Annotated in this window: 111 protein-coding genes and 1 other RNA gene (2 of these 112 cut by a window edge); 55 read left to right on the plus strand and 57 right to left on the minus strand. The window is 30.6% G+C overall.

Annotated elements, in window-relative coordinates; all coding sequences use genetic code 11:
* The 4 genes from ACYU7A_RS14255 to ACYU7A_RS14270 all read right to left on the minus strand — a co-directional run.
* Positions 1–331, minus strand: the 5' portion of a protein-coding gene (locus tag ACYU7A_RS14255) for an anthranilate synthase component II (RefSeq protein WP_460577605.1). The gene continues 239 nt to the left of window position 1, outside the view; the window shows 331 of its 570 coding nt (coding positions 1–331); the start codon lies at positions 329–331; its stop codon lies off the left edge, out of view.
* A 97-nt stretch (positions 332–428) separates the two neighbouring features.
* Entirely contained in the window at positions 429–992 is a 564-nt protein-coding gene (locus ACYU7A_RS14260; RefSeq protein WP_460577607.1) for a YceI family protein, read from the minus strand.
* A gap of 37 nt (positions 993–1029) precedes the next feature.
* Entirely contained in the window at positions 1030–1662 is a 633-nt protein-coding gene (locus ACYU7A_RS14265) for an NAD(P)H-dependent oxidoreductase (protein ID WP_460577609.1), read from the minus strand.
* An 8-nt stretch (positions 1663–1670) separates the two neighbouring features.
* Positions 1671–2129 carry a MarR family winged helix-turn-helix transcriptional regulator gene (locus ACYU7A_RS14270; RefSeq protein WP_460577611.1) on the minus strand — a complete coding sequence of 153 codons (459 nt, stop codon included), beginning with the start codon at positions 2127–2129 and terminating at the stop codon, positions 1671–1673.
* Between the two features lie 138 nt (positions 2130–2267).
* Here ACYU7A_RS14270 and ACYU7A_RS14275 point away from each other — a divergent pair, with 138 nt between their 5' ends.
* Complete coding sequence (locus ACYU7A_RS14275) at positions 2268–2582, plus strand: rhodanese-like domain-containing protein (RefSeq protein ID WP_298302197.1); 315 nt, start codon at positions 2268–2270, stop codon at positions 2580–2582.
* A gap of 4 nt (positions 2583–2586) precedes the next feature.
* Here the strand turns inward: ACYU7A_RS14275 and ACYU7A_RS14280 are convergent, their stop codons facing one another.
* From ACYU7A_RS14280 to ACYU7A_RS14290, 3 genes are all read right to left on the minus strand, one after another.
* Complete coding sequence (locus tag ACYU7A_RS14280) at positions 2587–3012, minus strand: hypothetical protein (RefSeq protein ID WP_460577613.1); 426 nt, start codon at positions 3010–3012, stop codon at positions 2587–2589.
* 111 nt (positions 3013–3123) lie between these two features.
* Positions 3124–3522, minus strand: a transfer-messenger RNA (tmRNA) gene (gene ssrA / locus ACYU7A_RS14285).
* Between the two features lie 71 nt (positions 3523–3593).
* Positions 3594–4799, minus strand: a complete 1206-nt coding sequence (locus tag ACYU7A_RS14290; RefSeq protein WP_460577614.1) for a serine hydrolase domain-containing protein — start codon at positions 4797–4799, stop codon at positions 3594–3596.
* Between the two features lie 201 nt (positions 4800–5000).
* Here ACYU7A_RS14290 and ACYU7A_RS14295 point away from each other — a divergent pair, with 201 nt between their 5' ends.
* The 3 genes from ACYU7A_RS14295 (at position 5001) to ACYU7A_RS14305 (ending at position 10224) form a co-directional block, all read left to right on the plus strand.
* A complete protein-coding gene (locus ACYU7A_RS14295; protein ID WP_460577616.1) occupies positions 5001–6203 on the plus strand; it encodes an NAD(P)-dependent oxidoreductase in 1203 nt (400 codons plus the stop codon).
* 128 nt (positions 6204–6331) lie between these two features.
* Positions 6332–8431, plus strand: a complete 2100-nt coding sequence (locus ACYU7A_RS14300) for a glycoside hydrolase family 97 protein (RefSeq protein ID WP_460577618.1) — start codon at positions 6332–6334, stop codon at positions 8429–8431.
* A gap of 26 nt (positions 8432–8457) precedes the next feature.
* On the plus strand, positions 8458–10224 hold the full coding sequence (locus ACYU7A_RS14305) for an MFS transporter (RefSeq protein WP_460577620.1): 1767 nt from the start codon (positions 8458–8460) through the stop codon (positions 10222–10224).
* A 94-nt stretch (positions 10225–10318) separates the two neighbouring features.
* Here ACYU7A_RS14305 and bchE read toward each other — a convergent pair whose 3' ends face one another.
* Genes bchE through ACYU7A_RS14340 form a run of 7 tightly spaced genes read right to left on the minus strand, consistent with a single transcriptional unit; the run spans position 10319 to position 15032 of the window.
* Complete coding sequence (gene bchE, locus ACYU7A_RS14310; protein WP_460577622.1) at positions 10319–11770, minus strand: magnesium-protoporphyrin IX monomethyl ester anaerobic oxidative cyclase; 1452 nt, start codon at positions 11768–11770, stop codon at positions 10319–10321.
* A gap of 15 nt (positions 11771–11785) precedes the next feature.
* Positions 11786–12094 (minus strand): hypothetical protein, encoded by a 309-nt coding sequence (locus ACYU7A_RS14315; protein ID WP_460577624.1) that lies wholly within the window; start codon positions 12092–12094, stop codon positions 11786–11788.
* A 4-nt stretch (positions 12095–12098) separates the two neighbouring features.
* On the minus strand, positions 12099–12752 hold the full coding sequence (locus tag ACYU7A_RS14320) for a DUF1361 domain-containing protein (RefSeq protein WP_460577626.1): 654 nt from the start codon (positions 12750–12752) through the stop codon (positions 12099–12101).
* A 2-nt stretch (positions 12753–12754) separates the two neighbouring features.
* Positions 12755–13210 carry a hypothetical protein gene (locus ACYU7A_RS14325; protein ID WP_460577628.1) on the minus strand — a complete coding sequence of 152 codons (456 nt, stop codon included), beginning with the start codon at positions 13208–13210 and terminating at the stop codon, positions 12755–12757.
* Positions 13211–13229: 19 nt separating this feature from the next.
* A complete protein-coding gene (locus ACYU7A_RS14330) occupies positions 13230–13997 on the minus strand; it encodes an oxygenase MpaB family protein (protein WP_460577630.1) in 768 nt (255 codons plus the stop codon).
* A 55-nt stretch (positions 13998–14052) separates the two neighbouring features.
* Entirely contained in the window at positions 14053–14349 is a 297-nt protein-coding gene (locus tag ACYU7A_RS14335) for a winged helix-turn-helix domain-containing protein (protein WP_298302167.1), read from the minus strand.
* Positions 14350–14408: 59 nt separating this feature from the next.
* Complete coding sequence (locus tag ACYU7A_RS14340; RefSeq protein ID WP_460577631.1) at positions 14409–15032, minus strand: hypothetical protein; 624 nt, start codon at positions 15030–15032, stop codon at positions 14409–14411.
* Between the two features lie 90 nt (positions 15033–15122).
* On the opposite strand from ACYU7A_RS14340, the gene ACYU7A_RS14345 reads away from it, so the two are divergent.
* Complete coding sequence (locus ACYU7A_RS14345) at positions 15123–16493, plus strand: M28 family peptidase (protein ID WP_460577632.1); 1371 nt, start codon at positions 15123–15125, stop codon at positions 16491–16493.
* Positions 16494–16841, plus strand: a complete 348-nt coding sequence (locus ACYU7A_RS14350) for a DUF1801 domain-containing protein (RefSeq protein ID WP_460577634.1) — start codon at positions 16494–16496, stop codon at positions 16839–16841.
* Between the two features lie 50 nt (positions 16842–16891).
* On the opposite strand, the gene ACYU7A_RS14355 is transcribed toward ACYU7A_RS14350, so the two are convergent.
* From ACYU7A_RS14355 to ACYU7A_RS14370, 4 genes are all read right to left on the minus strand, one after another.
* Positions 16892–24799 carry a fibronectin type III domain-containing protein gene (locus ACYU7A_RS14355; protein WP_460577635.1) on the minus strand — a complete coding sequence of 2636 codons (7908 nt, stop codon included), beginning with the start codon at positions 24797–24799 and terminating at the stop codon, positions 16892–16894.
* 75 nt (positions 24800–24874) lie between these two features.
* A complete protein-coding gene (locus ACYU7A_RS14360; protein WP_460577636.1) occupies positions 24875–25768 on the minus strand; it encodes a hypothetical protein in 894 nt (297 codons plus the stop codon).
* Between the two features lie 5 nt (positions 25769–25773).
* Positions 25774–26592, minus strand: coding sequence for a 3-deoxy-8-phosphooctulonate synthase (gene kdsA / locus ACYU7A_RS14365; protein WP_460577638.1), 819 nt, complete (start codon positions 26590–26592; stop codon positions 25774–25776).
* Positions 26593–26692: 100 nt separating this feature from the next.
* Entirely contained in the window at positions 26693–27151 is a 459-nt protein-coding gene (locus ACYU7A_RS14370) for a 2-dehydro-3-deoxyphosphooctonate aldolase (protein WP_460577639.1), read from the minus strand.
* 94 nt (positions 27152–27245) lie between these two features.
* Between ACYU7A_RS14370 and ACYU7A_RS14375 the strand changes: the two genes are divergently transcribed.
* Both ACYU7A_RS14375 and ACYU7A_RS14380 read left to right on the plus strand, forming a co-directional pair.
* Positions 27246–27806, plus strand: coding sequence for a YeeE/YedE family protein (locus ACYU7A_RS14375; RefSeq protein WP_460577640.1), 561 nt, complete (start codon positions 27246–27248; stop codon positions 27804–27806).
* Between the two features lie 6 nt (positions 27807–27812).
* Positions 27813–28226, plus strand: coding sequence for a DUF6691 family protein (locus ACYU7A_RS14380; RefSeq protein WP_460577642.1), 414 nt, complete (start codon positions 27813–27815; stop codon positions 28224–28226).
* Here ACYU7A_RS14380 and ACYU7A_RS14385 read toward each other — a convergent pair.
* The 3 genes from ACYU7A_RS14385 to ACYU7A_RS14395 form a co-directional block, all read right to left on the minus strand.
* Positions 28223–28498, minus strand: a complete 276-nt coding sequence (locus tag ACYU7A_RS14385) for an ATP-dependent Clp protease adaptor ClpS (protein ID WP_298302138.1) — start codon at positions 28496–28498, stop codon at positions 28223–28225. The two genes, ACYU7A_RS14380 and ACYU7A_RS14385, sit on opposite strands and share 4 nt — an antisense overlap.
* A gap of 39 nt (positions 28499–28537) precedes the next feature.
* Positions 28538–29377, minus strand: a complete 840-nt coding sequence (gene prmA, locus ACYU7A_RS14390; protein WP_460577644.1) for a 50S ribosomal protein L11 methyltransferase — start codon at positions 29375–29377, stop codon at positions 28538–28540.
* A gap of 86 nt (positions 29378–29463) precedes the next feature.
* Positions 29464–29856: a hypothetical protein gene (locus ACYU7A_RS14395; RefSeq protein WP_460577646.1), complete on the minus strand. Its 393-nt coding sequence runs from the start codon at positions 29854–29856 to the stop codon at positions 29464–29466.
* A gap of 170 nt (positions 29857–30026) precedes the next feature.
* Between ACYU7A_RS14395 and ACYU7A_RS14400 the strand changes: the two genes are divergently transcribed.
* From ACYU7A_RS14400 to ACYU7A_RS14430, 7 genes are all read left to right on the plus strand, one after another.
* Entirely contained in the window at positions 30027–32171 is a 2145-nt protein-coding gene (locus ACYU7A_RS14400) for a TonB-dependent receptor (protein WP_460577648.1), read from the plus strand.
* A 142-nt stretch (positions 32172–32313) separates the two neighbouring features.
* Entirely contained in the window at positions 32314–32940 is a 627-nt protein-coding gene (locus ACYU7A_RS14405; protein ID WP_460577650.1) for a hypothetical protein, read from the plus strand.
* 24 nt (positions 32941–32964) lie between these two features.
* Complete coding sequence (locus ACYU7A_RS14410) at positions 32965–34311, plus strand: 2TM domain-containing protein (protein ID WP_460577652.1); 1347 nt, start codon at positions 32965–32967, stop codon at positions 34309–34311.
* On the plus strand, positions 34302–34616 hold the full coding sequence (locus ACYU7A_RS14415) for a 2TM domain-containing protein (protein WP_396143947.1): 315 nt from the start codon (positions 34302–34304) through the stop codon (positions 34614–34616). The genes ACYU7A_RS14410 and ACYU7A_RS14415 overlap by 10 nt, the downstream gene beginning before the upstream one ends.
* 2 nt (positions 34617–34618) lie before the next feature.
* Positions 34619–34933 carry a 2TM domain-containing protein gene (locus ACYU7A_RS14420; RefSeq protein ID WP_345092411.1) on the plus strand — a complete coding sequence of 105 codons (315 nt, stop codon included), beginning with the start codon at positions 34619–34621 and terminating at the stop codon, positions 34931–34933.
* Positions 34933–35589, plus strand: coding sequence for a DUF2306 domain-containing protein (locus ACYU7A_RS14425; RefSeq protein WP_460577654.1), 657 nt, complete (start codon positions 34933–34935; stop codon positions 35587–35589). Before ACYU7A_RS14420 ends, ACYU7A_RS14425 begins: the two co-directional genes overlap by 1 nt.
* 4 nt (positions 35590–35593) lie before the next feature.
* Positions 35594–36349: a LytR/AlgR family response regulator transcription factor gene (locus ACYU7A_RS14430; RefSeq protein WP_460577656.1), complete on the plus strand. Its 756-nt coding sequence runs from the start codon at positions 35594–35596 to the stop codon at positions 36347–36349.
* Between the two features lie 49 nt (positions 36350–36398).
* Here the strand turns inward: ACYU7A_RS14430 and ACYU7A_RS14435 are convergent, their stop codons facing one another.
* The 7 genes from ACYU7A_RS14435 to ACYU7A_RS14465 all read right to left on the minus strand — a co-directional run bounded on the left by ACYU7A_RS14435 (position 36399) and on the right by ACYU7A_RS14465 (position 41539).
* Complete coding sequence (locus tag ACYU7A_RS14435) at positions 36399–36581, minus strand: CsbD family protein (protein WP_298302715.1); 183 nt, start codon at positions 36579–36581, stop codon at positions 36399–36401.
* Positions 36582–36672: 91 nt separating this feature from the next.
* Positions 36673–37443, minus strand: coding sequence for a CDP-alcohol phosphatidyltransferase family protein (locus tag ACYU7A_RS14440; RefSeq protein ID WP_460577659.1), 771 nt, complete (start codon positions 37441–37443; stop codon positions 36673–36675).
* A gap of 42 nt (positions 37444–37485) precedes the next feature.
* Complete coding sequence (locus tag ACYU7A_RS14445; protein WP_345092396.1) at positions 37486–37974, minus strand: hypothetical protein; 489 nt, start codon at positions 37972–37974, stop codon at positions 37486–37488.
* Positions 37974–38993 (minus strand): COX15/CtaA family protein, encoded by a 1020-nt coding sequence (locus ACYU7A_RS14450; RefSeq protein WP_460577661.1) that lies wholly within the window; start codon positions 38991–38993, stop codon positions 37974–37976. Before ACYU7A_RS14450 ends, ACYU7A_RS14445 begins: the two co-directional genes overlap by 1 nt.
* A gap of 68 nt (positions 38994–39061) precedes the next feature.
* Positions 39062–40489 (minus strand): CCA tRNA nucleotidyltransferase, encoded by a 1428-nt coding sequence (locus tag ACYU7A_RS14455; protein ID WP_460577663.1) that lies wholly within the window; start codon positions 40487–40489, stop codon positions 39062–39064.
* A 40-nt stretch (positions 40490–40529) separates the two neighbouring features.
* A complete protein-coding gene (locus tag ACYU7A_RS14460) occupies positions 40530–40904 on the minus strand; it encodes a GxxExxY protein (protein ID WP_460577665.1) in 375 nt (124 codons plus the stop codon).
* Between the two features lie 38 nt (positions 40905–40942).
* Complete coding sequence (locus tag ACYU7A_RS14465; protein ID WP_460577666.1) at positions 40943–41539, minus strand: L-threonylcarbamoyladenylate synthase; 597 nt, start codon at positions 41537–41539, stop codon at positions 40943–40945.
* 128 nt (positions 41540–41667) lie between these two features.
* Between ACYU7A_RS14465 and pseB the strand changes: the two genes are divergently transcribed.
* Genes pseB through ACYU7A_RS14505 form a run of 8 tightly spaced genes read left to right on the plus strand, consistent with a single transcriptional unit; the run spans position 41668 to position 51042 of the window.
* Positions 41668–42681 carry a UDP-N-acetylglucosamine 4,6-dehydratase (inverting) gene (gene pseB, locus ACYU7A_RS14470; RefSeq protein ID WP_298302695.1) on the plus strand — a complete coding sequence of 338 codons (1014 nt, stop codon included), beginning with the start codon at positions 41668–41670 and terminating at the stop codon, positions 42679–42681.
* Between the two features lie 6 nt (positions 42682–42687).
* A complete protein-coding gene (gene pseC, locus ACYU7A_RS14475) occupies positions 42688–43875 on the plus strand; it encodes a UDP-4-amino-4,6-dideoxy-N-acetyl-beta-L-altrosamine transaminase (RefSeq protein ID WP_460577669.1) in 1188 nt (395 codons plus the stop codon).
* Positions 43868–44539: a class I SAM-dependent methyltransferase gene (locus tag ACYU7A_RS14480; protein ID WP_460577671.1), complete on the plus strand. Its 672-nt coding sequence runs from the start codon at positions 43868–43870 to the stop codon at positions 44537–44539. Before pseC ends, ACYU7A_RS14480 begins: the two co-directional genes overlap by 8 nt.
* A 3-nt stretch (positions 44540–44542) precedes the next feature.
* Entirely contained in the window at positions 44543–45391 is an 849-nt protein-coding gene (locus ACYU7A_RS14485) for an aldo/keto reductase (protein ID WP_460577673.1), read from the plus strand.
* Positions 45388–47478, plus strand: a complete 2091-nt coding sequence (locus tag ACYU7A_RS14490) for a glutamate-1-semialdehyde 2,1-aminomutase (protein WP_460577784.1) — start codon at positions 45388–45390, stop codon at positions 47476–47478. Before ACYU7A_RS14485 ends, ACYU7A_RS14490 begins: the two co-directional genes overlap by 4 nt.
* 1 nt (position 47479) lies before the next feature.
* Positions 47480–48502 carry a GNAT family N-acetyltransferase gene (locus ACYU7A_RS14495; RefSeq protein WP_460577675.1) on the plus strand — a complete coding sequence of 341 codons (1023 nt, stop codon included), beginning with the start codon at positions 47480–47482 and terminating at the stop codon, positions 48500–48502.
* A complete protein-coding gene (pseI, locus tag ACYU7A_RS14500) occupies positions 48493–49530 on the plus strand; it encodes a pseudaminic acid synthase (RefSeq protein ID WP_460577677.1) in 1038 nt (345 codons plus the stop codon). The genes ACYU7A_RS14495 and pseI overlap by 10 nt, the downstream gene beginning before the upstream one ends.
* Positions 49531–49548: 18 nt before the next feature.
* Positions 49549–51042 (plus strand): capsular polysaccharide export protein, LipB/KpsS family, encoded by a 1494-nt coding sequence (locus tag ACYU7A_RS14505; protein ID WP_460577678.1) that lies wholly within the window; start codon positions 49549–49551, stop codon positions 51040–51042.
* A gap of 1 nt (position 51043) precedes the next feature.
* Here the strand turns inward: ACYU7A_RS14505 and ACYU7A_RS14510 are convergent, their stop codons facing one another.
* Complete coding sequence (locus ACYU7A_RS14510; protein WP_460577679.1) at positions 51044–52063, minus strand: glycosyltransferase family 2 protein; 1020 nt, start codon at positions 52061–52063, stop codon at positions 51044–51046.
* Positions 52064–52122: 59 nt separating this feature from the next.
* Between ACYU7A_RS14510 and ACYU7A_RS14515 the strand changes: the two genes are divergently transcribed.
* Positions 52123–52959: a glycosyltransferase family 2 protein gene (locus tag ACYU7A_RS14515; RefSeq protein WP_460577681.1), complete on the plus strand. Its 837-nt coding sequence runs from the start codon at positions 52123–52125 to the stop codon at positions 52957–52959.
* On the opposite strand, the gene ACYU7A_RS14520 is transcribed toward ACYU7A_RS14515, so the two are convergent.
* Positions 52951–53877, minus strand: coding sequence for a glycosyltransferase family 2 protein (locus ACYU7A_RS14520; protein WP_460577682.1), 927 nt, complete (start codon positions 53875–53877; stop codon positions 52951–52953). The genes ACYU7A_RS14515 and ACYU7A_RS14520 overlap by 9 nt on opposite strands.
* A 14-nt stretch (positions 53878–53891) precedes the next feature.
* Positions 53892–54659, minus strand: coding sequence for a glycosyltransferase family 2 protein (locus ACYU7A_RS14525; RefSeq protein ID WP_396143930.1), 768 nt, complete (start codon positions 54657–54659; stop codon positions 53892–53894).
* A 66-nt stretch (positions 54660–54725) separates the two neighbouring features.
* On the opposite strand from ACYU7A_RS14525, the gene ACYU7A_RS14530 reads away from it, so the two are divergent.
* Positions 54726–55439 carry a polysaccharide deacetylase family protein gene (locus tag ACYU7A_RS14530; protein WP_460577683.1) on the plus strand — a complete coding sequence of 238 codons (714 nt, stop codon included), beginning with the start codon at positions 54726–54728 and terminating at the stop codon, positions 55437–55439.
* 3 nt (positions 55440–55442) lie between these two features.
* Here ACYU7A_RS14530 and ACYU7A_RS14535 read toward each other — a convergent pair whose 3' ends face one another.
* Complete coding sequence (locus ACYU7A_RS14535; RefSeq protein ID WP_460577685.1) at positions 55443–56180, minus strand: glycosyltransferase family 2 protein; 738 nt, start codon at positions 56178–56180, stop codon at positions 55443–55445.
* 57 nt (positions 56181–56237) lie between these two features.
* Here ACYU7A_RS14535 and ACYU7A_RS14540 point away from each other — a divergent pair, with 57 nt between their 5' ends.
* The 3 genes from ACYU7A_RS14540 to ACYU7A_RS14550 all read left to right on the plus strand — a co-directional run bounded on the left by ACYU7A_RS14540 (position 56238) and on the right by ACYU7A_RS14550 (position 58780).
* On the plus strand, positions 56238–56915 hold the full coding sequence (locus tag ACYU7A_RS14540) for a glycosyltransferase (protein ID WP_460577686.1): 678 nt from the start codon (positions 56238–56240) through the stop codon (positions 56913–56915).
* 98 nt (positions 56916–57013) lie between these two features.
* On the plus strand, positions 57014–57823 hold the full coding sequence (locus ACYU7A_RS14545; protein ID WP_298302659.1) for a glycosyltransferase family 2 protein: 810 nt from the start codon (positions 57014–57016) through the stop codon (positions 57821–57823).
* 12 nt (positions 57824–57835) lie between these two features.
* Positions 57836–58780: an NAD-dependent epimerase/dehydratase family protein gene (locus tag ACYU7A_RS14550; protein ID WP_460577688.1), complete on the plus strand. Its 945-nt coding sequence runs from the start codon at positions 57836–57838 to the stop codon at positions 58778–58780.
* Here ACYU7A_RS14550 and ACYU7A_RS14555 read toward each other — a convergent pair whose 3' ends face one another.
* Entirely contained in the window at positions 58781–59839 is a 1059-nt protein-coding gene (locus ACYU7A_RS14555; RefSeq protein ID WP_460577689.1) for a glycosyltransferase family 9 protein, read from the minus strand. It abuts the gene before it with no gap.
* 97 nt (positions 59840–59936) lie between these two features.
* Here ACYU7A_RS14555 and ACYU7A_RS14560 point away from each other — a divergent pair, with 97 nt between their 5' ends.
* Positions 59937–60692, plus strand: coding sequence for a lipopolysaccharide kinase InaA family protein (locus ACYU7A_RS14560; RefSeq protein WP_460577690.1), 756 nt, complete (start codon positions 59937–59939; stop codon positions 60690–60692).
* A 45-nt stretch (positions 60693–60737) separates the two neighbouring features.
* On the opposite strand, the gene ACYU7A_RS14565 is transcribed toward ACYU7A_RS14560, so the two are convergent.
* Both ACYU7A_RS14565 and ACYU7A_RS14570 read right to left on the minus strand, forming a co-directional pair.
* Positions 60738–61553: a 2,3,4,5-tetrahydropyridine-2,6-dicarboxylate N-succinyltransferase gene (locus ACYU7A_RS14565; RefSeq protein ID WP_396143923.1), complete on the minus strand. Its 816-nt coding sequence runs from the start codon at positions 61551–61553 to the stop codon at positions 60738–60740.
* A 65-nt stretch (positions 61554–61618) separates the two neighbouring features.
* Positions 61619–62509 carry a hypothetical protein gene (locus ACYU7A_RS14570; protein ID WP_460577692.1) on the minus strand — a complete coding sequence of 297 codons (891 nt, stop codon included), beginning with the start codon at positions 62507–62509 and terminating at the stop codon, positions 61619–61621.
* Positions 62510–62607: 98 nt separating this feature from the next.
* On the opposite strand from ACYU7A_RS14570, the gene ACYU7A_RS14575 reads away from it, so the two are divergent.
* From ACYU7A_RS14575 to ACYU7A_RS14610, 8 genes are all read left to right on the plus strand, one after another.
* Complete coding sequence (locus tag ACYU7A_RS14575; RefSeq protein ID WP_460577693.1) at positions 62608–63045, plus strand: META domain-containing protein; 438 nt, start codon at positions 62608–62610, stop codon at positions 63043–63045.
* Positions 63046–63164: 119 nt separating this feature from the next.
* Positions 63165–63584, plus strand: coding sequence for a Holliday junction resolvase RuvX (gene ruvX / locus ACYU7A_RS14580; protein WP_460577695.1), 420 nt, complete (start codon positions 63165–63167; stop codon positions 63582–63584).
* 39 nt (positions 63585–63623) lie between these two features.
* Complete coding sequence (locus tag ACYU7A_RS14585; protein ID WP_460577696.1) at positions 63624–65102, plus strand: malate:quinone oxidoreductase; 1479 nt, start codon at positions 63624–63626, stop codon at positions 65100–65102.
* A 73-nt stretch (positions 65103–65175) separates the two neighbouring features.
* Positions 65176–65763, plus strand: a complete 588-nt coding sequence (def, locus tag ACYU7A_RS14590; protein WP_298302640.1) for a peptide deformylase — start codon at positions 65176–65178, stop codon at positions 65761–65763.
* A gap of 104 nt (positions 65764–65867) precedes the next feature.
* The gene (locus ACYU7A_RS14595; RefSeq protein ID WP_460577698.1) at positions 65868–66386 is read left to right on the plus strand and encodes a DUF5606 family protein; all 519 of its coding nucleotides are present in this window, start codon (positions 65868–65870) and stop codon (positions 66384–66386) included.
* A gap of 79 nt (positions 66387–66465) precedes the next feature.
* Positions 66466–67239, plus strand: a complete 774-nt coding sequence (mazG, locus tag ACYU7A_RS14600) for a nucleoside triphosphate pyrophosphohydrolase (protein WP_460577699.1) — start codon at positions 66466–66468, stop codon at positions 67237–67239.
* A gap of 74 nt (positions 67240–67313) precedes the next feature.
* Positions 67314–68762, plus strand: coding sequence for an APC family permease (locus ACYU7A_RS14605; RefSeq protein WP_460577700.1), 1449 nt, complete (start codon positions 67314–67316; stop codon positions 68760–68762).
* A gap of 1 nt (position 68763) precedes the next feature.
* Positions 68764–69066, plus strand: a complete 303-nt coding sequence (locus ACYU7A_RS14610) for an antibiotic biosynthesis monooxygenase family protein (protein ID WP_460577702.1) — start codon at positions 68764–68766, stop codon at positions 69064–69066.
* A 2-nt stretch (positions 69067–69068) separates the two neighbouring features.
* Here the strand turns inward: ACYU7A_RS14610 and ACYU7A_RS14615 are convergent, their stop codons facing one another.
* Entirely contained in the window at positions 69069–69749 is a 681-nt protein-coding gene (locus tag ACYU7A_RS14615) for a Crp/Fnr family transcriptional regulator (RefSeq protein ID WP_460577703.1), read from the minus strand.
* A 105-nt stretch (positions 69750–69854) separates the two neighbouring features.
* Between ACYU7A_RS14615 and ACYU7A_RS14620 the strand changes: the two genes are divergently transcribed.
* The 11 genes from ACYU7A_RS14620 (at position 69855) to ACYU7A_RS14670 (ending at position 82480) form a co-directional block, all read left to right on the plus strand.
* Positions 69855–72230: a heavy metal translocating P-type ATPase gene (locus tag ACYU7A_RS14620; RefSeq protein ID WP_460577705.1), complete on the plus strand. Its 2376-nt coding sequence runs from the start codon at positions 69855–69857 to the stop codon at positions 72228–72230.
* A 117-nt stretch (positions 72231–72347) separates the two neighbouring features.
* A complete protein-coding gene (gene ccoS / locus ACYU7A_RS14625; RefSeq protein ID WP_298302622.1) occupies positions 72348–72542 on the plus strand; it encodes a cbb3-type cytochrome oxidase assembly protein CcoS in 195 nt (64 codons plus the stop codon).
* A gap of 2 nt (positions 72543–72544) precedes the next feature.
* Positions 72545–74728, plus strand: a complete 2184-nt coding sequence (gene ccoN / locus ACYU7A_RS14630; protein WP_460577706.1) for a cytochrome-c oxidase, cbb3-type subunit I — start codon at positions 72545–72547, stop codon at positions 74726–74728.
* A 2-nt stretch (positions 74729–74730) separates the two neighbouring features.
* Positions 74731–74898, plus strand: coding sequence for a CcoQ/FixQ family Cbb3-type cytochrome c oxidase assembly chaperone (locus tag ACYU7A_RS14635; RefSeq protein ID WP_298302616.1), 168 nt, complete (start codon positions 74731–74733; stop codon positions 74896–74898).
* Between the two features lie 28 nt (positions 74899–74926).
* Entirely contained in the window at positions 74927–75874 is a 948-nt protein-coding gene (locus tag ACYU7A_RS14640) for a cbb3-type cytochrome c oxidase N-terminal domain-containing protein (RefSeq protein WP_460577708.1), read from the plus strand.
* A 79-nt stretch (positions 75875–75953) separates the two neighbouring features.
* Complete coding sequence (gene ccoG, locus ACYU7A_RS14645; protein WP_460577709.1) at positions 75954–77375, plus strand: cytochrome c oxidase accessory protein CcoG; 1422 nt, start codon at positions 75954–75956, stop codon at positions 77373–77375.
* Between the two features lie 33 nt (positions 77376–77408).
* The gene (locus ACYU7A_RS14650; protein WP_298302608.1) at positions 77409–77855 is read left to right on the plus strand and encodes a FixH family protein; all 447 of its coding nucleotides are present in this window, start codon (positions 77409–77411) and stop codon (positions 77853–77855) included.
* Positions 77856–77863: 8 nt separating this feature from the next.
* The gene (locus tag ACYU7A_RS14655) at positions 77864–78568 is read left to right on the plus strand and encodes a sulfite exporter TauE/SafE family protein (RefSeq protein WP_460577711.1); all 705 of its coding nucleotides are present in this window, start codon (positions 77864–77866) and stop codon (positions 78566–78568) included.
* Between the two features lie 20 nt (positions 78569–78588).
* Positions 78589–78819 carry a YdcH family protein gene (locus ACYU7A_RS14660; protein ID WP_298302603.1) on the plus strand — a complete coding sequence of 77 codons (231 nt, stop codon included), beginning with the start codon at positions 78589–78591 and terminating at the stop codon, positions 78817–78819.
* Positions 78820–79011: 192 nt separating this feature from the next.
* Positions 79012–80154, plus strand: coding sequence for a hypothetical protein (locus tag ACYU7A_RS14665; RefSeq protein ID WP_460577712.1), 1143 nt, complete (start codon positions 79012–79014; stop codon positions 80152–80154).
* Positions 80114–82480, plus strand: a complete 2367-nt coding sequence (locus ACYU7A_RS14670) for a hypothetical protein (RefSeq protein ID WP_460577713.1) — start codon at positions 80114–80116, stop codon at positions 82478–82480. Before ACYU7A_RS14665 ends, ACYU7A_RS14670 begins: the two co-directional genes overlap by 41 nt.
* A 64-nt stretch (positions 82481–82544) precedes the next feature.
* Here ACYU7A_RS14670 and hemN read toward each other — a convergent pair whose 3' ends face one another.
* The 6 genes from hemN to ACYU7A_RS14700 all read right to left on the minus strand — a co-directional run bounded on the left by hemN (position 82545) and on the right by ACYU7A_RS14700 (position 90536).
* Entirely contained in the window at positions 82545–83909 is a 1365-nt protein-coding gene (hemN, locus tag ACYU7A_RS14675) for an oxygen-independent coproporphyrinogen III oxidase (protein WP_460577715.1), read from the minus strand.
* A 392-nt stretch (positions 83910–84301) separates the two neighbouring features.
* Positions 84302–86467, minus strand: a complete 2166-nt coding sequence (locus ACYU7A_RS14680; protein WP_460577716.1) for a DUF349 domain-containing protein — start codon at positions 86465–86467, stop codon at positions 84302–84304.
* Positions 86468–86605: 138 nt separating this feature from the next.
* The gene (locus tag ACYU7A_RS14685; protein WP_460577718.1) at positions 86606–87352 is read right to left on the minus strand and encodes a shikimate dehydrogenase family protein; all 747 of its coding nucleotides are present in this window, start codon (positions 87350–87352) and stop codon (positions 86606–86608) included.
* On the minus strand, positions 87336–87842 hold the full coding sequence (locus ACYU7A_RS14690; RefSeq protein ID WP_460577719.1) for an energy transducer TonB: 507 nt from the start codon (positions 87840–87842) through the stop codon (positions 87336–87338). Before ACYU7A_RS14690 ends, ACYU7A_RS14685 begins: the two co-directional genes overlap by 17 nt.
* A 2-nt stretch (positions 87843–87844) precedes the next feature.
* A complete protein-coding gene (locus ACYU7A_RS14695; protein WP_460577720.1) occupies positions 87845–89239 on the minus strand; it encodes a tetratricopeptide repeat protein in 1395 nt (464 codons plus the stop codon).
* 166 nt (positions 89240–89405) lie between these two features.
* On the minus strand, positions 89406–90536 hold the full coding sequence (locus tag ACYU7A_RS14700) for an aspartate aminotransferase family protein (protein WP_460577786.1): 1131 nt from the start codon (positions 90534–90536) through the stop codon (positions 89406–89408).
* Between the two features lie 216 nt (positions 90537–90752).
* On the opposite strand from ACYU7A_RS14700, the gene ACYU7A_RS14705 reads away from it, so the two are divergent.
* Entirely contained in the window at positions 90753–92645 is a 1893-nt protein-coding gene (locus ACYU7A_RS14705; RefSeq protein WP_460577722.1) for an alpha-amylase family glycosyl hydrolase, read from the plus strand.
* Between the two features lie 320 nt (positions 92646–92965).
* Here ACYU7A_RS14705 and ACYU7A_RS14710 read toward each other — a convergent pair whose 3' ends face one another.
* From ACYU7A_RS14710 to ACYU7A_RS14740, 7 genes are all read right to left on the minus strand, one after another.
* Positions 92966–93613 (minus strand): hypothetical protein, encoded by a 648-nt coding sequence (locus tag ACYU7A_RS14710; protein ID WP_460577723.1) that lies wholly within the window; start codon positions 93611–93613, stop codon positions 92966–92968.
* A gap of 129 nt (positions 93614–93742) precedes the next feature.
* A complete protein-coding gene (locus ACYU7A_RS14715; RefSeq protein ID WP_460577724.1) occupies positions 93743–95014 on the minus strand; it encodes an adenylosuccinate synthase in 1272 nt (423 codons plus the stop codon).
* A gap of 27 nt (positions 95015–95041) precedes the next feature.
* On the minus strand, positions 95042–95497 hold the full coding sequence (locus ACYU7A_RS14720; RefSeq protein WP_298302572.1) for a Fur family transcriptional regulator: 456 nt from the start codon (positions 95495–95497) through the stop codon (positions 95042–95044).
* 80 nt (positions 95498–95577) lie between these two features.
* The gene (locus tag ACYU7A_RS14725; protein ID WP_460577726.1) at positions 95578–97797 is read right to left on the minus strand and encodes a RelA/SpoT family protein; all 2220 of its coding nucleotides are present in this window, start codon (positions 97795–97797) and stop codon (positions 95578–95580) included.
* Positions 97798–97925: 128 nt separating this feature from the next.
* Positions 97926–99473: a serine hydrolase gene (locus ACYU7A_RS14730; RefSeq protein ID WP_460577727.1), complete on the minus strand. Its 1548-nt coding sequence runs from the start codon at positions 99471–99473 to the stop codon at positions 97926–97928.
* A 21-nt stretch (positions 99474–99494) separates the two neighbouring features.
* Positions 99495–100283, minus strand: coding sequence for a TrmH family RNA methyltransferase (locus tag ACYU7A_RS14735; protein ID WP_460577729.1), 789 nt, complete (start codon positions 100281–100283; stop codon positions 99495–99497).
* A gap of 71 nt (positions 100284–100354) precedes the next feature.
* Positions 100355–102169, minus strand: coding sequence for a T9SS type B sorting domain-containing protein (locus ACYU7A_RS14740; protein WP_460577730.1), 1815 nt, complete (start codon positions 102167–102169; stop codon positions 100355–100357).
* A gap of 115 nt (positions 102170–102284) precedes the next feature.
* On the opposite strand from ACYU7A_RS14740, the gene ACYU7A_RS14745 reads away from it, so the two are divergent.
* Genes ACYU7A_RS14745 through ACYU7A_RS14755 form a run of 3 tightly spaced genes read left to right on the plus strand, consistent with a single transcriptional unit; the run spans position 102285 to position 105616 of the window.
* The gene (locus tag ACYU7A_RS14745; RefSeq protein WP_460577732.1) at positions 102285–103262 is read left to right on the plus strand and encodes a GNAT family N-acetyltransferase; all 978 of its coding nucleotides are present in this window, start codon (positions 102285–102287) and stop codon (positions 103260–103262) included.
* Positions 103259–104338: a DegT/DnrJ/EryC1/StrS family aminotransferase gene (locus ACYU7A_RS14750; RefSeq protein WP_460577733.1), complete on the plus strand. Its 1080-nt coding sequence runs from the start codon at positions 103259–103261 to the stop codon at positions 104336–104338. The genes ACYU7A_RS14745 and ACYU7A_RS14750 overlap by 4 nt, the downstream gene beginning before the upstream one ends.
* Positions 104339–105616: an O-antigen translocase gene (locus ACYU7A_RS14755; RefSeq protein WP_460577734.1), complete on the plus strand. Its 1278-nt coding sequence runs from the start codon at positions 104339–104341 to the stop codon at positions 105614–105616.
* Here the strand turns inward: ACYU7A_RS14755 and ACYU7A_RS14760 are convergent.
* The 5 genes from ACYU7A_RS14760 to ACYU7A_RS14780 are packed head-to-tail and all read right to left on the minus strand — an operon-like array spanning position 105605 to position 110422.
* On the minus strand, positions 105605–106171 hold the full coding sequence (locus ACYU7A_RS14760) for an HAD family hydrolase (protein ID WP_460577736.1): 567 nt from the start codon (positions 106169–106171) through the stop codon (positions 105605–105607). The genes ACYU7A_RS14755 and ACYU7A_RS14760 overlap by 12 nt on opposite strands.
* A 1-nt stretch (position 106172) precedes the next feature.
* Positions 106173–107042, minus strand: coding sequence for a decaprenyl-phosphate phosphoribosyltransferase (locus ACYU7A_RS14765; protein ID WP_460577737.1), 870 nt, complete (start codon positions 107040–107042; stop codon positions 106173–106175).
* Positions 107026–108645: a hypothetical protein gene (locus ACYU7A_RS14770; protein ID WP_460577739.1), complete on the minus strand. Its 1620-nt coding sequence runs from the start codon at positions 108643–108645 to the stop codon at positions 107026–107028. Before ACYU7A_RS14770 ends, ACYU7A_RS14765 begins: the two co-directional genes overlap by 17 nt.
* A complete protein-coding gene (locus ACYU7A_RS14775; protein WP_460577741.1) occupies positions 108642–109295 on the minus strand; it encodes a class I SAM-dependent methyltransferase in 654 nt (217 codons plus the stop codon). Before ACYU7A_RS14775 ends, ACYU7A_RS14770 begins: the two co-directional genes overlap by 4 nt.
* Complete coding sequence (locus ACYU7A_RS14780; RefSeq protein WP_460577743.1) at positions 109283–110422, minus strand: glycosyltransferase; 1140 nt, start codon at positions 110420–110422, stop codon at positions 109283–109285. Before ACYU7A_RS14780 ends, ACYU7A_RS14775 begins: the two co-directional genes overlap by 13 nt.
* A gap of 37 nt (positions 110423–110459) precedes the next feature.
* Between ACYU7A_RS14780 and ACYU7A_RS14785 the strand changes: the two genes are divergently transcribed.
* Together ACYU7A_RS14785 and ACYU7A_RS14790 are read left to right on the plus strand one after the other, a co-directional pair.
* Complete coding sequence (locus ACYU7A_RS14785) at positions 110460–111569, plus strand: glycosyltransferase (protein ID WP_460577744.1); 1110 nt, start codon at positions 110460–110462, stop codon at positions 111567–111569.
* The gene (locus ACYU7A_RS14790) at positions 111559–111960 is read left to right on the plus strand and encodes a sugar 3,4-ketoisomerase (protein ID WP_460577746.1); all 402 of its coding nucleotides are present in this window, start codon (positions 111559–111561) and stop codon (positions 111958–111960) included. Before ACYU7A_RS14785 ends, ACYU7A_RS14790 begins: the two co-directional genes overlap by 11 nt.
* On the opposite strand, the gene ACYU7A_RS14795 is transcribed toward ACYU7A_RS14790, so the two are convergent.
* Genes ACYU7A_RS14795 through ACYU7A_RS14805 form a run of 3 tightly spaced genes read right to left on the minus strand, consistent with a single transcriptional unit; the run spans position 111944 to position 114725 of the window.
* The gene (locus ACYU7A_RS14795; protein ID WP_460577748.1) at positions 111944–112885 is read right to left on the minus strand and encodes a glycosyltransferase family 2 protein; all 942 of its coding nucleotides are present in this window, start codon (positions 112883–112885) and stop codon (positions 111944–111946) included. The two genes, ACYU7A_RS14790 and ACYU7A_RS14795, sit on opposite strands and share 17 nt — an antisense overlap.
* Positions 112886–112888: 3 nt before the next feature.
* On the minus strand, positions 112889–113989 hold the full coding sequence (locus tag ACYU7A_RS14800; protein ID WP_460577750.1) for a glycosyltransferase: 1101 nt from the start codon (positions 113987–113989) through the stop codon (positions 112889–112891).
* 19 nt (positions 113990–114008) lie between these two features.
* Positions 114009–114725: a glycosyltransferase family 2 protein gene (locus ACYU7A_RS14805; RefSeq protein ID WP_460577752.1), complete on the minus strand. Its 717-nt coding sequence runs from the start codon at positions 114723–114725 to the stop codon at positions 114009–114011.
* 80 nt (positions 114726–114805) lie between these two features.
* On the opposite strand from ACYU7A_RS14805, the gene ACYU7A_RS14810 reads away from it, so the two are divergent.
* Positions 114806–115343, plus strand: partial view of a hypothetical protein gene (locus ACYU7A_RS14810; protein ID WP_460577754.1) — the start only. 716 nt of this gene lie beyond the right edge of the window; the window shows 538 of its 1254 coding nt (coding positions 1–538); its start codon is at positions 114806–114808; the stop codon falls past the right edge of the window.

Below are 115343 nucleotides of genomic sequence, written 5' to 3' on the forward strand. Positions count from 1 at the left end.
CAATTACATTAATAAATGAAGAAACACCATGATGAACATTATCTAAATTAAGAAGTGAGCCACCAAAAACTTCGCCTATGGCTTGTTGACCTAGACATATTCCAAGTATTTTTTTACTTGAAGCGTAAGTTGATATAACTTTATTTAAAAGCCCTGATTCTGATGGTATTCCGGGTCCAGGAGATAGAATTATGTCATCAAAATATTTTAGTTCTTCAAGTTCAAATTCGTCATTTCTAAGTACGGTTACATCACAGTTTAGTTCTTCTAAATAATGAACTAAATTAAATGTAAAACTGTCGTAATTATCTATGAGAAGGATTTTTTTCATTAGGCAAATATAATCATAAGTTAGTTTCTAAAATGCATAAAAAAAACCTCAAAGATTTCTCTCTGAGGTTTTCTTAGTATAGCAATTTTTCCCTTTTTTAGAACTTTAATGACACTGTTAATTCGAAATCATCATTAATTGTTTTATCACCTAGGTTTTCAAAAAAGTTACCCGAATTATATTTAATTCCGTATTTAGTTCTGTCTACTTTAAACGTTGTTGTAGCAGTATCTCCTTTTACAGTGATGTCAAATTTTACTGGAGCAGTTACATCTTTAATTGTCAAATCTGCAGTTACAGTGTATACACCATTTCCTTTAGAAGCAATTTTTTTGAAAACTAATTTTGAAGTTGGATATTTATCTGTTCCAAAGAAATCGTCAGCTTTTAAATGACCATTTAATTTTCCTTGGTATTCACCTTGAATATCTGTAGCAGTTAATGAAGTCATGTCTACTACAAAAGTTCCACCAGTTAATTTTTTACCTTTAAAAATTAAGTTTCCACTTTGAATGTTTACTGTTCCACTATGTTGACCAGTTACTTTTTTCCCAACCCAGTTGATGGTACTTTTAGAAGCGTCTACTTTCTTAGATTGTGCTGTAGCGATTGTTGAAACTGCTACGAATAATGCGATTGCGATTGTTTTAAAATTTTTCATTTTCTTTTAAATTTGAGTTATTGATTTTAATTATTAATTATATTGTTACAAATAATTCTTCTTCAGATTTACGCACTTTTGCGTAATGTTGAGTTGCATCTTCTTCATGACGATAGCCAATTGTTGCTACAAGTGAAGCATTCAAGCCAAGTTTTTCAAGACCTAAAATTTCATTGTATTTCTCTGGTTCAAAGCCTTCCATAGGTGTTACATCTATCTTTAGTTCGGCAGCAGCGTTCAATAAATTTCCTAGAGCCAAATAAGTTTGTTTTGATGTCCAAGTATTTTTCACATCTTCTGGAAGTGAAACCAATTTAGATTTCATAAAATCTCCATATCCTTGAAGTGTTTCTAAAGGTAGATTTCTTGTAGTTGCCATATTATTAATGGTTGCATCAATTTCTTTTTCTCCAAAGTTGATAATGTTTGCAAAAACTAATAAATGAGAAGCATCAACAATTTGAGATTGTCCCCAAGAAACTGGCTGCAATTGAGCTCTTAAATCTGGATTTTCAACAATTAATACTTTGTAAGGTTGCAATCCGTATGATGAAGCTGTTAATCGAATTGCTTCTTTTAAACTTGCTAAATCTTCTGATGAAATTTTTTTTGTTGCATCAAATTTTTTAGTAGCATAACGCCAATTAGCGTCTTTTATAAATTGAGTCATAGTAATTTTTATTTAAGGTTTCTATATTTTTCTAATAAGGTGTTTAATTCAACTAATTCTTTTTGGTTCAGATTTGCGGCAAATAATTTTTCGTTTTCTAAAACTTTAGGATCTAATTCTTCTAACAGTTCCAATCCTTTTTCAGTAATTAAAACTTCTATTTTTCTTCTGTTTTCAGGACAAACTTCTCTTGTAACTAGATTTTTTAATAATAATTTGTCAATCAATCGGGTAGTGTTACTGTTTTTTGCAATCATTCGTTCTTGAATCACGCACATATTGGCAGGATTTCCTTTTTGACCTCTCAAAATGCGCAATACATTATACTGCTCGCCTGATAAATCATAAGGTTTTAATACCTCATTAAACTTTTCAGTAACAACATTTTGGGTAACCATAATGTTCAGGACAATTTTTTTAGCATCATCCATAGCAACATTCGATTTTATAATTTCTTCGATTTTCATAATTGTAACTACCAAATTTGTAGGTACAAATGTAAAATTATTTTTATTTGTATATACAAATGTTGTGTTATTTTTTTGTTAATACTTTTTATGACCATGTAAAATGAAATTTATAAATTTGGAAAAAAAATAATAAAAATGAACTTATCTCAACAAGAATGGGCTTCACAATTGGAAGCAGATACGAATGCAGTAATTTTAGATGTAAGAACCGAAGACGAATGGAGTGAAGGAATTATTCCAGGAGCAATTTTAAATGATATTTATAAAGGACAAGGTTTCATCTACCGATTAGAAGAACTTGATAAATCAAAAAACTACTATGTTTATTGTAAAGCAGGAGGAAGAAGTGCTCAAGCATGTAGTATTATGAAGCAAATGGGTTTTGAAAACACATTTAACTTAGAAGGTGGATTTATGAATTGGGAAGGTGAAGTTGGTTTTACTGAGTAAAACTCTATTTTTTTGGAACTTTCCTAACTATAGCATTATAAAATTCTTTAATGCTCTTTCTGTTCAATTGCGTAGTTTTTACCTCAATCAATGTTTGGTCTTTTTCTTTTATGATTAGTTTGTAGGTATAAAATTTATGAACAACTGAATATAGGAATAGTACAATACCAATAAAAATTAATCCATAAAAAAAGAATAATCTTTCTGATTTGAACACAAAAAAAGAATAAATAAAAACAGAAATGCTCAACAACAACAATAAAATATTCAAATAAAAGACTCTACTTTTTATTAAGTTAACTCTGTTGATAGAATTAAAAGGGACTTTACTTTTTTTAGAACCTTTGGTTATAATTACTTGGTTATCAGTGATTAATCCAAATTTATCATTGATAAGAATTGTTTCGTTATTTGCTTGAAATGTCGTCATTATTGTAGTTTATATGCATATACGAAGTTGATAATAATTTTGGATTTATTATGGTAGAATGTTTTCTACAAAAGAAGGGATAACTCAGTACAATGAGTTATCCCTTTTTATTTGTGGAGACGCCGAGAATCGAACTCGGGTCCAAACAAGCAATCAAAAAGCTTTCTACACGTTTAGTCCTTAATTAGATTTTAGTCAAAAAGCAAGGCCAAGAACCGCCACTTTTTGCTTAGCTTTATTAGTGTCAGAAAGGATTTAAAGCGTTACCTTTCCTAGGTTTACTTTTACGGTTCACCTTAACCAACCGCCATAAACCAAGGCTTTTGAGGTGAATCCAGCTTTCCTACCTTGTAGGAACGTGGCAAAATCGTACTAAAATTCGGATTATGCAGCTAAAGCGTAGTTATTTTCGCCGTTTATAAGTTTGAACCTTTGGATTTACGAGCTAAAAGTACAATGCTCGACGTGCTTACTGAATAATTCCACTTGCTGTCAAAACCAGTCGTCCCCAATAATTATTGTGTTTCAATACAAAAATTAGACCACAAAGGTACTACCGAAAAAATCAATAAACAAACACTTTATTCGTCTTTGGCGACAGTATCTTTCAATGTAAATGGATAATCACCAAACAATGCAGACAATCGTTTCATTTGAAAGGTTTTACGAGTAAATTTATTAGACAATGCAATAATTACAGCATTTTCTTTTCTTAAAGTGATGTAGCTTGCAGTATTTCCATGCCACCATCCATTGTGATAAAATAATTTTTGTCCAGTATCCCATTCACGCAATCGAATTCCCAAACCATAATTTTTAGAGCCTTTACTTTCATAGCTGTATCCTTTGTAAACTTGTTCTAAAAGATTTTTGCTCAAAAAACCTGGCGCATTTCTAGCCAAATCAAATTTCAACAAATCCCTTGGAGTAGAATAAATGTTTTTATCACCATAAACTGCATCAAGAAAATCGAATGGATATTTTACGTAATTATACTTATAAGAAGGTGTTCCTTTTTCTTTTGGAGTAGTTTCGTCAAAAACAAAAGTGTTTTTCATACCTAATGGTTCAAAAATGATTTTCTTCATCGCCTGACTGTATTTCATTCCTGTAACCTTTTCAATAATTAATGCCAAAAGTGCATAATTGGTGTTGTTATAACTAAAATGCGTATCAGTTTTAGTTTCTAACGGAATATTTTTATTGATAATTACTTCAAGTAAATCTTTGTTGGTGAGTGTTTTGTTTCTTCCCCAATTGGCTTTATCATCACAAAAATAATTGTACTTTTTCATGCCACTTCTGTGATTTAATAAAGTTTTTATAGTCACATCTGGATAAGGGAATTTGTCAAAAAGTGTAGTCAATTTTTGATCTAAGCTAATTTTTTTAGCATCAATTAATTTTAAAATGGCTGAGGCAGTTAGAACTTTAGTAACAGATGCAATATGCAAAGGAGTTTCAGGTGAGTTTAAGATATTATTTTCTTTATCGGCAAATCCATCATATTTCTCATAAATAATTTGTCCATTTTTTGCCACAAGAAAACTCATGTTCTCAAAATCATTAGCAAAATTATTTGTAAAGAAATTTTCAATTTCTCTCTTTTTAGTGTTTTTGTATGAATCTGAAAGTTTTGGTAAAGAATCTTCTAGCGGAAGCATTGCATATTCTAAACCAGATTTATTCTTTTTAAATGGATTCTTAATTTTTCCTGATTTATCGCAACTTATAAATAATAAAAAAGTTAAAGAAAACAATAGATATGTTACTTTGTTATTGGTCATTTTGGGTTGGGTTGAAAAACAAATATAATAAACAAAATGACAAACAAATTTCATGAAATGTTATATTAATTATAAAATTATCAACAAATTATTCCAATTAATTGAAATTCAATAAATAACTTCGATTTTATTTTGGGTAAAAAGTTTTGAAAACGTTTTCGTTACTATTACTTTTGATGTCTCAAAAAAAATACTGTTAAAATGAAGTTCGGAATTATTAAAGAAAGAAAAAATCCACCAGATAGAAGAGTTGTTTTTACTCCAGAAGAATTAGTTAGATTAAAAACAGAACATCCAGAAGCTCAAGTAAAAGTTGAAAGTTCTGATATTAGAGTATTTTCTGACGAGCAATACAGCAGTTTAGGTATCGAAGTTACTACAGATATGAGTGATTGCGATGTTTTATTTGGTGTAAAAGAAGTTCCAGTTGATGCCTTAATTCCCAATAAAAAGTACTTTTTCTTTTCACATACTATTAAATTTCAACCATACAATAGAAAGTTACTTCAAGCAATTTTAGAGAAAAATATAGAATTATTCGATCATGAAACTATTGTTGATGCTAAAAATCGTCGCTTAATCGGTTTCGGAAGATATGCAGGAATTGTTGGAGCTTACAACGGATTTAGAGCTTTTGGAATTAAATATGATTTATTCAATTTAGTAAAAGCCGAAACTTTAAAAAGTAAAGAAGAATTAATCGAACGATTACGCAGACCAATGCTTCCGAACATTAAAATTGTTTTAACAGGTCACGGAAAAGTGGGAATGGGAGCGAAAGAAATGCTTGATGGAATGAAAATTAAGCAAGTTTCAGCAGATGATTTTTTAAACAAAGTTTACACGCAACCAGTTTATACTCAAATTGATGTACTAGATTATAACAAAAGAATCGATGGACAGGTTTTAGATAATCAAGATTTTTATAAGAATCCACAAGATTATGTTTCTGATTTTGAACGTTTTTCACAAGTTGCAGATATTTATATGGCAGGACATTTTCACGGAAATGGCGCACCAGATATTTTAACAAGAGAAATGCTTAATGCTCCAAAGAACAAAATTCAAGTCGTTGCGGATATTTCGTGTGATGTTAATGGACCAATTGCTTGTACCATAAAAGCATCTACCATTGCAGAACCATTTTTTGGCTATTTACCAAGTGAACACAAAGAAGTTTCGCACACACATCCAGGTTCAATTATGGTAATGTCGGTTGATAATTTACCTTGTGAATTGCCGAAAGATGCGAGTGAAGGATTTGGAGAAATGTTTATGGAGCACGTGATTCCAGCTTTTTTTAATGGTGATAAAGACGGAATTTTGCAAAGAGCTAAAATGACTGAAAATGGTAAACTAACAGAGCGTTTCCAATATTTACAAGATTATGTAGATGGGAAATAAAAGCTGAATTTATTTATTTTCCAATTCAAAACTGAATTATAAGAAATCGATTTCGTTAATAACTAATTATTACGAAATCGATTTATTTTTAGGATAAAATGTATTTTTATAAAAAAATATAATCAAAAATGAGAAAATTACATTTATTGGTGTTCTTGATTTCAATTTTATCAGTTGAAGCTCAGAATGTTTACTCACCATCTAAAACTATTTCGTTAAGTTTTAAATTGTCTTCAGATGGAAAACCTACTTATTCGGTAAGTTACAAATCCAAACCTATTGTAAAGGAAAGTACACTTGGGATTGCAATAAAAGAATCAAAAAGTTTAGAGACCAATTTCCGAATTGACAGCATTGGTCAAAAAAGTTTTAATGAGACTTGGCAGCCAGTTTTGGGCGAACAATCCAATATTAAAAATAGCTACAATGAAATGACTGTGGCACTTTCGCAACCATCAACTGATAGAAGGATCAATATCATTTTCAGAGTTTTTGATGAAGGTATTGCTTTTCGTTATGAATTTCCTAAGCAGAAAAATCTAAATTATTTTATAATTTCCGATGAAAAATCGCAGTTTAATTTAGTAGGAAACCACAAGACTTTTTGGATTCCAGGAGATTATGATAGTCAAGAATATGCCTATAATGAAACAAAATTATCTGAAATCGACAATTCTAAATTAGATTTGAATAATGGAATCGGAGTAAAAACGATTGCAAGTTCTTTTAGAGTACAATCACCATTAATGATGAAATCGGCAGACGGAATTTATATCAATGTTTTTGAAGCAGCTGTTGTTAACTATCCAATTATGCATTTAGATGTTGACACCAAAAACTTTGGATTAACTTCTAATTTAGTTCCGAATGCAATTGGAGATAAAGCCTATCTTCAAGCTCCTTGTGTTTCGCCTTGGAGAACGATTATGATGAGTGATGACGCTCGTGAAATTGTAAGTTCAAAAATGATTTTAAACCTAAATGAACCATCAAAAATTGAAGATACTTCTTGGATAAAACCAATGAAGTATGTTGGAGTTTGGTGGGAAATGCACGTTGGAAAATCAACCTGGGATTATGCGGGTTCGCAAAATGCACAAAATGCTGCAGATGGAAGTTTGAAACCATCAGGAAAACACGGTGCAACAACTGAAAACACTAAAAGATATATTGATTTTGCTGCTAAAAATGGTTTTGATGGCGTTTTGGTAGAAGGTTGGAATGTAGGCTGGGAAGATTGGTTTGGAAATTGGAAAGAAAATGTTTTTGATTTCGTAACACCTTATCCAGATTACAATTTGAAAGAAGTGAATGATTATGCTAAATCTAAAGGAATCAAAATGATTATGCATCACGAAACTTCGGGTTCGGTGGCTAATTATGAAAGACATTTGGATAGAGCCTTAAACCTTATGAAAGACTATGGTTATCCTGCAGCTAAATCAGGTTATGTGGGAAGAATTATTCCGCGTGGTGAGTTTCACGATGGACAAACTATGGTGAATCATTTTAACTTCGTTGCAAGAAGATTTGCCGATTATAAATTGATGGTCAATTCGCACGAAAGTTCACGTCCAACAGGATATTCAAGAACGTATCCTAATTATATTGCAGCCGAAGCAGCTCGTGGAAATGAGTTTAACGCTTGGTCTGTTGGAAATCCACCAATGCACGAAACCATTTTGCCATTCACAAGATTATTAGGTGGACCAATGGATTATACTCCAGGAATTTTTGAAATCAAAATGAGTTATTACGATAAAACTAAAACCGAACAAGTTCATACAACTTTGGCTAAACAATTAGCGCTATACGTAACGATGTATTCACCATTGCAAATGGCAGCCGATTTACCTGAAAATTATGAAAGATATGCCGACGCTTTTCAATTCATCAAAGATGTTGCTGTAGATTGGCAAGATTCTAAATATCTTGAAGCTGAACCAGGAGATTATTTGACAGTTGTAAGAAAAGAAAAAAATGGAGAACGTTGGTTTTTAGGAGCAATTACTGATGAAAATGCTCGTAAAACAGAAATAAAATTAGATTTCTTATCACCAAATAAAAAGTACCAAGCTATTATCTATCAAGATGGTACTGATGCTGATTGGAAAAATAATCCAAAATCTTATGCTTTAAAAACTATTGAAGTTACTTCTAAGTCAAAAATTAAATTAAATTTGGCTAACGGTGGCGGAACTGCTATAAGTTTCAAACCAATAAACTAAAAACCAAACCAAACAAACTAAAATTTATGAGTTCAGAACAAATTAAAACAAACTATCCTGCATTGTATACGCTGATTACAGTGTTTTTTTTCTGGGGATTTATTGCTGCTGGAAACAGTATTTTTATTCCGTTTTGTAAAAGTTATTTTTCGTTAGATCAATTTCAATCGCAATTGGTTGATTTTGCTTTTTACACTGCTTATTATGTTGGCGCTTTATTATTGTTTGCCTTAGGCGATATGTCTGGAAAAGATATCGTTGGAAAATGGGGTTACAAGAAAAGTATTGTGTATGGATTATTATTTTCAGCACTCGGAGCTGGGGCAATGATTATTGCTGTTGAGGCTAGTATTTATGCTGGAATGTTGGTTGGATTATTTATTGTAGCCTTAGGATTTTCATTGCAACAAACTGCTGCCAATCCGTTTGCGATATTATTAGGTGATCCAAAAACTGGAGCAAGTCGTGTAAATCTTGGTGGCGGAATCAACTCTTTCGGAACAACTATTGGTCCAATTGTGGTGGCTTTGGCTTTATTTGGAACTGCAAAATCCATTTCAGATGAGCAAATAAAAGCTTTAGAATTAAGTAAAGTTGTGATTTTATATATTGGTGTTGGATTGTTGTTTATTGCAGCAGCGGCTTTGTTTTACTTTTCTAAAAAAGTACCAAGTGGAATTGCAAATGAACCAATGGAAAAAGCAAACAAAGCATTACGTACACTAGTTATTATGACTGTTTTACTAGCTGTAATGTTTACACCTGTTTTTCAAAGTTATAAAAGTGAAGAAGCTTTGAAAATAGAAGCTTTAACAAAAGAAAAAGATAATTTAATTAATGTTGAATTAAAAGACAGTAATAGAGCTAAAGACATTATTTATCATGAAATTGTAGCGAAACAATTAGAAATAAAATCTTTGCAGGAACCATTAGAACAAGGAAGAATGCTTTGGCTTTCAGGAGCTTTGTTAGTGGTGCTTGGTGGAATTTTATTTTCTTACACATCAGCTAGAAAGAATTCTGAAGGTTGGGGTGCAATGCAATATCCTCAATTGGTGTTGGGAATGTTGGCTATTTTTACCTACGTTGGAGTAGAAGTTGCGATTGGAAGTAATCTTGGTGAACTTTTAAAATTAAAAGAATTTGGAAGTTTGCAATCGTCAGATATTGCGCCATATATTTCTATGTATTGGGGAAGTTTGATGATTGGACGTTGGGCTGGAGCAATTAGTGTTTTTAATCTTCAAGGAAGTAAAAAAACAATTGCTTTAATCATTGTTCCGTTGGTGGCTTTTGGAATTATTTTGGGTGTGAATATCCTTTCAGGTAAAGATATGAAGCCACTTTATTATTATGTAGTTTGTGTTTTAATTCAAATTGGAGCTTTCTTTTTGAGTAAAGACAAACCAGCAAGAACCTTAATGATTTTTGGAAGTTTCGGAATGATTGCTATGTTAATTGGTTTGTTTACTACAGGAACTATTGCTATTTATGCTTTCCTTGCTGGAGGTTTGGCTTGTAGTATTATGTGGCCATCTATTTTTAGTTTGTCAATTATTGGATTAGGAAAATATACTTCTCAAGGGTCAGCATTTTTAATTATGATGATTTTAGGTGGAGGAATTATTCCGCCAATTCAAGGTAAATTGTCTGATATTATCGGAATTCATCAATCGTATATTATTACGGTAGTTTGTTTTGCCTATTTGACTTTATTTGCTGTTTTAGTGAAAGGTCTTTTGAAAAAACAAAACATTGATGTTGATGCTATTGAAGTGGAAGGAAGTCATTAGTTAGTGTTCAGTTGTCAGTTTTCAGATGACAGTTTTGATAAATTATAAAAATTAAAAACTCCGAAGGAAAATAATTTTCTTTCGGAGTTTTGTTTTATTTCCAAAATTCAAATAATCGAACTGATTTTTTGGTATGTTTATCATTAAAAAGAAATTGTAACCATTCGTGAATCCAAACTCTTTTTCCAATTCGAGTGTACCAACTCATTGCTTTTCTGATTTTTTTATCTCTATGGAAAAATAAGCGTTTTAATGCTTTTGGACGAGTTTGCATAATTACTTCTATGAGTTTTACATATAAAATAATTTGCCAAGGTTTTAATTTAGTTTTTAAAATTTGATGTTTGTAATCCCATTTTCGTTGGTCTAATTGAACTATTTCTTTGTCTTTAACGTCCTCAAAATAAGGTGTCCATTTGTGTGGTGTAACATAAAGTAACTGAATTTGGTCAGGATCATAATGTAATAGTTGTTTTAAAGAATTGATAAAATCTTTTGTAGTTTCTTCTCCAAATCCAACAACATAAGTTGCCATCGAAATAATATCATGTTTCCTCAAAATTTGTATTGCTTCTTTATCCATTGAAGTTGAGCCAGCTTTTTTGATGTTTTCTAAAATAGTTTCGTCATAATTTTCTATTCCTAGTAAGAATCTTTCAAATCCTGCTTTTTTATATAAATGCATTATGTCAGCATCACGAACTATATTGTCAGCTCTCAATGAACCAACTAAAGTTAAATCTAAATTTTTAGCAATTAAAGCTTCTAAAAATTCTTGCCAAGCTTTTTTATAAGTAGCTGGATTTTCATCAGCAAAATTTATTACTTCTACACCATATTCCTTGTGTAGCATTTCAATTTCGTCAGCAAGTTTTTGGGGATTTCGATGACGCCATTTTTTCCAAAATAAACTCTGACCACAATAGCTGCAAGGATAAGGACAACCTCTTGAAAACTGAATGACTACAGCTTTTCTTTTTCCCCAATAAGTATAATTATATCCTTTCATGAGTTCCCAACCAATTCGATAGTTTTCCAAATCTTTAATCGTTGTTGCGACTGGAGTTTTGATTATCGCAGATTGATTTCTAAAAACAATTCCTCTAACTAAATTCAAATCGGATTTGGTTTCTAAATTATTTACCAAATCAATAATAATTTGTTCGCCTTCACCACAAACGATATAATCGATTTGTGGATTTTCTTCCAGAATTTCTTTATAGTGATAGGTTGGAAAAACGCCACCAATAATTATTTTAGTATTTGGTAGTTTTGCTTTTATCAAACTTGTAATTTCATTAATTATAGGTTGTGCAGATGTTGAGCCGGAATGACCTAACAATACTAAATCAGGATTATATTTTATAGTTTCTTCAACAATTTTAGAATGTTTCATAAAACTATAATCAGCATCTAATAAATTCACATTGTGACCTGCGTCTATAAGCGGACCACCAATCGATAGTAATCCTAAAGGAGGCAAATGTTCGTGGGGCATTCTACTTCCAATAGATAAATGTGGCGGGTTTATTATAAGAATTTTCATTTTTTATATTATTAATTATTTCCAAGTTTCACCAACGATTCGTAAATACACAAAAGCAATGGGAATGTTGGCTAAAAGAATTAGTATTTTGATGGTAAAATAGTCTTGATGATTTTTTTGGGTGAAAGCTAAATAGGTTAGCCGGAATAGCATTATTAAATTAATTGCAAAAGCTAGAATCAAATAAATTGCTCCAACACCAAACAGAGCTCCAGTTGGATTTATTAGATGTAAAATCAATAGAATAGTTCCTATGATAAATGAGCCAAAGGCTAATTGAGTGGAGAAAATGCCTGTTGCGTTTTCGTATTGTTTTTTGGTCATGATTTTAGATATTAGATTTTGATTTAATATAGATTAGGTTTACAATTGTAATTAGTGTTCCTAGTCCAAGAGTGAATGTCCAAGTTTCCTTCTCGAAAAGGCAATTGAATGTAGATTCAGCCAAAAAAAGAGGATAACTAATAATATCCCAACTATTGAAACGAAGAAAGCGTCCTATATAAATACCAAAAGCACATAAATAGCTTATTGAAATTGTAAATAAATAGGATGTTTTTGAAGTATAGAAAAATTGAATTTGTTGCTGAATGGAGAAAATAGAAAGTATTCCAAAATAGAATCCTGCAATTGTAAAGCTTAAAAGCAAAATGAAGTCGAAGCAAAATTGTATCAAATTAGTGTGATTCAAATGCACAAAATCAGTAATAAGGTAAAAGGTGTTTGGAAGAAAAAGCAACCATGTCACAATGAAAAATAGATTTTTGAAATTATATTTCTTTAGAGAAAAATCAATTTTTATGAAATTGGAAATTAAATAAGGAATAACAGCAAGAATCAAATTCCAAATAAGAAATAATAAATAAAACGAATGGGTGATTTTTACACGTATTAAAAGTAAAGCAACAGCAGTTATCGAACTGAAAATTAAAAAATTGTTTTGTTTTTTATTTAAAACATAAAGTGAAAATAAATTATTCATAGTTACTTAATATTAAATGTTGATTGAATTGTTTTAACAGGAATGGTTAGCATTTTATAAAAATCTAAATCATGAAATTGATGTGCTTTTTTACCACGATTGTAAGTGTGAATAAAATGTTTGATTTGAGTAGGATAGAAGACAGTTCCAATACAGATTACCATAAATAAATAGGTACTTTTTTTGCCATTTCCCAATAAAAAATATTGCATTGCAATTTCATCAACTACAGAAACTCCTGTGTTTGTTAGCACATGAATTACATCGTGATCTTCCAATTTTGGTTGCATTTCGAAATTGTATTTTAGTAGAAAACATCCTAAATGGAAACCTAAACTGTCTTGTTGGTAGTTTATTAAATCGCTTGGTGTTTCTTTCCAAGGAATGCCTTTTTTGAAGAATTTTTGGTAAGGTTTCTTCGTGATTTCATACATTTTTTCAATTAGTAAATCTCTCATTAGTGAAATAATTGATGGTTTATAGTGTCTCGTATTTTCCGATGTTTGTAATAGATTCTTTATGTTTTTTTGGTAGTAGAATTGCTTTTACTAGATAATCTACTTTTAGTGTTTTGCTGATTTTATATAGCTTTAAAAGTGTTTTTGTTGGAAAATTTGATGTTTCAAAGAGCATTTTATAAACTATTTTCGGAACTAAGATTTTCTGAATTTCTAGTAAAATGAAGTATCTAGAATTACCCAAATGCTTTTTATATTGTTCAAATAAATGAATGGTGAATGCTCCTTTTTGTAAGTTGTTTTCGAGATGAATAGTTCTGTCAATTAACCAATCGTTATAGTTGTTTGGTAATTCTTTCAAACCCATTCGAATTCCTAACCTAGAAAACACATCAAAAATTTCTTCTTTTTCAGAGGTTTCTAATTTTCTTTCTAACAATTCAAAAGAGCGAATTGAATAATCTATAAGCATATAAAGCACATCTCTATAAGCCCAATCAGGAATGGTTTGACCACGACTTTTTTCAACACCTTGATGAATTTGGGTTATTTTATCAATTGTAGCAAGAGCCAAATCATTTTCTGCAAAGACAATGTTCTGTGCAAATTCAACTGTAGAAAACAATCGCTCCAAAGGATTTGATGGAATTTTTCCTGTAAAGTACAACCAATCAACAGCTTTGTTTAAAGCAAATTCGGCTGCAGAGCCTGCAAAAATTAGTAAAACCGTATCTGTATTTTTCCAAATTTCTCTTACTATGGATTCTTTTTTTACAAAATATTTCATTTTTTCATATTTAAAAGTACTTTGTTTTTCAAAGTAAATGAATAAAAAAATAGATTTAACTTTTTGATATTAATTTTTCAAGTGCATCAATATGATCTTTGAATGCTTTTTTTCCTTCTTTGGTCGCAATATATCTTGTATTGGGCTTTTTACCAATAAATTGTTTTTCAATTTGGATATAATTTTCAGATTCAAGAGCTTTGGTATGAGAGGCGAGGTTGCCATCAGTTACTCCAAGAAGTTCTTTAAGCATATTGAAATCGGCACTTTCGTTTACCATCAATACCGACATAATCCCCAAACGAATTCGGTGATCAAAGGCTTTGTTGATATTTTGTATGATGGTTTTCAAATTATTTGTATGTTTTTTTTAAATCTGTATTCTAACTTCTGTAATCTGCTATCTCAAAATTAATTTCTATCATATTTAAAATACATCATGCTTCCGTAAATTATATGGCAAATTCCAAATCCTAATGCCCAAAATAATAATCCGTATCCTAAAAACCATGTTGAAAGTAATCCTAAAATTATCATCGTAATTCCTAAATATCGTACATCACCAAGTGTGTATTTACTAGCATTTACGCACGCCAAACCATAAAACAATAAGGTTAATGGTGCAACTAAACTTAGCATTTCTTTCTCTATCAAAAATAGAATAAAAATGCCACCAGTTGCTAACGGAATTGCAAAGTTTATAACCAATCTTTTTGATGAAACATTCCAGATTTTATCTTCTGTTTTTTTTGCTTTTCTAACACTTAATGCTATTCCTGTTATTATGGATAAAATTAGAACAGTTGAAGCAATTATAAAAAGTTTGTTTATGGAATCTTGAGAGATGATAAGATTTCTATAGTTTCCCATTGACGTCGTATCAAAATAAATTGTTTTATAAGCTAGCCAAGCTCCAATCAAAGAATAAATCCCTGCAAGAACACCTGATAATCCACTAAGTGAAATAAATCGTGATGATTGGTTCATCATGTTTTTTATTTCAGAAATGTCGTTAAGATATTTTTCATTTTTCATATAAAAGTACTTTGAAGTACAAAGTAAATAAATAAAAATTGTTCAACCAAATGTTTTTTGCTTTATTTTTGAAAAAATATATAAATAGAAATGAAGAAAATAGTTTTTTTGTTGTTAGTAAATTCTACCTTAATGTTGTCTCAAACCAATGATGAAGCAATGTTGAAACAAATTTATAAAGTTGCTTTAACCGAAAGCAAAGCTTATCCATGGTTAGACGATTTGTCAAATAAAATTGGTCATCGTTTATCCGGTTCATCAGGAGCAGCAAAAGCCGTTACTTATACAAAAGAACAAATGGAACTTTTAGGTTTAGATAAAGTTTATCTACAAGAAGTTATGGTTCCACAATGGGTGAGAGGTGAGAAAGAGGTAGCTTATTTACAAGTAGGAAAACAAAAAAAATCTTTTCCAATCTGTGCTTTAGGAATGTCTGTTGCAACTCCCAAAAATGGTTTGTTGGCAAATGTAATTGAAGTTAAAAGTTTGGAAGAGTTAAAAGCTTTAGGAACTGAAAAAGTGAAAGGAAAAATTATATTTTTCAACAGACCAATGAATCCTGAGTTTATTGAAACGTTTCATGCTTATGGAAGTTGTGTTGACCAACGTTCTTCTGGAGCAAGAGAAGCTGGAGAATTGGGAGCAGTTGGAGTAATTGTTCGTTCCATGAATTTGAGATTGGATGATTTTCCTCATACAGGTTCTACAAATTATAAAGATATTGCTAACGATAAAAGAATTCCTGCTGCAGCAATTTCTACAAATGGAGCAGAAGAGTTAAGTAAGTTATTAAAAGAAAACTCAAATGCAAAATTATATTTTAAACAGTCTTGCCAAACATTGGAAGATGTATTGTCCTACAATGTAGTAGGTGAAATAACAGGTTCGGAACATCCAAATAAAGTTATGGTTGTAGGTGGACATTTAGATTCTTGGGACTTAGGTGATGGTTCTCACGATGATGGTGCTGGTTGTGTTCAGAGTATGGCAGTTTTGGAAATATTTAGAAAGTTGAACTACAAACCTAAAAATACAATTAGAGTAGTTTTGTTTATGAATGAAGAGAATGGTGTTAAAGGTGGTTTAAAATATGAAGAATTGTCTAGCAAGAATAAAGAGAATCACATATTCGCTTTAGAGAGTGATTCGGGTGGATTTACACCAAGAGGTTTTTCAATTGAAGCGGATGATTCTAATTTTGATAAAATCACCACTTGGAAGAACTTATTTGAGCCTTATTTAATTCATATTTTTAGAAAAGGACATACTGGAGTTGATATTGGGCCTTTAAAGTCAGAAAAGATTGTAAAAGTAGCTTTGCAACCCGATTCACAACGTTATTTTGACTACCATCATGCAGCAAATGATACTTTTGATGCTGTAAATAAAAGAGAACTAGAATTGGGAGCTGCTTCAATGGCATCGCTTATGTATTTGTTTGATCAATATGGATTGCAATAGATGAAACCTGCTGAGGAATATATCTTAAATCAACCAGAACCTTATCGTTCTATAATTTTTAATCTGCAAATTGTAATTGAAAATCAAATCCCAGATTTAGAATTATTGTACAAATGGAAGATTCCTTTTTATTATTATAGAGGAAAACCTTTTTGTTTTATAAATGTAAGTCATAAAAGAAAGTATGTTGACCTAGGAATTGTAAAAGGTTTTGAAATCAAAAATCATCAAGAACATCTTATTTCAGAAAATAGGAGTATAATGAAATCACTAAGGTATTCTTCACTTGAAGAAATTGATAATAAAATTTTAATAGAAATCATTCAAGAAATTTCGGAATTATATTAAACAAAAAAAGAGACTGAAATTCAGTCTCTTTTTTATTATTAAGGTTTAAATTATTTGATTTCTCTGTTTATGTAAACCCATCCAGATTTAGCTTCAACACCATTACGTTCAATTACATAATAGTAAGTACCATCAGGTAGATCATTTCCAGCATCAGATTGTCCACCCCATTCATTAACATAGTTAGTTTTTGAATACACTTTAGTTCCATATCTATTGTAGATACTTAATACTTTTACATTTAATCCTGTTAAATCGAAAGTATCATTTAATGTATCTCCATTAGGAGAAATACCTCTAGGGATAGAACAAGTTACATCATTAGCAACAAATACTTCAGTGTCTGAACAAGTTCCTGTACCTGTTCCATTTGGAATAGTTACAGTACATGTATAATTTCCTGCTGCATTTGCTGGGACTTGTAAAGTAGGACTATTACTTCCAACAACTCCAGTTGGACCAGTCCAAGCATAATTAGCTAACGAAGTATTAAAACTACCAGATACTTCAAGAATGTAAACAGGTCCTACGCAACCACCTGTTATTGAAAATACTGGTGATGGTGTAATTGTTATCGTAAATGATTCTTGATCTGTACAACTTCCGTTTGCAGCATATACATAAAGAGTCGTTGTTGTTGTAATAACAGTTCCATCATTTACTATTGAACCAGTACCATTTGGACCAGTGTAATAATCTCCAACAGTTGATGTTGGTAAAGTATAACTATTACAAGCAGATACATTACTTATTGGGTTGATTACAGGTGTTGCATTAATAGTTATACTCATTGTTGCATTTGTTGCACAGAAACTTCCATTTGGAGTAAATGTATAAGTAAACGTTCCTGAATTTGCAGTATCAATTACACTTGGACTCCAAGTTCCAGAAATACCATTAGTTGATGTTCCTGAAAGCGATGGTGCAACTGATCCTTGACAAAGAGGTCCGATTTGAGTGAACAAAGGAGTTGTTTGAGGATTAATTGTAATTACCATCGTAGTAGTAGTAGCACAAAGTCCAGCATTTGGTGTAAATGTGTAAGTTGTATTTCCAACTACTGAAGTATTAATTGTAGCAGGACTCCAAGTTCCAGCTATTCCACCATTATTTGATGTTGAAGGAAGTGATGGAGCAGTTCCATTTAAACAAATACTTGCTATCTGAGTAAATGTTGGAACAGTCGGTGCATCAATAGTAACAGATAAAGTTGCTGTAGTTGCACAAATTCCTGCATTTGGTGTAAATGTGTACGTTGTAGTTCCTGGAGTTGTTGTATCAATTACTGTTGGATTCCATGTTCCTGCTATTCCTTCATTTGAAGTAGAAGAAAGAGAAGGAGCAACTCCATTTTGACAAATGTTTGCAATTGAATTAAATGTACTAACAATTTGTGGATCAATAGTAACAGAAAGAGTTGTTGTTAATGCACAAGCTTGACTTGGAATTGCGTCTGGAGTAAATGTATAAGTTACTGAACCAGCAGTTGATGTATCAATTGTTGAAGGACTCCAAGTTCCTGTTATTCCATTTACTGATGTTAATGGTAAACTAGGTGCTGTGCTATTTTGACAAATAGATGCAATACTATTAAATGTTGGTGTAACTTGATTTATGATTGTAACATTCAATGTTGCAGTTGTCGCACAAATTCCTGCATTAGGCGTGAAAGTATAAGTAGTTGTTCCAACTGCTGATGTGTCTACTGTACTCGGAGACCAAGTTCCAGCAATTCCATTATTTGAAGTTGTTGGTAAAGTAGGAGCCGTTCCATTTAAACAAATATCTGGAATTGCAGTAAACGCAGGTGTATCTGGAGTTGTTATTGTAACTACTCCTGAAGTTGGTTGTGATGGACAACTTAAACTAGATATTGAAATTGAATCTAATAAGTTACCAATACTTGGACTTCCTCCAGCGCTTGAAACAGAAACAAAACGTAAAGTATAATTATTTCCTCCTGTAGTAGGAACTACATAATTTACAGTATGTAATACCCAAGCGGTATTATTATCTGTAAAGTTACCAAGACTAACATAAGGTCCTCCAAGAGGTCCTATTTCAACACCAACAACATCATTACCTTGTCTTCCTCTATGAGCAAAAGAAATTGTTAAAGCAGTTCCTGGTAAAACACTAAAATCTTGGAATAGTGTTCCAGGTGTATTTCCATTTAATTCAATCAACTGATTTCCAGAATATGCATTAACACCCTCAAACCCAGGAGGCCAAATTTCTATTATTCCATCTGCAGAAGTAGTATCCCAACAAGGAACTAAATTCTCATCAAATAGGTTAGGGAAAGCTCCAGTTGCTGTTGGACTTTCAAAATCTGTATTACAGAAATTAGTTACTTGATTAATAACAACAGTATAAGTTCCTGCAACTGTTGTATTAAATGATGCAACGTTACCAGGATTAGTAAATGGTGAAGGAACTGTCCATGTGTATGAATAATTTCCAGGTATTGCAGGAGTAGCAGTCACAGTTGCACTTGAACCAGCACAAACAGTTGGATTGTTTACTGTAACAACCAAATTTGGATTTACAATTATTGTTAAAGTTGTAGCTAAGGCACATTGTCCAGTATTTGGTGTAAATGTATATGTTGTAGTAGCTGTATTATCTAATGCTGGAGACCAAGTTCCTGTAATTCCATTATTAGAAGTGGTTGGTAGTGCAGATAATGTATCACCAATACAAATTGGAGCAACAGAAGTAAATGTTGGTACAATTGTAGGAGTATTAACTACAATAGTCATTGTAACTGAACCTGCACAAATTCCAGCATTAGGAGTAAATGTATAGGTAGTAGTTGCAGTATTATTCATTGCCGGTGCCCATGTTCCTACAACGCCATTATTAGATGTTGTTGGTAAATCGGCTAATGGTGCTCCAGGGCAAATAGGCTGTACTTGTGTGAATGTTGGAGTTGTAGAACCTACTCCAATTGTCATCGTAGCTGTAGTAGCACATAATCCTGCAGTAGGAGTAAATGTGTATGTTGTTGTAGCTGTATTATTCATTGCTGGTGACCAAGTTCCTGTAACTCCATTGTTAGAGGTTGTTGGTAAATCAGCTAATACATCTCCAGGACATATAGGAGCAACTTGTGTAAAGGCAGGGACTGTAGCTGGAATAATCACAACTTGAGTAGTTGTTGAAAAAGCTGCACATCCACCTGAAGCTGGTACTGAATAAGTTATTATATAAGTATTTGGTACACTAGCACTCGGTACAAAATTTCCGGTAATAGGATCAATTGATAGTCCAGAAGGAGTTGCACTATAAGTACCACCTACAGTTCCTGTTCTTGTTACTGTTTGTAATGCTGTTATATTATTACAATAAGATGCATTTGAATAGGAAATAGTTGCACTTGCAGGAGCAGTAATAATGATTGTTCTTGTAGTTGTAATAAAAGGAATTGTATTACAAGTACCACCAATAGTTGTAGCTGTTGAACTTGTAACAATATAAGCACCAGGTGTACTTGCAGATAAATCTACAGTTCCAGTTACACTATCAATTACTAAACCAGGAGTTGATGTATAAGTTCCAGCAGAAGCTCCTGGAGCTAATACTGGTGTCGGATCAACACCATCTTGACAATATGTTGTTTGAGGATAGTTAAAAGTATTAATTGGGAAACAAGCAGTTGTTCCACCACCAGAATTTGTTTGAGTAAATGTTACAGTTCCAGCTTGATTAGAGAAGTTAGTAATCATGATTACATAAACTTCACATAATTGAGCATTTGGAATACACATAATTTCTGTAGGAGCTGCAGAATAACTACAAGCATGTAAAGTTCCAGGACAACCATCTGCAGGTGTTGGAGCTGGAATTATTCCAGGAAGTGGATTTTGTGGAACTCCTGTACAAGCAGTTTGTAAATCTGTAAATGGACCCCAAGCAACGTAATCAACGTCTCTTCCTATACCATTGTTATCAACTTGTGATATTAAGTAAGTTAAAGGACCAGCTTGATTTACTTGTAAAAAGAAGAAAGCTGGGTTAGGTGAAGTGAATAAACATCCAATTTGACCTAAACTTGGAACATTTGTTGAGTTTGCATAAGTTACTGTTTGACCTGTACAGAAAGCAGGCGCTTCCGTACAAGGAAGTGTACCAATACATAGATTAAAATTAACTAGTTGTTGATTTGCTGAAGCAGAGTAAACTCTTAAATAATATGTAACACCTGCAGTAAGTCCGTCAGCAGCATTACAATTTAATTGAGTTAATGCACCGCAACTATTTCCGGTAAAGATTGCATAATCTAAATCAGTATTTAAAGGAACAACGTTATTGAAAGAGATGATATGAGTTGCAGCTGTAGCTGTAAATGTATACCATACATCATCATTTGCAACACCTGGAGGACAGTTTACTGCAGGTAATGATTGAGTTGCTCCAATTAATGTACCTGGAGTTGTTTGAACGCAATTAAGATTTTGGTTTACAATAGCAAATGTTGCATTAGTACATTCGTCATTAACAGGTAATGTACCAAATGTTAATGGTTGTGACCAAAGGCTTGAGTCAGTTGGCGAACAAATTGCTCTTACATAGAATGTATAAGCAGTTCCAGGAGGTAAATTAGTTAATGTATATGGGTTAGTTGTTACAATTCCTAAAGATGTAGGAGTTGGAGCAGCAGATCCTGCTGGAACAATAAATATTTCCCATGAAGTTGCTGTTCCTTGTTCAGTCCAACTTAATACAGCTGAAGTTTGTGTAACACTTGTAGCTGTTAAACTAATTGGTTTCGGACAAGTTGGTAAGAAACACTCACCAGTACCATTATATAATGTAGTTCCTTGAGCACCAGTACCTGGAGCTTTGGTATATATTGTAGCCTGTGGAGCTAAAGCTTCTTGGATAGAAACTCCAACTTCATTTGCAAAAGCACCTCCTGCATTCCATTGCAATTGGAAAGCAATTCCATGACAAAGTGGAAACTGAACAGTAACTGGTCCGGTACCATTTGTGAATGTCGCACCAAATGTTCCAACTACAATACCATTTTGAATAACGCTCATTGTATTACCATTCCATCCATCTCCAAAGGTATCTGTCATTGTGAAAGTATACAAACACTGATCAGTAGGAGGACAAATTGTAGTATTAAATGTTCCAGCTAAACTTGGATCACCAGTATTTGTTGGAGAACAAATAGGTCTTACATAAAAATTATAAGCTGTACCTGATGTCAATCCATTAACTGTAAATGGATTTGTTGGCGCTGCTGTCCATAAAGGGTTATTTGGAAGTGGAGCAGGAGAACCGACAGGAAGCACAATTACTTCCCAAGAAGTTTCAGGACCTGTTGTTGTCCATCCTAATGTTGCTGATGTTTGAGATAAATTTGTTGCAACTAAATTAGTTGGAGGTAAACATGATGGTACTAAACAGTTTACAGTACCTGTATATAAAGAAGTATTCTGTGCACCAGTTCCTGGAGCTTTAGTGAAAATTACTTGTGAAAAAGAGTTGGTAATAGATACACCTACTTCATTTGCAAATGCACCACCAGCATTCCAGAATAATTCAACAGGTAGAGCATTACATAATGGTACTTGAACAATAACTGGTCCATTACCATTTGTAAATGTTGCACCAATTGTAGCAATTACGATTCCATTTTGTATTACATTCATTGTATTTCCATTCCAACCATCACCAAAAGTATCGGTCATTGTAAATGTATAATTACATTGGTTTACAGGATCACAAATTGTAGTGTTAAATGTTCTAGGTCCAGCTGGATCACCAATATTTGAAGGAGAACAAAGAGGTCTTACATAAAAATCATAAGCAGTACCAGAAGTAAGTCCGCCAACAGTAAATGGATTAGTTGGAGCTGCAGTCCATAAAGGATTGTTTGGAAGTGGAGCAGGTGAACCAGCAGGAAGTACAATTACTTCCCAAGATGTTTCTGGTCCTGTTGTAGTCCAACCCAATGTAGCTCCTGTTTGTGACATATTAGTTGCCACTAAATTTGTTGGAGGTAAACATGCTGGAGTTAAACAGTTTACAGTTCCAGTATATAATGAGCTATTTTGAGCTCCTGTTCCTGCTGCTTTGGTATAAATAGTTTGATTAAATGAATTGATAATAGTAACTCCTACTTCACCAGCAAAAGCACCACCAGCATTCCAAAACAATTCAAATGGTAATCCATCACACATCGGAACGGTAATGTTTATTGGTCCTCCACCAGCAGTGAAAGTTGGTCCTAAAAGCGCAACTTCAATACCATTTTGTCTAACACTCATAGTATTTCCATTCCATCCGTCACCAAATGAATCTGTTAATCTAAAAGTATAGTTACATTGTTGTGAAACATCACAAATGTTTGTGTTAAATAAGAATGGTCCAGACCAAGCACTAAATGTACCATTACCACAATCAGCTCTAACATAATATTCATAAGCAGTTGCTTGAGTTAGTCCAAGAGCTGAATAACTTGTATTTGTGTTTGTAGTGTTACCAGTTCCTGTTGGAATACCTAAGTTTGGCGTTTGAATTACAACTTCCCAAGAAGTTGCTCCACCTGGATTATCCCAAGTAAGAGTAGCAGAAGTTTGTCCAATATTTGAAGCATTTAAATTTGTAGGTTGTGGACAATTCACTTCTTGAATAACTAAACTATATCCAACAGTTTGTGGAGTAGCGTTGGTTGAAATTACTATAATATATGGTAAACCAGCCGTAACACTTAAACTTGGTATTGATCTTATACCTCCGCCATTATTTGCTACACCAGCTACACAAGTTACTCCAACATTTGCGCATCCTTGATAAACAAAAATACCAGACCAATCGTCATTTGGAGTCATTGTTATACTTATAGTACCAGAAGTTGCTGGAGTATAAGAATAAAACACATCATTACCTGTCATGTAATTTGCTGCAGTTCCAGCGCATGCTGCTGGTTGAGCTGTATCTGTAGAATCACCATAATTTGCAGTATTGTCATTTGTACTATAAGGTAAAGTCGTTATAGCAATTGGCGCTGTACATGTTAAGCCTGGTGGGACGGTACAGAAGTTAAATGGTCCTACCCAGGTACTTGAACCATCAGTACATAAAGATCTTACATAATATACATAACAAGTATTAGGTGATAATCCTGAGGCTACGTATGGTAGTGCTCCATTATAAACAACACCAACACCAGTTTGAGTACCTCCAACAGCAGGGATAACCTCAATTTCCCATGAAGTTGATCCACTTGGGTTTGACCAATTTAAATCTGCTGTAGTTTGAGTGATACCTGTTGCAGATAAATTCGTTGGCTCTAAACATCTTTGAATTAAACTGACTCTATCAATCAACCATCTATCTCCACCTAAACCGGCAGAAGGTTGTGTAAATTTCATTACAAAAGCGATGTAAACTTGTTGGCCTGCATAAGCCGAAAGATCAACTACTTTCTCTTCATATATATTATATGTAGCATTTAAAGTTGTTTCAGTCCATTGAGCTGGAGTTGCTGTATAATTTGCAACTGTAGTTTGTGAACCAGCAGAAACGTTGGTATTAACTTTTATAAGATATTCTGTAGTTGATACTGTTGCAATTGTTGATCTAGTCCAAAAACGTAATTCTCCATTTGCAGGAACAGTTACTAAAGGTGTAGCTAAATAATCTTCTGAAGTATTTCCTTGGCCTATATTTTCACGATCCATATAAGCGGCATTTACACCTTGGTATACATTTGTTGCAACGGTATTTATATTCCATCTTCTTGTAAGACCGACACCATTGTCAAAAACTGCCCATTGATTTCCTGTTGCTCCTGTTCCTAATGTCCATGGTGAAGAAGCTGTTGGAAGAGGAACATCTGGTCCAGTTGTTCCTTCAAAACCTTCAACACCTGGGGTTGGAAATTGGGAATATCCAACAATTGAGAAAAATAATGTCAGAATTAATAAAATAATTTTTTTCATAAAAAATATAAATTGATTGGTTTGTTGTTTAATAGATAATTACCAAAAATATAAAAAAAATATAAAATATTTAATTTAAATTTTGAAAATTCCTCCAAATGCTATAATTCTTTGTAAAAAAAGAAAGTGTTGGCTTGCTTTATCAGTATTTTCATTAGTTGTTTTAATATCATTCATGTCGATGTATCCTGCTTTTAACTCGGTTTGAACGAAAAAGTATTTAAAAAAAGTAAAATTCAATCCAACTTTTGCAGAAATTCCATAACCAGAAACATGAAAATCATCATAACGTTGTTTTCCAAGTACTCTAGAATTTGTTTTTGGATATAACAATCCTAAGCCAATTCCTTCAGTTACATTTAATTGAAATTTATCGGTATTTGCAATTTTAAAAACTTTTGAAACATCATCAACCCTACAAAATTCTGTATTGATATAATTCAAACCATCAGTATGTTCAAATGTTAGAAATGGAGGAGTAGGTGAAGTATCTAATCCTGTGTAATTTTCAAAAAAATTAATAGGAGAGTTATTATACGTGTTATTATATATTGAACCACTTTCACTTGAAGGTAAATTTACATAACCTGAAACATTTGCTATTTGGCGTTGTCTCATAACATATTTCATATGGTCTAATCCTAATGAAATATTGTAATGGTCATTTATGAAGTAACCCATTCTAAAATTAGTCTGAGGAATTGTCATAGCACCTGGATTTATATAATCGACATGCCATCCTTTTGGTTTATCATCTGCAACAGCATCATGAATTGTGAAATCATAATTTTGACCTGTAAAATGAATATCAGATTTTGAATAGCTTTCTCTGTTTCCTCCCCAAAAAAAGTAAAATTTACCTTTATTATGGCTAGTATATTTTTCTGATTCTGTTTTTTCTTGTGCTATTAAAAATTGTGAAAAAATAGCCAACACAATAACTATTTTACCTTTTAAATTAGAAAACATTTATTTTAGAATTGATTTATAGTTTTACGAATTGCTACTAGTTTAGTCATAAGATCTTCAAAGAAATCTAAGTGAAGCATATTGGCTCCATCACTTTTTGCATTTGCTGGATCAAAATGGGTTTCAATAAAAATTCCGTCTACTCCAACTGCTATTCCAGCTTTGGCAACTGTTTCAATCATATCGGGTCTTCCTCCAGTTACTCCAGCAGTTTGATTGGGTTGTTGAAGTGAATGTGTTACATCTAAAACAGTAGTTGCATATTGTTGCATGGTTGGAATACCTCTGTAATCAACAATCATATCTTGGTATCCAAACATAGTACCTCTATCAGTTACCATTACATTTTCGTTATGACAATCCAATACTTTTTGTACGGCATGTTTCATGCTTTCTGGACTCATGAATTGTCCTTTTTTTAAGTTGACCGTTTTTCCAGTTTTTGCAGCAGCTACAACCAAGTCGGTTTGTCTTACCAAGAAAGCTGGAATTTGTAAAACATCTACATATTCTGCAGCCATAGCAGCGTCTTCATTTGTATGAATATCTGTTACAGTTGGAACATGAAAAGTTTCAGAAACTTTACGAAGAATTTTTAATGCTTTTTCATCTCCAATACCAGAAAAGCTATCAATTCTTGAACGATTGGCTTTTTTGAATGAACCTTTAAAGACATAAGGAATTTCTAATTTATCTGTTATTGTAATTAGTTTTTCAGCAATTTTCATAGCCATTTCTTCTCCTTCAATAGCACAAGGACCGGCTAATAAAAAGAAATTACCACTTTCAATATGCTTGATTTGTGGAATATTGTTAATGTTCATATTGTATGATTTTGAAGTGCAAATATAATAAGAAAAAACCTTCTAACTTGTTAATTAGAAGGTTTTCTGTTAGCTTATATGTTCAGAAAAGATAAAGTGTTTAGGATTGATTTTTTATACTAAATCCTTTTGGACAGAGCACTTTTCCTTTCTCATATATATTAATGTAAAGGATTATTTTTTTTTCGGTTCCTTCAAATGAAATTTTATATATATCTAATGTACCTGCTCCAACTGCACTTTTTTTAGTTGGAAATGGACAACAAGTATCTGTTTTTTCATAACTGATTTTTTCCCCATTTGGACCACTTATTGCATTAAAAAAGTACTCTACATTTTTAGGAGAATATTTTTCATTTTCAAAGCCAAGATTTATAGGATAATCCATGTCATATCCATATTTTCCGTCTTTATCATATTCTGTTAGCACAAATTGCTTGTTTTTAATTGGAGGTTTGATAGCAGAATTATCAATATTCTGTATAGTTGATTTAATGCTTCCACAAGAAGATAGTATTAAGATTGAGGTAAATAGGAGAAATACAATTTTGCTTTTCATTTTATCGACAAATTAGGAGTATGATATTTTTATTCAAATTTCACAAATAATAATCAAAAATCAAACCATATAGTTATTTTTGTAAAAAAAAGCGATGGAATTTATTACAAATACTTGGCATTGGTCAATTTCAGGTTTTCTTATAGGATTGGTTATGCTCGCACTTATCTATTTTGGAAAAGTTTTTGGCATGTCATCTAATTTGAGAAGCTTATGTTCAATGACAGGAATTGGTAAAAGGGTCCCATTTTTTGATTGGGATTGGAAATCACAACGTTGGAACTTAGTTGTTGTTGCAGGGACAATGTTAGGAGGATATGTAGCAACACATTTTTTAAGCTCCGATTCTAATGTTGCCATTAATGAAATAACTATTCAAAAATTACAAAACATAGGTATTGAAGCTCCAAATTCAAAGTTATTGCCAGATTCATTGTTTGGAAAAAATGTATTTGAATCTCCAAAAATGATATTATTTCTTTTGATTGGAGGTTTACTTATAGGCTTTGGTTCAAGATATGCTGGCGGATGTACCTCTGGTCATGCAATTTCTGGATTGAGTAATTTTCAATTACCTTCTCTAAAAGCAGTTATCGGTTTTTTTGTTGGAGGACTTATAATGGTCAATTTTATTTTTCCTTTAATTTTTAAATAGTCAATTATGAATTTAATAAAATACTTACTAGTAGGTTTTATCTTTGGGGTTGTTTTAACTAAAGCAGAAGCCGTTTCATGGTATAGAATTTATGAGATGTTTCAATTTGATTCTTTTCATATGTATGGAATCATTATGACAGCTATTGCTACTGGAGTTGTTGGTATACAAGTAATAAAGCGAAAAAAACTAAATGATATTAAAGGACTTCCAATTGAAATTCTTGATAAAGAAAAAGGAACTTTTCGTTATTGGATTGGAGGATTGATTTTTGGATTGGGATGGGCTATGGTTGGAGCATGTCCTGGGCCAATATTTATATTAATTGGCGCAGGTTTTATCTCAGTTGGATTTGTATTAATTGGTGCTTTACTAGGTACTTTCTTTTACGGATTGATAAAAGATAAATTACCCCATTAAATTATTTCGGCACTTAAACCAGCTTCAAGCAATTGAGTGCATTGAGGTTTCAATTCATTGAAAGCTCCAGTTTTTACAGTACATTGTCCTTTGTAATGAACCAATATAGCACATTGTTCAGCTTGTTCTGATGTGTGTTCGCATACTCTAATTAGAGTATCAATTACATGATCAAAAGTATTTACATCATCATTGTAAAGTACTATTTCATTGTTAACTCCAACCAATTCCTGAACGGATACTTCTTCTTGTGTTTTTTCTATCGTACTCATAACTATCTATTCTATTTGAAGATTTAGCAAAAAGTAAATTTAATTATTTTTTAAATATTTTAATGAAACCCAATTGTTTCTTTCAAATTTTTTAACATACGTTAATCCTTTTTCTGTACAAGATGCATCTATAAAAGGAATGTCTTCGTTGTAAAATCCGCTTAAAAGCAGTATACCACTTTTATTTAAACAATCAACATAAGTCTGCATATCGTTTAATAGGATATTTCTGTTAATATTGGCAATTATTAAATCATAACTTTTACCTTTTAATAGTTCAGCATCACCTTCATAAACAGTTATTTCATTGCAATTATTACGTTCAGCATTTTCTATTGAATTTAAATAACACCAATTGTCAATGTCAATCGCATCAATAGGTTTAGCACCTTTCATTTCTGCTAAAATAGCTAAAATAGCTGTTCCACAACCCATGTCAAGTGTTTTTAAACCAGTAACATCTGTTTCCAATAAATGTTGAATCATCATATGAGTAGTTTCATGATGTCCTGTTCCGAAACTCATTTTAGGTTCAATAATTATATCAAATTCAGCTTCTGTTTTTTTATGAAATGGAGCTCTAACATGACATTTTCCATCAACATCAATTGGCTCAAAATTCTTTTCCCATTCTTCATTCCAATTCACTTGATCTATTTCCTCTATAACGTAAGAAATTTTAAATTCATCAGAACCTAAAATGTAAATATCTTCAAGAACATCTTCTGTCCAAAGGTCTTTTTGAATAAATGCACTAAAGCCAGTTTCGGTTTCAATAAAACTTTCAAATGGTTTTTCGCCCAATTCGGCAATTAATATTTCTGATCCTAGTTCTTTGGGTTCAATAGTAAAATGATATCCTAAGTAGATATTTGACATGATATTTTTTTTGCAAATGTAGTAATGAATTTTGGATAGAAATTGTTTTTCAAAAAAAAAACCTAGCACTTGGCTAGGTTAATTATTTATTTTTTTGGTTCATATAACCTAAGCAATCGGTCATATGTCTCATTTAATTTTTGGAAAGACTTCATAATTTCAACATCTGATGCTTTAGTTCTAACTAGTTCTGCAACTAACTTAGTTTGTCTTTTTAAAACTACTATTGTTTCATCAGCTTGAGGATTTCTTAAATCTTGAGGCATAGTGTTAACATCTAATGCTTGAGCTTTTTCAACTAAATATTCACAAGAATTTTTTATTGGTCCAAAATTTCCTTCTCCTGCTGGTTCAAATGTTTTAACTAATAATTCTTGAAAATCATTAAGTTGTGGCCATTTTGAAGCTATTGATTGAGCTGAAACAGTATTAATTGCAAAGAAACATGCAATTGCGAATAAAGATTTTATTAATTTCATTATTGTATGATTTAAATGTTATGCAATAATAATAATTTTTTTTATACAACCGAGTTAAATTTTATAAAATTAAATCTACAATTCATCACTAATTTTCAACATTTCAGTTACTTTTAGTTTTTGTATTCATATAGATGCTGCAACTTTGCTTCATCAAATTACAAACAATCATGAAAACAATTATTACATTTTTAATTTTATTTATTTCATCATTTGGGATTTCTCAAACCAAAATTTCTGGTAAAGTTGTAGATGAAAAAAGCAATCCTATAGCTGGAGCTAATATTTACATTGATGGAACATACGATGGTGCAACTTCAAATGAAATTGGTGAATTTACTTTTAGTACATCTGAAAAAGGCAATAAAATTCTTGTAATTTCATTTCTTACCTATGAAACTTTAAAAACTACAATTGAAATTGAAACCTACCAAAATAAAACTTTCAAACTAAAAGAAAGTATCAACACTTTAGATGAAGTTGTTATTAATGCAGGAACTTTTGAAGCAGGTGACAAAGCTAAAAATACGGTTTTAAAACCTTTAGATATTGTTACAACTGCTGGTTCTAATGGTGATATTGTTTCGGCTTTGCAAACTTTACCAGGAACGCAAACTGTTGGAGAAAGTGGAAGATTGTTCGTTCGTGGTGGTGAAGCTGATGAAACGCAAACTTATGTTGACGGAATTCGTGTGGCACAACCTTTTGGTTCAACAACTCAAAACCTTCCAACTCGCGGACGATTTTCACCTTTTCTTTTTAGTGGAATTTCGTTTTCAACTGGTGGTTATTCTGCCGAATATGGTGAAGCTTTATCAAGTGTTTTATTATTGAACACAACTGATATGGCAACCGAAAATAAAACAGACATTTCATTTATGACTGTAGGTTTAGGAGTTGCAAATACTCAAAAATGGAAAAAAAGTTCGCTTACATTTAATACTGCTTACATTGATTTAGCTCCATATCAAGTGGCGATTCCTCAAAATGTAGATTGGAACAAAGCTTTTCAATCACTTTCGGGAGAAATAGTTTATCGCTATGAATTGGAACGAGGTTTGTTCAAACTTTACACAGCTTTTGACGCATCAAGATTTGATTTGAATCAAGAAAGCATCAATTCTGTTGCTAAAACTAGAGTCGATTTGAAGAATAATAACCTTTATGTAAACGCATCTTATAAAGGAAATTTTGGTTCAAATTGGCAACTTACAACTGGTTTGAGTTATGGTTTAGGAAACAATAAAATAGGTTTGGACAATCAAAGAATAGAGAATACCGAACATGCTTCACATTTGAAATTAAAAATTAAAAAACCAATTTCAGATAGAATCAAATTGTCTTTTGGTGTTGATTATTTCATAACAAAATTTGATGAAGAGTATTCATTTATAACCAATAAAACTGGCTACGATTCTAATATTTTCGCTGGATATACTGAAGCTGATATTTTCTTTTCTAAAAAACTTGCAATGAAAGTTGGTGTGAGAGCTGTAAATAATGATTTATTGAATGAAACTTCCATTTCTCCTCGAACATCATTGGCTTATAAAGTTAGTAAATCAAGTCAGTTTTCTGTTGCTTATGGCGAATTTGAACAAGCTCCAAGGCAAGATTATTTGAAATTCAATTCTGATTTTAAAAACGAAAGAGCATCTCATTATATTTTGAATTATCAATTTAGCAAAGATAAACGTACTTTTAGAAGTGAAATTTACTATAAGGATTATAATGATTTGGTAAAATTTGATACTCAAATAGCACAATACAATTCTAATTTTAATAATAACGGTTTTGGATTTGCAAAAGGATTAGATATTTTCTGGAGAGACAATAAATCAATTAAAAATCTAGAATATTGGGTTTCTTATTCTTACATTGATACTAAAAGAGATTATAGAAATTATGAAGCCGAAGTTACTCCAAGTTTTGTAGCTAAAAACAATTTTTCGATAGTAACTAAATATTGGATAAACGATTGGAAGTCAAGTGTAGGTTTATCTTATAGTTTCAATTCAGGACGACCTTATGATAATCCAAATGAAATGAGTTTTATGAACGGAAAAACTAAAAGTTATAATAATGTTAGTATGAGTTGGGCTTATTTGTTAAGTCAGCAAAAGATATTATTCATTTCAATTAGCAATGTTTTAGGAACTCAAAATGTCTTTGGATATGACTATGCTAACTCACCTGATTCAAATGGCGTTTTTCAAAGAAAGGAAATAATTCCAACAGCAGATAGATTTTTCTTTGTTGGATTCTTTTGGACCATCAGCGATAATAAAAAGGACAATCAATTGGATAATTTATAGTTTACAATTCATCCCAAAAAATCAACATTTCAGTAAGTATAAATTTCACAGCACATACAAACAGAATACTTTTACATCAGAATTAAGAACAAGAGTTTTAATCATCAATAAAAAATCAATAACAATTTAAAATTTAGAAATCATGACCAAAGTTATCACAACATTAGTAGTATTTTTAGCAACAGTTTTAACTGTAAATGCACAACAGTATGAGCAAGGAATGGGAAAAGCATTCGCAACTTGGAGAACAGGAAACGCAACAGAAGCATCAGCTTTATTTGAAAGAATTGCATCGGTTGAAAAAACAAATTGGTTACCAAATTATTATGTAGCTTTAGTAAACACAACAGAAGCTTTCAATCCAGCAAATGCTAAAAACGCAACAGCTTTAATAAACAAAGCACAAGCAGCTTTGGATGCAGCAGAATTAATTTCGCCAAACAATGCTGAAATTTTAATAATGCAAGCTATGATAAACACTGCATGGATTGTTCAAGATCCAATGACAAACGGAATGAAACTTTCGGCTCCAACTATTGAATTATATGAAAGAGCATTAAAATTAGCACCAGAAAATCCAAGAGCTGTTTTCGGTAAAGCTGAATTTGAAATCGGTGGAGCTCAATATTGGGGAACAGATACCAAACCAATGTGTGAGCAAGTTGCAAAATCTATTGAATTATTTGCTAAATTTAAACCAGAAACAGAATTTCATCCAACTTGGGGTTTAGATAGAGCTCAAGAAACATTGAAAAACTGCGGAAAGTAATTTCAAAAATAAAATGTTAAGAAGATGATAACCAAATTAATCAAAGAATTACCAAGAGCAATTTTTATTTCTATAAGCATCTTTTTAGTTCTATTAATCATAAGATTCTTATCAGGAGTTAGAATAGAATTCAACTCAAGTTTATTAATCAATTTTGGTTATACAACTTTATACGGTTTCATGTTGTACTATGCGAATGCTATTTTATTCATGAAACTTGATGAGATTTTTAGCAAAGAAAGGTTCAATAGAAAAAGAATTCTAATTGGTTTTATAGGTTCATTTATTATTTCAGTTGGAGTAATCTTTTTGTTGAGAATTTTTGAAGATGTAATTATTGAAGGAAGTTCATTAGCTTTATTTTTTGAAAAGGAAAAGTTTAGTAATTATCTAGTTACCATTATAATAACATTTGTAGTTACACTTGCTTTTCATGCATTTTACTTTTACAAAGCTTACCAAGAAAGTCGCCTAAAAGAACAAAAGATAATTGCCGGAACTGCCAATGCTAAATTTGAAAGCTTAAAGAATCAAATTGATCCTCATTTTCTCTTTAATAGTTTGAATGTTTTAAGTTCATTGATAGAAGAAAATCCTGAAAATGCACAACAGTTTACCACTTCATTATCTAAGATTTATCGCTATGTTTTAGAACAAAAGGATAAAGAATTAGTTACAGTTTCAGAAGAATTAGCGTTCGCAAAAACGTATATGAAGTTATTAAAAATGCGTTTCGAAAACAGCATCACATTTGAACTTCCAGATGATTTTGACAATGCAGATGCCAAAGTAGTTCCGTTATCATTGCAATTATTATTAGAAAATACCATTAAACACAATGTGGTTAGTGAAAACAAGCCACTTCATATCAAAATTTATATAAAAGATAATTTTTTAGTAGTAGAAAATAACCTGCAAAAGAAGGAAGTCTTACAAGATAGAAAAGGTGTCGGACTTCAAAATATAGTAAGTCGCTATGCTATTCTTTCAGAACGAAAAGTCTTAATTGACGAGACTAAAGAAACGTTTGCAGTATATCTACCTATTTTAACAAAACAAATAAGTATCATGGAAACAACAAATACATTTAACGAAAACACTTCTTACTTGAGAGCTAAAGAACGTGTAGAAAAAATAAAAGGGTTTTATGGAAATCTTGCATCCTATTGTGTGGTAATTCCAATATTAATCATCATCAATTTAACCACAAATAGCAACGGATTTCAATGGTTTTGGTTTCCAATGTTGGGTTGGGGTTTAGGAGTACTATTCCATGCTTTTGAAACTTTTGGATATGGAAAATCTTGGGAAGAAAAGAAAATTCAAGAAATATTGAATAAACAAAATAATACTAACAACAAATGGAAGTAATTATGAATACTAATCAAGATTTTGAGAACTATCAAAAAGCAAAAAAGCAAGTTGAAGAAATCAAAGGATTTTATTCGCATTTAACATTTTATATAATTTTTAATGCAATAATAATTTTTATCAATTTAAAATATTCACCCAATCATCTTTGGTTTTTTTGGACGACTTTCAGTTGGGGAATTGGATTGTTTTTTCATGCTTTAAAAGTCTTTAATTGGTTTCCTTTTTTTGGAAAAAGTTGGGAAGAAAAAAAGATGCAACAGTTTATAGAAGAAGAAAAGAACAAACAAAATAAATACGAATAATCATGACAACAGAAGAGCAAATACAATACGAAAGAGCACTAAAACGTGTCAAAAAGATTAAAGGTTTTTATACGCATTTATTGGTTTATGTGGTTATAAATTTGATGATTGTGATAATTAATATCCAAAATCTCAAAACCGGTGAAAGTTATTTTAAATTGGAGAATTTCTTCACGGCTTTCTTTTGGGGAATTGGTTTAGTAGCTCACGGATTATCAACTTTTGGTGGTGAAATTTTCTTTGGAAGCGATTGGGAAGAAAAGAAAATTAAAGAGTTGATGGAGAAAGAGAAGAGTGAACAACAAAAATGGGACTAATGATAAATTCGGAACTTATTTTTAAAATTTTACTTGTAATTCACATCATTGCTGGAAGCATTGGTTTGATTACCGGAACTATCAATATTACTAGAAAAAAAGGAGATAAGTTGCATAAAAATGTTGGTTTGTTTTTTCTTTATGGGATGTTGATCAACGGCTTTGCAGGTTTATTGATGACCTTAATTCATAGTAATCCTTTTCTGTTTATTGTTGGAATTTTTTCAATATACATGGCTGCAACAGGACAACGATATCTTTCTTTAAAAGGATTGTTGAAAGGTGAAAAAGCCAAAAATATAGATTGGATTTTAAGTTCAATAATGTTACTTTTCGGAATTGGATTTGTGATATATGGAATCTTAATATTGTTTTCAAGTAATAATTTCGGAATCGTATTATTAGTCTTTGGATTTATCAGTATTTCAATGGTTTATCAAGATTTTAAAAATTATAAAGGCCAAAATTCAATAAAAAACTTTTGGTTGTTAGTTCACATTCAGCGAATGATAGGTAGCTATATTGCTGCTGCAACTGCTTTTTTAGTAGTCAATAATACTTTTTTACCAGCAGTTGTTGCTTGGCTTTTACCAACTGTATTACTAGTTCCATTAATTATTAAATGGTCAAATAAATATAAAATCGTTTCAAAATAAGAATATGAACATAATTATTATCGAAGACGAAAAACCTGCTGCAAGATTGTTGCAACGCAAGGTTGAAAAACTAGGTTTGCAAGTAAATCAAATGCTTCATTCTGTAGAAGAATCAATTAATTGGTTTAACAATAATCCACATCCAGATTTGATATTTTTGGATATTCAATTGTCTGATGGTTTATCGTTTGAAATATTCGAAAATATTGACATAAAAAGCGCTGTGATTTTCACAACTGCTTACGATGAATATGCTCTGCGAGCTTTTAAATTAAACAGTATTGATTATCTTCTAAAACCAATTGACGAAGAAGATTTGGAAACTGCTGTAAACAAATTTAAAGCAAGAAATACAGCAACTCCCAATTTGTCATTGGATTTTGAAATGATAAAAAAAATGTTGGTGAACCCAATTGATAGAGAATATAAAAAGCGATTCACTATTAAAATGGGACAACAACTCAAAATGATAACCATTGATGAAGTAGAATGTTTTTACAGTGAAAACAAAGGAACTTATCTTCATACTTTTGATGGACGTGACTACTTATTAGATACTACTTTAGAACAACTTGAAAACGAATTAGATCCAAAGGATTTTTATCGAGTTTCAAGAAAATTTATCATTCCGTTAAAAGGAATTAAGGAAATTCAAATGCACAGTAACTCACGATTAAAAGTGATTTTACCAACTTACAAAGACGATGAAGTTATTGTTGCAAGAGAAAAAGTAAGTGATTTTAAAACTTGGTTGGGTTAAAAAAAAGCCATCAAGAATTAGTTATTTGATGGCTTTTTTTGAGAATAATTTATTCAAATAATGATTTAATTTCTTTTTCGGTTTTACCTAATTTCTCTTTTAGTTTTCCCCACATTTCTTGTTCTTTTCCTTCTTCATATAACAAATCATCATCAGTTAATTCTGCAAATTTTTGTTTCATTTTTCCTTTTAATTGTTCCCAATTACCTTTAATTTCTTTTGAATTCGGCATAATGATTTTTTTAAATTAATAATTTTATCTTATCAAATTTCAGAAATTAAATTTCAAAAATGTTTTACATTTCCTGATAAAAGTTACATAATTACTTTATTACAATTTTGCGAATTGCAATTAAAAAAAACACTAATAAAGTATAAACAATAAAAAAAGGTACAATAAATTCAATCCAACCCAAAGGCAACATTATGGCAATAATTAGCAATTGAAATCCCAATCCATAAAGAGATAGCAACGTCATGAACCAATTAGGAAATGTTTTTACTTTGTAAGCATCTTTATCTAATGCATGAATTATTTTATCAAAAACGCCATAAACTACAGTATAAATTCCAAATAAAATATCAACTGATTTTTGTTTTTCTCCAGGTAAAGCTTTCGGTGATTTGTATTCAAATACTTTACTTGTAGAATCACCACCAACTGATTTATTTCGAAGAATTACATAGTAATAGTTATACAAAGTTCCTTGTAATTGGATTCCAATAAAAGCTAGTAAACAAAACCAAATAGTTGTCTTTGATACATAACAAATAGCCATAATAATCAAGAAATTCAGAATAATATCAAATACACTATCCAAATACCTTCCCACATAAGAAGGTGTGTTTTTAAGTCGAGCCAATTCGCCATCGGCAGCATCAATTCCAGATTTTAAAATTATGAAAAATGCAGCCCAAAAATACTGTTGTGTAACTATACAATAAATCGCAATTAAACCCGAAATTCCAAATAAAATGGTAACGTGAATAGGAGTGAAACGTGTACTTTTAAGTTGATTAGCAAGGAATTTCCCGAATGGTCTTCCGTAATCTGATAAGTCAAGAAATTTATCTTGAGCTGTAAGTTTTGACATTTAAAGTTTCTAAATAGAACTGCGACAATATAGTCTGAAAATTTATTTTGGGAATGGAATCGCAACAAACCACATCATTGACATTGCGATTATTCCACCTATTATTCCAACAATAGTAATCAACTTTATAGTATTTTCTGATGGATTATCGTTTACATTTCCAAAGCTATTAACCCTAATAATTCCTGGATGATTTTCTAAAAATTTTGCTCCGTTTTTAAAAAAAATAAATCGAATTAATAATATCCAAATAACTATTATAGAAAAGTGAAATAATAAAACCATCGGATTCATTTTTGATGGTTGAAAGTAATCAAATACAGATTCTGTAAGTCCAAAAGTATTTCCAATTCCAATAATAATCCATGGAATGGAACCATAAATTAAAAAGTTTTTAAAGATAATTTTATAACCATTCTCTTTCTCAGGACTTTCTTCTATAAATTCAGCGGCTTTTTTTCTTAAAAGATAAGCATTAAAAAAGTTTACTAAAATGAATAAAATCCAAATGTATTGAGTTAAATGTTTCATTATTTACTTAGTCTATGTAAGGTGTAAGTCATAGTTGCCAACAAAATAAAAGCCATTATTTGATGCGTTAATCCTAACCACATTGGTACACCTAATAGTAAGGTTAAAACGCCTAATGTAAATTGCAAAAACACTATAAAAACTAAAAGGTTTAACCCATTTTTCTGTTGCGTTGAAACTGCAAATTTCTTACTTTGGAAATATAAAAATAAGATTAATCCAACAACAACATAAGCCATAGTTCTATGCACAAACTGTACACCACTTTTACCTTCAGTTAATCGCAATAGCCAAGAATCTTTTTCTAAAATAATACTTTCGTGGAAAAATTTCCCATCACTCATCAATGGCCAATGGTTGTGAATTAAACCTGCGTTTAAACCTGCTACAAATCCGCCATAAATGATTTGGATTACAAGAAAAACGATAGCAATTCGAGCATATTTTCTTAAAGTTGTATTTACTTCTTTTTTGTCAGGATAAATTAAATCTAACGCAACCCAAAGCGTGTAAGCAAAAGTTATAAATGCAAAAGTTAAGTGTAGAGCTAATCTAAAATGACTTACATCAGGATTATCAATTAGTCCACTTTTCACCATAAACCAACCTAAAAATCCTTGAAATGCACCCATTCCTAAAAGGACGATACATTTTTTAATGGTTTCAGAATCTAATTTCTTTTTGATTAAAAAGTAAACGAATGGAATGATGAAAACCAATCCAATTATTCTTCCAATAAATCTATGAAACCATTCCCAGAAATAGATAAATTTATAATCTGAAAGTTGGAAATCGTTGTGAATATTGACTTTTTGATATTCAGGAAATTTCTTGTATTCATTAAATGCTGCTTGCCATTTTTCTTCTGTTAAAGGCGGAAAAGTGTCTGTTACCAAATGCCAATCGGTCATTGAAAGTCCTGAATTGGTCAAACGCGTAATTCCACCAACAGTTACCATGATAAAGAGTAAAATACAACCTGAAAGTAGCCAGTAAATGACTGATTTGTTATTCTTCATTTGAGAAGTAATTTTTATGCAAAATTATTTTTAATCCTTTGATTAACTCATTTAACAAAAGTTAATCTTTACTTATTATTTTCTACTTTTTTCAATCCTAATTTTTCTGCTCTTTTTAGAACAAAATCATAAGCTGCTTGATATTCATTCGGAATTTTTCCGTCCAAAATAGCTTCTTTTACCGATTCTTTTAGCATTCCAATTTCTTTTGAAGGCTTTAGATTGAATAGTTCCATGATTTCTTCACCAGAAATTGGCGGTTGAAATTGACGCACATGATCGCGTTCTTCTACTTCAATAATTTTCTTTCGAACGATATCAAAATTATTATGGTATTTTTTGAATTTCGTTGGATTTTTAGTTGTGATATCAGCTTCACAAAGCGTCATTAAATGGTCTACATCTTCGCCTGCATCAAAAACCAAACGTCTTACTGCTGAATCGGTTACAATATCTTCAGCCAAAACAATTGGTCGAGAGCTCAGCATAACCATTTTTTGAACAAACTTCATTTTTTGATTCAATGGCATGTGTAATCTTTCAAAGATTTTTTTCACCATTTTTCCACCAAGAAATTCGTGTCCGTGAAACGTCCAACCTTGTTTTTTGTTGAATTTTTTTGTTGGAGCTTTTCCAATATCGTGCAACAATGCTGCCCAACGTAACCAAACATCATCGGTATTCGGGCAAATATTATCAACAACTTCTAAGGTGTGGTAAAAATTATTTTTATGCGTATGACCTTCAATTTCTTCCACATTATTCAACGCTGTTAATTCAGGTAAAATGATGTCTAAAAGGCCTGTTTTATATAAATGTAAAAAACCAATTGATGGTTTATCAGTAGAAAGAATTTTGTTTAACTCATCTACAATGCGTTCTCCAGAAATAATATTGATTCTATCTTTATTTCTAGAAATAGCTTCTAATGATTCAGCTTCAATTTCAAAGTTTAATTGTGTTGCAAAACGAATTCCGCGTAACATTCGCAATGGATCGTCAGAATAAGTAATATCAGGATTTAAAGGTGTTTTGATGATTTTATTTTGCAAATCTTCCAATCCATTAAATGGATCAACCAATTCACCATAATTTCTTTCATTCAAAGAAAAAGCCAATGCATTTATGGTAAAATCACGACGATTTTGGTCGTCTTCTAATGTTCCATTTTCCACAATTGGATTTCTGCTGTCTTGATTGTAGCTTTCTTTTCTTGCACCAACAAATTCAATATCAATTTCTTTGTAACGAAGCATTGCTGTTCCGTAATTTTTAAAAACTTGAACTTTAGGTTTGTTAGGTAATAATTCAGAAACTTTCAAAGCCAAGTCAATTCCCGAACCTACAGCAACAATATCAATATCTTTTTTAAAATCCCTTTGAAGTAAAAAATCCCGAACAAAACCACCAATAACATAACTATCAACATTAAGTTCTCGGCTTGCCTGTGCAATTATTTTAAAAATTGGGTTATTTAGTGCTTTGGTGTAGTTCATGGTTTTGTTTTGGCCACTGATTCACAGATTTTTTAATAAATTATTTTATGATTCTTTTGTATTCAAGTGATGTTTTGTTGAAATTTACTAGAATAGCAAGTCTATGACCTGAAACGTGCAAATAATTTAAACATTGTGAAATGTGTTTTTCATGCAATGAGTCTGTAGATTTAATTTCTATGATAATTTTATCTAATACTACAAAATCTGCATAAAATTTATGATTTAGAATTATATCTTTATAATGAACCAAGTATTCTTTTTCCCTTTCAAAATGAAAATTTATTTTGCTTAGCTCATATTCAAATGCATCTTTATAGACAATTTCTGAAAAACCTTTTCCAAGATTTTTATGAACTTCAATTAAAGCTCCAATAATCTTATAAGTATCTTCTTCGTATAAAAATTCAGACATTATATTTATTTTAATCTGTGAATCTGTGGCTATAAAATTTACTTTCTAATAATTTTAACTTGATTATCAAGAGAAAGTTTGATTATCGTTGATGGATTTTTGCAAACTTTATCGCGATGCAAATTTACTACATAGTCAACACCTTTAATAATTTCTGGACTAATTTCTTTAAATGTTTTGGGAGTAACATTTCCAGAAACATTTGCCGATGTTGAAACTAGTGGTCTTTTCATGCGTTCCATTAATTTAAAACAAAATGGTTCTTTCACTAGTCTAACACCTAGCGTTTTATCTTCAGCAATAATATTTGCGGCTACATTTCTAGGATTATCAAGAATTAATGTTGTTGCTTTTTGTTTTTCAAGTTCACCATCACTAGGATTGGATAAATCCCAAATTTCCCAAGCTAAATCAGGAATTGCTGAAAAAACATTATACATCATTTTTTCACCATTCATGAGTACAATCATGCTTTTTGAATCGTCTCGCTGTTTTAAATCATAAATTTTCTTAACAGCTTCTTCATTAGTAGCATCACAACCAATTCCCCAAACAGTATCTGTTGGATAAAGAATGATGCCACCATTTTTAATGACTTCGTATGCGTTGTGAACTTCAGTGTTAATATCACTCATAAACCTATATTTTAAAGATTGCAAAGATATTTATTAAAACTAAAACTCAATCAATAAACTTTGGATTATATGATGTATTTTTGATAATTGTAAATCGTTATATTTGCACTAAATTAGATTCGATAATTATGTTAAATGACAAATCAATATTAATAACTGGTGGAACAGGTTCACTAGGAAAAGAACTTACTAAAACTATTTTAAGCAAATGGCCAAACGTTAAAAGATTGGTTATTTATTCTAGAGATGAGCAAAAACAGTATCAAATGGCTCAGGAATTTCCAGAATCACAATATCCTGCTATTCGTTATTTTATTGGTGATGTAAGAGATTTAGAACGTTTGAAACGTGCATTTAATGGAATCGATTATGTTATTCATGCTGCTGCTATGAAACATGTTCACATTGCAGAATACAATCCAGATGAGTGTGTAAAAACAAATATTGGTGGAGCCGATAATGTAATTAAAGCCAGTTTGTCAAGTGGTGTGACTAAAGTTGTGGCACTTTCAACAGATAAAGCATGTGCTCCAATTAATTTATATGGCGCAACAAAATTAACTTCTGATAAATTGTTTATTGCTGCCAATAATATCAAAGGAAAACAAGATATTAAATTTTCTGTAGTTCGTTATGGAAACGTAATGGGTTCTAATGGTTCGGTTATTCCATTTTTTATGAATAAACGTGATGAAGGAGTTTTACCAATTACAGATGCGACAATGACACGTTTTAATATATCTCTTCAAGGTGGAGTTGATATGGTTTTACATGCTTTAGATGCTGCTTGGGGTGGAGAATTATATGTTCCAAAGATTCCATCTTATCGTATTTTGGATGTTGCAGAAGCTATTGCACCAAGTTGTGAGCATAAAGAAGTTGGTATTCGTCCAGGAGAAAAAATTCATGAGGAAATGATTACTGCTTCCGATTCTTTTACGACTTATGATTTAGGTAAATATTATGTGATTCTTCCACAAGTTACCAATTGGAATTTAGAAGAATATAAAAAAGAGTTTAATGCTAAATTAGTTCCTCAAGGTTTCAGTTATACTTCTGGAGATAACGCAGAATGGGAAACAGTTGATACTTTACGTTCTTTAATCAAAGAGCATTTATATCCTGATTTTCAACCAAAATAATTCAACATGATACCTTACGGAAAACAAAATATAACTGAAGAAGATATTCAAGCAGTAGCAAAAGCATTAAAAGGTGATTTTCTTACTCAAGGGCCAACTATTTTAGAATTTGAAAAAGCATTTGCAAATTATATTGGTTGTAAGTATGCTGTTGCAGTATCTAATGGTACAGCAGCTCTTCATTTGTCAGCTTTAGCTCTTGGAGTTCAAGAAGGAGATAAAGTAATTACAACTCCAATAACATTTGCAGCATCAGCCAATTGTATAAGATATTGTGGTGGAGAAGTAGTTTTTTCTGATATTGATTCAGAAACTTATTTGCTAGACATCAATAAAGTTGAAGCACTCTTAAAAGCAGCTCCAAAAGGAACTTACAAAGGAATTGTTCCAGTTGATTTTGCAGGAAGAGCAGTAAATTTAGAAGCTTTTAGAAAATTGGCCGACGAATATGGCTTATGGATTTTAGAAGATTCGTGTCATTCTCCAGGTGGTTTTTTTGTTGATTCAAAAGGCGAAAACCAAAATTGTGGTAACGGAAATTATGCCGATTTAGCCATATTTTCATTTCATCCGGTAAAACACATTGCAACTGGTGAGGGCGGAATGATCACGACAAACGACGAAAAATTATATAAAAAACTATTAGAATTAAGAACTCACGGAATTACTCGTGATGTTTCTAGTTTTAAAAATTCTGTTGAATTTGCTGTTGGTCAAGAGGTTGAAGAAGGTGCAAATTATCCTGGTTGGTATATGGAAATGCAACATTTAGGATACAACTATCGTTTCACCGATTTTCAAGCAGCGTTGGGAATTAGTCAATTATCTCGCGCAGACAAAGGAATTGAAAGACGTAGAGAAATTGCCCAAAAATATGCTGATTCGTTTATAAGTAAGCCTTTTATAAAAGGACAATCAGACTTTGTTGAAGGTCACGCTTATCATTTATATGTTATAGAAGTTGAAAATAGAATTGGATTATATAATTACTTGCGTGAGCACAAAATTTTCGCTCAAATACATTACATTCCATGTCATTTAATGCCATATTATAAAGAACAAGGTTGGAAAGAAGGTGATATGATCAATGCAGAAAATTATTATAAACATTGCATAAGTTTACCGATGTATCCAACTTTAACTCATGAAGAACAAGATTTTGTAATCGAAAAAATAACACAATTTTATGGATAATAATCAAAAGAATTCTTTTCTGAGTTATGAAGCAAATGCATGGTTTGAGAGAAATTTTGAAGTAATTTCAAATTACAATCCAGATGATGATAGAGTTGTTGATTTATTTAAAAAATACAATTTTGACAAACAATCAATTTTAGAAATTGGAAGTTCTGCAGGTTATAGATTGAACGCATTAAAAGATTTAATACCAAATTCAAATGTTTATGGTATTGAACCTTCTCAAAAAGCAATTGAGTATGGTGAAAACAATTATAAAGAGGTAAATTTCACTCACGGAACGGCAGACAATTTATCAATGTATGAAGACGCTTCTTTTGATGTTGTAATTGTAGGTTTTGTATTTTATGTGATTGATAGAAATATTTTATTCAAAGTAATTTCTGAAGTTGATAGAGTTCTAAAGAATAACGGAGTAATAATTATAATCGATTTTTTCTCCGAAGCATCTTTAAAAAACTCTTATCACCACATTGATGAGTTTCAAGCTTATTCATACAAACAGAATTATGATGATATTTTTACAGCATCCAAACTATATTATTTGTTAGATAAGTCTACTTACAGTCATGAATCTAAAGAGTTGGATGCCTCTAATAATTATAGTGATAAGTACAGTATCACTTTGTTAAAAAAAGATATTAATTCAAGTTATAAATAAATTTTGAAGATTACTTTAGGTACAGTTCAATTCGGAATACAATATGGAATTTCAAATACACATGGAGTTCCATCAGATAGTGAATTGGAATCAATATTTTCTGTTGCAAGTGAGTTAGGAATTAAACAATTGGATACTGCCAAAGCTTATGGAAATTCAGAAGAACGTATTGGTCAATTAAGTGATTCAAAATTTGATATCATTACAAAATTTCCAAATGTTGATTCTGAAAAAGATTTAGAAGTTTCTTTATCAGAATCATTACAAAAGCTGAATGTTAGTTCTATTTATGGATATTTAGCACATAATGCTGATGTTTTAATTCAAAATCCTTCACTTTGGGAAGTTTTATTAGAAGCGAAAAAAGAAGGTAAGATTAAAAAAATTGGTTATTCATTATATAATCCGGAGCAACTAGAGCAATTACTCGATTTGAATTGTATTCCAGATTTAGTGCAATTGCCTTATAGTATTTTGGATAGAAAATTTGAAAAGCAGTTATCAATTTTGAAACAATTAGGAACAGAAGTTCATGTTCGTTCTGTCTTTTTACAAGGATTGTATTTTATGAATCCGAATAAGTTGCCAGAAAAGTTACAACCGCTTCAAGATTCATTATTAGAATTAAAAAATCTATGTATTGAAAACAATGTTTCTGTTGGAGAAGTTGCTTTGAATTATGTGATTTCAAATCCAAATATTGACAAATTAGTTATCGGAATTGAAACGGCTGAACAATTAAGAGAAAATATAAATCTAGTTAAAAATTGGAAATCAAATAAGGTATTATTTTCCAAAATTGAAGCTATTAAAATAAAAGATAAATCATTATTAAATCCTGTGAATTGGTGAAAATAATTGGTGTAACACAAGCTCGAATTGGTTCTTCTCGTTTAACACGAAAAGTACTTTTAACTATAAATGATAAAACTCTTTTGGAATATCATTTAGAACGCGCTATGCAATCTATATTGGTTAACAAATGGATTGTTGCAACAACTGATGAACCAGAATCAGATTTGATTTGTGAAATTGCCAATAAGCTACAAATTTCAAGCTATAAAGGAAGTTTAAACGATGTTCTTGACAGATTTTACCAAAGTGTAAAAAACGAAAATCCAGATTACGTTGTACGTGTTACCTCAGATTGTCCATTATTAGATGCAACTCTTGTAGATGAAGTGGTTCAATTTTGTATCGATAATAAATTAGACTATTTTTCTAATGTTTTTCAAGAAGTCTATCCAGATGGCTTAGATGTTGAGGTCTTCAGTTTTAAAGCATTGGAAGAAGCTTGGAATAAGGCTACAAATACAGTTGACAGAGAACACGTAACACCATACATAAGAAGAAATTCAGAAGTAATTATACCAAAATCAAACATTGATAAAAAATATTCTGAATTACGAGTTACAGTAGATGAAATCTCAGATTTTGAAGTAATTCAACATTTAATACAGCAATTAGGAGCTAATCAACCATGGAAAATCTATGCAGATTATCTTCTTCAAAATAAAGAAATACAAAATATTAATCATTCCATTTTAAGAAACGAAGGTTATATGAAAAGTAAATTCAATGAAATAGAACTAAGAAATATTACAAATTTCAAAGCTTCAGATGAATACAGAAGTAAAATTCACGATTTAATTCCTGGAGGAGCACATACTTACTCTAAAGGTGATGATCAATTTCCAATTTTGTCGCCAGCAGCCATTGTTCGTGGTAAAGGTGCCTATGTTTGGGATGTTGATGGCAATCACTATTTAGATTGCTCGATGGGATTAACCAGCGTTAGTCTAGGTCACGCATACGAACCAGTTTTGAAAGCTGTTCGTGAAGAATTAGAAAATGGAGTGAATTTTCAAAGACCAGCTGCCTTAGAGAAAGAAATGGCTGAAACCTTTTTAGCTCTAGTTCCGGGTCATGATATGATTAAGTTTTCTAAAAACGGTTCTATTGTTACAACGGCTGCCGTAAAATTAGCTCGTGCTAAAACTGGAAGAAAATTGGTTGCTTTTCCAGGAGATCATCCATTTTATAGCTATGATGATTGGTTTATTGGAAGTACGCCTTGCAACAAAGGAATTCCAGAAGAAATTTCGAATTTATCGGTTACTTTTAAAGGTTGTGATTTAGAATCTTTACGTGCTTTATTCCAAAAATATCCAGATCAAATTGCTTGTGTCATTACGGAACCAGAAAAAAATAGTTGTGGCAACGGATGTTCTTGCGCCTTAAATGTTGGAGATTTCTTGAAACAAGCCATCGAATTGTGTCACGAAAATGGTGCGTTATTTATTGCTGATGAAATGGTTTCAGGATTCAAAACAGAATTTCCAGGAACAATTACTAAATATGGAATTCAACCAGATATGGCAACTTGGGGAAAAGGTATCGCAAACGGATTTTCTTTCTGCGCACTTACAGGAACCAAAGAAGTTATGGAGTTAGGCGGAATCAATCGTGAAGGTGAAGAAAAAGTATTCTTAATTTCTACAACTCATGGTGGTGAAACCCACGGATTAGCAGCTGCAATTGCAACTATCAAAGAATATAAAGAGAAAAATGTAATCGCTCACAATCATCATATTGGTAAGAAATTAATAGAATTGTGTCAGCAATTAGTTAATGAAAATAACTTGGCTGAATACATTAACGTTATTCCATCAGAATGGATGCCAGTTTTTGTGTTTAAAGACCAATCAAAAGTAGCTTGCCAAGGATATAGAACCTTGTTTTTGCAAGAAATGATTAAACGTGGCGTTTTGTTTCAAGGTGTTTTTGTCCCTTGTTTCTCTCACACCGAAGATGATGTTTACTATTTTGCAAAAGCATTTAGTGAGTCATTACAAGTTTACAAAAAAGCATTAGAAGAAGGATATTCAAAATATTTAGTTGGAAGTCCAGCAAAAGCTGTTTTTAGAAAAATATTATAAAATGCGAAATTATAAGTGTTTGTCGGTTTCTAAATTTGAATCAAATGTTTTTCATATTGAATCTCTTCGCAATGAAGATATGTATGAGATTATGGACATCAGAAACCAACAAATCTATCATCTTAGACAAAACGAACCTTTAACCAAAGAGCAGCAAGAAAATTATTTTGCTACAGTTGTCGCTGGTTTATTTGAACAAGAAAAACCCAATCAATTGTTGTTTTCTTTTTTTGAAAACGGAAATTTTATTGGATATGGTGGTTTGGTTCACATCAATTGGGTTGATAAAAATGCAGAAATTTCGTTTGTAATGAAAACGGAATTAGAGAAAGATAATTTTGCTAAATATTGGTCGAATTATTTGAAATTAATTGAAAAACTCGCTTTTGAAGAACTAAATTTCCATAAGATTTTTACTTACGCATTTGATTTGAGGCCACATTTATATCCTGTTTTAGAATCTTGCGGATTTAAAGAAGAAGCACGATTAAAAGAACATTGTTTGTTTGATGGACAATTTTTAGATGTAGTTTATCATGCTAAAATGAACAGAACAATTTCTTTCAGAAAAGCGAATGAAAACGATATGATGCTTTATTTTAATTGGACTAATGATGCTTCGGTTAGAGAAAATTCTTATCAATCGGAACCCATTTCTCTTGAAAATCATCAAAATTGGTTTTACAAAAAAATAAAAGAAGATACCTGTTTTATGGTTGTTTTCGAAAATCATATTGGTTCGCCAATCGGACAAGTTCGTATTCAAAAACAAGATGAAAATACTGCTGTGATTGGTATTTCTAACGATGCTAATCACAGAGGAAAAGGATATGCAAGTAAAATGATTCAAATAGCATCAGAAGAATTTTTGAAACAAAATCCACAAATTTGCATTAGTGCTTACATTAAAATTGAAAATAAAGCTTCTGAAAAAGCTTTTCAAAAAGCAGGTTACGAATTGGATGTTGTATTAGAATATGACGGAATTCCAAGTTATCATTATATAAAAAAAATATGCAAATAGGTAATTTTACTATTGACGATAAAAGTTCGGTTTTTATAATTGCGGAACTTTCTGCTAATCATAACGGAAGTTTAGATAATGCCTTGGAAACTATAAAAGCGGCAAAAAGAGCTGGTGCAGATTGTATAAAATTGCAAACCTACACCGCTGATACCATTACATTAGATTCTGATAAAGAAGATTTTGTGATAAAAGGAACCATTTGGGACGGAAAAAAATTGCACACTTTATATCAAGAAGCCTACACTCCATGGGAATGGCACGAACAAATTTATCGCGTTGCAAAAGAAGAAGGTTTGATTTGTTTTTCATCACCATTTGATAAAACTGCGGTTGATTTATTAGAAAGTTTAAATTCGCCAGCTTACAAAATTGCTTCTTTTGAGATTACAGATATTCCTCTTATTGAATATGTTGCTTCTAAAGGAAAGCCTGTTATTATTTCCACAGGAATTGCGCGTCAAGAAGATATTGAATTGGCTCTTGATGCTTGCCACAGAATGGGTAATTATGATGTTGCTTTGTTAAAATGTACGTCGAGTTATCCAGCACCAATTGAGGAAGCCAATATGTGTATGGTTAAAGATTTGGCCGAAAGATATAACGTAATTTCAGGACTTTCCGATCATACTATGGGAAGTACTGTTCCAGTTGTTGCAACAGTTTTTGGAGCAAAAATTATAGAAAAACATTTTATAATTGACAGAGCAATTGGCGGACCTGATGCTTCTTTTTCGATGAATGAAGAAGAATTTACAGCCATGGTAAAATCCGTTCGTGAAGCCGAAAAAGCTTCGGGTGTTGTTGATTATAATCTGACCGAAAAACAAGCCAAAGGAAGAGATTTTAGTCGTTCATTATACATTGCTGAAGATATTAAGGCAGGAGAGATTTTTACAGAACAAAATCTTCGTTCGGTTCGTCCAGGATTTGGTTTACATCCCAAATATTACAATCAATTATTAGGTAAAAAAGCTACAACCCATTTAGAAAAAGGTACACCAATGCAATTGGATTTTGCCGAATAATACTCAAAGATTAAAGCAATGACGCATTTAGATACAATTTCCAATAAAACTATTCTTGTTCAAACGACCTACCATCCAACACCTCATTTAGAGACAGAAATGGAAATTATGGAGCGTTTGTTACAACAAGGAAATACCATTTATTGGATCATTTGTAAATCTGATTTTCAAGTGTGTTTTAATAATCCGAAGCACAAGGAAATGGATTGCAAAGTTTGTTATTCTAGAGTTACAAAAGGTGTTGAGGTTTTAAGAAAAAATGTTACCAATAATGCAAATCTTCATATTTTAAAATACAATGAGTTTTTGAAATTAAAAGATTTCAAACAAACTGGTTTTCCTGAAAATTTTACCTTTTCAGAATTTAAAGATTTAAAAGCGTATCATTATAAATCTTATGATTGCGGAATGGCAACAGCCTCTTCGCTAGTTTCTTTCACAAGAAATCATGAGCCAAATTTATCAGAACATCAAGATTTTATCAATAGAGGATTGCTTACTGGAGCTTATTTGTATGAAACTTTTCAATTGATTGTAGATAAAATAAATCCTGATTTGGTGATTTTATTTAATGGAAGATTTGTAGAAAATAGACCATTATTGAGAGTTTGTCAGCAGAAAAATATCGATTATGCAACGCACGAACGTGGTGGAAAATTGGATAATTTTTTATTCCGAATTAATTCAATTCCTCATTCTATAGAGACTATTAGTGCCGAAATGGAGTCGTTATGGAAAAATGCTGATTCAGATAAAACTGAAATAGGGAAGACATTTTATAATAACAGAATCAAAAGAGTAGAAGATGCTTGGTATTCTTTTACAAAAGAGCAACAAGAAGGTAGATTGCCCGAAAGTTTTAAAAGTAATGAAGGTAAAAAAGTGGTTACAATTTTCAATTCTTCGTTAGATGAATATGAAGGATTAGAAGGCTTTGGACCTTATTTTTATGCTAATGATAATGAAGGAATTAAGCAAATTTGTGAGAGTTTAGAATCACATTCCAACATCAAATTATATTTAAGAGTTCATCCCAATTTAAGAGAATTAGATAACAGTCAGAATAAGTTTTTAAGAGAAAATATAACCAATTTAAAAGCCGTTGAGGTAATTGCTGCTGAAGATAGCGTTGATACTTATGCTTTAATTAATAAAAGCGATATTATTATTGTTTTTGGTTCAACTGTTGGAGCAGAAGCCGCTTATGCAGGAAAAAAAGTAATTTTATTAGGAAGAGCAGCTTACGAAAATTTGAATTGTGTGATTATTCCAAAAAGTCATGAAGAAGTAATGTCAATTTTAACAAATGACAACTATGTTTTTCCTGAATTGAATCCAGAAGAACCTTTAAAATATGGTTATTGGAATGAAAAATTCGGTATAGATTATAAATTCTACAAACCCATAAATCTAGCAAAAGGTACATATCATGGAAAGTTAATCAAGGCAAGTCCGATTGTGAGAGAAATGAGAAGAATTATTCAAAAATTGAATGGAACTTACAAAAAATAGGTTATCCAAAAATTGCTTTTATTTGAATTAAAACTTTATCACTAAATGCTAATTTTGAATAAGCTTGAGCAAAGTTTTCTTTATAAAATTTAATTTGGGAGTTACTTTGTTTACTTGCTTTTCTAATGATTCTTCCAATAGATTTTTGAAGCATTTTTTCTAATAAAACGGTATCAAAATTTCCTAAAATATTGTTTTGATTTACCAAGTGATTGTAACATTCTGAAGCCAATTTGATTTCTTCAAAATCTAGCCCTTTTTGACCTTCTATTAAATGAATAAATGTATTTATGTTTGGATTGTTTTCCTCAATTCCAAATTGTTTTAACAATCCAATTTTAATACGACGATTAGATCTTTTCACATTATCAATTTTGGTTTGACTAATGTTAGAATCATGAATTCGGTAATCAACAAGAGATTCCTGAATAATATAAAATTGAGTTTTAACAATTAATCTACTCCACAAATGATAATCTTCAACAGGAACGTATTCTTTATCGTATCTAATGTCTCCTAAAATTTCTTTTCTAAAAAAAGCCGTTGAATTTCCTATCGTACAATCAATTAAAAAATTCACTTTGATTTGATTGTGCTTTTCAGGATGTTGAATGACTTTGCTTTTTTCTTTGTCGCCAAAAGTGGTAAACCAAGTTCCACAAACACCAATTTCAGAATTGTTTTTTAAAACAGCAATTTGCTTTTCAAAACGAGTTGGTTTGGCAATATCATCAGCGTCTAAAAGTGCAATATAAGTTCCACGAGCCAAATCAAATCCTTCATTTCTAAGATTTGCTGGACCAACATTTGTTTCTTTATCAATAAAAACAATTCGTGTATCTTTGGCTAAATAACTTTCAATAATCGCTTTGCTAGAATCGGTTGATTTGTCGTTTAAAATGATTAATTCAAAGTTGGAGTAAGTCTGATTTAAAACGCTATCAATTGCTTCATTTAAATACTTTTCAGCATTGTAAACTGGCATCACGACAGATATTTCGGGAAGTGTAGCGTTATTCATTTTATGTTATTCCTTTTGCGCAAATATACTATATTTGTCATACTTATAAATCATTCTTTATGTCCTATTTGATTTCTGTTATTGTTCCGTGTTACAATCAAGCCAACTTTTTGGATGAGACTTTAAATTCAATTTTAAATCAATCTTACACCAATTGGGAGTGCATAATCGTTAATGACGGTTCGCCAGATGACACCGAAAATGTTGCCAAAAAATGGACAAATAAAGACCATCGTTTTCAATACATAAGTAAAGAAAATGGTGGATTAAGTAGCGCTAGAAATAGTGGATTAGAAGTAGCTAAAGGTGATTTTATTCAGTTTTTAGATTCGGATGATTTGTTGAGTTCAGATAAATTTCAGAAATCAATTGATGCTAATGAAAAAGATGGTGCTGAAGTTGTGATTACCAATTTTATTCGTTTTAAAAAGAATCTGAATCAATTAAAGAAGGCTTTTTGCAAATTAGAGGAGCAAACATTCACATACGAATCAATTCTTTTGCAATGGGATAGAAGATTTTCAATTCCGATACATTGTGGACTTTTTAAAAGAGAAACTATTGGAAGCGTAAGATTTAATGAAAAACTTAAAGCCAAAGAAGATTGGTTTTTTTGGATTCAAACTTTTAAAAGTAATCCAAAAGTTTCTTTTCTCAATGAAAATATAGCGCAATATCGAATGCATAATAAAGGTATGACAAAAAATAATGCATTGATGGAAGAAAATCTAAGAAAGGCTTATCTTTTGATTTATAATTCTTTAGATGATAATCACAAAGAAAAATTCTTTGAAAGATTGATGCACGAATTAGAGCATTCTAAACAAGAATTCAAGAAGTTTAAAGACAATGTTTTCTACAGAAAAATATTCTATAAGTTCAAAAAATTATTCTAATTCAACAATTTTTTGTTTGGTTTTCAATGATTTAGAAAGTGGTGCACCAGCCAAAAGAACTTTCAGTAAATACGAGTATTTAGGCTTAAATAGCGTACTGAAAATGTAATTTACTCGCAAGTAATTCAATAAAAACCAATAACTTAAATAACCATAATGCTTTCTAATAATATAAAGCAGTGAAATTTTTAGTTCAGTTTTAATTGTGATACTTTGTGGGGTACTTGCACCGTGATAGTGAACATATTGCGCTTCAGGAATTAGATAACACGATTTTCCTATTTTTTCTAATCGCATACATAAATCGGTTTCTTCATAATAAAGAAATAGATTAGTATCAAATCCTCCAACTTCATTGAAATCTTTAGTTCTTGTAAACATAAAACTTCCTTGAACGTAGTTTACTTTCTGAGGATTAGTATATTCAAATTTTCTTTTAGGATATTTTTTCGGATTTACTTTTTCTAGAAAATCTCTACCAAAAAGTTCTTTAGAAATGGAGGCAAAATGATCAAAAGCAACCATTCTTTTTCCAGTTTCAGTAAACGATTGACCACCAACCATTGCAATTGAATTGTCTTTTTCAATAGCAGTTTTTAAGATTGAAAAGCAGTCGTTCAAAAACAAAGTATCATTGTTTACAAAAGCAACATATTTAGCATTTGCATATTGATAACCAGCCATATTTCCGGCTCCAAAACCAGTATTGATTTTGCTCCTAACAAGTTGTAAGTTTTTGAAAGAATGTGATTTGCAAAATTCTTCCAATAGTTTATAGTCAGCAATTTGCGAGCTATTATCAACAACTATAATTTGATAATTCAAATCTGTAGCTGTTTTTTCCACAATACTATCAATGCATTCTTTGGTAAGTTTGCTCGAATTGTAATTTATTATTATTGCTGCTATATCAAACATTTAGTGACGTTTTATTATTCAATTTTTCTGTATAACATCCAAAGTTGTAGATACCTTTTGAATACCGAAAAGGCATGAACATAAGCCAATATAAAACCTTCTTTGCCATCTAGAATTCCTAAACGGAAAAAATATTGCCATAAAAAACGGTATAATGGTCTGAAAATAAAATGATAAGCATTTGGTTTTCTTTTTTTGTTATATAGATTTTCTGCTTGCAGTTTACTATATAAATTTAGCTTATCGTTGTAGTTGTCAAAATTTTTATAACTAAAGTGATTCAGTTTATTTTTAAGAATACCAATTGTGCCATTCGCTTTAACTTCTTCATGAACCAAGCCATTATATTGACAGAAATTTTTATTAAAAAGACGCACCGCTTTATCGCTTTGCCATCCACCAAAATGGATGTGCCTTCCCATAAAAAAGAAATTTCGTTTCACAAAAAAGGCTACATCTTGTCCAGGATTAGCAACAATTTCTTGAATTTCATTTTCTAATTCTTTTGTAATAATTTCATCTAAATCAAAAAACACAATCCAATCGTTCTTCGCTTGATTGATGGCGTAATTTCGTTGTTCAGAAAAGTTGGTAAATTTACGCTCAATAACTTTTACACCCATATTTTTTGCAATTTCTATAGTAGCATCGCTACTTATAGAATCTACAAAAATGATTTCATCTGCAAAAGACAAGCTTTCAACATATCTTTTTACGTTAACTTCTTCATTAAAAGTAATGGCTAAGGCAGTTATTTTGGGTATAGCGTTATTTTCAGACATATAAATAGATGAAATATGACACAAATATAATATTTTTACACCAATAGTATTTTCAAAATTAAATTTGTGTCAAGATTCCCTGTTTTAATGTATCATAATATTACCCCAAATAACGATTTAAGTTTGGGTTTGACGCTGTCTACAAGTAAGTTTGAAGAACAATTAGACTATTTAAATAAAAATAATTACACTTCATTATTTGTGTCGGAATTGGAACAAATGCAATCTATTTCATCAAAATCTGTTGTAATTACTTTTGATGATGTTATCGAGAATCAATTGTTGTATGCCTTACCATTGTTGAAAAAATATAATATAAAAGCTACTTTTTTTATTCCATTTTCTTATATAGGTAAAACAGATTTATGGAATAATGGTTCGGAGAAAATAATGTCAATTGACCAATTAAAATCATTGGATTCATCAATTATAGAGTTAGGACATCATTCTTTTTATCACAGAAAATATTCAGATTTATCAGAGCAAGAAATTGAGACCGATTTTGATAAAAGTTTTGATTTAATTGCTAAAAACAACTTAAATGTTTATCCATCATTAGCTTATCCTTATGGCAATTATCCTAAAAAAGGACTAAAAAAGGATATATTTTTTTCAATTTTAGAAAAGAAAGGTATAAAAACTGCTTTCAGAATTGGAAATAGAGTTAATTCTTTCCCTTTACAAAGTAAATTTGAAATACAACGAATTGACATTAAAGGTCAAGACACTTTGTTAAAATTCAAATGGAAACTAAAAATTGGAAAACTAAGTTTGTTTTAATCGCTACTTGATGTCTTTCTCAATAAGCATCATTTTAACATATCTCGAGAAAACCCCATAGGCATTGATACTTGCCAAAGCAAGACCAGGAACGCCATCAAGAAATCCTCTTTTCAAAATATAAGAAGAGAAAAATCGGTATAGAGGTTTGAAAAACAAATGAAAAATAGTTACTTTTTTGCCTTTTTTGAGCGAAGTATTGGCTTGAAACCAAGAGTAGGAATCTTTCTTTTTTATTAAATGAAATAAACCTTTGTAGGTATAGTGAATCATGAAGTTTTTTAAGCTGCCGATGCTTCCATCAACATGTAATTTTTCATGTACGTCACCAGTGAATTTTACATTTTTATTCTTAACTAATCTTACTACTTTGTCAACTTTATGATAAAGAAAACGATTCATGTAAAAATGTGGAAAACTCAATTTATAACCAGAATGTTTGTTCTTTTCAATAGTTGAAACAATTTCGTTTTTAAGTTTTTGAGAAACACGTTCGTCAGCATCTATAAAAAGTATCCAATCTCCTGTAGCATATGATATGGCATGATTTTTTTGATTGGAAAAATTATCAAATTTACGTTCCAAAACCTTACAGCCATATTCAAGAGCTCTTTCTTTAGTTCCATCTTCACTGAAGGAATCAATCACTATAATTTCACTAGCAAATTCCACTGACTTTAGAGCATCGTCTATGTAGTCAATTTCATTGTAAGTAGGAATAATAACCGAAAGAGTGGGCATTAATTTTGCTTTTTTGTAAGTACAAATTTAATAAAATTAGGTTACCTTTGCCGAATTATGCAAAAGAATATTTCAGTAATAGTAGTAGCTAACGATAATTTCGAGTCACTTGAAAAAGTAATTTGGAGTTACAATACTCAAGCTTTTAGAAATTTCGAAATGATAATAGTAAATCAAAATTCTGATGAAACTATTTCAAAATCAATTACATCCATTCAAAAAGAAGTTTTTTTTCCAATTGTTTTATTGAACTTTGACAAAGAAAATAATGGTGATGATTGTGTAAATAAAGCTATCGAAATAGCGTCTACAAATTATATTTTAATTACTAATTCTGATTGTTTAGCACGACCAGATTTTGTAGAACAACATATTAAAAATAGAGTAGAAGGTTATTTTCTAAATGGAGCTTCTTACTCAATAAATGCGTTGGTTTCTAATAAAATATCGCAAGAAATAATTTATTCTTCCAAGTGTTTTCAAATGTCTTGGTTAAAATCAAAAGGAATTGTTTTTTTTAGAAGTTTTATGATTTCTTATAGCGGTTTGTTGAGTACATTTTTGGATGCTATTTTTTCTAAAAATGATATTTCAAGTGACAATCTATCTGGTTGGAAATCAGATTTTATCCAAATTAATAGTTTTACTAATTTGAAAATTACTAATTTGAAGGAAATTGATTTAAAGCAAAAAAATATTAAGAGTAGAGCAATACTTTTAAAATTACAAAATTAATAAATGCAGCATTTTTGATAGAGGTAATTTTGAATATAATATTCTCTATCTTTGATAAATAAAAAGAATTTCAATTCAAAAATATTTTGGATAACAATATGAAAATAACAGTTATAATAAGTACCTACAACGCAGAAGAATGGCTTGAAAAAGTACTAATTGGATATAGCGTTCAAACATATAAAGATTTTGACATCATTATTGCTGATGATGGTTCGAGACCTTCTACAAAAGAATTGATTGATTCTTATGCTAAAGATTATCCAGTGCCAATTAGACATTTATGGCATGAAGATTTAGGATACAGAAGACAAGAAATTCTAAATGTAGCTATTGTTGAAGCCAATCATGATTATATTTTAATGACTGATGGCGATTGTATTCCGAGACAAGATTTTGTTGAAGTTCATGCAAAATTAGCTGAGAAAGGTAAATTCTTATCTGGAGGTTATTGCAAATTACCAATGACAACTAGTAAGGCAATTTCTAAAGATGATATTGTTTCTGGAAGATGTTTTAATGTAAGTTGGTTAAAATCTATTGATAAATTAGGTTTTTCAAATACATTAAAATTAGGAGCTAATAGCTTGATAGGTAAATTTTTAGATATTATTTCGCCAACCAATCCTTCGTTTAATAATTGTAATTCATCAGGTTTTAAAGCCGATATGATTGCCATTAATGGATATGATGAACGAATGAAATATGGTGGTCCAGATAGAGAATTTGGAGAACGTTTAGAAAATTATGGAGTAAAAGGTAAACAGATTAGACATAAAGCTATAGTTTTGCATTTAGATCATGCTAGAGGTTACAAAACACCAGAATCTTTAGCAGCAAATTTAGCCATAAGAAAAGAAGTTAGAGATAAAAAGATAGTTTGGACTAACTTTGGAATAAAAAAATAACAGTTTTACACTATGCGAATATTAGTTACCGGAGCAGCAGGTTTTATTGGGTCACACTTATGTGAAAAGTTAGCTTCGTTGCATCATGAAGTTGTTGGAATAGATAATTTCAATAATTACTATGACGTAAAACTAAAAGAATTAAACGCATCCGATTTGGAAAAAGTTGGTGTAAAAATTTTTAGATTAGATTTGAACGATGATTTAAAATCGGTTTTCGAAACTCCTTTTGATTATATCTATCATTTAGCTGCTCAACCAGGAATCTCTTCAGATACTTCGTTAAATGATTATATTACTAATAATATTTATGCAACTCAAAACTTACTTGAAAGTGTTTTAAAGTATAATTCAGATTTAAAGTTATTTGTAAATATTTCTACGTCATCTGTTTATGGTTCTGTTGCTACAGTTGATGAAGAAGTAACTCCAAAACCAATTTCATTTTACGGAACAACAAAACTGGCTGCAGAACAACTAGTTTTAGGTTTGGAAAGAACTAACAAACTTAAAGCTTGCTCAATTCGTTTGTATTCTGTTTATGGACCAAGAGAGCGTCCAGAGAAATTATATACTAAATTAATTGATAATCTGCATAATAACCAACCATTCCCATTATTTGAAGGAAGTGTGAAACACGAAAGAAGTTTTACCTTTGTTGGAGATATTGTTGATGGATTGGCTTCAATTATTGGTAACGAATCTATTGTTAATGGTGAGATTATTAATCTTGGTACCGATGTAGTTAATACAACTCAAGAAGGAATTACTATCGTTGAAGAGATAATGAATAAAAAACTGGTGATTGATCATCAACCAGCACGTAAAGGCGATCAACAGAAGACATCAGCTGTAATAAATAAAGCTATAAAGTTATTAAACTACAAACCAAAATCTACGCTAAAAGAAGGACTTCAAAAGCAAGTAGATTGGTATTTTGAAAAATTTGTAAAGTAATTACAGGTTATTTTTTAGAAAAACTTCCAAATCGGGAATGATAATTTCAGGCGTCAATTGAAGATAAAATTCTCTTGGATTTTGTTCTATTTGTTTGCGCTCTTCATAAGTAAAACCATCATATATTTCAGGTTTTTTATCTAACAAATGAATGGAATGATGTTTTATTCCATCTTCAAAACTTGCCCAATGTGCTTTGTTTACATAAGGTGAAAATATAGTAAAAGTTGGTTTTTGAAGTGCTTTTGCAATATGAACCGTTCCACCTTCATTGGCAACCAATACATCACATTGATTCATTAATTTGATGAAATCTCTAATGCTTGGTGCATAGATATCTAAAATGATGTTTTGTTTGTATTGACACATTTCATAAATAGCTAAAGCATCTTTTTTTTGATGTGGCGAATAGTTGAAAAGGAGGTAAGCATCATAATTTTTTGCTATGTAATCAATAATTGTTGCTACATATTCAAAAGGCATTGATTTCTGTGGCGTACTGCCTAAAACCCCTAACATGATTACTTTTTTATCACGATAATTTTTCAACCAATTTTCATTTTTTTCACTTTCAGAAAGAAATAATTTTGGCTCGTAATCTATGGGTTCAAAATCGCCAGCATATTCAATAAGATGAACACGATCTTCAATAGCTTTTCCGCAGAATTTTGTTGATGATTGTAAACCTTCTGTTGGATGAGTATAGTAGTTCCAATTGCCAAATCGTTTGCGGCTTTTATGACCAATAGTTTGTTTGGCACCGCTAAATTTACAAATTAATCGGCTTTGCGTTTTTGAATAAGGATCAAAAATAATATCGTATTTTTCTTTTCTAATTTCAAGAATGAACTTAAATAAGTTCTTTATTTTCTTAAGTTCTTTTTCTTTAATAGCAATAATTTTATCAATATTCGGATTTTGCTCTAAAACACCGGTTGTAAAATCATAAGCCATAAAATGAACTTCACTATCAGGATATTTTCTTTTAAAATTATTGGCAATAACCGAGGCAATTAGCACATCTCCAATTCGCTTATTTTGTATAATTAATATTTTCATCCCAAAGTGTTAAAATAAATATCGATTTAATAGAAAACTATTTCTTGGTGCAAAGTACTATTTTTTATACTTTTAAACCAAAATATTAACTCCAACCGTGAAGATTATCCTTAATCCAAAATATAAACAACAAGAAAAAGCTATAATTCAATTAGTTATAAGCTTTTTTGAAGAAGGAAATCTTATAGTAAAAGGTTCTCGAAATACAATCAAATCAAATTTTTTAGGTTCAGAAAAGGTAAATATCAAGTTTTTTAAAAAACCTGGTTTATTTAAATCGATTATTTATTCTTTTTTTAGAAGTACAAAAGCAAAGAGATCGTTTGATTATGCTAATTATTTGATGGAGCATTCAATTTTAACACCAGAACCCATTGCCTACATAGAAGAGCGAAATACTTTTGGTTTATTAGGAGATAGTTTTTACATCAGCCAGCAAATTGATTATGATTTTACCATAAGAGAGTTAATTCACAATCCGTTGTTTCCAAATCGAAATAGTATTTTAGAACAGTTTACTGAATTCACTTTCAAAATGCATGAAGCAAATGTGAATTTTTTAGATCACTCACCAGGAAATACATTAATTATCGACAAAGGAATTAATCAATTCGAGTTTTATCTAATTGATTTAAATCGAATGAAATTTGAAAAACTATCTATTGAAAAACGTATGGATAATTTCAAGAAAATGTGGTTGTCAAGAACAATGATTAAAGTAGTTGCCAAGAAATACGCCGAATTAATTGGTCAGCCAGAAAAGAAAATTCATGCTATTTTGCTTGAAAAGACACTACAATTCAAAAGAAGAATTACAAAGAAAAAATACTTAAAAAGAAAACTAAAGAAATAAAAAAAATCCGAACGTAAATTCGGATTTTTTTATGAGTATTTGATTTTAAACCGCTACATCATATTCTCTTAAAGCATCATTAAGCGATGTTTTTAAATCGGTTGAAGGTTTTCTTTTTCCTATGATAAGTGCACATGGAACTTGATATTCTCCAGCAGCAAATTTCTTAGTGTAACTGCCAGGAATTACAACAGAACGAGCTGGAACAAATCCTTTATATTCAACAGGTTCATTTCCTGTAACGTCAATTATTTTGGTTGAAGCCGTCAAACAAACATTGGCTCCAAGAACTGCTTCTTTTTCTACTCTAACACCTTCAACAACAATGCATCTTGAACCAATAAATGCACCATCTTCGATAATTACTGGAGCTGCTTGTAATGGTTCTAAAACACCACCAATTCCAACACCACCAGATAAGTGAACGTCTTTACCAATTTGTGCACAACTTCCCACTGTTGCCCAAGTGTCAACCATCGTTCCTTCATCTACATAAGCACCAATGTTTACATAACTAGGCATTAAAATTACTCCTTTAGAAATGTAAGCACCGTATCTTGCAACTGCAGGTGGAACTACACGAATACCTTTTTCAGCATAACCTGTTTTCAATAACATTTTATCATGATATTCAAAAATTCCTACCTCATGTGTTTCCATTTTTTGAATTGGAAAATACATAACTACAGCTTTTTTCACCCATTCGTTTACTTGCCAACCGTTCTCTGTTGGTTCTGCAACTCTTAGTTTACCGCTATCAAGAAGAAAAATTACTTCTTTGATAGTGTTTATAGTAGTTTCTTCTTTTAATAATTCTCGGTTATCCCAAGCTTTTTCTATTGTAGATTGTATGTTTTGCATAGTGATTAATTTGTCACAAATATAGTTCAATATCGATAAATTTTCTAATTAAAATGATTGAAAAATTATAATTTATAGTCTAAAATTTTCCATTTTCTTCCTTTTTGAATTTTGTGAAATTGTTTCTTCCAAAACGACATTTTTTTATAAGCTCTTTTTTCAGAAGATAAATATTCTGGATTTATTTTATCAATTTCTACAATCATTTCTTCAAATGATTTTGATTTGTTGTGTTCAAAAAAATGACTTAAAATACCTCTAAATTCTTTAAAGTACCAATAATGGTGAATCCAATTTTGAGACTCAATAGGTTTTGTTTTTCTCTGAAAAAAATAATTGAATGAAATTTGTTCCATCACAAAAAGTTGATTTTTAGAATACAGTTCATCAACTAATTCTTCGACCATTCTAAGTTGGTTAGAATAACTAGAGTTAAATCCAATAACACCAGCATTCCAAACAGTAAAATCGGAATCAATTTTTATAGTTTCATTTAATGATGGAATCTTAAATTCACTTTCATTTTTCAAAAAAGCTTTCATTTTCCTAGCAATTCCACCTTTATTATCAATTAATTTGCCTTCACATTTATCAAAATAAATAGCATTAGAATTGATGTTGTTAAAGATTTCAGAACAGTTTTTTGTGAAGTAAGTATCAGAATCTAGATAAAGAAAATTGCCTTCATATTTTGATACTACATCTTGAATTACTTTAACTTTTACTCTGTGAACAAAGTTATGTTTGCCTTTCCAATTTGTTATTTCATCATTAGAAAGTTCAATATATATTATGGATTGGGGTAATTTCTTTTTAAAAAAATCTGTAGAATCTGAATAAATAATTATTTGATTTTCATCTACTTTATGAAATTTTAAATAAGAAAGAATAGAATACAAAGCTTCGTTATAGAAGTTCTCATTTCCAAAAACTGAATAAACTAGATAGTTGTTCAACTTATTTTTTTTACAAATTTAATGAGTAAAAATTAATAAATTTTGAAAAATAAATATGTTTGGTAAGATTTTTGCATATTTTATTTGTAAAAAAAAATATGAGAACAACTATTATTCTAATGTCAACTTTAACAACAATTTTATTTAGCTGTTCCTGCAATAAAAATGCAAATTCACAATCTAATGAGTCAAGTGTTACAATCACTGCTTCAAGTGATTTAGTTGGAAAATGGAAACTTATTGAGTTAAACGGCAAAAAGAATAGTAATGCATCTTACTATATTCAGTTTTTAGATCAAGAAAGATATGGTGCCTTTGCAGGCTGTAATAGGCTTGGAGGAGCATACAAATTAGAAGGTTCTAAAGTGTTTTTTTCAAAAGGAGTATCAACTTTGATGGCTTGTCCTGATGATGGTTTGGAAAGAGAACTTTCATTATTTCTTGATGGTGAAAAAACTTATGCAAAAACCGATAAAACTTTAGTGATTTCTAATTCAAAGAATGTTGTTGAAGCTAAATTTGAGTTATTTAAATAGTTTTGTTTAAATTACAATTTAGTTAAGGTATTCTATAAAGAGTGCCTTTTTTGTTTTATTTAATTTAGAAAAATTATTTTGACTAATTCAATATCCTATATTTGTATAAAATTATTAAAATGCCAAGAATTCTAGCCATAGATTACGGAATAAAAAGAACAGGAATTGCCGTTACGGATGAATTTCAAATAATTGCATCAGGTTTAACTACAATTCCATCGGAAACCATTATAGCTTTTTTAAAAGAATATTTTGCTAAAGAAAAAGTTGAAAAAGTTATTGTTGGTGAACCCAAACAAATGAATGGTCAACCATCTGAAAGTGCCGAAATTATTGAAAAATTTGTTATCAAATTCAAATCAGAGTTTCCTCAAATGAAAATGGAACGTGTTGACGAACGTTTTACTTCCAAAATGGCTTTTCAAACTATGATTGATAGCGGATTAAAAAAGAAACAACGCCAAAACAAAGGTTTAGTAGACGAGATTGCTGCAACCATAATGCTTCAAGATTATTTATTACGATATAAAATTACTTAGAATTTTTTAACTCGAAACTTGCAACTCGCAACAAAAATTATGAATCAACCTGATGTAATCCTTATCGGAACTGGAATCATGAGTGCCACTTTGGGTGTTTTTCTAAAAGAATTGCAACCTGATATTACTATTGAAATCTATGAAAGATTGGACAAACCAGCTCAAGAAAGTTCTTCAGCATGGAATAATGCAGGAACAGGTCATTCTGCTTTTTGCGAACTAAATTATACACCTCAAAATGAAAATGGCATTATAGAGGTAAAAAAAGCCATCAAAATTGCAGAACAATTCGAAGTAACACGTCAGTTTTGGAGTTATTTGGTTGAGAATGATAAATTGTTAAATCCTGAAAATTTTATCCATTCTATTCCGCATTTAAGTTTTGTTTGGGGAAAAGAAAATGTTGAGTTTCTTCAAAAACGCCACCAAGCATTAATTCAAAATCCACTTTTTTCAGAAATGAAATTTAGTGCAGATTTAGAACAACTAAAATCGTGGATGCCTTTAGTAATGCAAGATAGGAGTGAAGCTGAAAATATAGCAGCTACAAAAATGGATTTTGGAACTGATGTTGACTTTGGCGAATTAACAAAAAGAATGCTTGACTATTTGTCAAAACAAGAAGGCGTTTCAGTTCATTATAATCATGAAGTAAAAAGAATAAAGAAAAAAGAAGATAAAACTTGGCGTTTGAAAATCAAAGATTTGAATTCAGATGAAAAAATAAAATCGAAAGCCAAATTTGTTTTTATTGGAGCAGGTGGAGCATCATTATTGCTTTTACAAGAAGCCGATATTCAAGAAGCCGAAGGTTATGGTGGATTTCCTGTTGGTGGACAATGGTTGAAATGTAATAATGAAGATGTAATACAAAAACATCATTCAAAAGTTTATGGAAAAGCATCTGTTGGCGCACCACCAATGTCGGTTCCACATTTAGATACACGAATTATTAATGGCAAAAAAGAACTTCTTTTTGGACCATTTGCAGGTTTTTCAACCAAGTTTTTGAAGAATGGTTCCTATTTAGATTTATTAGATTCAATTGAATTGGATAATATAAAACCAATGCTTTATGCAGGATGGAATAACATGCCTTTGACAAAATATTTGATAGAACAAGTAATGCAATCAGACGAAAATCGAATGGAAGCTTTACGCGAATATTTTCCAAATGCGATAATGGAAGATTGGGAATTACTCGATGCTGGTCAACGTGTTCAAGTCATCAAAAAAGACGAAAAAGAAGGAGGAACCATAGAATTTGGTACAGAAATTATAACTTGCTCTGACGGAACTTTAGCATGTTTACTTGGCGCTTCACCAGGAGCTTCAACTGCTGTATCGGCAATGATTGATGTCTTAAATCGATGTTTTAAAGATGAAATGAATTCTGCTGATTGGCAAGAAAAATTAAAAAAAATGATTCCTTCATTTGGAAAACCTTTGAATGAAAACCCTGAGTTAATAAAATCAATTAGAGAAAAAACAAGCAAAACCTTGAAATTACAACACTAATTTATTTTTTTAATTACTTTTGCACTTTGGATTCAAAAAATCTAAAATCTAAAATCAGAAATCTAATATAAGAATGATATTACCAATAGTTGGCTACGGCGATCCAGTTTTAAGAAAAGTATGTGATGATATCACTTCAGAACATCCAAATTTGCAAGAAATCATCGCAAATATGTATGATACTATGTATAACGCCTATGGTGTTGGTTTAGCTGCGCCACAAGTAGGTTTGCCAATTCGATTATTTGTAATTGACACTGAACCTTTTAGTGATAGTGAAGATTTAACAAAAGAAGAACAAGAACAATTAAAAGGATTCAAGCAGACATTCATCAACGCCAAAATGTTGAAAGAAGAAGGTGAAGAATGGGGTTTTAATGAAGGCTGTTTAAGTATTCCAGATGTTCGTGAAGATGTTTACCGAAACGAAACCATCACAATTGAATATTTTGATGAAAATTTTAACAAAAAAACAGAAGTTTATGATGGTTTGATTGCCAGAGTAATACAGCACGAATACGATCATATTGAAGGAATTTTATTTACGGATAAAATATCTACACTAAAACGTACGTTAATTAAAAAGAAATTGCAAAATATCATGGATGGTAAAGCAAGACCAGATTATAAAATGAGATTTTGTAATAAAAAAGGAAGATAGTTTTAGATAACAGATTTTAGATTTCAGAAAAAAGAAATTTATTATTGCTATTGAAATTGAAGTTTTATAATATATTTGCCACCGCTTAAAATAATTTTTAGAAAATGAATGTAGAAAAAATATTAGCCATTTCAGGAAAACCAGGTTTATTCGAATTGAAAATTCAAACGCGTTCAGGTTTTGTTGCTGAGTCATTATTAGATGGAAAAAAGATTACAGTTGGAATGAAAAGTAATGTAAGTTTACTTTCTGAAATTTCAATGTACACACATACTGAAGAAAAACCTTTAGTTGAAATTTTACGTGCCATTGCAGTAAAAGAAAATGAAGGACCTGCAATTTCTCATAAAGAAGATAATGCAAAGTTGATTGAATATTTTTCTCAAATCGTACCAGATTATGATGAAGATAGAGTATATCCATCAGATATCAAGAAAGTATTGAATTGGTACAATATGCTTCAAGGAAAAGGAATGGTTTCTAAAGAAGAACCAAAAGTTGAAAACGCTGAATCTGTTAAAGAACAAGTAGTTGAAGAAGTAACCCGAGGCAAAGCCGAACTGAGCGAAGCTAAAGCTAAAAAAGAAACTGCCGAAAAACCAAAAGCTAAAGCAAAAAAATAGTTAATTACTTTTTTATAAATACAAATCCTATTGCTCAAATTGTGTAATAGGATTTTTTATTTTTACAAAAATCAAAATCATGAATTCAAGACAACAACAACTCGATGCTTTCAATAGATTATTAGATATTATGGACGATTTGCGTGCCAAATGTCCTTGGGATAAAAAACAGACTATAGAAAGTCTTCGTCATTTAACCATTGAAGAAACTTATGAACTTGGTGATGCTATTCTAAATAATGACTTGCAAGAAGTTAAAAAAGAATTAGGTGATTTGTTGTTACATATTGTGTTCTATGCCAAAATAGGTAGTGAAACTAATGACTTTGATATGGCTGATGTTTGTAACGAAATTTGCGATAAGTTAATCCATCGTCATCCTCATATTTACGGTGATGTGGAAGTAGCTGATGAAGAAGAAGTAAAACAAAATTGGGAAAAACTCAAACTTAAAGAAGGAAAAAAATCGGTTTTGGAAGGTGTTCCAAAAGGTTTACCAGCATTAGTTAAAGCTTCTAGAATTCAGGATAAAGTGAAAGGAGTTGGATTTGATTGGGAAGAGCCACATCAAGTTTGGGATAAAGTACAAGAAGAATTACAAGAACTTCAAGTAGAAATTGCTTCCGGAAATCAAGACAAAATTGAAGCTGAATTTGGAGACGTTTTATTTTCCATGATAAACTATGCAAGATTCTTGAAAGTCAATCCTGAAGATGCTTTAGAACGTACTAATAAAAAATTCATTAAGCGTTTTCAATATTTGGAAAGCAAAGCTGAAGAACTCGGAAAACCATTAATGGATATGACATTAGCTGAGATGGATGTTTTTTGGAACGAAGCGAAGAAGTTGTAACTACAATATTTTATAATTCTTTTGATTATTTAAAAATACTTATATTTGAAAACTAACCAACCAAAAACTAACCAATGTCAGAAGTAAAACACGAATTAAAACGTTCCTTAGGATTAATTGATGCCACAAGTATTGTTGCAGGTTCCATGATTGGATCTGGAATATTTATTGTTACAACACAAATGGCAAAAGATGTAGGATCAGCTGCATGGATTTTGGTAATTTGGTTGGTAACTGGTTTGCTTACAATGAGTGCAGCATTGAGTTATGGTGAATTAGCAGGAATGATGCCAAATGCTGGCGGACAATTTGTGTACATCCAACGTTCTTATGGTAAATTAGCATCATTTCTATATGGTTGGACAGTTTTTACGGTTATTCAAACTGGCGTAATCGCCGCTGTTGCGGTTGCTTTTGCCAAGTATTCGGCAGTATTTTTCCCAGTTTTAGATACTGAACTTATAAAAATTGGCGATAGTTTTGTTTTTACCAATAAGCAAATTTTAGCCATGGCTAGTATATTATTATTAACATACATCAATACTAGAGGAGTTAAAACAGGTAAATCAATTCAATTATTTTTTACTTCAACCAAATTGATTGCTCTTTTTGCATTAATTATTTTAGGATTGTATGTTGGTTTAAAAACGGATGTTTTATCCAACAATTTTGCAAATATGTGGGATGCCTCAAAAACCGTAGTAAATCCAGACGGAAGTATTACCGTAACAAAATTAGTCGGAATAGGTTTAATAGGAGCAATGGGAGCAACAATTATAAACTCACTTTTTTCAAGTGATGCATGGAACAATGTTACTTTTATTGCTGGCGAAATTAAAGATCCCAAAAAGAACATTCCACGAAGTTTATTTTTAGGAACTTTAATTGTAACTATCATTTACATTTTAGCCAACGTAGCTTATTTGGCTTTACTTCCAATAAATGGAACTCCAGATTCAGGTAGTGTTTTAGGAAACGGAATCATGTTTGCCAGCGAAGATAGAGTAGGAACTGCTGCAGCCAATATGATTATGGGAAATATTGGTGTTTTTGTTATGGCAGGATTGATTATGATTTCAACTTTTGGATGTAATTCAGGCTTAATTTTATCTGGTGGAAGATTGTTTTATGCTATGGCAAAAGACAACTTGTTTTTTAAAGCAGCAGGTGATTTAAACGATAAAGATGTTCCAGCAAGAGCACTTTGGTTACAATGTTTATGGGCTTGTATACTTTGTATTTCTGGTAAATATGGTGATTTACTTACTTATGCCACATTTGCATCACTTTTGTTTTATATATTAACTATCTATGGAATTTTTATTTTAAGAAAAAAAGAACCTAATGCTGAGCGTCCTTATAAAGCATTTGGTTATCCTGTTATTCCAATTTTGTATATTGTTATAACCGCTTTAATTTGTATCTCTTTACTGATATATGATACTAAAAGTACTGGTTTAGGACTTTTTATCGTGGCATTAGGAATACCAGTATATTATTTATTTTTGAATAAAAAAGAGTAAAATGGAATTACCTTATTATGCTGTGATTTTTACTTCAAAAAGAACAGAAATTGACGAAAATTATTCTGAAATGGCTACCAAATTGGTTGAATTAGCTCAATTGCAAGAAGGATTTCTAGGTATTGAATCTGCTAGAAACGAGATTGGTATTACAGTTTCTTATTGGAAAACATTAGAAGATATTAAGAATTGGAAACAAAATTTAGACCATCTTGATGCCCAAAAATTAGGTGCTTCAAAATGGTATGAAAATTATACAGTAAGAATAGCTTTGGTTGAAAAAGAATATAGTTTTGAAAAATAAACTTATTCAGACATTCTTTTCAACTTATTTCTGTCAACAATAGCGATTTTTTTACCAATTAATTCAATCAATCCAGTTTTGTTGAATTCAGAAAGTAATCTAATGCAACTTTCTGTTGCAGTTCCAATCATTCCTGCAAGTTCTTCTCTTGATAATTGAATGTGAAGTGAACCATCTTCATTTTTACCAAAAGTATCTTCAAGATGCAATAACGTTTCCGCTAAGCGTTCTTTTACACTTTTTTGTGCTAAAGAAACCATGTGATCATCGGCATCTTTCAAGTCTCCACAAATGGTTTTCATGACGTTCATAGAAAATTGATTATTCTCATTAAAGAATTCCATAATCTCCTTTTTTGGAATAAAGCATACTTCCATATCTTCAAGTGCAACAGCACTTAGATTAGTAGGTTCTTCACTTATTAAGGAACGTTGACCCAATAATTCGCCTGGTTTTACCAATTTTACAATTTGATCTTTACCATTGGCACTCAACTTTGTAAGCTTGCAAACGCCATCTTTAATACAGAAAATACCATTAGTAGTTTCTCCTTCTTCAAAAATCGGTTCTCCTTTTTTAATAATGTAAGAGGTCTTACATTCTGCCATTTTAAGAAGTTCTTCTTTATTTAATGCCTTAAGCGAGCTAAATTGTCTAACGATACATTGTTCACATTTACTCATTGGAGATAGTTTTATTGATTTACAAAAATAGTGAATGTATGACAATTATCATATTTTAATTTTAACTATTGTTCCACCTTTGTCTCAGGTAAAATGAGCAAATTTATGGACACAAAAAATTGTTTCCATTGTGGTAATGAAATTATAAAAAAAGACGAAGTTCTATTTGATGAAAAAAGTTTCTGTTGTAATGGTTGTAAGACTGTTTATGAGATTTTTAGTCAGAACGACATGTCTTGTTATTATGATTTTCAAGCATCTCCTGGTGCAACACCACTGGATATTAAAGGTAAATATGATTTTTTAGACAATGAAGAAATTGTTACTAAACTTCTCGAGTTTCAAGAGGATGCAACCGCTATTGTTTCACTCTACATTCCTCATATACACTGTAGTTCGTGTATTTGGATTTTGGAAAATCTACAAAAGCTTCAATCAGGAATAAGTACTTCTCAAGTTAATTTTGGTGAAAAGAAAGTTAGAATTAATTTCAATTCTGATAAAACTTCGCTAAAACAAATTGTAGAAATGTTAAGTTCTATTGGATATGAGCCATACATTTCGTTAGAAAATTTTGATGAAGGAAAAAAGAAAGTAGATCGAACTTTAATTTATAAAATAGGAGTAGCATTTTTCTGTTTCGGAAATATCATGCTACTATCGTTTCCCGAATATTTTGAAGTGGAAGAATTTTGGATTAATCAATATCGTGTTTTTTTTCGATGGTTAATTTTTGCACTTTCACTACCTACATTCATTTATTCTGCAAGCGGATATTACGTTTCTGCTTGGAAAAGTATAAAATCAGGGCTTTTAAATATTGATATTCCTATTGCTTTGGGAATTGTTGTAATGTTTATTAGAAGTACTGTCGATATTGTCTTTGATTACGGACAAGGTTTTTTTGATAGTATGTGCGGTTTGATTTTCTTCATGCTACTTGGAAAATTATTTCAGATAAAAACTTACGATTTTCTTTCTTTTGAACGTGATTATAAATCCTATTTTCCAATTGCAGTTACTAGAGTTACATCCGATGGTAGCGAAGAATCGGTTCAAGTTTATGATATTGTAAAAGGAGACAGATTATTAATCAGAAATCAAGAATTACTTCCGGTTGACGGAATTTTAATTTCACCAAAAGCATCCATCGATTATAGTTTTGTGACAGGAGAAGCAGTTGCTATTGAGAAAAAATCAGGAGATAAAGTTTTTGCAGGAGGAAAGCAATTGGGCAAAGTCATCGAAATGGAAGTTCTTTTTTCTGTGTCCAATAGTTATCTAACTCAATTATGGAGTAATGATGTTTTTCAGAAAAGAGTCGAGCAACAACATAAAACCATTACCGATAAAATCAGTCGTTATTTCACACCTGCTTTGTTAGGATTGTCTATTGTGTCCTTTTTATATTGGGTTTTTATTGATGTTACCACAGCTTTTAATGTCTTTACAGCTATTCTAATTGTGGCTTGTCCATGTGCTTTAGCTTTAACAGCACCTTTCACAATGGGAAATGTTTTACGAATTCTCGGAAACAGAAAATTTTACTTAAAAAATGCATTAGTAATAGAACAATTAGCTAAAGTTGATAGTATTGTTTTTGACAAAACAGGAACAATTACAACAAATGAAAAAACAGCAATTACCTACGAAGGTTCTGAACTGAATTCCGCAGAATTGAGATTGTTAAAAAACGTTTTACGTGGTTCTAATCATCCATTGAGTAGAAGATTGTACGATTTTATTCCGAATCAAGAAAAGTTAGATACAACAAGTTTCGAGGAAATAATCGGAAAAGGAATTTTTGCCGAAATTGAAGGAGTTAAAGTAAAATTAGGATCATCTCAGTTCTTAAAAACCATGACAGAAAACACACATAAAAAAACCAAAGTGCATGTGGAGTTTAATGGAGTTTATAAAGGAAGTTATGTCTTTAATAATCAATACAGAGAAGGCTTAGAGCGATTATTTGAACAACTTTCTAAAAAATACAATCTAATAGTTTTATCAGGAGATAATGATGGTGAGCGTAAAATTTTAGAAAAAATGTTGCCATCTAATACCTCTTTAGTTTTCAATCAAAAGCCTGAGCAAAAATTACAATACATAGAAAGTTTGCAAAAAGAAGGTAAAAATGTAATGATGATAGGAGATGGACTAAACGATGCCGGAGCTTTAGCACAAAGTAACGTTGGAATCTCAATTTCAGAAAATGTAAATGTCTTTTCACCTGCCTGTGACGGAATTTTAGACGCATCCCAGTTCAATAAAATAGCTTTTTTTATGAATTATTCTAAAAATGCTATGAAGACAATTTACATGAGTTTTGGTTTGTCTTTATTGTATAATGCTGTAGGATTGAGTTATGCAGTTTCAGGAAATCTGTCTCCAATTATTGCGGCCATTATTATGCCATTGAGCACAATAACTATTGTGAGTTTTGTTACAATAATGACCAATATATATGCAAGAAAAAGATAATTAAATATAACTTTTGAGTATCGAAAGTCAATATTTTTAATGTAATAATTCAAGTATGATAAATATCATATTTTATAAATAAAGGGTAAAGTAATTTTGTTAACACAAATTTAAGGTATGAGTGTCATTTACATGTTAATCACAATTAGTATAATCGTAGCTATTTTCTTTTTATATGCTTTTATAAGAGCTGTAAAAAGCGGTCAATACGATGACGATTATACACCATCAGTCAGAATGCTTTTTGACGATGAACTTCGCAAAGAAACTAACAAAAATCAAATACAAATAACAGAAGAAAAACAATTATAATTATGGACAAACAACAATTTTATTACGACAACAAAATTGTAAGAAACTTCATTTATGCCAGCATCGTTTTTGGTGTGGTTGGTATGTTGGTTGGATTAATATTAGCATTTATGTTTTTATTTCCAAATGTAACTAGTGGAATTTCTTTTTTAAGTTTTGGTAGACTTAGACCATTACACACTAATGCAGTAATCTTTGCTTTTGTGGGTAATGCAATGTTTGCAGGAGTTTATTACTCAATGCAACGATTGTTAAAAGCTAGAATGTTTAGTGACTTTTTGAGTAAACTTCACTTTTGGGGTTGGCAATTAATCATTGTTTCTGCTGCAATCACTTTACCATTAGGTTACACAACTTCAAAAGAATATGCTGAGTTAGAATGGCCAATTGATATTGCCATAGCATTAATTTGGGTTGTATTTGGTATCAACATGATTGGAACTATTATTAAAAGAAGAGAAAGACATATTTACGTAGCGATTTGGTTCTACATTGCGACTTTTGTTACGGTTGCTGTTCTTCATATCTTTAATAGTTTAGAATTACCTGTTTCTGGATTAAAATCTTACTCAGTATACGCTGGTGTTCAAGATGCTTTGGTTCAATGGTGGTATGGACATAATGCGGTTGCTTTTTTCTTAACGACACCTTTCTTAGGAATGATGTATTATTTTGTTCCTAAAGCGGCAAATCGTCCTGTATATTCATATAGATTATCTATTATCCACTTTTGGTCATTAATCTTTATTTACATTTGGGCTGGACCTCACCATTTATTATATTCTGCACTGCCAGATTGGGCTCAAAATCTTGGAGTTGTATTCTCTATCATGTTAATTGCTCCATCTTGGGGTGGTATGATTAATGGTTTATTAACTTTAAGAGGTGTTTGGGATAAAGTAAGAACCGATTCTGTGTTGAAATTTTATGTAGTTGCAATTACAGGTTATGGTATGGCAACTTTTGAAGGACCAATGTTATCTCTTAAAAATGTTAATGCTATTGCTCACTTTACAGATTGGATTATTGCTCACGTTCACGTAGGTGCTTTAGCTTGGAACGGTTTCTTATCTTTTGGTATGATATATTGGTTAATACCTCGTATTACTAAAACAAAATTATATTCTGAAAAACTTGCCAACTTCCATTTCTGGATTGGTACTTTAGGTATTATTTTATATGCTCTTCCAATGTATGTTGCAGGATTTACTCAAGCTTCTATGTGGAAACAATTTGATGCACAAGGTGCTAAATTAGAATATGGTAACTTCTTAGAAACAGTTACTCAAATTATGCCAATGTATTGGATGAGAGCCATTGGAGGAACTTTATATCTTACAGGAGTAATTGTATTAGTTTACAATATTATTAAAACAGTAAAACAAGGTTCTGCTGTAGAAGACGATGCTGCAGAAGCTGTAGCGCTAACAACTATTAGTCCTAACAGATTAAAAGGTGAAAAATGGCACGCTTGGTTAGAAAGAAAACCAGTTCAATTCATGCTTTATACTACAGTAGCTATTTTAATTGGTGGAGCTGTTCAGATTTTGCCAACAATTTTAGTAAAATCAAATATACCAACAATTGCTGCAGTTAAACCTTATACACCTCTTGAATTACAAGGAAGAGATTTATATATCAGAGAAGGATGTGTAAGTTGTCACTCTCAATTAATTAGACCTTTCCGTTCAGAAGTTGAACGTTATGGTGACTATTCTAAATCAGGAGAATTTGTTTATGATCATCCATTCTTATGGGGTTCTAAACGTACAGGACCAGATTTAGCAAGAGAAGGTGTGAAACGTAACAACCCATTTGTAGGAGGTAGAGATAATGTTTGGCATTTCAATCACATGTATGACCCACAAAGTATTTCATCTGGTTCAATTATGCCAAGTTACCAATGGTTAATTCATGACAAACTTGATAATTCACTTATTCAAAGTAAAATGAAAGCAATGGTAACACTAGGTGTTCCATACACTGACCAAGAAATTGCAGATGCTATGAAGAGTATTGACAAACAATCTACTGAGATTGAAACGACATTGCTTACTAATAATGAAATTAAAAAATCTTTTGGAAATGAAACTGCTGTTCCATTGAAAAATAGAGAGATTGTAGCACTTATAGCTTATCTACAAAGATTAGGTACAGATACTTACGTTAAAGATAAAAAAGAATAGTTATGTTGAAATTTGTAAAACACAATTTAGAAACTATTGATGGTGTAGCAATATACCCAATAATATCACTAACTATATTCTTTACTGCTTTTGTATTGTTCACAGTTTGGGCTATGACTTACAGCAAGGATACTATAAAAGAAATTAGTGATCTTCCGTTAAACGACTAATTTAATTACACATTTAAAAAGTAAAAAAATGAAAAAATTATTTCCATCATATGTAAGAGTTCCAGTGATTTTTGCCATCGTTATGATTGCAATGGAATATTTTATAGATTCAGGAGACCAGCCAGCTTTCATAAAGTATCCTATGCTATCTTTATTTCTTGCTGTATTCCTGTTCTTGTTAGTAGCCATAGAAATTGTGGTTAGTGCAGTAGATAAAGTGACTTATCATTTGTTAACTGATGATCAGAAAAAACAATTAGAAGAAGCACAATCAATTCCATTTACTGAAAGTAAATTCTATCAAGGAATCATGAATAAATTTACTCGTTCTAAAGATATCGAGCAAGAATCTGATATATTGTTAGATCATGATTACGATGGAATTCGCGAACTTGATAACGTGCTTCCACCATGGTGGGTAAATTTATTTTATGCAACCATAATTTTTGGACTAGTTTATATTGTTAGATTCCATGTGGTTAATGATTATACTCAGGCACAAGAATTTGATCAAGAAGTAGCATTAGCCAATATTGAAATTGAAAAAAATAAGGCCGCAAATCCTGTTGAAGAAGTTACAGTAGATAAAGTTACTTTATTAACAGATGCAGAAAGTTTAGCAAAAGGGAAAGAAATTTTCACTAATGCTTGTGCTGCATGTCACAAAGCAGATGGAGGAGGAGTAGTTGGTCCAAACCTAACTGACCAATTCTGGATTAATGGTGGCGGTATTAAAAATGTATTTAAACTGATTGCAGAAGGTAGTAAAAACAATCCAACTATGGTTGGTTGGGCTAAAACACTTGGAACCAAAGAGGTTCAAAAAGTAGCAAGTTATGTTTTAAGTTTACAAGGAACTAAACCAGCAGGAGCAAAACCAGCTGAAGGAGAAAAATGGGTTGAAGAAGCTGCTCCAAAAACTGATGCACCAGCAACAGCTGCAACAGATACAACTAATGTTGCAACAACAAAATAATGTATTTAATGAAAGGTTTTAAGTTTAACTTAAAACCTTTCAAAATTATACGAGCTTAAATTCGTAAAAAATAAAAAAAATGGCAACCAATTTACCTGATGATAGTTTTAGAGATACTATTGCAACTATTGATGAAACAGGAAAAAGAGCTTTTATTCATCCTAAAAAGCCATCTGGACCTTTTTATGATAAGCGTAAAATAGTAAGTTATTTTTTACTACTGTTTTTATTATCAGCTCCATTTATCAAAATTAATGGAAATCAGTTTTTGATGTTTAATGTTTTGGAAAGAAGGTTTAATATTTTTAGTTTTCCTTTTTGGCCTCAAGATTTTCACCTTTTTGTGATTTCAATGATAATAGGAGTAGTTGGTTTAGCACTATTTACTGTTGCATTTGGTAGAATTTTTTGTGGTTGGTTTTGTCCTCAAACAATTTTTATGGAAATGGTTTTCCGTAGAATTGAATTTTGGATAGATGGTGATAGAGCACAACAAATTAGATTAGCAAAGCAAGATTGGGATGGAGAAAAGATAAGAAAGAGAGTAACTAAATGGATCATCTTTTTTATAATTTCTTTTATAATTGCTAATGTTTTTCTAGCTTATTTGATAGGTAGTGATAAACTAATATCATTTATTTTAGATGGACCAACCAAAAACGTAAGCACATTAATATCTTTATTAATCTTCACAGGAGTTTTCTATTTTATATACGCATGGTTTAGAGAGCAAGTTTGCATTATAGCTTGTCCTTATGGTAGAATGCAAGGTGTTTTATTGGATAACAAAACCATAAATGTCGCTTATGATCACGTAAGAGGTGAAGGTGAAATAGGAAGAGCTAAATTCAATAAAAATGAAGATAGAGCTGCTTCAGGAAAAGGTGATTGTATCGATTGTAAAGTTTGCGTTCATGTTTGTCCAACAGGAATTGATATTAGAAATGGAGTTCAATTAGAATGTATCAATTGTACTGCATGTATCGATGAATGTGACACGATTATGGAGAAAGTTGGTTTGCCAAAAGGACTCATAAGATATGCCAGCGAGGATGAAATCGTAAAGAAAGAGAAGTTCAAACTTACTACAAGAATGAAAGGTTATATTGCAGTTTTAGCAATATTAATTGGAGTTTTTATAGGTATGCTTTTCTTAAGAAATGATGTTGAAGCAACAATTTTGCACATGCCAGGTCAATTGTTTCAACATGAAGGAAGTAATATCACAAACATTTATAATTACAAGATTGTCAATAAAACAGAAGGTGAATTTAGTAATGTGACTTTTAAATTAATTGAGCCTAAAGGTGAAATTAAATTGGTTGGAAGCCCATTTATCAAAGTACCAAAACAAGGAATTACTGAAGGGTCAATGTTTGTTAAAGTGCCTGAAAAAGATTTGAAAGGAGAAAAAATTGATGTTAAAATTGAAGTTTACGATAACAATAAACTTATAGAAACAACAACAACCAATTTTACAGGTCCAAGAAATTTCAATTAATAATAAGATTATAATAATTAAATAAAAAAGGTTATGAAAATCAATTGGGGAACAGGAATAGTAATTGCATTTGCACTTTTTATGAGTTTTATCTTATTCTTTGTTTTCAAAGTGCAATCCGATAGTAAATATGACAACGAATTAGTGGTTGAAAAATACTATTTGAAAGAACAAACATTTGAAAAACAAATGGAAAAAGAGCAAAATGCTCACGATATGTCTGAAGCAGTAAAAATTACTACTTCTGAAAACGGAATAATGATAGCATTTCCTGATGGATTTGATATCTCTAAAATAAATGGAAAAGTGTCCTTATACAGACCGTCAAACAAAAAATTAGATTTTGAGGTTCCTATCTCACTATCTAGTCCACATTTGCTCATACCTAAAAGTAATTTGGTTGGCGGTCGTTGGGACATTTCTATAGATTGGTCTTATGAAGGTAAAGAATTCTTAAGTAAAGAAACTATTTTATATTAACAAGCGTCATGCTTTACTCAGCTCTCATATTCGGTTTGATTAGTAGTTTGCACTGTATTGGTATGTGCGGTCCAATTGCTATGATGTTGCCTATAGATAGGAGCAATCCAACAAAAAAAGTAATTCAAATAATGCTTTATCATTTGGGTAGATTGTCTGCCTATGCATCATTAGGACTTATTTTCGGAATATTGGGTAAAGGATTTTATATGGCTGGTATCCAACAACACATATCAATAATTGTTGGAATTTTAATGATTGTAATTGTATTAATTCCTGAGCGAGTGTTCATGAAATATAATTTTTCTAAACCAGTTTATAAGTTAATATCTAATGTAAAAACAAGTTTAGGAAACCAATTTAAAAGAAAATCTCCGGATGCTCTTTTTACCATTGGATTGTTAAACGGATTTCTCCCATGCGGATTGGTTTATGCTGCTCTCTTTGGAGCCATAGCCATGCAAAATGTAACTTTAGGTGTAACCTATATGTTACTTTATGGATTGGGAACCATACCAATGATGAGTGCTGTAGTTTATATATCTAATTTCTTATCTATTCCAATACGAAGTAAAATGCAAAAGTTAATTCCTGTTGTTACAGTTATTATCGGAACGCTCTTTATTTTAAGAGGATTAGGATTAGATATTGCCTATATATCTCCAAGTAACATGAATTTGTTTGTGCAAGCAAATGCAAATTGTCATAATTAATTAACTAAATGCAAACTATTATGGAAAGACATGATTTAATCCACGAGTTTCCTGAATATCAGGATAAAATCCACCAATTAAAAGTTGAAGATACTCATTTCAGAAAAATATTCGATGAATATCACGAATTAGAACATAGAATTCACAATATCAATACTGGTGAAGAAATTGTAATAGATGAATATGCTCATGAGTTAAAAGCAAAGTTACTACATCTTAAAGATGAGATTTATTCTCACCTTAATAGATAGTAATTTTATTTTGGGTTTTAAAGAAAAGCACGCTGTAAGGCGTGCTTTTTGATTTTGTAATATTGTACAAACATTTTAAAAGAATCTACTTACAATCAAAGCTAAAATATCTTTCATATTTACTAACTTTTTAATTAGTAAAATATACTAGTTTTATACTAATTTCGTTATCGATTTAATACCAATATTTCAATGTATAAAAAACTCCTTTTTCCGCTAGTTGCGTTGTTATTTTTATCTTGCGAAAGTAAAAAGAAACATGATGTCATTAAGTCTTTTTGCTATTGGAAAACCGATAGTTATTTTGGACAAGAAGAAGATACTCTTGCCAAACAAATGAATCTAAAACACATGTACGTTCGCTTTTTTGACGTCGATTGGAATCCATATGCAGAAGAAGCCCAACCTGTAGCAACCGTTTATAATATTCGAATTACTGATGGTTTAAATATTACACCAAGTATTTTTATTACTAATGATGTACTTTTAAATTCGTCAAAGCCTCAATTGGATATTTTGTCTGAACGAATAGCAATTCGCATAAAAAAAATCATTGATAAATATCAAACTGAAAAAGCGAGTGCTTTAGCATACAAAATTGCAGATGCAGATTATGAAAGACAAAAAGGAAATGCTTTTCAATCTAGATTAAGCACAGATTCCATAATAATAGCGGAAAAGCCAAAATTCGAGAAAGACATTCAAGAACTTCTTTTTGATTGCGATTGGACCGAATCATCTAAAGACAATTATTTTTATTTATTAGAGAAATTGAAATCAAAATTTTCAAACTATAAAATTGCTTCAACTATTCGACTTTGGCAATATAAATATTATGAAAAAGCAGGAATTCCTCCAGTGGATAAAGGGCTTTTAATGTGTTACAACATGACAAATCCAACCGAATATAATACCAAAAATTCTATCGGTACAAGTGATGAATTAGCTGATTATGTTACGCATGATAAATATCCATTAGAATTAGATATTGCTTTGCCTTTGTTTAGTTGGTCGGTTTTATTTCGTGGTGGCGAATTTAAAGGTGTCATTTCCGATTATCAAGAATTTGAAAAAAGTCCAACAATTTTCAAAAAAGCAGATGATAACAAATACACTTTGCAAGATGACATTCAAATAGGAAATTTCTACGCGAGAAATGGTGATGAAATAAAAATTGAAAAAATTTCAGATGAAGAAATTGACGAAATGATTGATATAATTACAGAAAAAGTAAAAATTTCAAACACTACCAAAGTTACCTTCTTTTCATTCGATAAAAAATACATAAACGATTATGGAGTTCAAAATATATCCAAGTATTATGAAAGTTTTTAGTGCTTTTTTTCTGTTATTTAGTATTCAAATTTTTGCTTGTGGATGGAGCGAGACTCCCGAAACAACTCGTTTAGCGTTATTTCGTGCAGAACGAATAAACAATGTAAAACTACGACCATTTTGCTATTCTGCCGATTATTATATGTCGGTAAAAGAAGGAAAAAATGCCGATCAAATTAGAAATTGTAAAGAATGGCAAGCCAAACTTGGCAACCAAATTTCTATTGATGACATCTACGAAATTCTTTATAATACTGAATCGGAAAAGTTTGAAAATGCTTCTAAATCTAAAGTTTTACAAAATGTATTTAAAGACAATTCCTTTATTGAAGCATTGGCTTTACCAAAGAACAAATTGTTTTTCGAATATATTTCATTAGCCAAAAAGATTGAATACAACAATTTAGGAGGAAATAAATGGGAATCTTGGGATGATATTCAAGTAGATTATTATCATGAAAAATCTAAAGTGAAAGCGGTAATTTCAAATTTCAAAAATAAATTGCAATCTACCAAAGATGCTTTTCTAATTAAAAGATATGCATTTTTATTGTTGCGATATGATTTTTATAACAACGGAACTTCTAAAGAAATTGAAGAGTTGTATCAAAAATATTTTACATCTAAAGACAATTCTATTTTAAATCCTTGGGCGATGCACTACTTTGCTATGTCTATAGAAGATAAAGCATTAAGAAATTATTATTTAAGTAAAGTCTTTGTTTCATGCGATGAAAAAGCATTTGCTGTAATGCTAAATTTTCATGATAAAATCATTGAAGAAACATTAAAATATGCAAAAAACGATTTTGAAAAAGGAATAATTTTGGCATTAAAATGCATGAGAAATCCATCACCAGCTTTAAAAGACTTGAAGGAAATTCAACAATTAATTCCTCAAAGTGAATATTTTAGTTTTCTTGTTGGAAGAGAAATCAACAAATTAGAAGATTGGATTTTTACACCAAAATATACCGAAAATTCTCCATCAGTGGTTTTTGAAACTCAAGATTGGTATACCGATTATGAAAAAGCCAAAAAAGAAAACGAAATTAATGATTATGCTTACTTAAATGAGTTGAAAGCATATCTAATAGAGATTCAATCGCAAGCTGTTAGTGAGCAAAAAGATTTTTATAATACTGCCATTGCACAATTATGTTTTATAAACGATGAAATTGATTTAGGTAAGCAATATTCCAATAAAATTTCTTCGAATGCAAATGCAAGTATTCAACTTCAAAAGCATATCCAATTAGCTTTAATTGCTTTAAAACAAGGAAATATTTCTGATGAAAAAACGAAACAAATTCTATTCGAAAGTTTCAATGCTATTGAAGATATTGTAGAAAATGATGCCACACTTTTTAAAAGTATGTATTCTTTATATCGCATTGCGAGTAAACAATATTTAGATAAAAAAGATGCTGCAACTGCTGGTTTATTGTTTTTAAAATCAGAAAACAAGAAGACATATTCAGATAATTTAGGTGGATATTATAGCTATTATGAGGACCAATACTACTATTATTACATAGGTTATTTCGAGCGTTTTGCAAAAGAAAATGATATCGATAACCTGATAGCATTAATTCAAAAAGAAGACAAAACTCCTTTTGAAAAGTACATTTGTTCGGGCACGACATTTCAAGACATAAATGCTTACAAAGATGTTAAAGGAACGCTTGCTTTTAGAAATAATAATTTAGAATTAGCTCAAAAAACCTTTGCTGAAATTCCGAAAGAGTTCTATGAAAAAACCTATGAATTTAAATACTATTTAAATGAAAATCCATTTATTCCAAAGGTTTTAGTTTATGGAACTAAGGAAAGAAAATATGATTATAAATTTGATAAAGCCAATTTTGTTGCAACTTTAATTAAGTTAAAAAAACAAAATACAGCCGAAAGTAATTTGAAATTGGCTCATGCTTATTACAATGTGTCTTCTGTTGGAAATGCTTGGATGATGACAGCTTATGGATTGTCTTCGGGTGAATATAGTTTTGCAGATTATGTTTTTGGTGGCAATAGAGTAGATAAAGAAGTAACATTTCAAAATGGGAATTTTTATAATCTTGAAATGGCAAGACAATATTATCAAAAAGCTTTGCAATTAGCTAAAAATAAAGAGATAAAAGCAATGGCAAGTTTAATGATTTTTGAATGTGATTTAACCAAACATTATTCTTTCGCAAAGCCTTATGAAGAAAATCCGAAACCATTTATTGCAGGAATTGAAATCAAAAACTTTCTAACAATTTATAAGAATACCAAAACGTATCAACAATATAATTGTCCATTGTTAGATCAGTTTTTAAATTAATTTGCAATAAAATAAGGGAATTAAAAAATACTTTTAATTCCCTTATTTTATTATCAATTGATAATTATACAGTCATTGAAAATAATTCCGTTTGTGGCGCATTTCTTTTTAAGCGTAAATCAAATGCCATACAAATGTTTCTGACAAATGGTTTACCTTTTTCTGTAACTTGTATAGATTTACTTGAAATTTTTACCAAACCATCAGTTTCCATTTCATGAAGTTGATTGATGATTTCTGGTAATTCAGGAAAAAAGTCGCTATCATTTTTCCAAGAAGTTTCAAATTGGCACATCAAATTTAGAATATGTTTTCTAATAATTAAATCTTCATCTGTTAGAATATGTCCACGAAAAACTGGCAATTCATTAGCATCTAATCTTTTGTAATAGTCTTCAATAGTTTTTTCATTTTGTGCAAAACTGTACCAACTATCGCTTATAGAAGAAACGCCAAGTCCAATCATCAATTGTGTTTTGGATGAAGTGTAACCCATAAAATTGCGGTGTAAATTTCCTTTTTGAAATGAATCATACATGCTATCGGTTTCTAAAGCAAAATGATCCATCCCAATTTCATGATAATTATTCTGCGATAATCTATTTTTTCCGGCTTCATAAAGTTGACGTTTTTCATCATCTTTAGGCAAATCTTCACCTTTAAATCCGCGTTGTCCGTTACCTTTTATCCAAGGCACATGCGCATAACTATAAAATGCCAATCTATCTGGTGAAAGCGATTTTGTTTTATCAATCGTATCAATTACATCATTCAAAGTTTGAAATGGTAATCCAAATATTAAATCGTGACCAATTGAGGTATAACCAATTTCTTTGGCCCAAAAAGTAACTTTCGCCACATTGTGAAACGGTTGAATTCTATGAATAGCTGTTTGAACTTTACTAGAATAATCTTGCACACCAAAACTCACTCTTCTAAATCCTAAATCATAAAGTGATTGTAAATGTCTTCTTGTGGTGTTATTTGGATGACCTTCAAAGCTAAATTCGTGGTCTTTGGCTTTGATTCCACGTGTAAAAATTCCGTTGATTAAAGCTTCTAAATTTTCTGGTGAGAAGAAAGTAGGTGTTCCGCCACCAAGATGAATTTCTTTGATAATGGGTTTATTTGGTAATAAATCGCAATACAAATTCCATTCTTTTAAAACCGCTAAAACATACGGATTTTCAACTTCGTGATTCTTTGTTATTCGTTTGTTGCAACCACAAAAGGTGCACATGCTTTCGCAAAAAGGTAAATGGATATATAGACTAATACCTTCTGAAGCATTAGATTCGTTGAATGATTTTATAAAAGTATTTTTCCATTGTTCCAATGAAAATAAATTTTCTTCCCAATAAGGAACCGTCGGATAACTTGTATATCTTGGTCCAGGAACATTATATTTTTGAATTAAGGAAATTGACATGATGGTCTACTTTTAAGTTTCAAAAGTAACCTGAGTTCTGTTATAAAAAAATGATAATTGTCATATGAGAAAGAACAGAAAATAGAAATGATAGGAGAGATTTTATTTTGTATAAAAAGAGAAATAAAAAAAACTACCTAAGTAGTTTTTTAATTTTATGATTAACAGTTATTCAGCTCGTGTACCATTTCGTTGGTTATAGACGGAAAGTTGGAAAATCTCTATATTCTAAATGCTGTTGCGCCAACTTGGCAAATCATAATTGAAGTTTTAAATTTCAATTATCAAAGTTAATTTAAGAATTGAAAACATATTTTACATTATAAATTGTGATTGTTGTAAATTAAAATTAAGCTATAAAAAAAGCTCACCGTTTAAAGTGAGCTTTTGTTTTATTTATTCAAATTTCTAATTTGTTTTAATTTGTCTTTCCAAGAAATTAATTCTTCTTTATGTCTTTCAATTGTTTTTCTAACCTCAGTTACAATTGAATTTTCTTTCTTAGCATTCTTAGTGTTTTGGAAGAACTGAATGTTGTTTTCTAATTGGAAAATTTCATGTTGAACTTCATCAATTTTTCTCATGATGAAGATTTTTTCATTGTCTAATTTTCTACTGTCTTCAGAACCTGAAATGTTGTCCAAACGATTAGCAAAACGCAATTGCTCGCTTTCTTTTTTGCTAGAGCTTAATTTTTCAAACAAAGCATCTAGAATTTTATTGAATTTTCCTTCTACATGTCTTCTGTTAAAAGGAACTCTTCCAATAGATTTCCACGCTTCAATATGTGCTTTTATGGCATCCAAATCGGTTTTATGATCACCAACTAATTCAAATGAACGTAACGTTTCTAAATATTCTTTTTTCTTTTCAAAAGCAGCAACTTCTTCAGCATTTTCTTCTTTTTTACTGTCTTTCAAACGCTCAAAATAATGGTTACAAGCGGCTTTAAATTCATCCCAAAGTTTATCAGAAAATTTTCTTGGCACGTGTCCAACTTGTTTCCAATCTTCTTGAATTTGCTTCATTAAAGGCGTTGTAACAGCAAAATCTTCGCTTTCTTTCAATTCATTTGCTCTATCTACAAGTGCTTGCTTTTTGCTTAAATTATCGTTTTGATCTTTCTTAATGTCTTTGTAGAAAGAGTTTTTCAAAACATTAAAATCACGAACGGCATTTTTAAATCTCGCCCAAGTAGCTTCATTCACTTCACTTGGAACTTTTCCTGTAGCAAAGAATTGATTTCTCAAAGCTTCCACTTTTACAATTTGGTTCAACCAAGCTTGGTGCGAATCTACTTTCTCTTGAGCTAAAACTTCTAATTGCGCAATGATTTCGTTTTTCTTTTCAAGATTTTCGGTTTCTTTTGCTCTAAAACTTTCGTAAAAAGTTTCACGTTTATCGTGCATTTGTTTGGTCAATTCACTGAATTGTTTCCATAATTCTTCACGATTTTCTCTTGAAACTGGTCCGATATCTTCCTTCCAAATACGGTGTAAATCTTGTAATTCACGGAACGATTTGTTGATGTCAGTTTCATGAATTAATTCACCAACACGAGCTATAATTTTGTTTTTTAATTCTAAATTGTGTTTGAATTCTTGATCACGCGCATCTCTATCTAAGTGCAAGAAATCATAAAAATTCTCAATGTGAAAATGATAGTTATTCCAAACGTGGTTGTATTTATCTTTTGGAATTGGTCCAGCATTTTTCCAACGTTCTCTAATATCATTTAACTGTTTTAGAGCATTGGCAATATTTCCTGTCGAATTGTTAACCAAGTTTTTCAACTCTTCAACAATCGCCATTCTGTTTTCTAAATTCGCTTTCAAATTATTTTGAAGCGATTTAAAATGTGCATTTTTCTTATCTCTGTATTGATTGTATAAAGAATCAAATTTTGTTTTTAATGGAAAACTATAATGGAAATCCTCAGTAGTATCTGGATTTTCTGCATGAAATTCATCTCTTTTTTCATCCATAAAATGGTGAAATTTAGACAAAAATGCTTTTTTAACTTCTTCAACATGTTCACGAACCGACATTACTTGGTCAGTGGCAACAAGTGTTTCCAACTCTTCAACCAATTTTTCCATTGGCAAAGCTTCATAATCTTGCAACGGAATGTCATAACGACCTTTTACCGTTTCATCTTCGCTTTCTTCTGCATTCGCATTAGCAATGGCGTTCATTGCAAAATCATTTTCATCTTCTAAAACGATGGTATCGTCAGCAACTTGTTCGTCTGTTAATTCAATAACATTTTCTACAACTTCTTCAGTTGTATTTTCAATTGTTGGAACTTCTTTAGGTGTTTCTGTAATTTGTTCACCTACAAGGTCTTCAACTTCTAGAGCCGTTTCTTGTTCAGCTTCAGCTACTAATGGAGCTTCAACTTCGGTATCAGGAACCAATTCAACTTGTGTTTCAACAGCTTCTGCGATTGCTTCAACTTCTTGATTTTCAGTTTGAACCGCTTCTTGAGAGGCATTGTTTACGTTTCCATCTGTCTCGTTTTCGTTAACTGACAGGTTATCATTCTTTTCTTCTAACATTTGCTTAAATGTGTAAGGTTATACAATATTTTCCTTTTTGGAGGGCGAAAGGTAGTAAAGTAGCATCAAAAATCAAAGAAAATCAATGGTTTCTGTTGTTTTTATTAAGAAAATTTTAAGAAGAGAAAGAAAAGAAAATTATTTATTCCAAATCGTCCAAGCTTTTTCTGCTTGAAAAACTAACATTTCGTAGCCATTTTTAATAGTTGCTCCTTTTTTCTTAGCTTTCTTTAAAAACTGCGTTTCTTCGGGATTGTAAATTAAGTCAAAAGCGATGTGTTTTTCTGTAAAAAACTCATACGGAATAGGAGGAAATTCCTTTGTGTTTGGACTAGTTCCAAGTGGTGTGCAATTGATTATTATTTGAAAATTATCAAATGTTGTAACGTTGACTCTGTTGTAATCAATGGCATTTTCTGTAGCTTCTCTAGACACAAAAGTGTAAAAAATCCCTAGTTTATCTAAAGCAAAGGCAACTGCTTTTGAAGCACCACCAGTTCCAAGAATTAATGCTTTTTTATGATGCGGTTGGAGTAGTGGCTCTAACGATTTTTTAAAACCATACCAATCAGAATTATAACCTTTTAGATTTCCTTTTTTAGTAAAACGAATTACATTCACTGCGCCAATTCTGAACGCTTTATCCGACATGGTATCAAGAAATGGAATAATAGCTTCTTTGTAAGGAATAGTTACGTTTAAACCTTTCAAATCGGGATTTTCTTTCAATACATTCGGAAATTCTTCTATTGTTGGAATATCAAAATTCTCGTAAGTGCAATCATCAAAAAGTTCCTTTGAAAATTTTTCTGTAAAATATTTTTTTGAAAAAGAGTAGGAAATATCTTTACCTATTAATCCGAATTTTTTATGGTCTTGTTGCATCGATAACTATTGGGATTAGAAAATTGCATCTCACATTTTTACCTTTTTGAACTGCAGGCTTCCAATTTGGCATTCCTTTTAAAATACGAAGTAGTTCTTTTCCCGAATCATAACCAATATCTCTAAGAATTTTGATTTCGCTTATATTTCCGTTTTTTTCTACAACAAAACTAGCTAAAACTTTACCTTTAAGTTGTGCTTCTTTCATTTCATTAGAATAATTGAATCTTTTAGAAATATACAAATGAAATTTTTCAATTCCGCCAGGGAATTCAGGTTTTTCTTCAACTGCAAATACCGGATAAATACTGTTTTCATCATAAACAATTTCACCAGGTGCTTCAGTCAGTTCAGAATTGGGTTCAATAGTAACTGTTTCAATATTTTTTTCAGTTACGATAGTTTTTGAAACTGAATTTGTTGTTTCTTTTTTTTGAGCAAAAAAAGTATTTATAGCTAAAAAACAAATGATACAAAAGAACTTTTTCATAATTATTTATTATGTTTCTTAATCAAACTCTGCACTTTTTTGATAGTCCAAACAGTTGGAAATAATTCTTCTAATAAAGTATGATTATTAAAGTTCAAACGCAATGCATTACTCAAGTGAAATGTTCCTTTTTCAGTATCATTTAGCATAAAATAAAATCCTGCCAAACGGTATTCGATTTGATATTCTTCAGGGAAAAATTCGGTAGCTTGAAGCGATGTCATAACAGCAGAATCAAATTCACCTAAAAACTGTAAAATATCAATCCAAAACAACCAAGTATCTAAATGGTCATCTCCAAATTCAACAGCTTTTCTATAACCAAGTTCCGCTTCTTCATAGAAATTCATGGCTTTATTTATCGTTGCAAAACGTTTCCAATAAGCGCGATTTTGGTCGTCAATTGCTAAAGCTTTGTTCACATAAAACAACGCTTTTTGAAAATTTTTCTGACGCACATAAAAATCAGTTATCGCAATCCAACCTTTGTCTAATAAAGGATCTTCGTGAACTGTTTTGTTGAAATATTTTAACGCTTCCGCTTTATTCCCTAATTTTTCGTGACATTTTCCAATACGTAATAAAGCATACGAAGTTGGATCGTCTAAATCGATAGTTCTTTGGTAATTTTCAATAGCGTCTTCATAACGTTTTAGACGTTCTAAAGCTTTTCCATTTTCCATGAAAGCACCTAGAAATTCTTCATCAATATAAGTTGCATATTCAAAAGCACGCACTGCATTTACATAATCTTTCAATCCGTAATACAAACGTCCTTGTTGATGCCAAGCAATTTCTGAATATGGATTTCTATCAATGTAGGTTTTAATATATTCAATTGCTTCTGCATTTTGATCTAAAAATTCGTAGCAATAAACCACATTATATAGTGCCGATTGGTCTTCAATATCTACTTCTAAACAACTTTTGAAATTCTCTTTTGCCTTTTCAAGGTTGTCCATAAACAGATATTCCATACCAATAAGGTTGTAAACATCGGCTAAATCTTCGGTATATTTTAAAGCTTCTTCAAGGAGTTCAACCGCTTTTACATGGTTGTCTCTTTTCGAATAAATATTAGCTTTTTGAATAAAAATTTCTTCGTTCGTTGGCTCTATGGCATACAATTCGTTAAGCATTTTTTCAGCTATTTCGAGCTTGTCATCATATACCAACATTTCTACTTGAACTAGCTTTAAACCAGTTGATTTAGGATGTTGTTCAAGTCCTAATTTTAAAGCTTTTTTAGCTAAATTAGCTTTGCCCATATCAAGATAATGAAGAATAATTTCTTCAAATTCTTCTGAATCAAAAAAGAAAACTTTGTTGGTTTTCAACATGGATTCAAACTTCGATAAGGATAGATTGTAGTCTTCTTCGTCGTGATCCAAATGCATAGCTTTTTGTTTAAAATTATCCTTAATAAAAGTAGTTAACTAATATCGTCATTTAAGGAAAATTGATTTTTGTTTTGAACAATTTAATTAACAGGAAATGTTGAATTAAAAATTGAGAATTAAAAATTATCGAAATGTTTTAAAATTAATTATTAATTCTCAATTTTTAATTTGAATAAATCTCATCCATAACCTCCAAAATAATTTTGCACCCTTCTCTAATTTCCTCTTCAGAAATAGTTAATGGTGGCGTAATTCGGATGGCTTTACCTTCAAACAATAACCAAAATAGAATCAATCCTTTGTCTTGACAACGTAAAATCACCTGATTTGTTATTTCTTCATCAGATGTCATTGCGGCTAACATCAATCCTTTTCCTCTAACTTCTTGTATCAAAGGATGTACCAAAAGTGATCTAAACAATTTTTCTTTTTCTAAAGATTGTTGGGCATAGTCTTTTTCTAAAACTTCTTGTAGTGTTGCCAAACAAGCAGCAGCAATCACAGGATGACCACCAAAAGTTGTAATATGTCCTAATTTAGGATCGTGACTTAATAAATCCATGTGTTTTTCGTTGGCAATGAAACCTCCAACAGGCATTCCGCCAGCCATTCCTTTTCCGATAATGACTACATCAGGAACGACATTGTAATTTTCAAATCCAAACAATTTTCCAGTTCTTCCAAAACCAGGTTGGATTTCGTCAACAATCATTAAAGCTCCAACTTCTTCACAACGTTTTTTCACTTTAGCTAAAAAGTCGTTTTGAGGTTGAATGAAACCAGCGCCACCTTGAATACTTTCGAGAATTATTCCAGCAGTTTTGGTTGTTATTTTTTGTAAATCATCTTCATTGTTAAAAGTGATGAAATCAACATCGGGAATTAACGGACGAAAAACTTGTTTGCGTTCTTCAAATCCCATAACACTCATCGAACCCATAGTATTTCCGTGATAGGCATTATGACACGAAATCAACTGACTTCTTCCTGTGACACGTCGAACGAGTTTTAACGCACCTTCGCAAGCTTCTGTACCTGAATTTACTAAGTAAACTTTGTTTAATTCTTTTGGTAAATTTTCAACCAATAATTTGCAATATTGAACCGCTGGACTTTGAGAATATTCACCGTAAACCATCACATGTGAATATTTATCCAATTGATCTTTGATGGCTTGATTTACTCGTGGATGTTGATGTCCAAGCGAGCAAGCCGAAACACCAGCAACAAAATCTAAATATTTTTTATTGTTAGTATCGTAAATGTAGGAACCAATAGCGTGAGAAACCTCCATTCCTAATGGGTAAGGTGAAGTTTGTGCTTGGTATTTTAAAAAATCGTTCAATTTAATATTGGTATAAAGTCAATTTTTTATTGACTATTTTTTCTTTGGCAAATTTATGAAATTAGAATCAGCACAAATGTTTATTAAGTTTTTTTTATTAGTAGTTTGAAATGATTTTCAAATTTTTATATTTGTTGAATCATGTTACCGTAAATAGTACTCATTATGAAGAAAGTCTTATTGCTCGCTTTGATTGGATTATCACTAACTGTCAATGCTCAAAATAAAAAAAGTAAACCAACCGCCAAAAATAAAAAAGTTACCATTGTGGATAAGAAGAAAGTGACTCCTGCAGAGAAGAAGAAAGTTGTATATCAGGTTTTTACAAGATTGTTTGGAAATACAAATACAGCCAATAAACCTTGGGGAACAATCGAAGAAAATGGAGTAGGTAAGTTTAACGACTTTACAGACAAAGCTTTGCAAGAAATTAAAAATCTTGGAGTTACACATATTTGGTATACAGGAGTTCCGCATCATGCTTTGGTGAGAGATTATACCAATATTGGAATTTCAAATGATGATCCAGAAGTAGTGAAAGGTAGAGCAGGTTCGCCTTATGCAGTGAAAGATTATTATAGTGTAAATCCAGATTTAGCTGTTAATCCTGTCAATCGTTTGCAAGAATTTGAGGCATTAATTGCTCGTACGCATAAAAATGGTTTGAAACTATTGATTGATATTGTTCCTAATCATATTGCTAGAAAATATGAAGGAAAAAATAATCCAAAAGGTGTGAAAGACTTTGGAGCTGAGGATAATATATCGGTTGAATATGATAGAAATAACAACTTTTACTATATTCCAGAGCAACGATTTGAAGTGCCAACATCAGATGATTATCGTCCTTTGAATGGAGAAAGCAATCCGTTGATTGATAGTAAGTTTGATGAATATCCAGCGAAATGGACAGGAAACGGTTCGCGTTTGGCAAAACCAGACATCAACGATTGGTATGAAACGGTAAAAGTAAATTACGGAATTCGTCCTGATGGTTCTAAAGATTTTCCTGAACTTCCAAATGGTTTTGAAAAGAAATCTTATAAAGAACATTTCGATTTTTGGAAAGATAAAGACGTTCCAAGTTCATGGGAAAAATTTAGAGATATTGCTTTGTATTGGACAGCAAAAGGCGTTGATGGTTTCCGTTACGATATGGCAGAAATGGTTCCTTACGAGTTTTGGAGTTATATGAATTCGTCCATTAAAATGAAAAATCCGAATGCTTTTTTATTGGCAGAAGTTTATAATCCAAATGAATATAGAAATTATATTTTCTTAGGAAAAATGGATTATCTGTATGACAAAGTTGAAACTTATGATCATTTAAAAGCCGTTATTCACGGAAAAACAACTCCTGATGGATTGACTGATATTCAAAACAGAATGAGAGATATTGAGCATCATATGTTGCACTTTCTTGACAATCATGACGAACAACGATTGGCAAGTCCAGAATTTGCTGGAAGCGGTGAAAAAGGAAAACCTTTAATGGTGATTTCTACTACGTTGAGTTCTTCTCCAACAATGATTTATTTCGGACAAGAAGTAGGTGAGGCAGGGAACGAAGATGCAGGTTTTGGTAGACGTTCTAGAACTTCAATTTTTGATTATGTAGGCGTTCCTAATCACCAACGATGGATGAATAATGGTAAATTTGATGGAGGTCAATTGTCTAAAAGCGAAAAAGAACTGAGAGATTTTTACAAACGTTTGTTGAATTTCACTATCAAAAGTGAGGCATTGATGGGTAAATTTCAAGAAATTCAGTCTGTGAATAGACAAGATTCTTCTACATATGGTCAAAATGTGTATTCTTTTGTACGCTGGTCGGCTAATGAAAAACTGATTATTGTTTCTAATTTATCGCCTGACACCAACGAAATGTTTGATTTAAAAATTCCAGCCGATGTTATTAAGGAATGGAAACTTAAAGATGGAACGTATTTGTTGACAGAACAACTTTATGGTGTTGCTCATACTTTAAAAGTAACCAATGGAGTAGGAACTGTAAAAATTAGTTTGAAAGGCAGCGAGAGTTTTATTTTGAAAATGTAGTTAAAGAATTATATAAAATTGAAAACCCTTTCAGTTATGGAAGGGTTTTTTAGTTTGAAATCCTTTGAATAGTCAATAAAAATATCCACAAAAATTTTTAGCGTACAATAGATAAAAGATTATAAATACAATGAATATTGTTATCATTCCTACAACAAAAGAAATGGAATAATTATTATCGACACTTTTTTGTAATGAACCTTTAAATCCTTTAAAAATCCAGATTACAAATCCACCTAAAAATCTAATATCGTATGCCGACATAATAATATATATTTAATTAATGTAATATGATTGTAAAGCATATCTGAACTATCGATTTAGTTAATATTGAATTTGTTGTTAAGTTTCATTATAAAGTAAATGAAGCAACAATGTATTATGAAATTCATAATGTAATTCAATATTGGTAATCCTAAGATAATAGGTATTTGGTATGCAAACCAAGTAGCAATAATACTTAATATTAAAAAAACTATTAGTGTTGAAAACCAATTTAAAGTTGACTTTAAATTTTTTCCTTCTTTAAATATCATAAAAATTAATGATATTATAATAATAATGAAAACTGCACTAGAACTTATAAACATCAAAATATATGATCTAATATCTACAACATTTACTTCTTTATTCTTAATTTTGGATGGATTTTTTTTCTCAAAAAGGTTTGATATTGATAAATTTTCTATTTTTAAATAATCAGAGTAATGTGTCTCGTAAAAAATTTCATTTTCAATTACTAATAGTTTAGTTAATTTATTTTTGTTACTAGCATATTCTTTTTTCAATACTTGAATTTTTTCAAGGTTTTCAAGTTTGTTTGATAAATAATGATTGTAACTTATTTTGAAAACAAAATCAATTATGAATACAATTGAAATGAATGAAATAATGATTGCAACTTTATACTTCCACCTTTTAGATTTATCTAAAATTAATCCAACGAAATTTCCAAGAGTTTCAATCATTTTTTCTTGTTTTTGAATAAATCTAATTTTACTTAGAATAAAGTATTAACGAATTTAACTTATTTTTAAATAAATATACAGTAAATCTTTAAAAAAAATCCCAAACTTCAAATTTGGGATTTCTATTTATTACTTTAAAATTGTCTGTTTTCTATCTGGTCCTACAGAAACTATTTTTATTGGTACTTCGACTTCTTTTTCTATAAATTCGATGTAGTCTTTTAGTTCTTTTGGTAAACTATCAAATGTGGTTAAACCTGTTAAATCGGCTTGCCATCCTTTGAATTCCGTGTAAATTGGTGTTACGTTTTCTTCCTCTATGTTGTAAGGTAAATGTTGGATAACTTCACCTTTGTAGTTGTAAGCTGTAGCTACTTTTAAGGTTTCAAATCCCGATAATACATCACCTTTCATCATCATTAATTGCGTTACGCCATTCACTTGAATTGCATATTTCAAGGCAACTAAATCCAACCAACCACAACGTCTTTTTCTTCCAGTTACTGAGCCAAATTCGTTTCCAACACTTGCCATAACATCACCAGCATCGCCAAAATCTTCTGTAGGAAATGGTCCTGAACCCACACGAGTCGTATAAGCTTTGAAAATTCCGTAAACTTCTTTGATTTTATTTGGTGCAATTCCTAAACCAGTACAAGCCCCAGCGGCAGTTGTATTAGATGATGTTACAAATGGATACGTTCCAAAATCTACATCTAATAACGAACCTTGTGCGCCTTCGCAAAGAATTGATTTTCCTGCTTTTTGTGCTTGCGCCAAATATTCTTCACTGTCAATGAAAGTCAATTTTTGTAAATCTTTGATGGCTTCAAAGAATTCTTTTTCTAATTCAGGTAAATTGTATTGAATATCAACATTGTAGAAAGCTATCATGGCTTCGTGTTTGTCTGCCAAAGCTCTGTAACGTTCTTTGAAATCTTCTAATTCGATATCTCCAACACGAATTCCGTTTCTACCAGTTTTGTCCATATAAGTTGGACCAATTCCTTTTAAAGTAGAACCAATTTTAGCTTTACCTTTAGAAGCTTCAGAAGCTGCATCAAGTAATCTATGTGTTGGAAGAATTAAATGTGCTTTTCTCGAAATGATTAATTTAGATTTGATATCCAAATTGAATTTTGCTAAACCATCGATTTCACTTTTGAAAACTACAGGATCAATTACGACTCCATTTCCAATAATATTGATATTGTTATCATGAAAAATTCCAGAAGGAATGGTTCTCAAAACGTGTTTTATTCCGTCAAATTCTAAAGTATGTCCAGCATTTGGACCACCTTGAAAACGTGCAATAATATCGTATTTTGAGGTAAGTACGTCAACGATTTTTCCTTTTCCTTCGTCACCCCATTGTAATCCGAGTAGTAAATCTACGGTCATTGTGTTGTTGTTTATTGTGTAGTTAGTTTATTCTTTTTTCTTATTTGCGTAAAAATATAAGGAGTGATTAGTGATTTCGATACCAAAAATTTCTTCCATAGTTTTTTTAATAGTTTGAATCCTTGGGTCACAAAACTCAATTACTTCACCAGAATCGGTCATAATAATATGATCGTGTTGTTTATCAAAATATGACTTTTCGTAATGCGCTTGATTTTGACCAAATTGGTGTTTTCTTACTAAGCCACAATCTAAAAGTAATTCGATAGTGTTGTAAAGCGTTGCTCTTGAAACACGATAGTTTTTATTTTTCATTTTGATGTACAAATTTTCTATATCAAAATGTTCTTGACTATTATAAATTTCTTGAAGAATAGCGTAGCGTTCAGGCGTTTTACGGTGTCCTTTGTTTTCAAGATAGGCAGTAAAAACGTTCTTTACTGTTTCTTGATTTTTTGTATTATCTGATGCTATTTGTGTCATAATGCGCAAAGATAAATTATAGTTTATAAGTATGAAACTTTATGAGTTTAAAAGTTATAAACTAGTTGTTGATAATCTTGTTAGTTCTTGTAAACCCTTGAAATTTTTTCGATACCATCAATTTTTTTAATGTTATCAATTAGTTTTTTCAGGATGGTATTATTTTGTACAACTACCGTCACTTGTCCATTAAAAATTCCAGCTTCACCACTCAAGGAAATGCTTTGGATATTCACGTGCATTTGATTTGAAATTACTTTTGTAAGTTCATTAGTCAAACCTAAAGTATCCATTCCGGTAATTTTTAATACGGCTTTAAATTCTTGTTGTGAGGAGTCAATCCATTTGGCTATCATGATTCTGTAGGCATAGTTAGATTGTAATGCAATAGCATTTGGACAGTCTTTTTTATGCACTTTTATGCCTTCATTAATGGTTACAAATCCAAATACTTCATCACCAGGAATTGGATTACAACAACTTGATAATTTGTAATCTAATCGGTCTTGTTCTTTTCCAAAAACCAATAAATCATAATTACTGGTTAGTTCTTGTCTGTTGATGTCTTCAACATTAGAGTTTGGAGAACGTTTGATTTTGTTTTTAAAGAAATTGATTAGTGTATTACTTTTTTGAGCAGCAAAATCTTTTAATTGTTGATTTTCAATAGCGCCAATACCAACACGATAAAATAAATCTAAACTTGTTTTCAGTTTGAAAAAGTTTACCAATTCATTTACAACAGTTTCATTTAAAGTAATTTTTAAATGTTTTAATTTTCTTGTTAGAAGTTCTTTTCCTTCTTCGGCTATTTTCTTAGTGTCTTCATTGAGAACACTTCTAATTTTGTTTTTTGCTCTCGAAGTGGTAACATAATCTAGCCAATGCATTGTTGGTTTTTGATTGACTGATGTTATTACTTCAATTTGGTCACCACTTTTTAATTCGTGGTTTAGTTGCACTAATTTTCCATTAACACGAGTTCCTCTAGTTTTAATTCCAATTTCGGAGTGAATACTGAATGCAAAATCTAATGAAGTGGCACCTTTTGGTAATGATTTAATTTCACCTTTGGGTGTAAAGACAAAGATTTCTTTAGCATAGAGATTCATTTTGAAATCCTCTACAAAATCAACTGCATTGGTTTCAGAGTTTTCAAGTGCTTCTTTAAGTAGGTTTAACCAAACATCTAAACCATTTTCTTCGGTTGCACCTTGTTTGTATTTGTAATGCGCTGCGTATCCTTTTTCGGCAATTTCATCCATTCGTTCACTTCGCACTTGAATTTCTACCCAGCGACCTTTTGGTCCCATTACAGTAATGTGTAGTGCTTCATAGCCAGATGATTTTGGTGATGAAATCCAATCGCGTAAACGACTTGGACTTGGACGATAATGATCGGTAATGATGGAATAAATTTTCCAAGCCAAGAATTTTTCGTCGTGTGCATTCGATTTGTATATGATTCGCAAAGCAAATTTGTCATAAACTTCATCAAAACTGACATTTTGAGCCAACATTTTACGGCGAATAGAATATATAGACTTCGGACGACCTTTCATTGTGTATTCAACACCTTCTTCGTCAAGTGATTTTTTTAATACATCAGAAACCAATTTAATGTATTCGTCTTGCTCTTCCTTAGTTTCTTTTATTTTACTGACGATATCATTATAAACAGCAGGTTCTGTATATTTTAAACCTAAATCTTCCAATTTGGTTTTGATATTATATAGTCCTAAACGATGGGCAAGAGGTGCGTAGATGTATAATGTTTCCGAAGCAATTTTGACTTGTTTGTAATCGGGCATCGAATCCATAGTTTGCATATTGTGCAATCTATCAGCAATTTTGATAAGAATTACTCGAACATCATCGTTCAATGTAAGCAACATTTTACGAAAGTTTTCTGCTTGCATTGAGATGTTCAAGTCTTTCTTTACTTGAGATATTTTAGTTAATCCAGCTACAATTTGAGCAATTTTTGGATTAAACATTTTTTCAATATCCTCGACTGTAATTTCGGTATCTTCTACAACATCATGCATTAAAGCTGCAGCTATACTTGTTGGTCCGAGTCCGATTTCAGAAGCTACGATTTTAGCAACACCAATAGGGTGAAAGATATAGGCTTCACCAGATTTTCTGCGTTGGTCTTTGTGTGCATCAACAGCTACATCAAATGCTTTACGTATGAGTTTCTTGTCTTCAGGTGTAAGTGTTTGATAACTAATGCGAAGTAACTCTTTGTATTCGCGAGCTAATGCTTTTTTTTCTTCTTCTAAATCGATCTCTGTCATAGCAAATTCTTCAATTAGCTAAAAATAAGAAATATTATTGAAATTGCAATAAAAAAAATCCAAATTCCGATATTTTTTTCAGAATTTGGATTTGAATACTAAACAAGTTTAGTGTGAAAATTTTGGATTTAGTTATCTATTCTTGAGAAGTCTAAATCGTGAAAATCATAACTAAAATCAGTAAGTGGTGATATAGCTTTCATTTTAAATTTTATAGCTTTTCCTTCTGCATCAAGTTCGAAGAAAATATGAGCGTCTGCATTAAAACTTCTGTTGTTCCATCTCACAACAAAGTTTTGGTCTTTGTAAAATAAAATGGTTCCTGAAAGTCTTGGTGAACGTTTAGATTTAAAATTTAAGATTCCATTTTTTACATAAACGTAAACTTCTCCAAACCATTTGTCATTATAAGTTCCGATATATTTTGTAAAATCAATTTTTACACGAGTAATACTATTTTGATTTACAGTTTTCCAAACTTCATCTGTAATTTTATCTGCATTTTCTTCTCTGTTTTTTCGTTCTTCACTTAATGTAATTACATGATCGGGATTTTTAAGACCCAAATAACTGTCTTTTATTGTATTTGAAATTGCATTAAAAGCAGCTCCAGATTGTTGATTGGTTAATACAATAATACCAAGTTGAATGTCTGGAAACATGATGGTTTGAGTAACAATTCCATCCAATCCTCCAGTGTGTGATACTTGTAAATGACCATTAATATCTGATAATTGCCATCCTAGTCCATAGGCTTTGAAGTTGCAACTGTAGGGTTTCATGCCATGAATCGGAAGAATCGTTTGTGGTGACCACATTTCTTCATGAACTTCAGGACTAAATAATTGATTGTTGGTGCCGTATTTTCCTTTGTTAAGTTGAGCAATAACCCATTTGCTTAAGTCATTTGTACTAGCGTAAATTCCTGCTGCAGCATCAAAAATCGGATTGGTATATCGTTTTATAATTTCTAATTTTCCATTGGTAGGTACGTGGGGAACGATAGTATTTGTAGTGTCTTTTAGTCTGTTCCAAGAAGCAGCACTATTGTTCATTTGTAGAGGCTTCATGATACGTGTTTCAACAAATTCGCACCATGATGTTCCTGAAACTCGTTCAATAACTTCACCAGCAATTACGTAAAGTAAATTATCATAATCGTATTGCGCTCTAAAAGATGAAACTGGTTTTAGATATTGAATGTTTTTGATGATATCTTTTGGGGTAAAATCATGTCCATCTGGCCAAATCATTAAATCACCAGCACCCAATCCTAATCCACTTCTGTGAGTTAATAAATCTCTTATTGTGAATTCATTAGTAACAAAATCATTATACATTTTAAATTCAGGTATGTATTTGATGACTTTATCATCCCAATCAAGTTTTTTTTCATCTACAAGCATTGCTAATGCTGCTGATGTAAATGCTTTGCTATTGGAGGCAATTCCGAAAAGTGTATTTCCGTCAACCTTTTTCTGAGTATTTATATTGGTTACACCATAACCTTTAGAGATAACTACTTTTCCATCTTTTACAATTGCAACAGCAATTCCAGGTACGTTAAAGGTTTTCATAGTTCTGTTTACAACATCATCTAGTTTAGATTCAGAAATTTGTGCAAACGATAAAGCGCATGTAATAGTTGAAATTGCAGTAAAAAATAATTTTCTCATGGTATAAATTTAAGTTGAAAATCAAAATCCTCTTTGTCTTTTGGCTTCAAATAATAAAATAGCTGAAGCTACAGAGACATTCATAGAATCGATTTCGCCTTGCATCGGAATGATGATGTTTTGGGTAGCATTATCGCGCCAAGCTTGTGTTAAGCCAGTCGCTTCTGTACCTACAACCAATGCACTAGCTGTAGTATAATCTTGAGTATGGTAGAAGTTGGAGTTCTGTAATGTGGCACCAAATATAGCAATTTTTTTGTCTTTTAAAAATTGTATTACATTTTCGGTAGTATCTGTGGCAATTTGATTGGTAAAAAGACATCCTACACTTGAACGAACAATGTTAGGATTGTACAAATCTGTTTTTGGATTGGCAATAATCACGGCATCAATATTGGCAGCATCACAAGTGCGAAGCATAGCACCAATATTTCCTGGCTTTTCAATTGATTCCATCACTAAAATCAGAGCATTTTCTGGTAATTTTAAATCGTTTAGCGATAAAGTTTTTGTTTTGGCAATAGCTAAAATACCTTCAGTTGTATCTCTGTAGGCTAATTTTTGATATACTTCTTTGGTAATTTCAATCAGTTCAACTTTGCTTTTAACAAGTTTATTGATTTCATTTTCTGTAATTAATTCAGGAAGAAATAAAATAGTTTCAAGTTGATAATTTCCTTTAATGGCAAGCTCAATTTCACGTTTTCCTTCAATTAAGAAAGTGCCTGATTGCTTTCTAGCTTTAGCTTTTTCTTGTAATAAGACTAAAGATTTAATTAACGGATTTTGTATAGAAGTGATTTGTTTCAAAAGCGATAACTTGTTTATGGTGCGAAGTTACAGAGAATTTTAAAATATTCCGTCTTAAAATTTGCTTATGATTATTTAGTAAAATACAACCATCCCACAAAAGGTTTTGGGTAATCAGCATCATTTAAGTTTAAAATATAAAAGTAAGTTCCTTTTAAAGCTAATGAGGAACTTATGGTTTGTCCAATAGTAATTTCACCATTCCAATCTTCTGATTGATTGGTTCCTTTCCAAATTAGCCTTCCCCAACGATTGTAGATTTCTAATTCAAAATTCACAAAAATGTTTCTTAATCCTTCAATAAAAAACGTGTCGTTAAAACCATCATTATTAGAAGTAACATAATTATAGATAATTGGAGGACAGTTTTTTGTAGTTAAATCAAATGAGGTAATTGAGAAACAGTGGTCATTTTCAATTCGTATAAAAATTTTCTTTGGCGTTGAAGTTGAAACATAATTTGAAGTATTTGCTATTGCATTGCTATTGTTTGTTGCATCTGCTTCCGTTTCGTAAAATCCAATAAAAGTATCAGTTGAATTGGTTAGAACTTGATTGGCATAATTTGAAAAATTGAAAGTGCCGGCAGTAAATCCTTCGTTACAAGATGTTAAAGACTCAAGAAGGTTAAAATTTGGTGGCAGCCAACTAGAAAATGTTTGCGAAAAAGTATTATTGTTTTCAATTATTTCGGTTACTATTCCGGTGCCACTTCCGTTGTCATCAACTACGAAAGTTAAGGTAAAATCTGTTGGAATTGTATTTGGTATTGTGATGGTTATTTGTCCGTATTCACTTCCGTCTATTGGAATGCTATTTTGTGTTTGCGTTTGCCCAACCAGAATTCCGTTTGCATAAATTGCTATAGGTGTTGCTGCTGGTAGCGGATTGGTGCAGTTAAGATTTGAAACGGTATAGTCAATTGTATAATCATTTGAACTGCATGATTGATTAAAAGAATCTACAGCAATTGTAGCATCAGGTAATTGGCTATTAAGTTTAGTAACTACAACGTTTATCAAAACCACATCTTGACCAGATGTTAGTTGTATTAATGCAGAAGTATCTCCAATATTTATGTTGTTTTGAATGTTATAAATATCCAAATCCATATTGTAAAGTGTAGTGCTTCCTGTAATACTGTTGGTGCTATTGAAGGCATTATTCGCAGGATTTAATGGCGGATTACTAAGCGTATTTCCGTTAATTCTAAGGGTTTCGTTTACAGCTAAAACATTATCACCTTCCCAAGCTATAAAGCCAATTTGTGCATTGTTATTATCAATTACATTCAAGCTATTTAACGTAATATTCAAAGCATTTGGAATACTCTGTAAACCATCATAAATATTAATTTGATTCAAAGGCAAACTATTTTCCTTGTAAACAATTACTATCGCCCAACCAGCAAAATTGGTTCTGTTGTTGCAATATCCTTGTTCATTTATAAGTGTTTGTGAAATATCTAAATCTGAAAGTGTATAGGTTCCGTTACCAGTTGCGATGACTTGACTTGTAATATCTTTAAAAGCGCTAAAATAGGGAAGGCCTGAACTTATTGAAATATTAGAAAAAGTTCGTTGAGCTGTGATGTCAACAGCATTTAATTTCACATTAAAATCGCCAGCTCCTGAGCCTGCCCAATACAAATAAGCACTCTCTATTATCTGATTGGAATTCAAATTTAAAGTAGCGTCTGATGAAGTTAAAAGCAAATTTTCACATCCGAAAGTGATGTTGTTTTCACCTAAATTCATGGTATTTCCTATAAAAGTGAAGTCGAATCGTCCGTTAAATTGATTGTATAAAGTTACGTTTTGCCCAAAACAGTTGCAAAAAGAAAGTAATAGTATACTAAAAGCAAGATAATAAAGTTTTAGATTCACAGAATTATAGCAATTATGATGTCTAAATTAGTCAATTATTTTTAATTATGACTATTTTTGAAATTCGTTTTAATATTAAATAATTGTGTAATTTTCCAAAGTTTTAATTTTAGTTGTGAAACACTACCAAATTCGATTATATAATTCAGCAGATTTTGATCAATGGAATACTTTTATAAGTGTTGCCAAGAATGCTACTTTTCTATTCAATAGAGACTTCATGGAATATCATTCAGATCGATTTCAGGATTATTCATTGATGGTTTTTGATGAAGATAAATTGGTTGCAGTTTTGCCTGCCAATAAGAATGAAAATACAGTTTATTCGCATCAAGGATTGACTTATGGAGGATTAGTTTTGAGTTCTAAAGCTAAATTGAGTTCAGTTATTTCAATTTTCAAAGGTGTTTTACAGTTTTTAAATGAAAATTCGATTGAGAAATTGATTATTAAAACTATACCAAATTTCTATTTAGATTATTTTTCTGATGAATTAGAATATTGTTTGTTTATCACTCAAGCAAAATTGAATAGGAGAGATTCACTTTCTGTAATCGATTTGACTAAGCCTTATTCTATTTCAAAAACCAGAAAAGAAAGTATTCGTAGAGGTAAAAAAAATAGTTTAATTATAAAAGAAGAATTGAATTTTGAGTTGTTTTGGAACGAAATTTTAATTCCGAATTTAGATAAAAAACATCAAGTAAAACCAGTTCATTCGGTTGAAGAAATTACCTTATTGCAACAACGTTTTCCAAATAATATTCGTCATTTTAACGTGTATGACAAAGATAAAATTGTAGCAGGAACAACAGTTTTTTGTACTGATGAAGTAGCACATCCACAGTATGTTTCTGGAAATTCGGATAAGAATGAATTAGGAAGTTTAGATTATTTATACCATCATTTGATTACAGAAGTTTATAAAGACAAGCATTTTTTTGATTTTAATAATTCCAATGAAGAGCAAGGAACAAAAATAAATGAAGGCTTGCTGTTTTGGAAAGAAAGTTTTGGAGCCAAAACAGTAATTCAAAATTTTTATGAAGTTCAAACAAAGAATTATTCATTACTAGAATCTGTTTTGATATGATAAAATTCCTCGATTTACAGCAATTAAATTTAAGTTATCAAGAGCAATTTCAAGAAAAAATGAAATTGGTTTTAGATAAAGGTTGGTTTATTTTGGGTGACGAAGTAAAATCATTTGAAACTAATTTTGCCAATTATTGTGGTTCAAAACAATGTATTGGAGTCGGCAATGGTTTGGATGCTTTGGTATTGATTTTTAAGGCTTACATTCAACTTGGAAATTTACAAAAAGGTGATGAAGTTATCGTTCCAGCAAATACCTATATTGCTAGTATTTTAGCAATTTTACAAGCAGATTTAATTCCAGTTTTAGTGGAGCCAAAATTGGAAACTTACAACATCAATCCAGATTTAATTGAAGAAAAAATCACATCTAAAACCAAAGCAATTTTGTTAGTTCATTTGTATGGTCAATTGTGTGAAATGGACGAAATAATTGCTATTGGTTATAAACATGACTTGCTCATTATTGAAGATGCTGCACAGGCTCATGGTTTAATTTTTAAAGGAAGTCATACAAGAGCTTTTAGTTTTTATCCAGGTAAAAATCTTGGTGCACTTGGCGATGGTGGTGCTATTACAACCAATGATGATGAATTAGCTAAAGTTCTATTTTCATTCCGAAATTATGGTTCAGAAAAAAAATACCACAACCAATTTATTGGAATCAATAGCAGATTAGACGAACTTCAAGCGGCTTTTTTAAATGTAAAACTACCAAGTTTAGACGCAGATAACGATAAAAGAAGAAGTATTGCCAAACGTTATTTGTCTGAAATTAAAAACTATAAAATAGTTTTGCCAACTTGGGATTTTTCTAACAATCATGTATTTCATTTGTTTGTTGTTCGAACTGAAAACCGTAATGATTTACAAGATTATTTACTAAAAAATGGAATTGAAACGGTAATTCATTATCCAATTCCGCCACACAAACAAAAGGCTTTTCCTGAATGGAATAATTTATCATTTCCAATTACTGAAAAGATTCATGATGAAGTGTTGAGTTTACCAATAAGTCCAATTATGACTAATGATGAAGTTAGTATTGTTATTTCAATTTTAAATAAATACTAATTGAGTTTTATCAAAGAAATACTGTCCAAACCTTTATTCAAAGCTACTTCTTTGAATGCAATAAGTATTTTAATCAAGATTTTTGTTGGATTTATTACCTCTAAATTCATTGCTGTTTTTGTTGGTCCAAGTGGAATGGCTTTAGTTGGAAATTTGAGAAATTTTCTAACAACAACAGAAGCTTTTGCTACACTCGGATTTGAAAATGGAGTTGTAAAATATGTTGCCGAGCATAAATCGGATGACAATCAACTTAAGAAAACACTTTCTACTATTTTTATTACAGTCTTATTCACTTGTCTTTTAATAAGTTTGGGATTGTTTTTGTTTTCAGAATATTTGAATACTTCAATTTTCGGCAATCAATATCAATATGCTTATGTATTTAAGTCACTTGCTGTTGCTTTACCATTTTATATTGGAAACATCTTTTTGATAGCAACAATCAACGGATTTGGAGCTTATAAAAAAGTTATTTATGTCAATATCTTAGGAAGTTTAATTGGTTTGATTGCTTCTATTTTATTGATTTGGAAATTGAATACAGAAGGTGCTTTATTATCAATTATTTTGACGCCATCTGTTTTGTTTTTAGTTTCTTTTTTCTCAATTAATAAAGAAATTAAGATTTTAAAAGCTATTGATTTGAAGTTCTTCAATCTTTGTTTTCTGAAAAATTTATCATCCTATTCTTTGATGGCATTGGTTTCAGCCGTATTTGGACCAATGGTTTTTCTTGCAATTAGAAAATACATTATAGTTAATTTAGGAATTGAACAAGCAGGATTTTGGGAAGCAATGAGTAGAATGTCTTCCTACTATTTTATGTTCATTACGTCAATTATTTCTATTTATTTTTTACCGAAATTAGCTACAGCAAAAACTAATCAAGAAACCAAAACACTTTTTTGGAATTATTACAAAGGAATTTTACCAGTTTTTATAATTGGAATGATTGTAATCTATTTTCTAAGAGATTTTATCATACACTTATTATTTACCAAAGAATTTTTGCCTGTTTCAAAATTGTTTTTTTGGCAATTAATTGGAGATACTTTTAAAGCGGCATCTTTTATTTTAGGATATCAATTTTATGCTAAGAAACTTACTAAAGCGTTCATTATTTCGGAGCTATTTTCTCTTTTTGTATTGTATTTTAGTAGTATCTATTTGGTTTCCCAATTTTCAATTGAAGGAGTTGTAATGGCTCATGCTTTTACTTATTCAATCTATTTTATCACCTTGAGTATTTACTTTAGAAAAAGTTTATTTGCTTAGCTGAAGCATTTCGTAATCGCCTTTTCCATTTCCGAAAACTACAATTTTATCGTAATTTTCTAGATTTATTTTTTCTTTTATACGATTTACTTTTTCTATTCCGTAGCAGTTTTTTGTTTTGAAATTCCCTGTAATTTTATTGTTTACAATTTCAAGTTTTGAAGTAATTAATTTTAAATTATTTTCTTCTGTCCAACCATAAAGCCATTCGCGAAACGAAGCAGTAACAATGTAAATATCTGCATTTTGCTCCTGTAACTTTTGAATTTTTTCCCAAATATTTTTATTAAGATTTCTCGGAATATTTTCGTTTGAAAACTGTTTTCCTTTTTCTAAAAACAAATTGTAATGCTCGTTTTTAAAAAAATATGTTATGAATTTTTGTTTGGCGGTTTCATTTGAGATTTTTCCAAGTTTCCATTTTAAAAGCATTGGTGAAAGAGCTATAAAACCTATTATTAATTGAAAAGTTCCTTTGTAGAATCTTGTAAATTCTATCAAACTATCTTTTTTATAAAGCGTTTTGTCAAAGTCAACCAATACTAGTGTTCTCATATCAGTTTCTGAAATATAATAAATAACTCATCAACAGTAGCCAACCTAATATTGTAAATTGAATAAATCGGTCATTCAATACTATTTTAGTTGGAGAATAGGTTGATTGATCTACAAAAACCAATTTCAAATACCTAAAAATTCCATTAACAACAAAAATGATGGAAACATACAATAATTTTGAATGATAATGTAGTTGAACTTCTGGCGAAATACAATAAAATATGTAGCTAACAATGATTATGGATGCCAAAATCCCTAAAATGACATCAATAAAAATTAAATTATAACCTTCAATATTTTTACGAACATCATTACCATTTTCTGCAAGAATAACATCAGTTCTTCGTTTAGAAATACCTAAGAATAATGCTAATAGATAAGTTATTAGTATAATCCAAATCGATGGAACTACATCACTTACTACTGAACCAGCTACAATACGAAGTATAAAACCAACTGCAATAATATTTACATCCAATATAGCAATATGTTTAAGCCATTTTGAGTAAAGAAAATTTAACGCTAAATAAGAAATGATTACAAGAAATAATTCAACAGAAATCAAATAAGAAATTGTTATGGAACTTATCATTAAAATTAGCATCAAAACTAATCCATTTTGGATACTAATACTTCCTGAAGCTAAAGGTCTATAACGTTTTTGGGGATGATTTTTATCTTCATTGATATCAAAATAATCATTAAAAATATAAACACTACTTGATATAGTGCAAAAACATAGGAATGCCAAAATTACATTAATCAAATTGTCTAAATTTAGAAACTGACTATCAAAAAAAAGCGGTGCAAATACAAACGCATTTTTTATATATTGTTCAACTCTTATGAGTTTAAGGTAATTTCTCATTTGGTTTGATTGAATTGTAAACTATGAAATATTTGGTTGTATCAATTTTATTAAATTTTTTGTAAATGTACCAAGCTGTCGGACTTGCCTTGATGGTAGATTCTTTAAAATCTTCACCAGTTACAAATGATTTTTCAATAAAGATATAATTTTTTTTATTAGAACAAATTTTAATAAATCTTTCGTTTTGACCATCTATTTCATGGTCCAATAACCAATCTCCAGGAAGTTGACTTTGAGTATTGAACAAATAATTTGCCATTGGCATACTTGGAGCTACAATATAATTCTCACCATATTTTTTAATTAATTGTTTTAATTCTAGATGTTTTTCAAAAGTTTCTTTTTTTGTTTTAATATATTTTAACTTGGGTGAAATCGATTCAAGAGAATAGTTTAGTTCTAAAATAGAATCTTCATGATAAGGATTTTTATTGGCTGCAAATGCTACCAAACAAAGCGGTAATCCTATTAAAATATACTTTTTCGGATTTATAGAAACCTCATTTTCAAATAATGTGATGAAAGTCAAAATGATTCCTGTGGCAAATAATAATGTTGTTTGATAACCTAAACTTATCGATACGGACCAAGATATCGCAATCAAGACCACTAGCGGAAATAGATAACTGATAGTTTTCTTTTTCTCAAAATAGGAATATAATAAGGCAATAACGGCTGCATCAAAAGCAAGAAAAGAAGCCGCAAAAAACTTATTAATCAAAAATAAAAAGATTGCAACTAATAGAAATGCAATTGCTATTTTCTTAAGATATGGAGTTAGTTGACCAATTTTTTGATTTGTTTTTTTTAGGTAGATAAACAAGCTAGTAGAAATAATAATTGTTAATGCAACAAAAAACTTAAATGGCATAAATACATAATGATGAAATCCAACAATGTATAAATCTCTTAAATCTAAAGTTCCATTAAGTTGTTGTTTAAAATTTTGCCAAGTTGTTATTTGCCAAATTAATAAGACAAATATTCCTATTAAAATTGATAAACTTATTATGTAATAAAGACTTGCTTTTAAGTTATATCTGAGATATATCCAAACCAAGATGAGCAACGGAATCAAATAGAAAGATTGTTTTGATAATGCTGAAAGTAGCGAGAAAAAAGCAATTAGAAAAAGTGTTACAAAATTAACTTTAGTGTTTTTTGCTACAATCCAAAAAGCGATTGAAGCATACAAAAGCCCATCTGTAGTTGGCCAAGGATAGGGTGGGAAATTTAACCAAGATATTAAAAAACATAAAATTATCAAACCCCATTTGTTTACTTTTTTTATGTTGTAAATCAGATAAGTACCTGAAACAAAAAAATAAACTTGAAGAAGAAAACTCAAATATGCAATGATTCTAAAATAAAAAAACTGACCAGTTTCTGGCAAAATTTTCATAAAAAAAGCATGGGCATATATCGTAACAGGAGGAAATTTATAGATAAAATCTTCATAAACGTGTTGACCATTTACTATTCTCCAAGCAAAACTAGACATGTATCCAGTATCCCAAGTTTCCATTCCATACTGACTTAAAATCAAGCAATAGAATGAAATAATTAGAAACAAAATTATCTTATAATTCAGTGTTTTCATTTTTCTAAAATCAAAAAATAATGCGGATACACAAACATTCTTTTAGTATAACTTTTAAGAACTTTGAACCCAATTTCTTCAACTACTTTTTTAGCAAAATTGACTTTCATTTCGTTTCCAATTTCTCTACTAAAAACTAAATCATGCATTTTATTGAAATAAAGTAATAAGCTACTAGCATCAATATCTTTAAGTATAAGCCTACTTCCAACTGACATCTTAGAATAAATTTCTTTTAAAAATTCCAATTGATTTTCTTTTGGAACATGATGCAAAACATCAATCAAATATATTTTAGAATAATCTTGAATTAAACTTGGAATTCCAATCCCATTGAAAGTTTCAAATTGTATGTTTTTTTTGTCTTTAAATTCTTGATTCACAATTCTTGCATTTTGAACAAGAGTTTCAGAAATTTCAATTCCATAAATTTCATTTGCTGGTGTAAATTTGGCTACCAATGCACAAAATTGTCCAGAACCGCATCCAATGTCAAAAACAGAATCATCATTTTCGATGTAGTTAAGTAAATCATCAAACGGACAAATCAAAGGTCGATAAACCACTTTAAGTTTATCAATAAAACTCAAATCGGCTGACTTAGTTTTTAAGTACTTCAAAATAGTTGATTGGTTTATTAATTCTCCCATGTTTTCAAATATTTTTCAGCAACTTTAATGTAATTATGTTCCTTTTCAACAAATGCTCTTGCACGAATTCCAATAGCTTGAATTTCATTTGGATTTTCTATTAAAAAGGATAGTTCTGTTACTAGATTTTCAACATTTGGCAAAGCATTCACAGCTACTTTTTCTGATAAATTGTAATAGTCTTCAAATTCTTTTTCAGCACCAGTAAATACTACTTTTCCTTTAGCCATAGCTTCCAATGCATTATAACCTTGATCATAAGCATAGATTTGATCCAAAACAATATGCGCCTTATTAAATAGTTTTATGTAGTCTTGATAGGGAATATTTCTTGAGACAATAACTTCAACTTTATCAGCATATTTTTGTTTGATAATTTCCAATGCTTTTTCAAATAAATGAATTCCTTTTTTATAGGAATTTCCATTATTAATGCCTAGAAAAATAACGATTTTGTCTTTAATAGGATTTTCAACAAACTCAATAGTTGAAATGTTTATAGGATTTGGAATCATTCCCAAAAACTTTGGATTGTTAATTAGAGGATTTACATAATCTAAATCGCTTGCAATGACTCCATTTATTTTTTTGTAAAGAAAATCATGAATCTTTTTATGAGATTTTGAATTGTATTCCCACATCGATTCGTATTGAATTAGCGATTCTTTAATCCCTTTAAAATAAGGATTCATTATAGAATAACGTTCCTTTTTATCAAGCATGTGATTCAAAGTAACATAATCAACACCACTGCATAACAAGAAAAATTTTTGGTTCTGTTTGAAGAGTTTTTTTAATAAATGTAATTCAAATTTAGAAGTAGTTTGAATAGGAGCTTCATTGATTAATTGAACACAATCAAAACCTTTTAATTTATTTAGAAGAAAATAGAAACGAAGACCACGTTCAATTTTTGAGATATCAAATTTGGTAATTCTATAAATCAATTGTCGTGGTAGATTTCCTAATTTGCTTTCACACCAAAATGCTCTATTGGAATAATCTGATGGATAATTTTTAAAGCCATCACCGTTACTAACTATGACCACTTCGTGTCCTAACTTTAGTAATCCTTCTTTGAGGGAATTATGTAATCGGCTAAACTCACCAACAAGTAATATGTGCATTTAAAAGTTTTATTTACATTTGCTAAAATACAAAAAATTGACTCAAAACCGAACATCTTATAAAATCTGCCTTGTAACTGTAACTCTTTCCGATGGTGGAGCAGAACGATGTGCTGCAACTTTGTCTCATTTTTTTGTTAATCAAGGATTTGAAGTTCATCATTTAGTTTTTTCTGGGAAAATTGAATATGACTATTATGGTGAAGTAATGCATTTAGCGAAACATGTTTCTGGTTCTAATGGAATTGTTAGCAGAATAAAGAGATTCACTATTTTAAAAAAATATTTAAAAGAGGAGAACTTTGATTTTGTAATAGATTTTAGAGTCAAACGTTTTTTCTTGCAAGAGTTTATTATTCATAATTATTTATACAAAAATCACATTCAAACCATTCACAGTAATAAACTAGATTCTTATATACCTAAAAATAAGTTTTTAGCCAATTTACTGTATAAAAATTGCAAACAATTAATTGCTGTTTCCAAAGGAATTGAAGAGAAGATTAAAACGGAATATAATTTTAAAAACATCCATCAAATTTACAATCCGATTGATTTTGAAAAAATAAATGAAAATAAATCAGAAAGCATTGATTTTGAAGGAGATTTCATTCTTTCCGCAGGAAGTATGAACAAAAATGTAAAGCAATTTGATCATCTTATTGAATGTTATTCTAAATCGAATTTACCAGATAAAAATATCAAACTTATTATTTTAGGAGACGGAAAATTAAAACAAGATTGGATAGATTTAGCTGATAGAATAGGGCAGAAAGAAAACATCATTTTTAAAGGAAATGTAGAAAATCCTTTTGCTTATTATTCAAAAGCATTTTTTACAGTTCTTACAAGCAAATATGAAGGTTTGCCAATGGTTTTAATAGAATCTTTAGCTTGTGAAACACCTGTTGTAGCTTATAATTGTGAAACTGGTCCTTCAGAAATTATTAATCATTTACAAAATGGTTTATTGGTAGAAAATCAAAATAAAGAAGCTATGATTGCTGCAATAAATACATTTTATGAGGATAAAAACTTATATTTACATTGTAAAAACAATTGCAAAACAAGTATATCAAAATTTGAAGTTGAAAACATTGGGAATCAATGGTTATCACTTTTTAAACAATTAAAAAATGAACGTTAAGTTAATTGATATTCCCAAAATATTAAATAGAGAAGGAAACATTGCTGTTCTTGAAAATGGTGTTGTTCCTTTTGATATCAAAAGAGTGTATTATTTGTATGATATTCCAAGTACATCTAAGCGTGGCGGACATGCACATAAAAAACTGAATCAGATTTTAATAGCAATTTCAGGAAGTTTTGATGTGGTTTTAAAAGATGGTAAAAATCAACAAGTTATCACAATGAATAAACCCGATAAAGGTTTGTTAATCACAAATAATATTTGGCGAGAACTTGAAAATTTCTCTTCTGGTGCAGTTTGTTTAGTTCTAGCATCAGAAGTTTATGACGAAGACGATTATATCAGAAATTACAAGTCTTTTGTAGCTTATATCAATTCGAATAAGTAGAAATTTTTATTCCTTTTTTTATCAAATAGGCTTTAGTATTTTCTACTAAAAGCAACAAAGATTGCGGTAATTTTAGCAATATTTTTTGTTTCCAATTCAAATTGGATGGATTTATAGCTTCAGCTATTTTTTTCCAATCTTTTGTATCGCCATCTCGTTTTAATTTTTTGGCTAATACATATCTAAAAAAATCCAAATGCTTTTTTAAATCTTGATTATCTTTTGTCCAAGCTTCATAATTGTCGTAATTCGGAATTTTTTTATGTAGGATGGAGTTTCGAGTAATTTGATGCTCAACGTCCATTAAATAAGACATTTGAACAGTGTTGCTGTAAGCTAATTTAAAATGATAATTGGCTCGAATATTGAAATCAATATCATTAGAAAACTTAATTTCATTATTGTAATTTCCAACTTTTTCATACACTTCTTTGTGAATACAAACGCTACCATGATTGTAAATTCCTTGCTTTACATTGATTTTAAAGAAATTAATATAACCTTCAAAATTTTCTTGTAAACTCTCTGATCCATTGTGCGGTTTGTAAGTCTTATTTTGATAGACTTCTTCATAGTTGGTTCCAAAAATTCGTGCTTCTGGAAAATAGATAATTAACCGATGAATGGTTTCTAAAAAAGTTGGTTTCCATAAATCGTCAGCATCAAGAAAAGTGATGTAGTTGGTCGACGCTTTTTCAATTCCAGTATTTCTACTTGCCGAAAGTCCTTTGTTTTCAGAATGATGAATTAATTTGATTTTTTCAGATAAAAAAGGCATTACTTTTTCAATACTTTTATCAGTGCAGCAGTCATTTATAATCAAAACTTCATAATCAGTAAAGGTTTGATTGAGAATACTTTTTAGAGCATTTTCAACATACTTTTCTTTATTATATAGCGGAATGACTACTGAAAAAAAAGGCATAAATTATTTTTTAAATATAAAATCAAAAATGGCATTCCAATCGTTCAATTGATTGCTGGTATCAAAAGTATATTTATTTCCTTGAAATTTAATGGTTTTGTCTACAAAATCGGTAATCAATTGCGCCAATTCTGTTGGATTATTGACATCAAAAAAGGATACTTTTTCATAATCACCAACGGTTTCTCTTGCATAGGGTAGGTTGGCTGATAAAATCGGTTTGCCAAAAGCTTTTGCTTCAGATAAAGGTAATCCCCAAGTTTCAAGTTTTGATGGAAAAACAATGCAATCGATAGAATTATATAATTTCAAAAGTTCCTCTCTTGAAATCCAGCCTTTAAAATCTACTTCAGGCATTGAGCTATATTTTTCAAATAAATATTTTGCAAACTTATGCGGATTATCTTTTATGGTAGTAAAATGAAACTGAATCTTTCTTTTTATTTCATCATCAAGTAATTCAATAGCTTCAAAAAGTAGCTCAAAATTCTTAAATGTTCGAGGAAAACTAGGATATAAGAAATGTACTTTGTGAATATCTAAAGCTGTTTTATCGGAAGTTATTTCTTCAGTATATTCTGGTTTGCAAACTATAACATTATTGATGTTGTAAAGTTTTTCAAATTCAGTTTTTATCCATTCTTGTTGAACAAAAACAGCAGTATTCTTTTTGATATTAATTTGAAATAAATATTTATACAAGATTGAAAAAACACCAACTTTATAATCAAATTTCCAATCGCTAAAACTAGCTTTATAGAATACTGTGGGATGATGACAATAGACAAAACGTTTTTTAGCAATCACATTTGGACTAACATCATGCAATGAAAACCAAATATCAGGATTTATCTTTTTAGATAATTTTTTAAAGTAAAAATATTCAAAATACAATCGTTTGAACCAAGATTTTTTAGCATCAGGAAATTCAATATATTCAATATTTGGGTAATCAAATTTAGATTTATCATGAACTAAGGCAATGACTTTAATGTCTTTGTTCTCAATATATTGTGATATCTTTTGTAAACAATTGTCCATGATGGTAAAAATGCCACCATCTTTCATGTTTACTCCTGATATAACGATTGTTTGTTTTGACAAAGCTAGAATTTTAATATTTTTATAAACGAAATAATCCGTATTTTATGATACAATAAATGGCATGAACTCCATCTTTCCAATTTATTTTTTTTCCTTCTTCATAAGTTCTACCATAGTAAGAAATTCCAACTTCATACATTCTTATTTTCTTGATTCGACTTACTTTTATTGTAACTTCAGGTTCAAAACCAAATCTTCTTTCTTTTAAATTTAGAGATTGTAGTATCTTGGTGTTGAATAATTTATAACACGTTTCCATGTCGGTTAAGTTTAAATTGGAAAACATATTAGAAAGAAATGTCAAAAATCGATTTCCTATCGTGTGCCAAAAAAACAATACTCTGTGTGCATTGCCACCCATAAATCGAGAGCCATAAACAACATCGGCAAAACCATCTAAAACGGGTTGTAATAAAATTGAATATTCTTCTGGATTGTATTCTAAATCGGCGTCTTGAATTATTGTAAACTCTCCACTTGCATTTTTAATTCCAGTGTGTAATGCTGCTCCTTTTCCTTTATTTTTATCGTGTTGGTAGAATTTAATATCTAATTTTGAATTACCTTCAATATAAGCTTCTATTTTAGTTTTCGAATTGTCAGTAGAACAATCATCAACAACAATTATTTCTTTTTTTATATTATCAGGAAGAGATACGTTTTTAATTTTATCTAATATCAAATGAATCGTTGCTGCTTCATTGTATATAGGTATGATAATAGATAATTTCTTCATTTTACTTGTAATTAAAACACAAATCTAATGTTCTAAATTTAATCTGCAATAAATTCTATATTTTTGTTCAAAATAAGACTATGAAATCATTATTTTTTAAATATAAATTTGAAATTTTAATTGTTTTGATTGGCTTTTTGTGGATAGAATTTTTAAATTTTATTTTACAATTAAATATTCAAAATAGAATAAGTCCTGATGCTGAATCCTATTTTGAATCAGCGTATGATTTATATTTCTTACATGAAGGGCATCAGTATCGACCTATTTTTTTGGCTTTAATTCATGGCATTCCATTTTTATTTGGTTGTTCTAATTTGGAAGTTTTTAAAGCATGTTATCCAATTAATTTTATATTTTGGATTGGAACTGCATTGTTACTTTTTAAAATATTATGCAATATTTTAACTTTAAAGAAATCATTTTACACAACTATAATTTCCATTTTTTTTATTGGAAGTGCAATTTGTATTTTTAATTTATATTCAGAAAATATTTATTTATTTTTTATTGTTTTAGGTTTTTATTTTCTTCAAAAATACTATAAAACGTTTAAGTTTTTATATTTATCTGTTTCATTATCAATCTTTACAATTTCAATGTTAATCAAGCCTGGAG

Source organism: Flavobacterium koreense (assembly GCF_054776075.1).

What these genes read in the sequence shown, in the direction of transcription:
- ACYU7A_RS14260 (WP_460577607.1), bottom strand. Translation starts at nt 992, where the DNA reads ATGAAAAATTTTAAAACAATCGCAATCGCATTATTCGTAGCAGTTTCA.
- ACYU7A_RS14265 (WP_460577609.1), bottom strand. Translation starts at nt 1,662, where the DNA reads ATGACTCAATTTATAAAAGACGCTAATTGGCGTTATGCTACTAAAAAA.
- ACYU7A_RS14270 (WP_460577611.1), bottom strand. Translation starts at nt 2,129, where the DNA reads ATGAAAATCGAAGAAATTATAAAATCGAATGTTGCTATGGATGATGCT.
- ACYU7A_RS14275 (WP_298302197.1), top strand. Translation starts at nt 2,268, where the DNA reads ATGAACTTATCTCAACAAGAATGGGCTTCACAATTGGAAGCAGATACG.
- ACYU7A_RS14280 (WP_460577613.1), bottom strand. Translation starts at nt 3,012, where the DNA reads ATGACGACATTTCAAGCAAATAACGAAACAATTCTTATCAATGATAAA.
- ACYU7A_RS14290 (WP_460577614.1), bottom strand. Translation starts at nt 4,799, where the DNA reads ATGACCAATAACAAAGTAACATATCTATTGTTTTCTTTAACTTTTTTA.
- ACYU7A_RS14295 (WP_460577616.1), top strand. Translation starts at nt 5,001, where the DNA reads ATGAAGTTCGGAATTATTAAAGAAAGAAAAAATCCACCAGATAGAAGA.
- ACYU7A_RS14300 (WP_460577618.1), top strand. Translation starts at nt 6,332, where the DNA reads ATGAGAAAATTACATTTATTGGTGTTCTTGATTTCAATTTTATCAGTT.
- ACYU7A_RS14305 (WP_460577620.1), top strand. Translation starts at nt 8,458, where the DNA reads ATGAGTTCAGAACAAATTAAAACAAACTATCCTGCATTGTATACGCTG.
- bchE (WP_460577622.1), bottom strand. Translation starts at nt 11,770, where the DNA reads ATGAAAATTCTTATAATAAACCCGCCACATTTATCTATTGGAAGTAGA.
- ACYU7A_RS14315 (WP_460577624.1), bottom strand. Translation starts at nt 12,094, where the DNA reads ATGACCAAAAAACAATACGAAAACGCAACAGGCATTTTCTCCACTCAA.
- ACYU7A_RS14320 (WP_460577626.1), bottom strand. Translation starts at nt 12,752, where the DNA reads ATGAATAATTTATTTTCACTTTATGTTTTAAATAAAAAACAAAACAAT.
- ACYU7A_RS14325 (WP_460577628.1), bottom strand. Translation starts at nt 13,210, where the DNA reads ATGAGAGATTTACTAATTGAAAAAATGTATGAAATCACGAAGAAACCT.
- ACYU7A_RS14330 (WP_460577630.1), bottom strand. Translation starts at nt 13,997, where the DNA reads ATGAAATATTTTGTAAAAAAAGAATCCATAGTAAGAGAAATTTGGAAA.
- ACYU7A_RS14340 (WP_460577631.1), bottom strand. Translation starts at nt 15,032, where the DNA reads ATGAAAAATGAAAAATATCTTAACGACATTTCTGAAATAAAAAACATG.
- ACYU7A_RS14345 (WP_460577632.1), top strand. Translation starts at nt 15,123, where the DNA reads ATGAAGAAAATAGTTTTTTTGTTGTTAGTAAATTCTACCTTAATGTTG.
- ACYU7A_RS14350 (WP_460577634.1), top strand. Translation starts at nt 16,494, where the DNA reads ATGAAACCTGCTGAGGAATATATCTTAAATCAACCAGAACCTTATCGT.
- ACYU7A_RS14355 (WP_460577635.1), bottom strand. Translation starts at nt 24,799, where the DNA reads ATGAAAAAAATTATTTTATTAATTCTGACATTATTTTTCTCAATTGTT.
- ACYU7A_RS14360 (WP_460577636.1), bottom strand. Translation starts at nt 25,768, where the DNA reads ATGTTTTCTAATTTAAAAGGTAAAATAGTTATTGTGTTGGCTATTTTT.
- kdsA (WP_460577638.1), bottom strand. Translation starts at nt 26,592, where the DNA reads ATGAACATTAACAATATTCCACAAATCAAGCATATTGAAAGTGGTAAT.
- ACYU7A_RS14370 (WP_460577639.1), bottom strand. Translation starts at nt 27,151, where the DNA reads ATGAAAAGCAAAATTGTATTTCTCCTATTTACCTCAATCTTAATACTA.
- ACYU7A_RS14375 (WP_460577640.1), top strand. Translation starts at nt 27,246, where the DNA reads ATGGAATTTATTACAAATACTTGGCATTGGTCAATTTCAGGTTTTCTT.
- ACYU7A_RS14380 (WP_460577642.1), top strand. Translation starts at nt 27,813, where the DNA reads ATGAATTTAATAAAATACTTACTAGTAGGTTTTATCTTTGGGGTTGTT.
- ACYU7A_RS14385 (WP_298302138.1), bottom strand. Translation starts at nt 28,498, where the DNA reads ATGAGTACGATAGAAAAAACACAAGAAGAAGTATCCGTTCAGGAATTG.
- prmA (WP_460577644.1), bottom strand. Translation starts at nt 29,377, where the DNA reads ATGTCAAATATCTACTTAGGATATCATTTTACTATTGAACCCAAAGAA.
- ACYU7A_RS14395 (WP_460577646.1), bottom strand. Translation starts at nt 29,856, where the DNA reads ATGAAATTAATAAAATCTTTATTCGCAATTGCATGTTTCTTTGCAATT.
- ACYU7A_RS14400 (WP_460577648.1), top strand. Translation starts at nt 30,027, where the DNA reads ATGAAAACAATTATTACATTTTTAATTTTATTTATTTCATCATTTGGG.
- ACYU7A_RS14405 (WP_460577650.1), top strand. Translation starts at nt 32,314, where the DNA reads ATGACCAAAGTTATCACAACATTAGTAGTATTTTTAGCAACAGTTTTA.
- ACYU7A_RS14410 (WP_460577652.1), top strand. Translation starts at nt 32,965, where the DNA reads ATGATAACCAAATTAATCAAAGAATTACCAAGAGCAATTTTTATTTCT.
- ACYU7A_RS14415 (WP_396143947.1), top strand. Translation starts at nt 34,302, where the DNA reads ATGGAAGTAATTATGAATACTAATCAAGATTTTGAGAACTATCAAAAA.
- ACYU7A_RS14420 (WP_345092411.1), top strand. Translation starts at nt 34,619, where the DNA reads ATGACAACAGAAGAGCAAATACAATACGAAAGAGCACTAAAACGTGTC.
- ACYU7A_RS14425 (WP_460577654.1), top strand. Translation starts at nt 34,933, where the DNA reads ATGATAAATTCGGAACTTATTTTTAAAATTTTACTTGTAATTCACATC.
- ACYU7A_RS14430 (WP_460577656.1), top strand. Translation starts at nt 35,594, where the DNA reads ATGAACATAATTATTATCGAAGACGAAAAACCTGCTGCAAGATTGTTG.
- ACYU7A_RS14435 (WP_298302715.1), bottom strand. Translation starts at nt 36,581, where the DNA reads ATGCCGAATTCAAAAGAAATTAAAGGTAATTGGGAACAATTAAAAGGA.
- ACYU7A_RS14440 (WP_460577659.1), bottom strand. Translation starts at nt 37,443, where the DNA reads ATGTCAAAACTTACAGCTCAAGATAAATTTCTTGACTTATCAGATTAC.
- ACYU7A_RS14445 (WP_345092396.1), bottom strand. Translation starts at nt 37,974, where the DNA reads ATGAAACATTTAACTCAATACATTTGGATTTTATTCATTTTAGTAAAC.
- ACYU7A_RS14450 (WP_460577661.1), bottom strand. Translation starts at nt 38,993, where the DNA reads ATGAAGAATAACAAATCAGTCATTTACTGGCTACTTTCAGGTTGTATT.
- ACYU7A_RS14455 (WP_460577663.1), bottom strand. Translation starts at nt 40,489, where the DNA reads ATGAACTACACCAAAGCACTAAATAACCCAATTTTTAAAATAATTGCA.
- ACYU7A_RS14460 (WP_460577665.1), bottom strand. Translation starts at nt 40,904, where the DNA reads ATGTCTGAATTTTTATACGAAGAAGATACTTATAAGATTATTGGAGCT.
- ACYU7A_RS14465 (WP_460577666.1), bottom strand. Translation starts at nt 41,539, where the DNA reads ATGAGTGATATTAACACTGAAGTTCACAACGCATACGAAGTCATTAAA.
- pseB (WP_298302695.1), top strand. Translation starts at nt 41,668, where the DNA reads ATGTTAAATGACAAATCAATATTAATAACTGGTGGAACAGGTTCACTA.
- pseC (WP_460577669.1), top strand. Translation starts at nt 42,688, where the DNA reads ATGATACCTTACGGAAAACAAAATATAACTGAAGAAGATATTCAAGCA.
- ACYU7A_RS14480 (WP_460577671.1), top strand. Translation starts at nt 43,868, where the DNA reads ATGGATAATAATCAAAAGAATTCTTTTCTGAGTTATGAAGCAAATGCA.
- ACYU7A_RS14495 (WP_460577675.1), top strand. Translation starts at nt 47,480, where the DNA reads ATGCGAAATTATAAGTGTTTGTCGGTTTCTAAATTTGAATCAAATGTT.
- pseI (WP_460577677.1), top strand. Translation starts at nt 48,493, where the DNA reads ATGCAAATAGGTAATTTTACTATTGACGATAAAAGTTCGGTTTTTATA.
- ACYU7A_RS14505 (WP_460577678.1), top strand. Translation starts at nt 49,549, where the DNA reads ATGACGCATTTAGATACAATTTCCAATAAAACTATTCTTGTTCAAACG.
- ACYU7A_RS14510 (WP_460577679.1), bottom strand. Translation starts at nt 52,063, where the DNA reads ATGAATAACGCTACACTTCCCGAAATATCTGTCGTGATGCCAGTTTAC.
- ACYU7A_RS14515 (WP_460577681.1), top strand. Translation starts at nt 52,123, where the DNA reads ATGTCCTATTTGATTTCTGTTATTGTTCCGTGTTACAATCAAGCCAAC.
- ACYU7A_RS14520 (WP_460577682.1), bottom strand. Translation starts at nt 53,877, where the DNA reads ATGTTTGATATAGCAGCAATAATAATAAATTACAATTCGAGCAAACTT.
- ACYU7A_RS14525 (WP_396143930.1), bottom strand. Translation starts at nt 54,659, where the DNA reads ATGTCTGAAAATAACGCTATACCCAAAATAACTGCCTTAGCCATTACT.
- ACYU7A_RS14535 (WP_460577685.1), bottom strand. Translation starts at nt 56,180, where the DNA reads ATGCCCACTCTTTCGGTTATTATTCCTACTTACAATGAAATTGACTAC.
- ACYU7A_RS14540 (WP_460577686.1), top strand. Translation starts at nt 56,238, where the DNA reads ATGCAAAAGAATATTTCAGTAATAGTAGTAGCTAACGATAATTTCGAG.
- ACYU7A_RS14545 (WP_298302659.1), top strand. Translation starts at nt 57,014, where the DNA reads ATGAAAATAACAGTTATAATAAGTACCTACAACGCAGAAGAATGGCTT.
- ACYU7A_RS14550 (WP_460577688.1), top strand. Translation starts at nt 57,836, where the DNA reads ATGCGAATATTAGTTACCGGAGCAGCAGGTTTTATTGGGTCACACTTA.
- ACYU7A_RS14555 (WP_460577689.1), bottom strand. Translation starts at nt 59,839, where the DNA reads ATGAAAATATTAATTATACAAAATAAGCGAATTGGAGATGTGCTAATT.
- ACYU7A_RS14565 (WP_396143923.1), bottom strand. Translation starts at nt 61,553, where the DNA reads ATGCAAAACATACAATCTACAATAGAAAAAGCTTGGGATAACCGAGAA.
- ACYU7A_RS14575 (WP_460577693.1), top strand. Translation starts at nt 62,608, where the DNA reads ATGAGAACAACTATTATTCTAATGTCAACTTTAACAACAATTTTATTT.
- ruvX (WP_460577695.1), top strand. Translation starts at nt 63,165, where the DNA reads ATGCCAAGAATTCTAGCCATAGATTACGGAATAAAAAGAACAGGAATT.
- ACYU7A_RS14585 (WP_460577696.1), top strand. Translation starts at nt 63,624, where the DNA reads ATGAATCAACCTGATGTAATCCTTATCGGAACTGGAATCATGAGTGCC.
- def (WP_298302640.1), top strand. Translation starts at nt 65,176, where the DNA reads ATGATATTACCAATAGTTGGCTACGGCGATCCAGTTTTAAGAAAAGTA.
- ACYU7A_RS14595 (WP_460577698.1), top strand. Translation starts at nt 65,868, where the DNA reads ATGAATGTAGAAAAAATATTAGCCATTTCAGGAAAACCAGGTTTATTC.
- mazG (WP_460577699.1), top strand. Translation starts at nt 66,466, where the DNA reads ATGAATTCAAGACAACAACAACTCGATGCTTTCAATAGATTATTAGAT.
- ACYU7A_RS14605 (WP_460577700.1), top strand. Translation starts at nt 67,314, where the DNA reads ATGTCAGAAGTAAAACACGAATTAAAACGTTCCTTAGGATTAATTGAT.
- ACYU7A_RS14610 (WP_460577702.1), top strand. Translation starts at nt 68,764, where the DNA reads ATGGAATTACCTTATTATGCTGTGATTTTTACTTCAAAAAGAACAGAA.
- ACYU7A_RS14615 (WP_460577703.1), bottom strand. Translation starts at nt 69,749, where the DNA reads ATGAGTAAATGTGAACAATGTATCGTTAGACAATTTAGCTCGCTTAAG.
- ACYU7A_RS14620 (WP_460577705.1), top strand. Translation starts at nt 69,855, where the DNA reads ATGGACACAAAAAATTGTTTCCATTGTGGTAATGAAATTATAAAAAAA.
- ccoS (WP_298302622.1), top strand. Translation starts at nt 72,348, where the DNA reads ATGAGTGTCATTTACATGTTAATCACAATTAGTATAATCGTAGCTATT.
- ccoN (WP_460577706.1), top strand. Translation starts at nt 72,545, where the DNA reads ATGGACAAACAACAATTTTATTACGACAACAAAATTGTAAGAAACTTC.
- ACYU7A_RS14635 (WP_298302616.1), top strand. Translation starts at nt 74,731, where the DNA reads ATGTTGAAATTTGTAAAACACAATTTAGAAACTATTGATGGTGTAGCA.
- ACYU7A_RS14640 (WP_460577708.1), top strand. Translation starts at nt 74,927, where the DNA reads ATGAAAAAATTATTTCCATCATATGTAAGAGTTCCAGTGATTTTTGCC.
- ccoG (WP_460577709.1), top strand. Translation starts at nt 75,954, where the DNA reads ATGGCAACCAATTTACCTGATGATAGTTTTAGAGATACTATTGCAACT.
- ACYU7A_RS14650 (WP_298302608.1), top strand. Translation starts at nt 77,409, where the DNA reads ATGAAAATCAATTGGGGAACAGGAATAGTAATTGCATTTGCACTTTTT.
- ACYU7A_RS14655 (WP_460577711.1), top strand. Translation starts at nt 77,864, where the DNA reads ATGCTTTACTCAGCTCTCATATTCGGTTTGATTAGTAGTTTGCACTGT.
- ACYU7A_RS14660 (WP_298302603.1), top strand. Translation starts at nt 78,589, where the DNA reads ATGGAAAGACATGATTTAATCCACGAGTTTCCTGAATATCAGGATAAA.
- ACYU7A_RS14665 (WP_460577712.1), top strand. Translation starts at nt 79,012, where the DNA reads ATGTATAAAAAACTCCTTTTTCCGCTAGTTGCGTTGTTATTTTTATCT.
- ACYU7A_RS14670 (WP_460577713.1), top strand. Translation starts at nt 80,114, where the DNA reads ATGGAGTTCAAAATATATCCAAGTATTATGAAAGTTTTTAGTGCTTTT.
- hemN (WP_460577715.1), bottom strand. Translation starts at nt 83,909, where the DNA reads ATGTCAATTTCCTTAATTCAAAAATATAATGTTCCTGGACCAAGATAT.
- ACYU7A_RS14680 (WP_460577716.1), bottom strand. Translation starts at nt 86,467, where the DNA reads ATGTTAGAAGAAAAGAATGATAACCTGTCAGTTAACGAAAACGAGACA.
- ACYU7A_RS14685 (WP_460577718.1), bottom strand. Translation starts at nt 87,352, where the DNA reads ATGCAACAAGACCATAAAAAATTCGGATTAATAGGTAAAGATATTTCC.
- ACYU7A_RS14690 (WP_460577719.1), bottom strand. Translation starts at nt 87,842, where the DNA reads ATGAAAAAGTTCTTTTGTATCATTTGTTTTTTAGCTATAAATACTTTT.
- ACYU7A_RS14695 (WP_460577720.1), bottom strand. Translation starts at nt 89,239, where the DNA reads ATGCATTTGGATCACGACGAAGAAGACTACAATCTATCCTTATCGAAG.
- ACYU7A_RS14700 (WP_460577786.1), bottom strand. Translation starts at nt 90,536, where the DNA reads ATGGAGGTTTCTCACGCTATTGGTTCCTACATTTACGATACTAACAAT.
- ACYU7A_RS14705 (WP_460577722.1), top strand. Translation starts at nt 90,753, where the DNA reads ATGAAGAAAGTCTTATTGCTCGCTTTGATTGGATTATCACTAACTGTC.
- ACYU7A_RS14710 (WP_460577723.1), bottom strand. Translation starts at nt 93,613, where the DNA reads ATGATTGAAACTCTTGGAAATTTCGTTGGATTAATTTTAGATAAATCT.
- ACYU7A_RS14715 (WP_460577724.1), bottom strand. Translation starts at nt 95,014, where the DNA reads ATGACCGTAGATTTACTACTCGGATTACAATGGGGTGACGAAGGAAAA.
- ACYU7A_RS14720 (WP_298302572.1), bottom strand. Translation starts at nt 95,497, where the DNA reads ATGACACAAATAGCATCAGATAATACAAAAAATCAAGAAACAGTAAAG.
- ACYU7A_RS14725 (WP_460577726.1), bottom strand. Translation starts at nt 97,797, where the DNA reads ATGACAGAGATCGATTTAGAAGAAGAAAAAAAAGCATTAGCTCGCGAA.
- ACYU7A_RS14730 (WP_460577727.1), bottom strand. Translation starts at nt 99,473, where the DNA reads ATGAGAAAATTATTTTTTACTGCAATTTCAACTATTACATGCGCTTTA.
- ACYU7A_RS14750 (WP_460577733.1), top strand. Translation starts at nt 103,259, where the DNA reads ATGATAAAATTCCTCGATTTACAGCAATTAAATTTAAGTTATCAAGAG.
- ACYU7A_RS14760 (WP_460577736.1), bottom strand. Translation starts at nt 106,171, where the DNA reads ATGAGAACACTAGTATTGGTTGACTTTGACAAAACGCTTTATAAAAAA.
- ACYU7A_RS14765 (WP_460577737.1), bottom strand. Translation starts at nt 107,042, where the DNA reads ATGAGAAATTACCTTAAACTCATAAGAGTTGAACAATATATAAAAAAT.
- ACYU7A_RS14770 (WP_460577739.1), bottom strand. Translation starts at nt 108,645, where the DNA reads ATGAAAACACTGAATTATAAGATAATTTTGTTTCTAATTATTTCATTC.
- ACYU7A_RS14775 (WP_460577741.1), bottom strand. Translation starts at nt 109,295, where the DNA reads ATGGGAGAATTAATAAACCAATCAACTATTTTGAAGTACTTAAAAACT.
- ACYU7A_RS14780 (WP_460577743.1), bottom strand. Translation starts at nt 110,422, where the DNA reads ATGCACATATTACTTGTTGGTGAGTTTAGCCGATTACATAATTCCCTC.
- ACYU7A_RS14790 (WP_460577746.1), top strand. Translation starts at nt 111,559, where the DNA reads ATGAACGTTAAGTTAATTGATATTCCCAAAATATTAAATAGAGAAGGA.
- ACYU7A_RS14795 (WP_460577748.1), bottom strand. Translation starts at nt 112,885, where the DNA reads ATGCCTTTTTTTTCAGTAGTCATTCCGCTATATAATAAAGAAAAGTAT.
- ACYU7A_RS14805 (WP_460577752.1), bottom strand. Translation starts at nt 114,725, where the DNA reads ATGAAGAAATTATCTATTATCATACCTATATACAATGAAGCAGCAACG.